At 42.3% G+C, this 84,151-nt stretch carries 78 protein-coding genes and 3 tRNA genes (1 of these 81 running past the window's edge); 45 read left to right on the top strand and 36 right to left on the bottom strand.

All coding sequences use genetic code 11. From position 1 onward, the window contains the following. Window positions 1-302: 302 nt before the first annotated feature. Window positions 303-728, bottom strand: coding sequence for a hypothetical protein (locus tag AC0SAP_RS07175; protein WP_133243695.1), 426 nt, complete (start codon window positions 726-728; stop codon window positions 303-305). A 255-nt stretch (window positions 729-983) separates the two neighbouring features. After that, window positions 984-1,559: a pilin gene (locus AC0SAP_RS07170; protein WP_473383638.1), complete on the bottom strand. Its 576-nt coding sequence runs from the start codon at window positions 1,557-1,559 to the stop codon at window positions 984-986. 236 nt (window positions 1,560-1,795) lie between these two features. Here AC0SAP_RS07170 and AC0SAP_RS07165 point away from each other — a divergent pair, with 236 nt between their 5' ends. Then, the gene (locus tag AC0SAP_RS07165; RefSeq protein WP_473383637.1) at window positions 1,796-2,641 is read left to right on the top strand and encodes a M48 family metallopeptidase; all 846 of its coding nucleotides are present in this window, start codon (window positions 1,796-1,798) and stop codon (window positions 2,639-2,641) included. Window positions 2,642-2,710: 69 nt separating this feature from the next. Here the strand turns inward: AC0SAP_RS07165 and AC0SAP_RS07160 are convergent, their stop codons facing one another. From AC0SAP_RS07160 to AC0SAP_RS07105, 12 genes are all read right to left on the bottom strand, one after another. Further along, the gene (locus tag AC0SAP_RS07160) at window positions 2,711-3,700 is read right to left on the bottom strand and encodes an AAA family ATPase (RefSeq protein WP_473383635.1); all 990 of its coding nucleotides are present in this window, start codon (window positions 3,698-3,700) and stop codon (window positions 2,711-2,713) included. After that, on the bottom strand, window positions 3,687-4,358 hold the full coding sequence (tmk, locus tag AC0SAP_RS07155) for a dTMP kinase (RefSeq protein WP_353623204.1): 672 nt from the start codon (window positions 4,356-4,358) through the stop codon (window positions 3,687-3,689). The genes AC0SAP_RS07160 and tmk overlap by 14 nt, the downstream gene beginning before the upstream one ends. A 74-nt stretch (window positions 4,359-4,432) precedes the next feature. Beyond that, on the bottom strand, window positions 4,433-5,491 hold the full coding sequence (mltG, locus tag AC0SAP_RS07150; RefSeq protein WP_094567843.1) for an endolytic transglycosylase MltG: 1,059 nt from the start codon (window positions 5,489-5,491) through the stop codon (window positions 4,433-4,435). Window positions 5,492-5,507: 16 nt separating this feature from the next. After that, complete coding sequence (gene fabF / locus AC0SAP_RS07145) at window positions 5,508-6,749, bottom strand: beta-ketoacyl-ACP synthase II (protein WP_473383633.1); 1,242 nt, start codon at window positions 6,747-6,749, stop codon at window positions 5,508-5,510. 255 nt (window positions 6,750-7,004) lie between these two features. Beyond that, complete coding sequence (gene acpP / locus AC0SAP_RS07140) at window positions 7,005-7,238, bottom strand: acyl carrier protein (protein WP_094567847.1); 234 nt, start codon at window positions 7,236-7,238, stop codon at window positions 7,005-7,007. Window positions 7,239-7,361: 123 nt separating this feature from the next. Then, complete coding sequence (fabG, locus tag AC0SAP_RS07135; protein ID WP_473383631.1) at window positions 7,362-8,096, bottom strand: 3-oxoacyl-ACP reductase FabG; 735 nt, start codon at window positions 8,094-8,096, stop codon at window positions 7,362-7,364. Between the two features lie 285 nt (window positions 8,097-8,381). After that, window positions 8,382-9,098 carry a cell division protein ZapD gene (gene zapD / locus AC0SAP_RS07130; RefSeq protein ID WP_094567850.1) on the bottom strand — a complete coding sequence of 239 codons (717 nt, stop codon included), beginning with the start codon at window positions 9,096-9,098 and terminating at the stop codon, window positions 8,382-8,384. Between the two features lie 198 nt (window positions 9,099-9,296). Then, complete coding sequence (coaE, locus tag AC0SAP_RS07125; protein WP_473383630.1) at window positions 9,297-9,980, bottom strand: dephospho-CoA kinase; 684 nt, start codon at window positions 9,978-9,980, stop codon at window positions 9,297-9,299. A 170-nt stretch (window positions 9,981-10,150) separates the two neighbouring features. Beyond that, window positions 10,151-11,005 (bottom strand): prepilin peptidase, encoded by an 855-nt coding sequence (locus AC0SAP_RS07120; RefSeq protein ID WP_473383629.1) that lies wholly within the window; start codon window positions 11,003-11,005, stop codon window positions 10,151-10,153. Window positions 11,006-11,022: 17 nt separating this feature from the next. After that, entirely contained in the window at window positions 11,023-12,081 is a 1,059-nt protein-coding gene (locus tag AC0SAP_RS07115) for a type II secretion system F family protein (protein WP_473383627.1), read from the bottom strand. Between the two features lie 139 nt (window positions 12,082-12,220). Then, window positions 12,221-12,305, bottom strand: a tRNA-Leu gene (locus AC0SAP_RS07110). Window positions 12,306-12,441: 136 nt separating this feature from the next. Continuing rightward, a complete protein-coding gene (locus AC0SAP_RS07105; protein WP_473383626.1) occupies window positions 12,442-12,603 on the bottom strand; it encodes a hypothetical protein in 162 nt (53 codons plus the stop codon). A 140-nt stretch (window positions 12,604-12,743) separates the two neighbouring features. Here AC0SAP_RS07105 and AC0SAP_RS07100 point away from each other — a divergent pair, with 140 nt between their 5' ends. Next, the gene (locus AC0SAP_RS07100) at window positions 12,744-12,902 is read left to right on the top strand and encodes a hypothetical protein (protein ID WP_473383624.1); all 159 of its coding nucleotides are present in this window, start codon (window positions 12,744-12,746) and stop codon (window positions 12,900-12,902) included. A gap of 55 nt (window positions 12,903-12,957) precedes the next feature. On the opposite strand, the gene AC0SAP_RS07095 is transcribed toward AC0SAP_RS07100, so the two are convergent. From AC0SAP_RS07095 to tpiA, 3 genes are all read right to left on the bottom strand, one after another. Continuing rightward, window positions 12,958-13,042, bottom strand: a tRNA-Leu gene (locus AC0SAP_RS07095). Window positions 13,043-13,076: 34 nt separating this feature from the next. After that, window positions 13,077-13,391, bottom strand: a complete 315-nt coding sequence (gene secG, locus AC0SAP_RS07090; RefSeq protein ID WP_094567856.1) for a preprotein translocase subunit SecG — start codon at window positions 13,389-13,391, stop codon at window positions 13,077-13,079. Window positions 13,392-13,415: 24 nt separating this feature from the next. Next, entirely contained in the window at window positions 13,416-14,165 is a 750-nt protein-coding gene (gene tpiA / locus AC0SAP_RS07085) for a triose-phosphate isomerase (RefSeq protein ID WP_094567857.1), read from the bottom strand. 178 nt (window positions 14,166-14,343) lie between these two features. Between tpiA and AC0SAP_RS07080 the strand changes: the two genes are divergently transcribed. From AC0SAP_RS07080 to pckA, 9 genes are all read left to right on the top strand, one after another. After that, on the top strand, window positions 14,344-15,396 hold the full coding sequence (locus tag AC0SAP_RS07080) for a rod shape-determining protein (RefSeq protein WP_094567858.1): 1,053 nt from the start codon (window positions 14,344-14,346) through the stop codon (window positions 15,394-15,396). 132 nt (window positions 15,397-15,528) lie between these two features. Then, on the top strand, window positions 15,529-16,386 hold the full coding sequence (mreC, locus tag AC0SAP_RS07075) for a rod shape-determining protein MreC (RefSeq protein WP_094567859.1): 858 nt from the start codon (window positions 15,529-15,531) through the stop codon (window positions 16,384-16,386). After that, window positions 16,370-16,864: a rod shape-determining protein MreD gene (gene mreD / locus AC0SAP_RS07070; RefSeq protein WP_109236350.1), complete on the top strand. Its 495-nt coding sequence runs from the start codon at window positions 16,370-16,372 to the stop codon at window positions 16,862-16,864. The genes mreC and mreD overlap by 17 nt, the downstream gene beginning before the upstream one ends. Window positions 16,865-17,036: 172 nt before the next feature. After that, window positions 17,037-19,154, top strand: a complete 2,118-nt coding sequence (gene mrdA, locus AC0SAP_RS07065) for a penicillin-binding protein 2 (RefSeq protein WP_473383622.1) — start codon at window positions 17,037-17,039, stop codon at window positions 19,152-19,154. Next, window positions 19,151-20,287, top strand: coding sequence for a rod shape-determining protein RodA (rodA, locus tag AC0SAP_RS07060; RefSeq protein ID WP_286481603.1), 1,137 nt, complete (start codon window positions 19,151-19,153; stop codon window positions 20,285-20,287). The genes mrdA and rodA overlap by 4 nt, the downstream gene beginning before the upstream one ends. Then, window positions 20,288-21,412 carry a lytic murein transglycosylase B gene (gene mltB, locus AC0SAP_RS07055; protein ID WP_473383621.1) on the top strand — a complete coding sequence of 375 codons (1,125 nt, stop codon included), beginning with the start codon at window positions 20,288-20,290 and terminating at the stop codon, window positions 21,410-21,412. It abuts the gene before it with no gap. After that, window positions 21,412-22,464 carry a septal ring lytic transglycosylase RlpA family protein gene (locus AC0SAP_RS07050; protein ID WP_473383619.1) on the top strand — a complete coding sequence of 351 codons (1,053 nt, stop codon included), beginning with the start codon at window positions 21,412-21,414 and terminating at the stop codon, window positions 22,462-22,464. Before mltB ends, AC0SAP_RS07050 begins: the two co-directional genes overlap by 1 nt. Window positions 22,465-22,478: 14 nt before the next feature. Then, a complete protein-coding gene (locus AC0SAP_RS07045) occupies window positions 22,479-23,648 on the top strand; it encodes a D-alanyl-D-alanine carboxypeptidase family protein (RefSeq protein WP_286481606.1) in 1,170 nt (389 codons plus the stop codon). Window positions 23,649-23,753: 105 nt separating this feature from the next. Next, window positions 23,754-25,364, top strand: coding sequence for a phosphoenolpyruvate carboxykinase (ATP) (pckA, locus tag AC0SAP_RS07040; RefSeq protein ID WP_473383618.1), 1,611 nt, complete (start codon window positions 23,754-23,756; stop codon window positions 25,362-25,364). 245 nt (window positions 25,365-25,609) lie between these two features. Here pckA and AC0SAP_RS07035 read toward each other — a convergent pair whose 3' ends face one another. The 4 genes from AC0SAP_RS07035 to AC0SAP_RS07020 form a co-directional block, all read right to left on the bottom strand. Then, the gene (locus AC0SAP_RS07035) at window positions 25,610-25,774 is read right to left on the bottom strand and encodes a hypothetical protein (protein ID WP_473383616.1); all 165 of its coding nucleotides are present in this window, start codon (window positions 25,772-25,774) and stop codon (window positions 25,610-25,612) included. A gap of 78 nt (window positions 25,775-25,852) precedes the next feature. After that, window positions 25,853-26,893: a methyltransferase gene (locus AC0SAP_RS07030; RefSeq protein WP_473383615.1), complete on the bottom strand. Its 1,041-nt coding sequence runs from the start codon at window positions 26,891-26,893 to the stop codon at window positions 25,853-25,855. Between the two features lie 3 nt (window positions 26,894-26,896). Further along, window positions 26,897-27,625, bottom strand: coding sequence for a pseudouridine synthase (locus AC0SAP_RS07025; RefSeq protein ID WP_473383613.1), 729 nt, complete (start codon window positions 27,623-27,625; stop codon window positions 26,897-26,899). Between the two features lie 4 nt (window positions 27,626-27,629). Then, a complete protein-coding gene (locus tag AC0SAP_RS07020) occupies window positions 27,630-29,852 on the bottom strand; it encodes an ATPase, T2SS/T4P/T4SS family (RefSeq protein ID WP_473383612.1) in 2,223 nt (740 codons plus the stop codon). Window positions 29,853-30,194: 342 nt separating this feature from the next. Here AC0SAP_RS07020 and AC0SAP_RS07015 point away from each other — a divergent pair, with 342 nt between their 5' ends. Together AC0SAP_RS07015 and ybeY are read left to right on the top strand one after the other, a co-directional pair. After that, the gene (locus AC0SAP_RS07015; protein WP_473383610.1) at window positions 30,195-31,235 is read left to right on the top strand and encodes a PhoH family protein; all 1,041 of its coding nucleotides are present in this window, start codon (window positions 30,195-30,197) and stop codon (window positions 31,233-31,235) included. A gap of 60 nt (window positions 31,236-31,295) precedes the next feature. Beyond that, window positions 31,296-31,769 carry an rRNA maturation RNase YbeY gene (gene ybeY, locus AC0SAP_RS07010; protein WP_473383609.1) on the top strand — a complete coding sequence of 158 codons (474 nt, stop codon included), beginning with the start codon at window positions 31,296-31,298 and terminating at the stop codon, window positions 31,767-31,769. 135 nt (window positions 31,770-31,904) lie between these two features. On the opposite strand, the gene tetR is transcribed toward ybeY, so the two are convergent. Then, window positions 31,905-32,516 (bottom strand): tetracycline resistance transcriptional repressor TetR, encoded by a 612-nt coding sequence (gene tetR / locus AC0SAP_RS07005; protein WP_473383608.1) that lies wholly within the window; start codon window positions 32,514-32,516, stop codon window positions 31,905-31,907. Between the two features lie 93 nt (window positions 32,517-32,609). On the opposite strand from tetR, the gene tet reads away from it, so the two are divergent. From tet to AC0SAP_RS06985, 4 genes are all read left to right on the top strand, one after another. Continuing rightward, a complete protein-coding gene (gene tet / locus AC0SAP_RS07000) occupies window positions 32,610-33,794 on the top strand; it encodes a Tet(A)/Tet(B)/Tet(C) family tetracycline efflux MFS transporter (RefSeq protein ID WP_473383606.1) in 1,185 nt (394 codons plus the stop codon). Window positions 33,795-34,167: 373 nt separating this feature from the next. After that, window positions 34,168-34,350 carry a hypothetical protein gene (locus tag AC0SAP_RS06995; protein ID WP_473383605.1) on the top strand — a complete coding sequence of 61 codons (183 nt, stop codon included), beginning with the start codon at window positions 34,168-34,170 and terminating at the stop codon, window positions 34,348-34,350. Between the two features lie 112 nt (window positions 34,351-34,462). After that, on the top strand, window positions 34,463-35,089 hold the full coding sequence (locus AC0SAP_RS06990; RefSeq protein WP_473383604.1) for a ceramidase domain-containing protein: 627 nt from the start codon (window positions 34,463-34,465) through the stop codon (window positions 35,087-35,089). 125 nt (window positions 35,090-35,214) lie between these two features. Continuing rightward, window positions 35,215-35,715, top strand: a complete 501-nt coding sequence (locus AC0SAP_RS06985; protein ID WP_473383602.1) for a hypothetical protein — start codon at window positions 35,215-35,217, stop codon at window positions 35,713-35,715. Between the two features lie 54 nt (window positions 35,716-35,769). On the opposite strand, the gene cmoB is transcribed toward AC0SAP_RS06985, so the two are convergent. The 5 genes from cmoB to cfa all read right to left on the bottom strand — a co-directional run bounded on the left by cmoB (window position 35,770) and on the right by cfa (window position 40,499). Further along, a complete protein-coding gene (gene cmoB, locus AC0SAP_RS06980; RefSeq protein ID WP_473383642.1) occupies window positions 35,770-36,723 on the bottom strand; it encodes a tRNA 5-methoxyuridine(34)/uridine 5-oxyacetic acid(34) synthase CmoB in 954 nt (317 codons plus the stop codon). 181 nt (window positions 36,724-36,904) lie between these two features. Beyond that, complete coding sequence (gene cmoA / locus AC0SAP_RS06975) at window positions 36,905-37,675, bottom strand: carboxy-S-adenosyl-L-methionine synthase CmoA (protein WP_473383601.1); 771 nt, start codon at window positions 37,673-37,675, stop codon at window positions 36,905-36,907. 250 nt (window positions 37,676-37,925) lie between these two features. Further along, window positions 37,926-38,699: a Sec-independent protein translocase protein TatB gene (gene tatB, locus AC0SAP_RS06970; RefSeq protein ID WP_473383599.1), complete on the bottom strand. Its 774-nt coding sequence runs from the start codon at window positions 38,697-38,699 to the stop codon at window positions 37,926-37,928. 79 nt (window positions 38,700-38,778) lie between these two features. Continuing rightward, on the bottom strand, window positions 38,779-39,030 hold the full coding sequence (gene tatA / locus AC0SAP_RS06965; RefSeq protein WP_109236363.1) for a Sec-independent protein translocase subunit TatA: 252 nt from the start codon (window positions 39,028-39,030) through the stop codon (window positions 38,779-38,781). Between the two features lie 323 nt (window positions 39,031-39,353). Beyond that, window positions 39,354-40,499, bottom strand: coding sequence for a cyclopropane fatty acyl phospholipid synthase (gene cfa, locus AC0SAP_RS06960; RefSeq protein WP_473383598.1), 1,146 nt, complete (start codon window positions 40,497-40,499; stop codon window positions 39,354-39,356). A gap of 750 nt (window positions 40,500-41,249) precedes the next feature. On the opposite strand from cfa, the gene gpmI reads away from it, so the two are divergent. From gpmI to AC0SAP_RS06930, 6 genes are all read left to right on the top strand, one after another. Continuing rightward, on the top strand, window positions 41,250-42,785 hold the full coding sequence (gene gpmI, locus AC0SAP_RS06955; RefSeq protein ID WP_473383641.1) for a 2,3-bisphosphoglycerate-independent phosphoglycerate mutase: 1,536 nt from the start codon (window positions 41,250-41,252) through the stop codon (window positions 42,783-42,785). 527 nt (window positions 42,786-43,312) lie between these two features. After that, the gene (locus AC0SAP_RS06950; protein ID WP_473383597.1) at window positions 43,313-44,743 is read left to right on the top strand and encodes a S41 family peptidase; all 1,431 of its coding nucleotides are present in this window, start codon (window positions 43,313-43,315) and stop codon (window positions 44,741-44,743) included. Between the two features lie 181 nt (window positions 44,744-44,924). Then, a complete protein-coding gene (uvrA, locus tag AC0SAP_RS06945; RefSeq protein WP_473383595.1) occupies window positions 44,925-47,753 on the top strand; it encodes an excinuclease ABC subunit UvrA in 2,829 nt (942 codons plus the stop codon). 267 nt (window positions 47,754-48,020) lie between these two features. Continuing rightward, window positions 48,021-48,632: a hypothetical protein gene (locus AC0SAP_RS06940; protein WP_473383594.1), complete on the top strand. Its 612-nt coding sequence runs from the start codon at window positions 48,021-48,023 to the stop codon at window positions 48,630-48,632. After that, window positions 48,629-48,904: a FeoC-like transcriptional regulator gene (locus tag AC0SAP_RS06935; RefSeq protein WP_473383593.1), complete on the top strand. Its 276-nt coding sequence runs from the start codon at window positions 48,629-48,631 to the stop codon at window positions 48,902-48,904. The genes AC0SAP_RS06940 and AC0SAP_RS06935 overlap by 4 nt, the downstream gene beginning before the upstream one ends. A 248-nt stretch (window positions 48,905-49,152) precedes the next feature. Beyond that, window positions 49,153-50,172 carry an MBL fold metallo-hydrolase gene (locus AC0SAP_RS06930; protein ID WP_473383591.1) on the top strand — a complete coding sequence of 340 codons (1,020 nt, stop codon included), beginning with the start codon at window positions 49,153-49,155 and terminating at the stop codon, window positions 50,170-50,172. Between the two features lie 56 nt (window positions 50,173-50,228). On the opposite strand, the gene AC0SAP_RS06925 is transcribed toward AC0SAP_RS06930, so the two are convergent. The 3 genes from AC0SAP_RS06925 to AC0SAP_RS06915 form a co-directional block, all read right to left on the bottom strand. Then, window positions 50,229-51,323, bottom strand: a complete 1,095-nt coding sequence (locus AC0SAP_RS06925; protein WP_473383590.1) for an adenosine deaminase family protein — start codon at window positions 51,321-51,323, stop codon at window positions 50,229-50,231. 314 nt (window positions 51,324-51,637) lie between these two features. Further along, window positions 51,638-53,077 (bottom strand): aldehyde dehydrogenase, encoded by a 1,440-nt coding sequence (gene aldA / locus AC0SAP_RS06920; protein ID WP_473383589.1) that lies wholly within the window; start codon window positions 53,075-53,077, stop codon window positions 51,638-51,640. Window positions 53,078-53,128: 51 nt separating this feature from the next. After that, entirely contained in the window at window positions 53,129-54,010 is an 882-nt protein-coding gene (locus AC0SAP_RS06915; RefSeq protein WP_473383587.1) for a dihydrodipicolinate synthase family protein, read from the bottom strand. 237 nt (window positions 54,011-54,247) lie between these two features. On the opposite strand from AC0SAP_RS06915, the gene AC0SAP_RS06910 reads away from it, so the two are divergent. After that, window positions 54,248-55,087, top strand: a complete 840-nt coding sequence (locus AC0SAP_RS06910; RefSeq protein ID WP_473383586.1) for an AraC family transcriptional regulator — start codon at window positions 54,248-54,250, stop codon at window positions 55,085-55,087. A 79-nt stretch (window positions 55,088-55,166) separates the two neighbouring features. On the opposite strand, the gene AC0SAP_RS06905 is transcribed toward AC0SAP_RS06910, so the two are convergent. Both AC0SAP_RS06905 and AC0SAP_RS06900 read right to left on the bottom strand, forming a co-directional pair. Then, window positions 55,167-56,450: an MFS transporter gene (locus AC0SAP_RS06905; RefSeq protein WP_473383585.1), complete on the bottom strand. Its 1,284-nt coding sequence runs from the start codon at window positions 56,448-56,450 to the stop codon at window positions 55,167-55,169. A 52-nt stretch (window positions 56,451-56,502) separates the two neighbouring features. Then, window positions 56,503-58,098 (bottom strand): UxaA family hydrolase, encoded by a 1,596-nt coding sequence (locus tag AC0SAP_RS06900; protein WP_473383583.1) that lies wholly within the window; start codon window positions 58,096-58,098, stop codon window positions 56,503-56,505. Between the two features lie 203 nt (window positions 58,099-58,301). Here AC0SAP_RS06900 and lldD point away from each other — a divergent pair, with 203 nt between their 5' ends. Continuing rightward, window positions 58,302-59,444, top strand: a complete 1,143-nt coding sequence (gene lldD, locus AC0SAP_RS06895; RefSeq protein WP_473383582.1) for an FMN-dependent L-lactate dehydrogenase LldD — start codon at window positions 58,302-58,304, stop codon at window positions 59,442-59,444. 179 nt (window positions 59,445-59,623) lie between these two features. Here lldD and AC0SAP_RS06890 read toward each other — a convergent pair whose 3' ends face one another. Both AC0SAP_RS06890 and sufU read right to left on the bottom strand, forming a co-directional pair. After that, complete coding sequence (locus AC0SAP_RS06890) at window positions 59,624-60,013, bottom strand: iron-sulfur cluster assembly protein (RefSeq protein WP_275665788.1); 390 nt, start codon at window positions 60,011-60,013, stop codon at window positions 59,624-59,626. Between the two features lie 263 nt (window positions 60,014-60,276). Further along, window positions 60,277-60,723, bottom strand: coding sequence for a Fe-S cluster assembly sulfur transfer protein SufU (sufU, locus tag AC0SAP_RS06885; RefSeq protein ID WP_473383581.1), 447 nt, complete (start codon window positions 60,721-60,723; stop codon window positions 60,277-60,279). Between the two features lie 329 nt (window positions 60,724-61,052). On the opposite strand from sufU, the gene accD reads away from it, so the two are divergent. The 19 genes from accD to AC0SAP_RS06790 all read left to right on the top strand — a co-directional run bounded on the left by accD (window position 61,053) and on the right by AC0SAP_RS06790 (window position 82,088). Next, on the top strand, window positions 61,053-61,922 hold the full coding sequence (accD, locus tag AC0SAP_RS06880) for an acetyl-CoA carboxylase, carboxyltransferase subunit beta (protein ID WP_473383579.1): 870 nt from the start codon (window positions 61,053-61,055) through the stop codon (window positions 61,920-61,922). A 387-nt stretch (window positions 61,923-62,309) separates the two neighbouring features. Further along, window positions 62,310-63,617 carry a bifunctional folylpolyglutamate synthase/dihydrofolate synthase gene (locus AC0SAP_RS06875; RefSeq protein WP_473383578.1) on the top strand — a complete coding sequence of 436 codons (1,308 nt, stop codon included), beginning with the start codon at window positions 62,310-62,312 and terminating at the stop codon, window positions 63,615-63,617. Continuing rightward, window positions 63,610-64,341 (top strand): SPOR domain-containing protein, encoded by a 732-nt coding sequence (locus AC0SAP_RS06870; protein ID WP_473383576.1) that lies wholly within the window; start codon window positions 63,610-63,612, stop codon window positions 64,339-64,341. The genes AC0SAP_RS06875 and AC0SAP_RS06870 overlap by 8 nt, the downstream gene beginning before the upstream one ends. A 141-nt stretch (window positions 64,342-64,482) precedes the next feature. After that, the gene (locus AC0SAP_RS06865; protein WP_157957419.1) at window positions 64,483-65,127 is read left to right on the top strand and encodes a CvpA family protein; all 645 of its coding nucleotides are present in this window, start codon (window positions 64,483-64,485) and stop codon (window positions 65,125-65,127) included. Further along, window positions 65,120-65,809, top strand: a complete 690-nt coding sequence (gene ubiG, locus AC0SAP_RS06860; RefSeq protein ID WP_473383575.1) for a bifunctional 2-polyprenyl-6-hydroxyphenol methylase/3-demethylubiquinol 3-O-methyltransferase UbiG — start codon at window positions 65,120-65,122, stop codon at window positions 65,807-65,809. The genes AC0SAP_RS06865 and ubiG overlap by 8 nt, the downstream gene beginning before the upstream one ends. Window positions 65,810-65,948: 139 nt before the next feature. Continuing rightward, window positions 65,949-66,671 carry an SDR family NAD(P)-dependent oxidoreductase gene (locus tag AC0SAP_RS06855; RefSeq protein WP_286481633.1) on the top strand — a complete coding sequence of 241 codons (723 nt, stop codon included), beginning with the start codon at window positions 65,949-65,951 and terminating at the stop codon, window positions 66,669-66,671. A gap of 84 nt (window positions 66,672-66,755) precedes the next feature. Next, window positions 66,756-68,324, top strand: a complete 1,569-nt coding sequence (locus tag AC0SAP_RS06850; protein ID WP_473383573.1) for a M16 family metallopeptidase — start codon at window positions 66,756-66,758, stop codon at window positions 68,322-68,324. 35 nt (window positions 68,325-68,359) lie between these two features. Further along, complete coding sequence (locus AC0SAP_RS06845; protein ID WP_473383572.1) at window positions 68,360-69,706, top strand: M16 family metallopeptidase; 1,347 nt, start codon at window positions 68,360-68,362, stop codon at window positions 69,704-69,706. A 346-nt stretch (window positions 69,707-70,052) separates the two neighbouring features. Next, entirely contained in the window at window positions 70,053-72,008 is a 1,956-nt protein-coding gene (locus AC0SAP_RS06840) for an ATP-dependent DNA helicase (RefSeq protein ID WP_094567895.1), read from the top strand. A gap of 115 nt (window positions 72,009-72,123) precedes the next feature. Continuing rightward, a complete protein-coding gene (plsY, locus tag AC0SAP_RS06835) occupies window positions 72,124-72,726 on the top strand; it encodes a glycerol-3-phosphate 1-O-acyltransferase PlsY (RefSeq protein ID WP_094567896.1) in 603 nt (200 codons plus the stop codon). Between the two features lie 151 nt (window positions 72,727-72,877). Continuing rightward, entirely contained in the window at window positions 72,878-74,410 is a 1,533-nt protein-coding gene (rluB, locus tag AC0SAP_RS06830) for a 23S rRNA pseudouridine(2605) synthase RluB (protein ID WP_473383570.1), read from the top strand. A 368-nt stretch (window positions 74,411-74,778) separates the two neighbouring features. Next, window positions 74,779-75,723 carry an ABC transporter ATP-binding protein gene (locus AC0SAP_RS06825; protein ID WP_473383569.1) on the top strand — a complete coding sequence of 315 codons (945 nt, stop codon included), beginning with the start codon at window positions 74,779-74,781 and terminating at the stop codon, window positions 75,721-75,723. Next, window positions 75,716-76,489, top strand: a complete 774-nt coding sequence (locus tag AC0SAP_RS06820) for an ABC transporter permease (RefSeq protein ID WP_473383567.1) — start codon at window positions 75,716-75,718, stop codon at window positions 76,487-76,489. The genes AC0SAP_RS06825 and AC0SAP_RS06820 overlap by 8 nt, the downstream gene beginning before the upstream one ends. A gap of 169 nt (window positions 76,490-76,658) precedes the next feature. Then, a complete protein-coding gene (locus tag AC0SAP_RS06815) occupies window positions 76,659-77,441 on the top strand; it encodes an MlaA family lipoprotein (RefSeq protein ID WP_473383566.1) in 783 nt (260 codons plus the stop codon). Window positions 77,442-77,591: 150 nt separating this feature from the next. Beyond that, window positions 77,592-78,413 (top strand): 16S rRNA (uracil(1498)-N(3))-methyltransferase, encoded by an 822-nt coding sequence (locus tag AC0SAP_RS06810; protein ID WP_473383565.1) that lies wholly within the window; start codon window positions 77,592-77,594, stop codon window positions 78,411-78,413. A gap of 102 nt (window positions 78,414-78,515) precedes the next feature. Then, complete coding sequence (gshB, locus tag AC0SAP_RS06805) at window positions 78,516-79,508, top strand: glutathione synthase (RefSeq protein ID WP_473383563.1); 993 nt, start codon at window positions 78,516-78,518, stop codon at window positions 79,506-79,508. Window positions 79,509-79,862: 354 nt separating this feature from the next. Beyond that, window positions 79,863-80,906, top strand: a complete 1,044-nt coding sequence (locus tag AC0SAP_RS06800) for a M42 family metallopeptidase (protein ID WP_473383562.1) — start codon at window positions 79,863-79,865, stop codon at window positions 80,904-80,906. Between the two features lie 184 nt (window positions 80,907-81,090). After that, a complete protein-coding gene (locus AC0SAP_RS06795; RefSeq protein WP_473383561.1) occupies window positions 81,091-81,957 on the top strand; it encodes a YicC/YloC family endoribonuclease in 867 nt (288 codons plus the stop codon). 54 nt (window positions 81,958-82,011) lie between these two features. Beyond that, a tRNA-Arg gene (locus AC0SAP_RS06790) sits at window positions 82,012-82,088 on the top strand. A 293-nt stretch (window positions 82,089-82,381) separates the two neighbouring features. Here AC0SAP_RS06790 and AC0SAP_RS06785 read toward each other — a convergent pair. Both AC0SAP_RS06785 and AC0SAP_RS06780 read right to left on the bottom strand, forming a co-directional pair. Further along, window positions 82,382-82,675 (bottom strand): hypothetical protein, encoded by a 294-nt coding sequence (locus tag AC0SAP_RS06785; protein WP_473383559.1) that lies wholly within the window; start codon window positions 82,673-82,675, stop codon window positions 82,382-82,384. After that, entirely contained in the window at window positions 82,675-83,247 is a 573-nt protein-coding gene (locus AC0SAP_RS06780; RefSeq protein WP_473383558.1) for a Panacea domain-containing protein, read from the bottom strand. The genes AC0SAP_RS06785 and AC0SAP_RS06780 overlap by 1 nt, the downstream gene beginning before the upstream one ends. A gap of 294 nt (window positions 83,248-83,541) precedes the next feature. Between AC0SAP_RS06780 and AC0SAP_RS06775 the strand changes: the two genes are divergently transcribed. Next, a protein-coding gene (locus tag AC0SAP_RS06775; RefSeq protein WP_094567906.1) for a LexA family protein crosses the window boundary here: on the top strand, window positions 83,542-84,151 show its 5' portion. 47 nt of this gene lie beyond the right edge of the window; the window shows 610 of its 657 coding nt (coding positions 1-610); it begins with the start codon at window positions 83,542-83,544; its stop codon lies beyond the right edge, outside the window.

Genomic DNA, 84,151 nt, shown 5'->3' with positions numbered 1-84,151 from the left:
AGCGTTCAGCTTCTTTTTTCAATGAATATCTTTCAATCATTCTTAAGAGAGATTGTTGAACGGCGGGAGCCGACTATTTCGTTCTTTTTACAACTGCATGCCCGCCTATTGCCATCTTTAATGTCCACTTGCCGGCACGCGATTTGTGGAAGTACGCGATAGTAAGGACCGGCAGCGTTCAGCTTCTTTTTTCAATGAATATCTTTCAATCATTCTTAAGAGAGATTGTTGAACGGCGGGAGCCGACTATTTCGTTCTTTTTACAACTGCATGCCCGCCTATTGGCATCTTTGATGCCGAATCTATCGACGACATTGTAAAGGAGTGATCGGCATGGGGAGATCTCCTCCACGGCACTCCACATTTCCCCGCGTTAATTGGTCAAGAGAGTTGAACGAGAGCTGTAATGTCCTATTCGGAAGATTGATCAACATTGGAGAGAAAGTTACTTCAAGATAATTTCCCGGGTAGATAATGATGTCAGCAATATTGGGGGTACGCTCTGCTAAAAAGGCATTTGAGACAGCAAGTGGTGTTGTCATCTGCTCGATGGTTAAACTAAGCGCTACTTCCGATATTAAGGTCTTTGCCTCCTCTAATGCCTGGTCGATACGGCGACGCTCCATAATATCACGCGCAATAATCGCCACTAAAGCCAAAACAATCAACCCTAAAATTAGGGTGATCATCCATTCAGGTTTTACTCTACGCAATAGTAATGTCTTCACAATTAACGGCTCTATTATCAAAAATGATCAACACAATAAAAGAGATAACCGATCAAAAATAATCACTATTCTCGATCGGTTGCCAATATGATTTCTAATATGATTTCTAATATGATTTATCACATGACTTCTCATATGACTACTCATATGATTTTTCTATAAATGCCCCTATCAGGAGAGTGCTACCTCCTCACCCACTAGGGATATTTAAGAAGAATTATATCATACCCCTAACGCAAAGCCTTACAGAAGATGCTATTGAGTGAGACACTCTTTCGGAAGGTGCTCTTTAGCAATATTCTCCCCCTGACAAACCCACTGAATAGTGCCACCTGCAGTTTGAGCTGTTAAGCGTAATTTAGCCGAGTCACTCCCTTCACTTTTGACCTCATCATTATAAGTAATGATGATATGATTCCCGGCAAGCGCAATAGACCCCACACTATTACCACGATAACTCTCTGCCGCCCCTAATCCTAACTGCTCATGAGCATCTTCTTGTGGCCAATCACCATTGAGGGCATAGTAGAGCTCAGCCTCCAATTGAATACCTTTTGCTAAAGTGAGCCCTTCTGTAATCTTTGCACGTTGTAGATAGTTACTGTAGACCGGAATCGCGATCATACTAATAGTCGCAATTAGAGCTAACACAATTAGAAGCTCCATCAGGGTAAAACCGCCCTCTGCCATCATGCGATCTTCCACCATACAATCTTCTCTCGATCGCTCCTCAATGATGTGCCGCTCTTCTGGTGAACCCCCTATCGCCTCTTCTACAAAAGTCACGCGTGATAAAAACCACTCTCTAAAAAAGCTGATCATCGATCTCATGTAACCTCCTACTATTTTCTAGCGCTTTTTCAATAAGATCGCCCCTAAAAGTAGTACAATAGATCCATTTACGGTGAAGGGTAAGATGCCGGAAGACAAATCTCCCATTGCGCCCATCAATCAACGGATTGATCGCCAATCCACTGCTGATTTTCAGCTCATAGTAGAGATAGCAAACCGAAAAACCAATCGGTCAAAGCATCGAAGAATATAACTTGTTTAGGAGCGTAGAAGCGATGAAGATTAAAACGATATTGGGGCAGATAGGAGCCGTTATTCCCTCTCAGGGCAATCAACAGAAGAAATTATTCTCCATTGTGGCAGCAACATTAATTATCACTGCTTGTGCAAGTAGTACTCAAGCAGGATTAACGGGTGTTACGCGCTCACAACTACAATTGATTCCGGCCGCAGAACTCAATGCGCAATCGAAACAGGCTTATCAAGGGATGATTCTTGATGCTAAAAAATCTGGTGCAGTCGATCATAATTCCCGCACGGCACAACGCGTTAAGCGTGTTTTTAAACGATTAGTACCCCATACGCAAAACTTCCGCCCCGATAGTGAACAATTTGAGTGGGAGATCAATGTGATTCGTAGCAATGAGCTCAATGCTTTTGCTATGCCGGGTGGAAAGATGGCAGTCTACAGCGGTATTGTTGAGCAACTCAATCTTACCGATGACGAGATTGCCGCAATTGTAGGGCATGAAATGGCTCATGTCTTACGAGAACATAGTCGTGAGAAAGCCTCCCAAGCATTAGTCAAAACGTCTGGGATCTCTATTGTCGCCTCCGTGTTAGGTGTTGGAGAGATTGGCAATGAATTGATGCAACAAGCAGGGGATGTCGCCTTCTCTCTCCCCTTCTCCCGAACGATGGAGAGTGAGGCAGATATTTTAGGATTGGAATTGATGGCGCTTGCCGGCTATGACCCCAATGCGGCGGTCACCCTCTGGCAGAAGATGTTAAATGCCTCCGGCGGTAGTGGTAGCTCTATTCTCTCTACCCATCCATCAGGACCGGAAAGAATTACAACACTAAAATCGCAGATTCCTAAAGTGGCCCATCTCGTTAACTAAAAGAGAGAAGGAGAGAGAGGGAGAGAGAAAAATAGGCGTTGCCGGCACCTACAGAAACCGGCAATGAGACTAGCCAAAGAAAGAGACAAACCAAGCCTCTAATGCCCAATCGGTTCGTGTCTGCTCCTCTCGCAATCGACTAATTTCAACTAATTGCTCATATTGCGTTAAACGAAATTGGGGCGAAAGACGCGCAAGATAGAGAAAGAGCGGCGCTAATGTAGGAAAACGCTCTCCCGCGGTGGGATCAAAAGAGTTTCGAAGAAGAAAAAAGAGAAAGCCAAAGGTGAGCGCTTCTGTCTCAAGAAGAAGCGTTAACTCTCGGCTTGGGAGTATCTCGCCTAATAGTAATCGCTCGAGACTCTCTTGCAACGGTTGTAGCTTCTCAATATAGCCCTGTTGTAGATAGTTGAGCGCTAAAAAAGGCGCATCAAAGGTCACCGCTAAGAGCAGCCGCAACTGCTCCTCTTTTAGGGAGTAATGCCCTGTAATCTGCTTCTGTAGATAGCTGAGAGAATCCTCCTCTGAAGGGGACTCTACAAAATAGAATTGGCACCGACTTCGAACGGTGATCGGTAACTTCTCCGGCTCACTACTCTCTAAGAGAAAGAGCAGATCGTGAGGCGGCTCCTCAAGTACCTTTAAAAGACTATTGGCGGCATTTAGATTCATTCGATCCGCCTGCTTAATCACCACTACTTTCCGGCCGGTCTCCGGCGTGAGTTGCGCAAAATGGTGAATTTTACGAATATCATCCACCTTGATTTCACTCTCTCCGGCAATGATATAGAGATCGGGATGAAACGCCGATTGCAGCCAGCGACAACTTTGACACACGCCACAAGCATGCCCATCCTGAGGATTCTGACATAAAATCCGATTAACAAGCGCATCCACCAGATACCGTTTACCGACGCCGGACTTTCCATAGATCAAGAGCGCATGGGGTGGGTAAGGGCTTTCGATTCGCTGCATTAAATCGAGATAACCTGCCTGAAGCCAAGGAATCTCTTTAAAGCGTATTAAGTCCCTCATCTCTTTTTGTTCATCTTTCATCATCTCCTCCTCGTGCTTGATAAGCGGGGAGACTCTCAATCTTTTTCAAGATCGCATCGGTAACCTGATCGATCGGCGCCATTGCATCAATAACGCAAAACTGCGTAGGTCTTGCTTGAGAGAGTGCCTCAAATCCGGCAGATACCTTCTCAAAAAAATGAATATTTTCCGCCTCAAAGCGATCCTTTTTGCCACGAGATTGAACGCGCTTCATCCCCTCAACTACAGGAAGATTGAACCAAAAGGTACAATCAGGGCGAAGATCCCCTTGCACAAGTTGTTCTAAGGCCTCAATATCGCTCAAGGGGAGACCTCGCGCATAACCTTGATAGGCATAACTCGATTCGGTAAAGCGATCACAGAGAACCCATTTTCCTGCCTTCATCGCCGGCAATATCACCTTTGCAATATGCTCTGCTCGCGCTGCAAACATTAAGAGCAATTCTGTCATCTGGGACATCTCCTTTGTGAGGAGTAACTCTCTGACCGACTCACCTAGAGGCGTACCTCCTGGCTCTCGTGTTGTGACAACATCGATTCCCTGCGCCTCTAAAAATGCTTTTACATATGCAATCTGCGTACTTTTTCCGGCACCTTCAGTTCCTTCAAATGTAATAAAAGAACCCCGAACGGGGCTCTTATTCTGAAGGGAGTCTTGTATAGATGATTTTACTTTAGGCTTCACTTCCGATTTCACTTCTGATCTCTCTGCTGCTTTCTCTTGCTCGATCACTACTATTTCCCTCTCATTCGATCGCGATACTGCTTGACCGCTCGATTATGCTGATCTAATGTCTCTGAAAAGAGATGTTCACCAGAACCATCCCCCTTTGCGACAAAGTAGAGCGTCTTACCCGGTTTTGGATTTGCCGCCGCATAGATCGCCTCTCGACTTGGCATCGCAATTGGCGTAGGGGGAAGCCCATCACGAGTATAAGTATTGTAAGGGGTATCACGTTGAAGATCGCTCTTATAGATTACACCACGATATTGATCCCCTAAACCATAGATAACGGTTGGATCAGTCTGTAGACGCATCCCCTTCTGGAGTCGCCGCACAAAAACACCGGCAATCTCCGGCCTTTCACTGGCAACTCCCGTCTCCTTCTCCACAATAGAAGCTAGCGTTAAGAGCTCCCCCTTATTTTTAATAGGGAGATTCGGCTGACGCGTCGCCCAAGCCTTATCGACCACCTCATTCATCGCCGCGTAACTACGCTTCAAGAGTTCAGCGTCACTATAATTTTTAGGAAACAGATAGGTATCGGGGAGAAAATAGCCTTCATAAGGTTTTCCCTCTAAACCGATCGCAGCCATCACCTCTTCATTACTTAAACCCTTTAAAGTTTGATTGAGATGGGGGGATTTCTCCAAAGCTTGCCGTAGCTGAGAGAAGTTCCACCCCTCAATAATGGTAAAGTTATATTGCAAGACACGACCACTGGTAATAATTGAGAGAAGTTCAAGAGGATACATCTCCGGTAAGAGCGCATATTCCCCGACCTTCAACTTACTCGCATCACCGGTAAATCGGGCATACCACTTAAAGTAGAGAGCATTGCGAATAATATTTTTACTACGCAATATCCCAACAACATCATCAATCGTCATCCCCGGCTTAATCTCAAGAACGATCCCATCTTCCGGCAAATTCACGGGGGTCTGCAAAAAGTCCTCTAGATCTTTAGAGACAACAAAGAAGCCGCCTAGCAAAATAATTAAGAAGATAATAACGCTTACTTTCGATAGAAGATAACGAAAAAAGGTCTGAATAACTCTACCCAATAATCTCAAAAGAAAACCTCTTCACTTAATCTATTTTTTTAAAGATCAGGCTACCATTTGTCCCGCCAAAGCCAAATGAGTTAGAGAGAACGACCTTCAACTCTGCCGGCTCTGCCTTATTGGCAATGATACGATACTCTGCCACTTCTGGCTCGGGATTATCTAGATTGATCGTAGGAGGAATAATTTGATCTCTCATTGCCAGAATGGAGAAGATCGCCTCGATCCCACCGGCGGCACCTAAAAGATGACCTGTCATCGATTTAGTTGAACTGATCGCAACATCTTTTGCCGCATCACCAAAACTGTTTTTGATCGCTTTGAGCTCCATCAGATCGCCGACAGGGGTTGAGGTTCCATGAGCATTGATATAATCGATCTCAGATGGATCAATTCCTGCATCTTTAATCGCTGCATTCATACAGAGTGATGCACCTTCACCATCGGGAGAAGGGCTTGTAATATGGTATGCGTCTGAACTCATTCCAAAACCGATCAACTCACAGTAGATATGTGCGCCTCGGGCTTTAGCATGCTCATACTCTTCTAGAACGATCACACCGGCACCATCCCCTAATAGAAAACCATCACGATCCACATCCCATGGGCGAGATGCTTTTTCCGGGGCATCATTACGACGGGAGAGTGCTCTAGCTGCGGCAAATCCTGCAACGCCTAATGGCGTTGTTGCCATCTCCGCACCACCTGCTAACATCACATCCGCATCCCCATGCTCGATTAAACGCGCTGCAAGACCGATCGAATGTGTTGCAGAAGCACAAGCAGTAACTGCCGCAATATTAGGTCCTTTCAATCCCGTCAAGATCGAGATCTGTCCTGATACCATATTCACGATCGATCCAGGTACAAAAAATGGGCTCACCTTATTGGATCCACGATCGATCAATGTTGAGTGATTCTCTTCAATTCCTGGCAATCCACCGATACCTGATCCAATTAAAGCACCAACACGCTCTGCATTCTCATCTGTAATTTCAAGTCCAGAATCTGCTAAAGCATCTAAGCCAGCAGCAATACCATACTGAATAAAGAGATTGAGTCTTCGCGCATCTCTAGGGGAGATATATTTCGATATATCGAAATCTTTTACAGGGGCAGAAAATGTTACAGGGGAATTACTCACATCAAAATGGGTAATCGGTGCCGCTCCACTCTTCCCTGCTAAAATATTTTTCCAAGACTCTTCATAACTATTTCCTACAGGCGTTACTGCTCCTAGCCCTGTAACAACCACTCGTCGTTTCATTTAAAGCCCCCTTGTCTGTCAGCTTTATCTATATCCATCAAGTAAATCGGTATTATCTGTCAATAATCTACAGTTGAAATTTCTACAATTAAAATTTCTACAATTAAAAGTTCTACACTGAAAAACTATCGATAAAAAAAAGCGACTGTATAGAGCTTAATATAAGTCCTAAACAGTCGCTTCTATTTACATATGCATTCGAGCAGAGGCTTGTTTCCTAACATCTACCCAAAATCACATTCTGTAAATCAACTACTATAGGTTAGCATTTACGTAGTCGATAGCCTGCTGAACTGTAGTAATTTTTTCTGCTTCTTCGTCTGGAATATCGCAGTCAAACTCTTCTTCAAGAGCCATTACTAACTCAACAGTATCAAGAGAATCTGCACCTAAATCGTCTACGAAAGATGCTGAATTCACAACTTGCTCTTCTTTAGCATCAAGTTGTTCCATAATTACTTTTTTGACTCGTGCTTCGATGTCGCTCATAACTTTAAATCCTTAAATTATTATAACAAAATGGCTCGTGCCAATTCTGTACTAAAAAAACGACTGTTGAATTAACAGTTCACCAAAATTAATACAATGGCAATTATAACTAATAAAAAATCATTAGTCCATCAACATACCACCATTAACATTGATGGTTTCGCCTGTAATATAGGCAGCAAGATCGGAAGCTAAAAAGGTGACCGCCGCTGCAATCTCTTCAGGTTCCCCAAGTCTACCAGCGGGAATATTGGCTAAAAGAGACTCTTTAACAGACTCTGGTAAATCTTTAGTCATATCTGTATCGATAAAACCTGGCGCCACGCAATTGACTGTAATTCCACGTGATCCTACCTCTTTTGCCATCGATTTTGTAAAACCAATCACACCTGCTTTTGCCGCCGCATAATTCGTTTGACCGGCATTACCTGTAATACCAACAACAGAGCTGATGTTAATAATTCGACCATATCTCGCCTTCATCATCGGACGAAGAAGTGCTTTTGAAAGTGCATAGACACTTGTTAGATTGGTTAAAATAACATCATTCCACTCATCATCTTTCATTCGCATTAAGAGTTGATCGCGGGTGATGCCGGCATTATTCACTAAAATTGCAGGCGATCCTTTCTTTTCAGTAATTGCTTTTAAAACAGATTCAATGCTCTCTTGATCTGTGACATTGAGCACTAATCCTTCACCTGACTCTCCTAAATAAGCGGAGATTGTTTCAGCCCCTTTCTCTGATGTTGCCGTACCAAAGACATAAGCACCTTCACGGGCAAGACTTTCGGCAATCGCCTTTCCAATACCGCGCGTTGCGCCGGTGACTAATGCAATCTTTCCATCTAAACTCATAAATACCTCATTAAAATAAAGGAATTAACGACTCAACCACTCCTCTTTTAAGCGATTGAACATAAAATCATAAAATTCTATCTGGTCTACCTGATCTTACCTAATCCTACTTGATCTTCCTGATCTCTCTGGCATCAAAAGCTATCCAACATAAATGATGAATAAATGATGAACGATAAACGCTCATATACTATCAACATCTAAGATCATCCCCGAACAATCAATCTCTAATAATCAACCTCTAATAACGCTCAAAATAGCCTTAAATAGATTTAACGCAATAGGTTAAGCACCACAAATTTCCACCTTCAAGGTAATATCTGTATCCACTTGACGAGGAGGCTCCCAAGGTGTTGATTGCGCCACCAATCGAATACTCAATTGATGACGGTTCCCACTAAATTCTGGAAAGAAATCATAACCATCGGTATTGAGGCGCAGTAGCCCTGCCTTCCACTTCACGGATCGATAGTAGAAGCCATGCTTAAAGACACACTCCTCTTCAATCATCTTGCTACGAAGATGCTTTAAGACAAAACGGACGGCATGCATCACATTGTCGATTACAGACATCCATTGATAAAAGTGCTGTTTCCGTAGCTCGAAGGGCATATTGAGCCAATTATGCAATACAGGAAGATCAAATGCACAGATCCCACCAACAATGACAAATCGTTGGCGCAATGTATTGAGGAAGACATTCTCCTTAACATCATCATAAGCACGAAATGATTGCCGGCTTAAGATATTCTTGAGCTCTACAGCTTCAAGCTGATCATCCCCTTCAAGCTTATTCATAGAGATCATCTGATCGAGCTGTTTGATCAACTCAATTTTTGTATCATTTTTAGAGACCAGCGTGACGAGATCTAACAATGCGCGAACGGCAGCGATAGTACTATATTCTGAATCATGCTCAATATAGACCACTGCCTGCTCTGCTAACATCTCGATTCTTAAAAAGCGTCTGATACCTTCTGTTAATGGAAACTCGTAAATCATTCTGATCCTTATCTATTATTTCACTATCTCGCTCTGGAATATTGCTAATAACCCTCACCGCATCAACTCCCACCAGCTCTCATTTTGACCATTTTTAAGCAGTTACATGATCTGCCATTGCGCTATTGCATCATTGCATGAATGCATCATTTAACTACTTAACTGTATAACTGTATAACTGTATAAATTATTACCCTTTCAAGTTAGAGCTACAGGCTCTCGATAGTACAGGTGAAGTTTATCAAGTTGCCGTTCCACAAACTGGTTGTTTTCATTGATGATAATATGATTACCTAGCTTTCGTCGATCTAAACGGGAGATTTGCGCATTAATAATCTTCTCCGCTAAATCTTTATCAATACTATCACGAGCCATTAAGCGCTGTAACTGTAATTGATAAGGAACCTCAATTACTAACACATCATCACACAACTCTAAATAGGGGGAATTTTGGTCAATCACAGGGACAACCACCACAATGTAGGGCGCATGGTGAGATTGATTGATCAACTCCTCAACCGCACTACGAATACGCCCATGCAAAATAGCCTCTAACTGTTGCTTCGCTTTTTCATCATTGAAGATCAACTCACGCATCTTTGGGCGATCAAGCTCACCCTTCGCGGTAAAGAGCTGATCACCAAAAGTATCCCTAATCTCGGCAAGCGCTGCTCGACCACGAGCATTACTGCTTTGCGTCAACTGCCGGGAGATCTGATCGGTGTCGATAATTATCGCCCCTTTTGAAGCAAGATAGTCGGAGACAAAGGTTTTACCACTTGCAATCCCCCCGGTCAAAAGCAGACGCCTTGCTCTTTGAGCCAAATCTCCCTGCTCCTCACCTTGATCTACTCTCACTTTATCATCTAACGCTTCGCCCATCTTCTCCCCCTGCGATATTACACCACAACGCTCCACATACTCACTACATTACAAAAATATGCAATAATCCATACGCAGTAGCGCTCATCACGCCCATCTCTTACCATTTTTATACAACCCAATAAGAGAATGCACGCCAATTGATGCGATCAATCCTCTCTCTTTTTCGTTCAATTGCCGAAAATTTGTAGGTTAAAGTAGAGAATTATACCTGAAAAACCTAATGCCGGCGCAAAGGGTATCACTTTATCCCCCAAATTTTTGGCGATTTTCACCTCTAACGCTCGCTCTAACTCCCCCTCTAATTTCTCAGCTCGCCTCTGCAATAGAATGCCTTTTAGAGTGATAAAGAATCCATATCCCAATCCTAATAGCGCACTTAATAGCAGAAGTTGCGATAAATTTTGCACCCCAACCCAGGCTAAAAGTGCTGCAAAGAGTTTAATATCTCCCCGCCCCATAATCTCCCTTCTCACAAAAAGCACCCCACTCCAGTAACAGACCTCAAAGAGAAGATATCCGCCCATAACGCCTAAAAGAGCAGATTCGAGCGCAACAGACCCTAACTGCAAAAGAGAGAGGAGAATACCACACCATAGTAGCGGATAGAGAAGCGGATCAGGGATGAGATAGTAACGCAGGTCAAAGAGGATCAACGGCATCAAAAGGAGAAGAAAGAGACGATCCTGCCACTGAAGTTGATAATTGAAGAGAAGAGATAAGCTCAGCGAAAGAAAGAGTTGTAGAGAGAATAAAAATAGAAAAAATCGCAGAAAAAGCCTCAAGAGAGTACCAAAAGAGAGTATCTCTTCCCCCCTTTTATAAGATGGAGAGAAAAGTGATGACAAAAGCATTGAAAGCGTTCCCTTCTGAAAAAGGAACAAGTGCCGATTACTCAGATTCCGAGGCAAATGACGATTAAAATGCAAATCATAGATCCCTTTACGAATCCACCAAAGCCAAGCGTAGAGAAACAGAATCCCTAACGCAACCAATGCCGACAAGAGTAACTCTTTTACCATCATTTTCTACCATTTTAACCTTAGAGCGCAGTACCAATATTGAAAAGGGGTAGATAGAGTGCTATCAAAATAACTCCCACAAGCGTCCCGATCAATAGCAAAGAGAGGGGATCGATCAGCGCAATCAATCCTTCGATACGCCCTTTAAGTCGCATGCTATGATAATCAGCAATCCGCCTCATAATGATCTCTAACTCCCCACTCACTTCACCAATCGAGATCATGGTTAATGCAACATCACTCATCAACCCACTCTTCATAGCGCTTTGATGGAGAGAGTTTCCGGCGCTTAGATCCACAATCATCGCTTCTAACCTCTCTTTTTGGTAACAATTCTCCACACTATTTGCAAAAAGCTTCATCGCATTAACTAGCGTGACACCACTTTGCAACATCAAATGGAGTACAACTGCACAACGAACAATCAACCCTTCCTGTAGAATTGAGCCTAAAAAGGGGATCTCTAAAACCATTCGATCAAAAGCGTATCGAAAGCGTCCTTGGGCATGATAGAGACGAACAATGCCCCAAAAAAGGATTAAGAGTAATGTGATCCCATAGAGCAATTGGGGAGAGAAGAGAAAGTGGGAGAAATCGATCACCTTTTGTGTCAATAGAGGGAGCGGCTCACCACTTGCGCGATAGATCGACTCAAAGGTGGGAACAATCGCTGTCAGAATAAAGAGAAGAACCCCTAAAGCGACAATAAAAACCGTTAGAGGATAGCGTAATGCTTTACGAATCATCATGCCTCTCTCCCTCTCAGTCCGCTCTAACGATTCAAGATAATGAAAAACAGCCGGCAACTGTCCTGACTGTTCACCAACACGGATTAGAGCAAGATAGAGATGTGAGAAGCTTTTGGGGGCTTTTGCCAAAACAGTAGAGAGTGCTCGCCCTGCCATCACGCTCTTTTCCAGCTCTTGAAAGAGAAACTGCAATCGTCGGCGCTGGCTATAGTTTGCCAGTAATTGTAATGCTTTCGTTAAAGAAATTCCGGCATCTAGGAGCAGTGCCATCTGTTCGGTAAAGAAATGTCGCTCCTGCCAGCGCAGCTCCAATCGCTCTAAAGTTTGCATATCTTACTCCCTATCATCCCAAGCAAGCATCGTTAAGCTTAGTGAAGTGGAGAAATTTTCGGGAAGCGATAAGGTGAGGCACTGATAAATAACAGACAATAAAAAAGCTCTAGTATTTCTACTAGAGCTTCTCTTTGTATGGTACCGACGCCCAGATTTGAACTGGGACGCAGTTACGCACTACCACCTCAAGGTAGCGTGTCTACCAATTCCACCACGCCGGCATTGCTCAATCAACTCTTTTAACTACTTGCTGAATTGAGGAAAACAATATTACAACCCTTCCAACAAGAAAACAAGTATGTGAGAAAAAATAGTGCAAAATATTTTGAATTGCCGGGATTCACCACTGCATATCTCTCAATCATGCGCCGGCAGATAACGATCTTTAATCACTAAAATTACCATAAAGCTATTGCATAAAATAGGCTGAACGTTGCCGGATCTTACTCCTGCATGCTTCCACCAATCACGCGCCGGCAAGTGGCAACTTCTAAAATACCGGTAAACTAATCGCTTCAATATTATTCCAAATAACAATTCTTCTTGCCATTGAAGATGCCAACCGGAGGGCATGCACCAAGAAAAAGAACGCAATGGTCGGCTCCCGCTGCTCAACAACCTCTCTTAAGCATAATTAATAATTAATTAAAAAAGATTGAATGAAGAAAACTGAACGTTGCCGGATCTTACTCCTACATACTTCGATTAATCACGTGCCGGCAATAGGCATCAAAGATGCCAAACCGCGGGCATACACCGGTGAAAAGAGTGCGATAGTCGGCTCCCGCGGCTCCATCTCCTTTCTTACCCAGAAATAATAAAAAACAGACAAGAAAAAATCCTAGATAGAATAATCTATCTAGGATCTTATGTTGGTACCGACGCCCAGATTTGAACTGGGACGCTGTTAGGCACTACCACCTCAAGGTAGCGTGTCTACCAATTCCACCACGCCGGCATAACTTTTAAAATTTTTAAAATCTGCTGCAGAGTTACTTCGTTACAGGCTCACTGCCACCAATAACAGGAACTTCCTGAATTGGGAGTGAATCGATCACACTACTGCTAGCGCTAATCTTACCTGAATTAAACATCATTACAAGACTTGTAATGAAAAAAAGCGCAACCATCCATTTTGTAAGACGTGCGAGAAAGTTTGCTTTACCCGCTGCGCCAAATACTGTACCGGATGCGCCTTGTCCGAAAGAAGCACCTATATTCGCGCCCTTACCTTGCTGTACAAGTACTAATGCAATAATAATAAGACATACTACAACATGAAGAACATAAATTAGATTTTCAAGCATCTTTCTTCTCTACCTTATCCTAAATTAGGCTAAAACAATCTTTGCAAACTCTTTAGCTTTTAACGATGCGCCTCCAACGAGAGCCCCATCAATATTCTCTTGTGCGAAGAGTGATTCTACATTTGATGCATTCACGCTACCGCCATAAACAACCCTTACGAGGTTCGATATTTTATCATCGTAACTTTTTAAAGTACAGAGAATAAAATTATGAACACTCTCCGCCTCTTCTGGCGTCGCTGTTTTACCTGTACCAATTGCCCAAACAGGTTCATATGCAACAATTGCCTCTTTAAAAGCTTCAATGCCAATAGCATCGATAACAGAGGTTAACTGCTGCTTAATCACCGCCTCTGTTCTGCCCGACTCACGCTCTTCTAACGTTTCACCAACACAGATAACAGGAATCAGACCTGCATCAACAACTGCTTTCATCTTCTTGGCAACATCTGCATCTGTCTCGCCATAGAGCGTTCTGCGCTCTGAGTGACCAATTAAGACATAACGGCAACCAAAATCTTCAACCATCGCAAGCGAGATCTCTCCAGTAAAAGCGCCTTTCGCTTCTGCCGAAACATTCTGAACACCTACTTTAATATTGCTGCCTTCAGTAATAGAAGCGACCTGCTGAATATAGATCGCAGGGGGGAATACCACCACTTCCGCATCAGCATCTTTCACAAGCTCCATCAGCTCATTGAGAAGCTCACGATTCTCCGCAAGTGATCCATTCATCTTCCAGTTACCGGCAACAAACTGCTTTTTACGATCCATCTAATTCTCCTTCAAGACTCGATAACAATAAAAATTTTCTAAATATTTTAATCATCTGGCGCCATTAATTGCTATAATCGTACCTTATTTTCTAGGAGCCTGCCTACTTTATAAAAGATTCATAGAAGATTGATAGGTAGGTTAATAAAGTCAACCGAATTCACATTGAGTATTAATTATGATCCCAAAACGTTTGAAGGCTTTTTTTTCCAGAGATCTCTCCATCGATCTTGGTACGGCAAACACTCTGATTTATATGCGCGGTCAAGGGATCGTGTTAAATGAACCTTCTGTTGTCGCCATTGAGCGCGATCTTAAAACGGGTCGTCCGCGTCTCTCAGCGGTAGGTCAAGAGGCAAAATTAATGCTTGGTAGAACGCCTGATACGATCGAAACAACACGCCCCCTTAAAGATGGGGTTATTGCCGACCTTCCTAAAACAGAGATTATGCTGGAGAATTTTATCAACCAAGTTCTCAAACGCAATATTCTCTTAGGTCGCCCTAATCCTCGCGTAATCGTCTGTGTTCCATCCGGCGCCACCCATGTTGAACGTCGCGCCATTAAGGAAGCAGCTGAAAGTGCCGGAGCGCTTGAAGCACGTCTCATTCCAGAGCCGATGGCAGCCGCATTAGGCGCCGGCATTCCTGTACATGAAGCGACGGGATCGATGGTTCTCGATATTGGTGGGGGAACCTCTGAAGTTGCTGTCATCTCCTTAACCGGTATTGTTTATGCTAACTCAGTTCGTATCGGTGGAGATACGTTTGATGAGGCAATTATCAACTATGTTCGCCGCAACTATGGGATGTTGATTGGTGAGCCGACAGCAGAACGAATCAAAAAAGATATTGGAACCGCATTCCCCACTGCTGAGGTTCTTGAAACACAAGTGCGTGGACGTAATTTAAGTGAGGGCTTACCGCGTACCTTCTCACTCACCTCGAATGAGATCTTAGAAGCCTTAATGGAACCGCTACAAGGAATTGTAAGTGCCGTACAATTAGCACTTGAATCGACACCTCCTGAACTTGCAGCTGATATCTCTGAAAGAGGCATCGTCATTACCGGTGGTGGCGCACTACTTCGTAATATTGATCAGTTGATCTCTGAAGAGACCGGATTAGATGCACTTATTGCTGATGATCCTTTAACCTGTGTTGTTCGTGGTGGTGGAAAAGCCCTCGAACTTCAAGGGGTCTACGGCTACAATGCCTTTGGTTTAGAGTAAGTTTAAAAACGATCAAACCCCTATCTCGAGTCATATCTAGGTAGGGGTTTCGCTATCACTCTTACCAATTTCCCCTCACCGGCATCCCCGATCTTTCACTATTATTTTTGCAAAGTAGACGAGCTAATATTTATGGATAAGCAAGATAAAGGGCAGGAACAATTTGAGTTCCAAAGCTTTGGCCTTAAAGGAAAGACAATTCTTTTCTGCTTGCTCTCGATCGCTCTGATGTTTCTTGACCACCGAACAAGCTATCTCCGCCTTCCTAAATATTATCTAGAAGAGATTATTCATCCACTCTCACTTATTGCAGAAGCCCCCTATCGCGGTATTGAGCGACTCAAACAGTGGTATACCGAAAAAGAGGAGCTTCTACAAAGAATCGCAACATTAGAAGAGAAAGAGCTCTATCTTGCTTACGAAACGCAACAGATGGCGGCATTAACCGCCGAAAATAGACGTCTTCGCCTACTACTACAATCCTCCTCAAAGCTTGATCACTCCACCATTATTGCGCAACTGATCAATATTAACTCCGACCCCTATCGCCATATTGTGCTTCTCAATCGTGGCGCTAATCAAGGTGTAGAGGAGAATCTTCCCGTCTTAAATAATCTTGGTATTGTTGGGCAGACAGTCTCTGTCTCCCCCTCCTCGAGCAAAGTGATTCTCATTACTGATCCTCACCACTCGCTTCCGGTTGAGGTCAATCGTAATGGTATTCGAGGAATTGCTAATGGAAATGGAAAGCTCAATGAGATTGAGATCTCCAATATCGCTTTTGATGATGATGTAAAGGTGGGCGATCTTCTAGTGACATCAGGGTTAGATGAACGCTTTCCGCAAGGCTACCCTGTTGCTGTCATTAAGACAATTACCGTCGACTCGACAGGATACTTTGCTAAAATTATCGCAACCCCCACTGCAAAATTAGATCGGATTCGTGAGGTCTTAATCTTAACGCCGGGAGAGTATGATGACCTTCCTTAAACGATTGATTATTATTTTAATCACCTTTGGTATCTCCATCGTATTAGATACCATCTCAATGCCCAATTTTTTTGAGGCGATTCGCCCTAACTGGACCACAATGACGATGCTCTTTTGGGCCGTCAAACTCCGAAAACACTTTGGTGTTGGTTCAGCATGGCTAATGGGGCTGCTACTCGATATCTCTAAATCCTTTGTCTGGGGTTTGCATGGTTTTACCTTTGCCCTGCTCTGTTATATTGTGAAGCGCTACTATCCTCGAATAAAGTCCTTTACATTGCCGGAGCAGACTATTCTTATCCCCTTTCTTTTTGCTGCCCAATCACTCATTACAATCTGGGTGAATGGTATTTTAGGCAACTCAACCCCTAGTTTTACCCACTGGGTCATGCCCATTGTCGTCTCAAGTCTCTTCTGGCCTATTCTTAATATTCTTCTCAATGAGATCTGTGAAGTTTTTGGTATTAACGATAAGTAAAAACAGAATATTCTACAGAATATCTGAGGAAAAATATCTGAGGAAAGGATCTGAGAAAAATATTTAAGAAAAGGATAAGAGAGGGACGATAGAATCAATGGTCATAGAATCAATAGTCAATACCCCTACAAAAAGCTAAAACCATCGAATGGATAGATGAATCGATAGACCTATGAATGTAACGAGCAATAAGAAGAAAACAAATAGCAACTCTCTCTTTTTAGGGCGAGCGATCTTATGCGCTATCTTGGTTCTCTGCGGCTTTCTCTTTCTTATCGGCCGCCTCTTTCACCTTCAGGTGATCGAACATGAACTCTATACCACTCGCTCCAATGATAATCGTATTAAGCTTCTTCCACTCCCACCCACTCGAGGCCAGATCTTCGATCGTAATGGGGAGGTTTTAGCGACCAATGTGCCGATCTATAATCTCGAGATTGTCCGGCAAGATCTCACCCTTCCCCTCGATCAGGTACTCGAAGAGATTAATACCCTCGTTCCACTGACAGATGAGGAGATCAAACAGTTTGAACGGGGACTTCGCAGAGCTAACCGGCAGGAGAGTGTTGTTCTAAAGAAGGGACTTACTGAAGAGGAATCTGCCCTTATTGCCATCAATCTCCATAAGCTTAATGGTGTCAATCTGCAGGCCGATCTAGTTCGTATCTACCCCTATAAGAATCGTGCTGTCCATGCCATCGGCTATGTGGGAAGAGTCGATACTCGCGATCTCAAAGAGATTGAGGAGCAAGGCTTACAACATGAATATAGTGGCATCACTCATATCGGCAAAAGAGGTGCGGAGAAGAGTTTTGAACATATTTTACGAGGCTCCATGGGTTTTGAGACGGTGGAGGCAAGCTCTTCAGGCCGAACGGTTCGCAAAATTGATGAAGTTCCTCCTGTGCCGGGGAAAAATATCTACTTAACACTCGACCTGCGTCTGCAGATTCTGGCAGAAGAGGCGCTAGAAGATTATGATGGCGCTATCGTTGCGCTTGATCCTCAAAGTGGGGATGTCCTCGCCTTTGTCTCAAAGCCGACCTATGATCCCAATCTCTTCGTCGATGGAATTACCCATAAAGATTTTAATGAGTTAAATAATGATCCCTCGACCCCTTTCCTTAACCGTGTGATGCAAGGGCTCTATCCTCCCGGCTCGGTCATTAAACCCCAGATCGGACTTGCCGGCCTTGAGAACGATTTTATTACAGAGAATACCATCATCAACTGTAAAGGATATTTCTCTGTTCCCGGCAATAATCATAAATTTAGAGATATGGGCTACTATGGCCCCTCCGATCTACGAAAATCGATCGAGCGCTCCTGCGATGTCTTCTTCTATGAGTTAGCCTACAATATGGGCGTGACCATTATGACTGATTTTCTAAAACCATTTGCGCTTGGTACTCCCACCAACATCGACCTCTTAGGAGAATCGAAAGGGGTTGCACCAACACCGGAGTATAAACGTCAGCGCTTTAAACAACCTTGGTACACCGGAGATACCATCACTGCCGGCATCGGTCAAAGTTATTGGCTGACAACGCCGCTACAGATCGCACAAGCTACCGCCATTGTCGGGATGCGCGGTGAGGCTTTCGAACCTCATATTTTAGGGGCAACAGCAATGCCTCCCTCTAATCAGAAGGAGTTTGTGATCCCCAATCCTATCAAACCGATTGTACTCAAAGATGAGAAGTACTGGGATGTCGCTATTGATGGAATGGTCGCTGTTGTTCATGGCGCTAAAGGAACAGCAAGAGCAACAAAATCGGATCGATATAAAACAGCAGGAAAGACCGGAACAGCCCAGGTTAAAACGATTGCCCAAGGGGCAAAATATGATGCTAACAAACTTGATCGACGCCATCGAGATCACGCTTGGTATGTCGCTTTTGCGCCGGTAGAATCCCCTAAAATCGCTATTTCAGTGATTGTTGAAAATGGAGGGTCGGGCTCTCGCGTTGCTGCGCCGATTGCTAAAAAGCTTCTAGATGCTTGGCTTCTCGACTTTGACACACCTTATGCCAAAGAGACTCTCGCTCGCGTTAAAGCGGAAGAGGGGGCATTTGCTCATGAAGAGGAGATGGCGCTTCCTCTCTTAGAACTTGAATCGATGCCCTATCTCGAAGAGATTCCTACAGAGAAGCAAGAAGAGAATTCATCTCCTAATCAACAGATGCCCGACCTTAAATCATTGATGAATATTCGCTTAGGTTCAAAAACTCCCAAGAACAATCTTCTCTTAGAACGAAGTGAACCTTATCAGAAGGAGGATGAGCTATGAGACATGAAGAGCTCTACCATACCATCGAGGTGAAGCCAAAAGGATTACTCGCCTTCTTCCATCTCGATACTGTTTTAACCTTTCTTATCTCTATGTTAACGCTCTTTAGTATTGCCGTTCTCTGGAGTGCATCAAACCACAATACAGCCTATATCACCTCCCAAGCGCTCAAAATCGCAGCTGGATTTGTGATTATGGTATTTATCGCCTTTCTTCCCCCTGAGCGACTGAAGCAATTGACCCCTATTATCTATATTGTCGCGCTTCTCCTCCTGCTTGCTGTGATCTTTATCGGGATTGAGGCCAATGGCGCCTATCGTTGGATCGATCTTAAGCTCTTTCGCTTCCAACCCTCCGAGATTGCCAAGTTAGCTGTTCCCATGATGGTGGCCTACTATCTCCATAAACGTAAAATTCCCCCAACCTTTTTTAATGTTGTCGGCTCACTCCTTCTCATTGCGCTACCGGTCGCTCTAATCTTCCTTCAGCCCGATCTTGGAACGGCCATTATCGTGCTCTTCTCCGGCATTATTGTGCTCTTTTTAGGCGGATTGCAGTGGCGCTATATCTTAATCGCTTTTGGATTAATTGCGATCGCACTCCCCTCTCTCTGGTTTTTTGGTATGAAGGAGTATCAGAAAGATCGCGTAGAGACATTTCTCAATCCAGAACTTGACCCGCTCGGCAAAGGATATCAGATTATTCAATCGAAGATCGCTATCGGCTCTGGCGGCATCTATGGAAAAGGTTGGGAGAATAGTACTCAGGTCTCACTTCAGTTTCTTCCTGAAGCGACAACAGATTTTATCTATGCCATTATTGGTGAAGAATTTGGGCTAATCGGTTCTGTTCTTCTCTTAATCTGTTATCTTATGATCATTTGGCGCGGACTCTATATTTCCTATCATGCTCGGGATAGTTTCTATCAATTAGTGGGGGGAGCGGTCTGCCTCGTGTTCTTTTTCTATGTCTTTGTTAATACCGGCATGGTCAGTGGTGTACTCCCTGTTGTAGGTGTCCCACTGCCCTTTATTAGTTATGGAGGGACCTCAATTATGACTCTCTTTATCTCCTTTGGTATATTAATGAACATCTATTCACATCCCGCATCTATTACAAAGAGGATTCAATAAATGAGATTACGACTTTTAACAGTAACATTGATCAGCGCAATGACGCTCTCTGCCTGTGCATCTAATAGTGTGAAAGAGAGTAATTTATCGCAATCTCAAGCGAGCGAACCAGCCCATATCCAAAGATCGATGCAACAATCTGCCCCTAAAACAGCGGCAGTGACAAATAGCAGCACGCTTCCTGAAAAGAGTAACTTAGCAAATCGTGCTGATGTACAAGAATTTATCAACAAAGTGAGCCGGGAACAGAATCTCGACCCACGCTGGATGAGTGAAATCCTCGATCATACCAATATTCAACCAAAAATTATTGCAGCGATGAATCGACCGGCAGAAGGGGTGATGAATTGGGGGAAATATCGTCCTATTTTCCTCACTGAGAAGAGAATCAATGATGGCATTAAATTCTATAATCAATATAAAGATGCCTTCTTACGCGCAGAGGAGATCTATGGGGTCGATCGCTTTGTGATTGCCGCTATTATCGGTGTTGAGACCGGCTATGGACAAAATAAGGGATCATGGAAAGTTGTCGATGCGCTCTCGACACTTGCTTTTGAGTATCCTAGACGCGCGAGCTACTTCTCTGGAGAATTAGCAAACTTCTTTAAGATCCTTAATGAAAATGGTGGCGATCCCTTCAGCTATCGTGGCTCTTATGCCGGCGCTATGGGGTATCCACAATTTATGCCATCGAGCTATCTTGCTTATGCTGTCGATTTTGATGGTGATGGCAAACGTGACTTATGGAACAATCCTGTTGATGCTATCGGCTCTGTTGGAAATTACCTAATGAAGAGCGGTTGGGTAAGAGGTGGCAAGATCGCAGAAGAAGTTCAGGTCAGCAAACAGAATCTTGCTTATCAACAATTGAAACAGAGTGGCCGTTTAACGCCCCCTAAAGAGAGCATCCAGACGTTACGTAATGCCGGCGTGATCATTCCTAACGGAACACCTAACGCTAAAGTGACACTCTTTGAATTTGAAGTCAGTGCAGAACCTAAAGTAGATGAGTGGTGGATCGGTTACCAGAACTTCTATGCCATTACCCGCTACAACCACTCTAAACTCTATGCGCTTGCTGTCTATCAAGTCGCTGAAGCAATTAGAAGAGGGGTTCGTTAATGCAATTAGGGAACTTAGGCACTTATCGAAAGATTGTTTTGGGCTCGCTGCTACTTTTAGTGGTTGCGAGCTGCTCCTCAACAGGTCATAAGCGATATCGAACCACTGTTAAAGGGGCAACTCCTCAAGAACATCCTTTGAGTAAATCGGGCAATCCTGCAAGTTATGTCGTCTTCGGAAAGACCTATCGTGTCCTTCCCACCTCCAAAGGTTATAAAGAGAAGGGAATGGCCTCTTGGTATGGCGATAAGTTCCATGGGAAACCCACTTCAAGTGGTGAGCCCTATGATATGCACGCTTTTACAGCAGCTCATAAAACGCTCCCAATCCCCACTTATGTTATTGTCACCAATACCGAGACCAATAAATCGATCACGGTATTAGTCAATGATCGTGGCCCTTTTGTTAAAGGGCGTATTATCGATCTCTCTTATGCTGCGGCAAAAGAGCTTGATGTGGTGAAAAATGGTACTGCACCAGTTCTTGTTGAAGCCATTGGACCTCACCAATATCTTGACCCTTCTAAAAAACCGAAAAAGAATCCCGTTGCAATGGTTGAAGTCGGAGGATCCGATACCGGAAGAGGTGGTGCGCCACAGACGGCTAAATTGGAAGAGAGTACAATCTCCTATAAAGGAGAGCCAATTGAAGTTGTCTGGCAGGAGCCAACAGGGTCGATATCCGCGTCACCAACAGATCCGTCATCAATGGATCCGTCATCAGTGGATCAATATCCAACACCACAATTTATAGAGAGCAGCTATCAGCACCAAGATTATGCTCTCACCAATTCACACGCTCCGCAAAACACCCAAAATAGTGCTACATTTACCCCTCAAGCGCCAAGCTACCATATTCAACTAGGCTCTTTTGGCAGTGAGCAAAATGCCATCAATTTCCAGCAAAGTATGGCAAATAGGCTACAGCAACCAACAGAAGTAAAGTATGATAAAGGGCTCTATCGAGTCTATATTGGAAACTATCGTAGTCGAGAAGAGGCAGGAAATGTTGCCTTCTCTCTCCCTGTATCCACAACTGTTATCCACTTTTAAAAATGAAAACAACTATGTTTAAAAAAATCTTTAAATTTTGCGCAATAGCGGTGACAACTGTCTCACTCTCCTTTGCGCAATCACCTAGCACATTACAGCTTCCTGAGTATGCCGTAAAATCTTGGATTATTATGGATTACGATACCGGTGCCGTATTAGCAGAATATAATAGTACTATTCAATTTGAACCTGCGAGCATCACAAAAGTGATGACTGATTATGTGATCGCTGATGCAATTGATAAGGGAATCATCAGCCATGATGACCAAGTGCTCATCTCTTCAAAATCTCGCAATATGCCAGGATCGAGAATGTTTGTTGAAGAGGGGACACTCGTCTCTGTCGATAACCTTTTACAAGGCTTAATTGTTCAATCGGGCAATGATGCGGCTGTTGCGCTTGCAGAACATGTTGCGATCTCTGAAGAATCATTTGCCATGAAGATGAATGAGAAAGCGGCTGAACTGGGGATGAAAAAGAGCCACTTTAAAAATGCAAGTGGTCTCCCCGATCCGGAACATCTCACAACCGCTTATGACCTTGCGATTCTCTCTCGCGCGCTGATCAATAATTTTCCTGAACACTACAAATATTACTCCCAAAAGAGCTTTACCTGGAATAATATCAAGCAGAATAATCGCAACACGCTACTCTGGGAAGACCCTTCTGTTGATGGAATTAAAACGGGCCATACCAATAGTGCCGGCTACTCTCTTGCATCGAGTGCAGAGCGCAATGGTTTTCGTGTAATTGTCATTGTTATGGGAGCGGATAGTGAAGCCTATCGTCAACGCGTTTCTCGTGAACTCATTAACTTTGCATTTAATAACTTTGATCGCAAACAGCTCTATAGCGCCAATGAAGTGATTGCTGAGGCAAATGTCCTTCACGGCATTGAAAAGAGTGTTCCTGTCGGTGTCAGCGAGAGCATCACAGCGACCCTGCCCCGCGTTCAGTATGATAATCTTAAAGCACAGATCCATGTTAACCCCGGCTTAGAAGCGCCCATTACGAAAGGGGAGCAAGTGGGGAATTTAGAGTTCTATATCGATAAGCATCTTCTCTACAGCTTTCCCGTTATTGCGCTCGATAATGTAGAAAAAACAGGCATTTTCCATCGTCTATGGAATAGCTTCTTAATAAAACTCAACAATAAAATCAATAAGTTCAAAGAAGCGCTCTAAATTTAGCCACTTTTTTGTAGTATTTTTGTAGTTTATTAGTTATCATACTTCCCCATAAACAAGGTGTGTTTATTTTTTGAATTAAATTTTTAGGAAACGAGAGACATGTCACAACAGATTATTGACGATCTAAAAGCACAAGGTATTACCGCCACAGAAGTTATATACAATCCAAGCTATGATGTTCTTTTCAAGGAAGAGACTGACCCAAGCCTTACAGGCTATGATAAAGGGACTGTCACAAACCTAGGTGCCGTCGGTGTAGATACTGGTATTTATACAGGTCGCTCGCCTAAAGATAAATATATTGTCCGTGATGAAACAACTAAAGATACCGTTTGGTGGGCAGATTCCGGTAAAGGAAAAAATGACAATAAACCTATTACTGAAGAGGTATGGGTGCAATTAAAAGAGCTTGTTCTTGATCAGTTATCAGGCAAACGCCTCTTTGTCATCGACGGTTTCTGTGGTGCTAACGAAGAGACGCGTCTTGCGGTTCGCTTCGTAACGGAAGTTGCATGGCAAGCGCACTTTGTAAAAAATATGTTTATTCGCCCAAGCGAAGAAGAGCTTAAAAACTTTAAGCCTGACTTCACTGTTCTCAATGGTGCGAAAGTGACCAACAAGAACTACAAAGAGATGGGTCTTAACTCTGAAACCTTCGTTGCATTCAACTTAACTGAAAATATGCAATTGATTGGCGGTACATGGTACGGTGGCGAGATGAAGAAAGGTCTCTTCTCTGTCATGAACTACCTTCTCCCATTAAAAGGCATCGCTTCAATGCACTGCTCTGCAAACGTGGGTAAAGATGGTGAGACAGCGATCTTCTTCGGTCTTTCAGGAACCGGTAAAACAACTCTCTCAACTGACCCAAATCGTCAATTAATTGGGGATGATGAGCATGGTTGGGATGATGATGGTGTCTTCAACTTTGAAGGGGGTTGCTATGCAAAAACAATCAACCTTTCAAAAGAGCATGAGCCTGAGATCTACGGTGCTATCCGCCGTGATGCGCTTCTTGAAAACGTTGTTATTAAAGAAGATGGTTCTGTTGATTTTGATGATGCATCAAAAACTGAGAATACACGTGTCTCTTACCCGATCTACCATATCGAAAATATTGTAGAGCCTGTTTCAAAAGCAGGTCCTGCGAAGAAAGTAATCTTCTTAACAGCAGATGCTTTCGGTGTTATCCCACCAGTATCAAAATTAACGCCTGAGCAGATGCAATACTACTTCCTTTCAGGCTTTACCTCTAAACTTGCAGGTACTGAGCGTGGTATCACTGAGCCAACTCCTACATTCTCAGCATGTTTCGGTGCGGCATTCCTTCTTCTTCACCCAACACAATATGCTGAAGTATTAGTAAAACGTATGGAAGAAGCAGGTGCATCAGCATACTTAGTAAATACAGGCTGGAACGGTACCGGTAAACGTATCTCTCTTAAAGATACACGTAATATCATCAACTCTATCTTAAGTGGTGATATCGATAAAGAAGAGACAGAAATTATTCCAATCTTCAATCTTGAAGTACCTAAAGCTGTTGCTAATGTTGACTCAACAATCTTAGACCCACGCAATACTTACGCAGATCCAGCTGAGTGGACAGAGAAAGCAGAAAAACTTGCTGAACTCTTTGAAAATAACTTTGACAAGTATACCGATACAAAATTAGGTGCAGAACTTGCGAAAGTAGGTCCTAAGAAGTAATCAGAGTACAAGTTATATGAGTACTATCCTTCACGGATAGATTCAAACTGAAAAATAGAAGCCCGAAGATAAACTCTTCGGGCTTTCTTTTATTTATCCCCGGCATCATCGATGCCGAGTAGTGGGCATGCACCGGTTAAAAGAGCGAAATAGTAAGCTCCCACCGCTCCACAGACTTTCTTAAGAATCATTTTTCACAACAAAAGAACCTGAACGCTGCCGGATACAACCAGCGCGCTCTTCCATCAATCACGCGCCGGCAGAGGACAATCTTCCAGTTTCATCACCGGTAATAATTTTTGAAATAGAGAGATTTTCTCGGCATCAAGAATGCCAAATGGTGGGCATACACCGGTTAAAAGAACGAAATAGTAAGCTCCCATCGCTCCATAGACTTTCTTAAGAATCATTTTTCACAACAAAAGAACCTGAACGCTGCCGGATACAAACAGCGCGCTCTTCCTGTGCCTCTCTTACGTAAGTGAGAGCTATTTTACCCGCTCTAGCTTAAGAATCTTGAAATGATTATTAGAGGCGATCTCTGTTGCTTTCACATATTGTGCATAGCAGACCTCCTCTATGGCTAAAAATTTATTCACTACAAAATAGGCAATACCTCGGCGACGTAAGAGTCGCTTACTATTCTCAACGAACTTGACCGTTAGCTCTTTAGAGGTCCCAAATCCTTGATGAAAAGGGGGATTACAGATAATCCGATCAAAACTACGATCTTCTAACTCTGAGCCACAATCATCGAGCGTTACGAGCGCCTCAATCCCCATACTCTCAAGATTGTGCGCTGCAAGTTGAACGGCGGCAACATTACAATCGGTTGCCACCAACTGTTCAATCTTGCTATTTTTACCAACAGATGCAGCGAGATAACCATAACCACAACCGAGATCTAACACTTTCCCTTCTAACGCAAAAGGATCGCTATTGAGAGTCTCTGCTAAAAAACGGCTTCCCTCATCAATCTTTTTATAACCATAGATTCCGGGCTTACTGATAAAGGTGAGATCTTGCACTTCATCTCTAATCTCTAAAAATTGACGATACTCATCCCCTTTGAGATCGAGAGTTTTTCCACCCTCTTTGATAATTCGCGCATAACGAAGCCCTTTCCCTAAAAGTTCAAGCTCCGCTAATGACCCCATCTTTTCAGCATGCTTAATAACGCTCTTAATCCCTTCCTGATTATTACCCGTTAAAATGAGGCTTCCCCCAACTTTTAAGATGCGTGCCGCAGATTCTAAAAGATAGTGCGTTAAAACTTTCGCCTTATTGAGTCTAAAGAGAATAAAATCAAAATATTCATCGGGCGCACTCTCTAACTCAAAATCACTCAAGTTACCATCAAAACCAATCACTTCGAGCGCATGATCGATATCTTTGCGATTGGTAATATAACGAATATTATCACGCGCGCTAATGCCGGAGAGCTCAAAACTCTCATCAGCAATCAATAATCCTTTCCCTTCACGAAGGAGTTCACTATCTCGAAAGAGCGCAATACTTGCTTCAGCCATCTTTTAAAATCCTTTAATCTCTGCTTCTGTCAAAGGGCGATATTCACCCTCGCTTAATCCATCTAATGTTAGATGACCTATTTGTGAACGATGTAATTTTTCAACATGATTACCAACTGCCGCTAACATCCGCTTGACCTGATGATAGCGCCCTTCAGTTAAGGTTAACTCTATCTCCCGCTCAGAGAGAAGCGCTACCTGTGCCGGCTTTGTGATCTCATCATCCCCCCGTAATGCAACGCCCGTTTCAAGCTGATCAATCATCTCAGATGTCATCGGACGCGCAAGCTCAATCTTATAGACCTTCTCAATATCCTCATCCGTGCGATGTGTTGGATGAGTCACACGATGAGACCATGCGCCATCATCGGTAATTAAGACCATTCCTGTCGTATCGGCATCTAAGCGACCGGCGATATGAAGCCGCTCAAGCGAATGCTCTCCCTCTAATAACTTAAAGAGCGAGATATGACCATCATGACGATGACTTGAGACATAGCCCGCAGGTTTATAGAGCATAAAATAGCGAGGTTGACTGCTATAGAGAAGTAGCTCACCATCAAGCTCTACTCGATCCGATTCCGTGACCTTAAAATTACGCTCGCTGATCTCCTCACCATTCACACTAATCCAACCATTGCGAATGATCTTTCCTGCCTCTTTGCGAGAAACCTCCATCGCTAGCTGGAGATATTGATCGAGACGATAGCTCTCTTGCACTTTTTCTCCCATCTCACTACTCCGTCGTCACCCGTAAAATCTCTTCTAAGGAGGTTCTGCCTGCTAAGACCATCTCAATACCCGCAGCTCTTAGATCCTTAACCCCTTCACGTTCGACCTGCTTTGCAATTTCAGAAGCGGGAGCATCCTCTAAGAGCATCTGTGAAACCCGTTTTGAGATAGGCATCACCTCAAAGATCGCAAAACGACCGCGATATCCATCATGACATTCAGAACAACCGCTCGCACGATAGAACTTACTTGCCGCCTGCATCGGTGTAAACCCTAATGTCTCAAGATAGGCAGAATCAACAATATCCTCCTCTTTACAGTGACAGAGCTCACGCACTAGACGTTGAGCAATCACGAGATCTACTGTTGAAGCGATATTGTAGGGCTCAATCCCCATATTTTTAAGGCGAACAAGACTCTCTACAGCACTCTTCGTATGAAGCGTGGAGAGGACAAGATGCCCTGTCTGTGCTGCTTTAATGGTAATATCAGCCGTCTCATAATCACGGATCTCACCGACCATCAAGACATCGGGATCTTGTCGTAAAAATGCCCGTAAAGCTTCAGCAAACGTTAAGCCAATCTTAGGGTGTACCTGAAGCTGATTGATCCCCTCTAGATTGATCTCTATCGGATCTTCTACCGTTGCAATATTGCGCGAAACATCATTGAGGTAGTTGAGGCAAGCATAGAGCGTCACGGTCTTACCAGATCCGGTAGGACCAGTGACCAATATCAAGCCTTGTGAGCGCTCAATCGCCGATTGCACTACACTCTTTTGTGCCGAAGTTAAACCGATTTTATTAAGGGAATAATTGATCTCCGAATTATCGAGCAGACGAATCACCACCTTCTCTCCCCAGAGAGTCGGAATAACAGAGATTCTCGCATCAACCTCCTCCTCTTCTAAACAGAGGGTAATATGTCCATCTTGGGGCAGGCGTTTCTCGGCAATATCGAGCTCTGCCATCACTTTAAGGCGAGAAGCTAAAGTCTCTCGATAGGCTTCCGGCACCACATAGACCTTATGCAGAACCCCATCAATTCGAAAACGAACACGATAACTCGACTCATAAGGTTCAAAATGAATATCAGAGGCTTTCTGTGTAATCGCATCGAGGAGCACAAAATTGAGATAATCAACAACGCCATCACTCTCTTCAATGGCTAATTCTGTCGCTAGTTGCGACTCTGGAGAATTCTGACCCTCTGGCTCTATCGCTTGCGCCGCCTCTTCTTCTGTCTCTCGTCCTGTCTCTTGTTCTGTCTCTTGCTGTATCTCAGCAAGAACCGATTCTAAAATCTCGGTTGAATCTTCTAATGCCGGCGTCGCCTCATCGGATATCGATCCATCGGCCACTTCTGCCATAGGTGCAATAGAGGAATGGGGAGTAGCGGACTCCTCTAATGCGGCGAGTGATACCATCTCCTCGAGTTCTGATGACTCATCCTCATCATCGGCTCGCGACTCAATCTCAGAGAGATCGAGTGCAGAATCACGTAACACCTCCGCACGCGGATCATCCTCTTCCGTTTGCGAGAGTTGATCGGACATCAACGCCATCTCTGCTTCAACCGCGGTATCAATTTGTTCTAAGTTGATACGATTGTCGATCACAAAAGATTGATCATCGCCTGCCTCACTCCCATCAAGAGAGTGAGATAAAACCTCTTCTACCGCTGTTTCTTCTACCTCATCCCCCTCTTGCGCTTCATTTTCTATCTCTAGAGCAGGCACTTCCGGCAAGAGTGTCTCTTGTTCTGGGAAAGTGAGGAGATCAATCATCGCTTTAATCTGATCGCTATCTCCTAACCAATACTCAATTCTGCCAGGATAACGAAGTGCTAAAGTATCGAAAAACTTCTCATTGCCGGGATCTGCTGTAACGACAACTAAACGATCAGGAAGTAGAACCAAAGGGACCCCATATTGCGCTAAGAGCTCCTCTTTAGTTGCAAAGCCGACAAAGTCAAAATTCTCAATAGGTTGAAAATAGGCTAAATCCACAACAGGTAACGGCTCCTCTAACGCGCTATTTGCCGCTAATGCCGCCTCAAAAATTGCCTGACTCGTCAGTCCATGAGCCCTTAATTTCCCAACCACTGAACGTTCATTTTCATACATCTTTGCTGAAAGAAGGGGGATCGCCTCTTTAGCCATCCACTTCAACTCAATAAGCCCCTGAATCAACGGATTATGTTCCAATTTCACACGTAACCTCTGCATTAAATATTGAGCACTCTCTTGAGCAATCTGATTGAGCTGACACAATAATAGTTGTTTATATCACTTGTATTATCGCTTTTTGCCCCAAAATTATTCTTATTATAGCACTACTTCTTGAGTCTATAGAGCTCATAATGGTAGAGTTATAGAGCATTTTTAAATCCTCTCCCCATAGGCTTATCGACATGATCTTGCATCAGACAGATCACTCAAATGAATCTTTCAAATGGATCTTTCAAAGCGATGATCAATAAGTTGAAATAAGTTGACCTACAGATCTGAGCAATCTCATCTTAAGTCTTAAGTAGGGAGACTATCTCTAAAAGGAAAATAGAAGAACGAATGACTACAATCACCCTCGCCTTTGATGGCGATAATGAGCGCTTATCTAACCTCTGCGGCAATCTTGATGAACATCTTCGATTAATTGAGAAACGCGTTATGGTAGATATCGGCAATCGTGGGGCGCAATTTCAGATTGCCGGCAATCAAGAAGATGTTAAGAGCGCAAAAGAGATCTTAGAGGAGCTCTATCGCCAAACAGATGAGAAATGGTTAGAGCCCAATGATGTTCATCTTGTCATTCAAGAGTTTGGCCCTGAGTTTAAAACGCTCAAACAGGATAAAAAAGATCGTGTCATTAAGACAAAAGCGGGCTTAATTAGAGGGCGAACGCCGGCGCAGAAAGAGTATCTCTACAATATGGGCAAGCACGATATCAACTTTGGGATCGGCCCTGCCGGTACCGGTAAGACCTTTCTTGCCGTCGCCTCTGCGGTAGAAGCGCTTCAGAAAGATGAGGTTCGCCGTATTATCCTCGTCCGTCCTGCTGTTGAAGCGGGAGAGAAGTTAGGATTTCTACCAGGTGATTTAACAGAGAAGATCGATCCCTATCTTCGCCCTCTCTACGATGCGCTCTATGAGATGCTCGGTTTTGAAACTGTCAATAAATTGATTGAACGTCATACTATTGAGATTGCTCCACTTGCCTTTATGCGTGGCCGAACCCTCAATGATGCGTATATCATTCTAGATGAAGCACAAAATACTACGATTGAACAGATGAAGATGTTCTTAACGCGTATCGGTTTTGGCTCAACTGCCGTCATTACCGGCGATGCATCACAAGTAGATTTACCAAGAAATATTCAATCGGGCTTAAAGCATGCTCTTGAAGTTTTAGCAGATGTTGAAGGTATCTCAATTAGCCATTTCTCATCAATCGATGTGGTGCGCCATCCAATGGTTGCAAAAATTATTGATGCTTACGACAAAGCTGATGAAGCGGAACGAATCCAGAAAAAACGCCGAGAAAAAGCTCGCGAAAGAGAACGTTTAGCAGCTTTAAAAGCTGATGAAAAATCTGTAGCAGAACCCGCATAATCCCCATAAAATACGGGTACTATTTTCATCTAATACGCTTATAAAAGATCATTCAATATTATGAGAGATACAGAACACCTCATTCTCGACTGCCAACGTGAAGTCGGAACAAATGTCCCTTCTGATGAAAAACTTCAGCTTTGGGTCAATACTGCTTTAGAGACTGCAGGCTTTATGAAAGCAGCCGAAATAACCCTTCGTTTTACCACAAATGAAGAAGTCCAAAACCTCAATCGAGATTTTCGCGATAAGGATAAACCCACAAATGTGCTCTCATTTCCTTTTGATGTGCCGGAGTTTTTACAAGATGAAGAGCCAACGCTTGGGGATATCATCATTGCAATGCCGGTCATTGAAGATGAAGCAAAAGAGCAGCAAAAAACCGTTGAAGATCATTTAGCACATATGACAATTCACGGCACATTGCATCTCTTGGGCTTTGATCATATTGAGGATGAAGAAGCTGAGGAGATGGAAAACTTAGAAATTCAGATTTTAGCAAAACTAGGGATTCGCAACCCTTACGAAATTTAGTTTCCCATCTACTATATTCAATACTGCCATAGAGCGCTCTTTTCTCATGAAAATGATCTTTATGGCTTTTTAATAACTCTAATTTAAATAATATCTTTGATAGATACCATTATTTTCAATCCACAGCAATAATCTCTACCTATTTTTTCTCGCCTCTAACCCGGCAATAATCACCTCTAAACCAAATAGAAAAGGTTTCTCACCAGTATCTTGCGCCATAATCTCTAATGCCCGAGTTAAAAGGGGCGGCATTTTTGCATCGATTGCCGGATCATTATCTCGCATCGCCTCCAAATACTCGCGCTCTTCTAAGACGGAACCTAACACAAAATGACTGATCACGCCCAATGTATAGAGGGCTTCTTCTAAATTAAAACCTTGATCGCATAAAAACTGTAACTGCTTCTCAACAATCTGAAACTGCTCGGGGGATGGTCTTGTTCCTAAATGAATTTTAGCGGCATCTCGGTGACTCAATAACGCTCTACGAAAACTCTTCGCATTTTCATAAAGAAAATCGCGCCAATGCGCCCCTTCTTCTGGCTCAAAATGATCATGATGCCGCATTAAAATCTCTACCGATAATGCATCTAATAAAGCGCGTTTATTTTTAACATGCCAATAGAGCGATGGCTGCTCAATATTGAGCTTTTGCGCTAATTTTCGGGTGGTTAATCCTTCCATTCCAACTTCATCTAACAGCTCTAATGCTGAATGAATAACTCTCTTTTTATCTAATCTTGTCACGATCAATCCTCATAATTTTCTTGACACTCTATCATTGATAGAGTTATATTTCCACCACCTGAAATCTATCAATGATAGGGAAGTATAATTACTATGAATCGTTACACAGTTATTGCTTTACTCATCACCCTCCTAGATGCGGTAGGAATGGGCTTAATTATGCCCGTACTTCCCTCACTATTAGAAGAGTTTGTACTGAAAGATACTATCGCAACACATTATGGTTTTATCTTGGCTCTCTATGCCTTAATGCAGGTGATTTTCGCCCCTATTCTCGGTCAATTATCCGATAAATATGGTCGAAGACCGATATTAGTGATCTCTCTAGTCGGTGCTGTCTGCGATTACACACTACTCTCTTTTTCAAGCGCATTATGGATGCTCTATCTGGGAAGAATGATTGCAGGCATTTCAGCAGCTACTGGCGCCGTTGCCGCATCAATCGTTGCCGACAATACAGAAGCCGCCCAAAGAACCCAATGGTTTGGCCGATTAGGCGCGGCATTTGGCGCAGGTTTAATCGCCGGCCCAGCTATCGGCGGATTTATTGGGCAATACTCAGCCCATTACCCTTTTATTGCCGCCGCGATTTTAAATGGAATAGCGCTTATTTTAGTAATCATGCTCTTTCCTCATCAAAAGATCGCACCAATACAAGACTCCTCCACCGATATCGCAGAAATCCCCTTAGAAAATAGCTCAAAATCACAACTCTTGACGCTTATTAAACCTGTGATCTTTCTGTTAGCACTCTTTTTTACCGTCCAAATGATTGGGCAAGTGCCGGCAACATTGTGGGTACTTTTTACCGAAGCTCGCTTTGAATGGAATACCTTTAACGTGGGATTATCACTAGCTGGGCTTGGGTTAATGCATATCTTTTTTCAAGCCTTTGTGGCAGGATATATCGCTTCCCGATATCGAAATGAAGTTGTCTTTATCTTAGGATTTATTTTGGATGCAACTGCTTTTGCCCTTTTAGCGTTTATCACAAAAGCTTGGATGCTATTACCCACCTTAATTTTACTCGCAGGCGGCGGAATTGCCTTACCAGCGCTACAAGGAGCGATTTCCATCAACACTGCCGAGCAACATCAAGGTAAACTCCAAGGAATTATGGTGAGTTTAACTAATCTTGCCGGCGTCATAGGACCACCGATTTTTGCCCTACTTTATGGAAAAACAGCTGAATTCTGGGATGGCACTGTTTGGATGATCGGCACCTTACTCTACAGCACTCTGCTTTTACTCTACTTTTGTGTCCATAAAAAAATATAAGATTTCAATTGCAAATAGATCCTTTTACAACTCATCGTCTTAAATCCTTCTACATTTCGTCGCTATATCTGCATTCAGAGAATCATTCATCCATTTCCATTGAACATCTACTCATCTCATTTAGAAAAATACTTACTATTAACAGCTTTTTAATAAGTTATAGCTTTCTCTCTATTAAAAAACAGAAAAATCATCCAATAAAAAAAGGCTTCAGATCTTAGTGAAATAGAGCATTCGAAGAGATTTCAGGCAAAACTAAAAATAAAAAGTTAACGATTGATTACTTTTTTGTTTGACAAAAAAAGATCCTACTCCTAATATAGAACCCATAAAGTTAACTAACGTTTACTTACAACCCCAAAAGGAGTTCATTATGAAAAAGAAAATGATCTATCTATTTTTAATTATTGTCACTTTAGGCAGCCTATCTCTCGCAATCGGTTGGCATCAATATCGCCAACAGCAAAATGAAGTATTGATGGAGAACTCCATCGCACAAATCACGCCTCAAATATCTCCCCAAACAATGACCCATTTTTTAAAGAGTAGCTTCTAATGAATATACAACTGCAATCTACAAATACCTCCGGTTACTGCCGCTCTACCCGCAACCAGAGCATTACCATCAATTCTCTGGGGATCAGCCCATATTTGGTATTCCCAATTTTATGAACGTGGCATCTAATATTTTCTACCTCCTTGCGGGAATCATGGGGATAATAAGAGTTCAAAACCGAAAATTAGAACTTCCTAAAATCCGTTGGAATGCATTCTTTATCTCACTCATTCTTGTGGGATTAGGTTCTAGCTACTATCATTTATCTCCCTCAACATACTCCCTTTTTTGGGATCGTCTGCCGATGAGCTTAGGCTTTGCGCTATTAAGTGCCAATTTTTTAGCAGAGCGTTATTCCACTTTAAAAGGAAAAACACCTCTTTTTCTACTCTTAGGCTTTAGCCTTTACAGTGTTATTCACTGGCATCTCGGTGAATTGATAGAGCTTGGAGATCTGCGTCTTTACGGTATTACCCAATTTGCGACGATAGGGGTTATCGGCACAATCTTAATCTTCCGTCCTCACGGTATTCCTCTAGATCGCCCTTACTGGATTCTCTTCATTGGATATAGCATTGCAAAAGCTTGTGAGATGTTAGATCCCGTAATCTTTACACTTAGCCATGAATTTCTTGGCGGACATGTGATTAAACATCTTATTTCAGGAATTGCACTACTCTGCTTTATTCCCCCCACACGAACATTATTAAAACCATATAACCGCATTTTACCCCGCTAATTTGCAAGGAAAACATAGGAATAAATCTATCGCAAAAGAACATGTATCAGCTATTTTCATAGAATGTGCGGTATACTAAATGCTTATGAAATCTTTCCTTTGATAGCCTAAAGAGTTTTATTGATATGACAAAATCTGCAAAAACACCAAGTCGAACCACCATATTCATCATTTCTTGGATTGGATTGTTTATCTTTAACTTCCTATTTGCAAGAACGACCTCCACGGTTCCTGTGCCCGTTATTGCCCTATTTATGCTATTTACTGCCGGCGCGCTCTATAAAGATAATCCTACTCTACGCCCCTTTGCCTTAATCGGCATTGCGATCGGCATCCTTTTTATTGCATTGACCTATTTTGGTACCATCTGGTTCCGTTATGAGGTTGTCAGTCTTCTCGATATTCGAGGACCTCAAGCATTTCAAATTGGTTTCTACCTACTCGCTTTCCTCAATGCTTCAGCCTTTACCACAATCGGCCTTGCACTCTTTAAGGCGCTACGAACAATGCGCGGCATGATCATCACCTTTCTAATCACGGCGCTGATCTATTTCCTTATCAGCTACCTCTCAATGGATCTGATCAAGGTGATTATGGAGATGTCAGCACAGATCCCACAAGGTTAAGTCAATAGGAATTAACAGTAAAAAAGAGAAAACATAGGTAAGCCCCCGCCATTATTAACGGGGCTTTTTTGCATGGATCACAGCACGAATCGGTGCAGGATGCCCTTCTATCGTTCGGGAATCATCTTCCGGATCTAAAAAATCGGGTAAGGAGAGATAATCCATCCACTCGGTGGTTCGTTGCTCCTCGATCGTTGTCTTAGCAAGATCAACGCAACGGACATCGACAAAGCCGACACGCTCTAACCAGAGAATCAGTGCCTCAACAGAGGGAAGGAACCAAACATTTCGCATCTGCGCATAACGATCTTCCGGCACTAATACCTGCTCTTTATCCCCTTCGATCACTATCGTCTCAAGAAGCAACTCACCCCCGGGACGCAAAGTACCTTTGAGTTGATAGAGATGATCGATCGGCGAACGGCGATGATAGAGAACGCCCATAGAGAAGACGGTATCAAAGAGTTCAAGCTCCTCCGGCATCTCCTCTAATGTCATCGGTAATTGCCAAATCGGTGCTTCCGGCAGATATTTTCTTACCGCTAAAAATTGGTAGAGAAAGAGCCAATTAGGATCAATACCGATCACACTCTTTGCACCTGCACCTAACATGCGATAACCGTAATAACCATTCCCAGAACCGACGTCGAGAATATTTTTCCCGCTTAAATCGATATGTTGGCTCACTCGATTCCACTTAAAATCGGAGCGCCACTCGGTATCGATATAGGTATCACAGAGCTGAAAAGGGCCTTTTCGCCAAGGCTTGAGTCGCTTTAAAGCATCTTGCATTAACGCTTCATCACACTCTCCTTTCAATATCACTCCCGACTGAAGATCCACCGAGAGATCCTCAATCTGCGGTAGATCCAATAGCGCATGCTCCCAACGAGGACTATCCCCATGTTTTTTACGTAATCGCTCTGCTAAAAAATCGGGCAGTATCGCGCTAAACTGTTCCATCTTCTGCCCTTTAAAATGATTGAGCAGCTGATCGAGATAAATCATCTTATTCATATTCTCTTTTTGATCTCTCTAATCTATTTTTTATTTCTATTTTTCTAATTCTTTTGATTCTGACTCTGATTCTAATTCTGACTCTAATTCTAATTCTTAATTGTTTAATTCTAGTTCTAGCTCTAGTTGCCTAATTGTGGCTACCTAATTGTAGTTGCCAGCATTGACCACACTACTTAATCGCCAAAATGGAGGAGAAGTTCATACATTGAAACCAGAGATAGACCTCGCTAAATCCTGCTTCTAAAAGGCGAGCTCTATGCACTTCAAAAGTATCGATCTTCATCACATCTTCAAGCGATTCTCGCTTTTGAGCAATCTCCAACTCCGAATACCCCTGAGAGCGCTTAAACTGAATATGGAGATTATTGAGCATCTGATGCTCCTTCTGGTCACTAAAGCTCAATTTTTCCGACAGAAAGAGTGCGCCGCCCGGCAAGAGCGCATCAGCAATTTTCCGCAATAATGTCAAGCGCTCTTCTCGCTTAATAAATTGCAACGTAAAATTCATCGCAAAGAGGGAGGCCTTCTCAAAGGGATAATTGGTAATATCGGCCTCAATCACCTCAATGGGGAGGAGAGATTCGATCATCATCTCCTGTGCTTTGAGATACTCTCGTGATTTCTCTACCATTGCCGGCGAATTATCGATCGCAACAATAGCGGTATTAGGCACCTTGATCGCACTTCGCAAAACCATCGATACCGCACCTAATGAGCTTCCAAGATCGTAAATCTTACTATTCTCTTGCGCAAAGAGGGGCGCTAAATTACCGATATTCTCCACAATCGTGGTATATCCCGCCGCTGAACGCCGAATCATATCGGGGAAGACTTTAACAACCTCTTCATTAAAGGTAAAACGATTACAGGGCCGTTTTTGCGCATAGATAGAATCTGATTCTGACTGCTCAAAAAGGTACTGGATAGAACGATCATTCACAAACGAATCTCCTAAAACAACGATAGATCTAGAAGCACCACTCGATTCCCAAGAATAGGTTGCGCTACTAGATCTATCTTCTATATCAAATATCAACGACTAACCAATAACAACATTAATGATATTAATGACACTAATGACACTGACATTAATATTGATGACAACAGCTGAACCAACTGATCAATCTCATTATAATCTCGACAAACAATCTTTTTGAGATGGTTGGAGGTTTTCGACACCCGATTATCAGTTATCGATTAAGTTCTAATTGTCGTAACGTTATCCGGCGACGCACCTCATCTTGACTTAAAAGATTGCGAGATTCTTTCGCGGCCATTAAGGCAAATTGCAATGCTACCTTTTCGCTCTCATCTGCCGCGATCTCTGCTTGGCGCATCCGAACAATACGTGCGATTAATGCATCGCGATCAAGCTCATCTTCAGTCGAGGTTACAAGACGTTTGCCATAATTTTTAGGAGGAGCTGTCATAACGCCCCCTTCCGACTCAACATCTGCAATATACTCAGCTTCTGTTTCTAAAAAGGTATCATCTAATTCAAGATCGAAAAGTTCCTCATCATCGATCGTATCATCTTTGAGCACTCTCTTTTGTTGCGCACCCTGATCTAAGAGCCTATCAGAGTTTGGCTTATCAGATTTTGGCTTCTCAGCGATATCGAGATAAGCATCCATCTTCTTCACTTCACTCTCAACCTGAGATTGTGTATCAAGAACGGTGGATTCAACCTTTTTCAGAGATTGAGTTAACTCTGTCTTTGTGCTATCGATCTCGCTCTTCAACTTCTGCAACTCAGAGCTCTGTTTAAGCTCCTCAATGGAGCGCTTAATCTCATCAAGCTCTAACTCATTGGTAAGATCATTCTTAATACTTCTCGTGAAGTGTTGAATCTTCCCCACCCATTTACCCACAGTGCGGATCATCTCCGGCAACTTTTGTGGACCGATGACAACAAGCGCGATGACGAGAATAATGAGAAATTCCGTGCTACTAATTCCAAACATGCAGCATCCTTCCTCTTACCTGCGCCAATCACGCTTTAAGTTTGATGGGAATAAGATTGATGAGAATCTTGTGTAAAAATTACTCCACACGACTATTCTTCTGCTCATCAACAACGCTCTCATCCTTCACTTGAGTATCTGCTTTTTTATTCTCTAAATTTTGGGGTGTAGCGTTCTCTTTCGCCTCTTTCTCCCCATCTTTAACTGCATCTTTAAAGCCTTTTACTGCACTTCCAAGATCTTTTCCTGCATTTTTTAATTTTGCAGTACCAAAGACTAAAAGTACGACAACAAGAAGAATCGCCCAGTGCCAAATACTAAATGAACCCATAATTACATTTCCTCTAAGAGTGTACGAGTATTAAATAATTTCTCCCTAATGATACTCTAAAAACATCGCTTTATATAGCCCATTCTCCGCTAAATTTTAAGAAATGACCCACGAATACCTCATGAATGATTAACGAATGAGCGAGCATGAGTACGATAAGTAACGAAGTATTTTCGTAATCAGAGCATCACTTAAGAAGCTTTCTATTTCCTATGACAGATTCGATCGACTGACTTAACATCTGCCGAACTACTCTAACAGAGTAATATGACAATATTGTCACATACAAAAAGAGGTTCAATTACCTCATATGAGAACCACCATTAACGGGCAACGCGAATTCCCCCTTCAACGCCCAATGGACTCCAGAGAATTTGCCATAGCTGAATACTTCTTGCTCTAAATGCGCCGGCACAAGCCATAAGGTAGTAGATAAACATTCGCTTAAAACGGGGAGAATAGTTGGCTTCTAACTCCGGCCAATGCTCTAAAAATCGCTCTGCCCATGCCATTAATGTACGATCATAATCTGCACCAAAATTGTGCCAATCTTCCATCACAAACTTGCCTTGACTGGCATTGGCAATTTTTTGGATCGAGGGAAGCTCACCATTGGGGAAGATATACTTCTCAATCCATGGATCAACATTGTATTGGTTGTTATTAGAACCGATAGTATGAAGAAGAAAGAGACCATCCTCTTTGAGATTACGGTGGGCAACTTCAAAATATTTACGATAGTTTTTAGGGCCGACATGCTCAAACATACCGACGGAAACAATCCGATCATACGCGCCATTGAGATCGCGATAATCTTCTAAAATAATCTCAACATCGAGTGATTGACAACGCGCTTGCGCTAACTTCTGCTGCTCTTTAGAGATCGTCACTCCCGTTACAGAAACGCCATAGTGCTCTGCAGCATAAGCAGAAAGACCGCCCCAACCACAACCAATATCAAGGAGCTTCATACCCGGCTCAAGTTGTAACTTTCGGCAGATCAGATCTAATTTTGCCTGCTGCGCCGCTTCTAATGTTGTCGCTTCCGCCCAATAACCACAAGAGTATTGCATATAAGGATCGAGCATCGCCGTAAAGAGATCATTTCCCAGATCATAATGCTCCTCTCCGACAATCCAAGCACGCTTTTTACTCTGCAAATTGCGTAAACGCGCGAAGAGGATCTTTAAGATATCTTTAAAACTACTCGGCAACTTTTCATCGAGTTTTGCACGCATCACTTTTGTAAAGAAAAGATCGAGCTTCTCACAATCCCACCAGCCATCCATATAGCTCTCTCCGAGGCCAATAGATCCCTCTTCCATGACTCGCTGATAGAAATGATCATTATGGATCTGAATATCGTAGGGACGACTTCCATTAATCTCGATACCCGCCTGATCTAATAGATCTTGAGCGATACGTTTCCATTCAGTAAGATTACTCGCTTTTTTCTTAATGCTGCTCATTTCACTCCTCAAATTCGTTTTTAAATGATTCGTCTTAAATGATTATTTTTAAACAACTCTTTAAAGTAGCTTCACAGTATATAAGGAGAGTCCATTGCTCAGGAGACTCCATTATCTCAGGACAACATTGCTCGGAACAATTATAAACAAACAATGCTATTTTATATATACATTTTTACATACTATTACATATTTACCACCCATCTATTACTTATTCATTAATCGCTCTATTATTTTCAATAAATAGTCAAAATAACAGATCGTAATAAACATCAATAAATATCAATGAGCATCAATGATGTATCAGTGAGTATCAGTGAGTATCAGTGAGTATCAGTGAGTATCAATAAATATTGAATACTATTATCTTATTATCCTATTATCCTATTATCCTATTATCCTAACGATCTATTTTAGAGGCTGATATTATGGCCGACAACGAATATCTCGCGATTTCCCTCCTTCTCATCTCTTAGTTTCTCCCCCCCTAATCTTTCACCTCCCTTTTCTCACGCTTCCTACTTACTTTCTCATGCTCCTTTTTATACCCGGCTCTCTGCAAAGAAAAACTCAATGAAAGGTTTTCTCCCCGAGATACCCTTTTTCGCTATAATAGGAGAGATCATTAAAGAGCCCTCATACTCAACAATGCTCTTTATACAGTCTTTATACAGATATGCTTTAAAGCATTTTCAAACACCTTTAAACTCTTTTAAACACCTTTGAAACATTTCAGACAAGGAATTACGCATAATGTCTAGACCTAAACCGATTGTGCTCACCATTCTTGATGGCTGGGGATTTCGTAACGAAGTTGAAAATAATGCCATTGCAGCAGCAAACACCCCACATTGGGATCATCTACGGGAAGTAGGCGCCGTCACTTTCATTAAAACCTCAGGGGAAGCGGTAGGATTGCCCGATGGACAGATGGGTAACTCAGAAGTGGGCCATATGAATATCGGCGCTGGGCGTGTTGTTAATCAAGATTTCACCCGCATTACGCAAGATCTTCGTAGCGGTGAATTTGATAATAACCCCATCTTCAATGAAGTGATGGAAGATCTTGTGACTCAAGAGCGCGCGCTCCATATCTTTGGACTACTCTCTCCCGGCGGCGTTCACTCTGATGAGAAGCATATCTTCGCGCTGATTCGCCTTGCGGCAAAACGGGGCGTTGAGAAGATCTATCTCCATGCCTTTCTCGATGGTCGCGATATGCCCCCACAATCGGCAACCCCTTCTCTTGAAAAAGCAGAAGCGCTCTTTAAAGAGCTTGGTCGTGGTCGTATTGCAACAATCATTGGCCGCTACTATGCAATGGATCGTGATAATCGCTGGGATCGTGTTGAAAAAGCTTACGATCTGGTAAGTCAAGGGATTGGCGAGTACCAAGCAGCTACGGCTGAAGAGGGATTACAAAATGCCTATGCCCGTGGTGAGCATGATGAGTTCGTCAAGGCGACTGTTATTCAAGAAGCTGTCAAAATGGTCGATGGGGATGCCGTAATCTTTATGAATTTCCGCTCAGATCGTGCGCGCGAATTGAGCTATCCTTTTGTAGAAGATGATTTTGCCGGCTTTACCCCCAAGTATCGCCCTAAACTCTCACATTTTGTCTCTTTGACACAATATAAAGAGGGGCTCAATACAGAGATTGCCTATCCTCCATTAGAACTCAATAATGGTCTTGGGGAAGTCTTAGCAAAAGAGGGTTATACCCAGCTACGTATTGCCGAGACAGAGAAGTACCCACATGTCACCTTCTTCTTCAATGGTGGTGAGGAGAAAGTCTTTCAGGGAGAAGAGCGAATCTTAGTGAACTCTCCTAAAGTTGCAACATATGACCTTCAGCCTGAAATGAGTGCGCCCGAGGTGACAGAGCGACTTGTCGAGGCGATCGAATCTGAGAAGTTTGATGTGATCATCTGTAACTATGCGAATCCTGATATGGTGGGTCATACCGGTGTCTTTGAAGCAATTGTGAAAGCGATTGAAGCAGTTGATACCGGCTTAGGCAAGGTTTATGAGGCAGTTAAAAAAGTGGGGGGCGAGATGTTAGTGACCGCCGATCACGGTAATGCCGAACAAACCTGGGATGAGAAGACTAATCAGCCACACACGGCACATACCACAACGCCAGTACCACTCATCTATGTTGGCCGTAAAGCAACATTAGAACCCGATGGTGCGCTCTGTGATCTTGCGCCAACGATTCTCTATCTCTTAGGCGCAGAGCAGCCGGAAGAGATGACGGGGAAAAACCTGATCCATTTCCAAAAATAGCGATGCCAAAAGAGCAGTCAGTAGCAGTAGCGCTGTTATAAGATTCTTATAAGGCTCTTATAAGGATGTTATAGAGCTGTATAAGAAATAGTCGTCGTGAGCGCCTAATCGATCTCCAATAGAATCTCGATTGAGATTTCGATTGGGCGCATCATGATAGATCATGACTCTTCACACTCATTACGCTTCTAACATCTCTTTCGATGAGGCTACTTCTGCCCATCTCTGAAGTCACTTACCCCAACTTTTATCTTCAACCGATACCTTTAACTAATCAATCGCTGAAAATAGTCCCCTATTAAGACAACCTATAGGGATATAAAGATAACTTTTTATGGCAACAATAAATTAAGCAATTATGCAATTAAGCAATTCAGATAGCGCAATTCAGATAGCGATTGATACAATAAGTAATAGACAGACTCCTATCCACAGATGCTAATAAGAGACATTGATAGCCAACCACTAATCGTCTGACTGATACAATTTTGATCAACTTCTCGGTGATACCCATCAAGGAATCTATTATGAAAAGAGCGCTCTCATCTACACTTCTTCTCTCCACACTTCTTTCGGTAAGTTTAATGCCATCCGCTTATGCAGAAGAGAAAGCGGCTGTCGAGATACTTCCGATCACAATCATCAGTACTCCAGATAGTGATCCGCCAAAGGAGAAGCGCCCCTCTATAAGCACCTCTCTTCAAAAAAATCATGAAACGATCGATCTTATCTCAACGCCGGCAGAACCCTCTATCCCCGTAGATGATCTGCGCCGCTTTATCGAAGTCTTTGATGAGCTAAAACGCAACTATGTCGATGAGTTGAGCGATGCCACCCTCATTCAAAATGCCATTATGGGGATGTTAAGTAACCTCGATCCTCATTCAAAATATTATAGTGCCGAGCAGTTTCAAAAGATCAAAAATGAGACCTCTGGCAAAGAGAGCAGTATCGGTATCACCCTTCGCGCTGAGAGTCGAGATGACTACGATACAAAAGGGGCGATGGTGATTAAAACAATTGCCCCCAACAGTCCGGCAGAAAAGGCAGGATTGCAGATAGGGGATCGCATTGTCACAATCGATCAAACACCGACAGATCAACTCACAGTAGCGCAGGCAGAGCAACGACTGCAAGGCAAAAAAGGGAGCCACGTTCAGTTAGAATTCTTTCATAATGGAGAGTTAAAAGAGCGCCAGATTGTCCGTGCCGATATTGCCCTCCCTAGTCTGGAAAAAGCGAGACGATATGGGCAATTTGCCTATCTCTCCTTAAGCCGTTTTCAAGAGGGGAGCAGTGAAGAGATTGCAGATGCCCTTCTCGCCCTTGAGATTGAATCTAAAACAGCAAATACCCCGATCCAAGGGATGATTCTCGATCTCCGTAATAATCATGGCGGACTTCTCTCCGCCGCCATCGATGTCGCTGATCTCTTCCTGACACAAGGTGTGATCACTTACACAACAGGTCAAGCAACTCAGCATCAGAAACAATATCTTGCCACTGAGCGAGAAATATTAGCCGCCACCCCCTTAATTATTCTTATCAACCAACAGAGCGCCTCAGCGGCAGAGATTGTTGCCGGCGCACTTCAAGATCATCAAAGAGCATTAATCGTCGGGGAGAATAGCTATGGGAAAGGTTCTGTCCAATATGCCGTTCCCCTCAACAATGGCGATGCGATTCGCTATACCATCGCGCGCTACTACACCCCTGATGGCAAGAGTATTCAAGATGAAGGGATTACCCCTGATATCTTCATCCCTGATCTTAAAGTCAGCCCTAAAACAGATAGAAATGGAATCGATAAAAGATCCCATTCGCACGAAGATCACTTCACACAGCAGAAGCGTTATCTCCTAGAGAATGATTATCCCCTCTACGAGAGTATTCTACTCCTCGAAGGAATCACACGCTATCCACAACTCAATAGTGCTAAAGAGAATAGAGATATATAGAGGTAAGATATATAGCGGTGAGATTGAAAGAGATGAGATGTAGTGAGAGAACCCCCTAAAATCACTCTCAGCCTTGAAATCTCTAAAGATCACCCTATATTCTCACATAGTACAAAAAGATCATTTAAGGGAGTCGGTATCTTATTACCGCTCTATCCCCTACCTCCTATCTGAAGGTTTTATGGAAGATATAATTATTCAAGGTGCGCGTACGCACAATCTTAAAGATATTAGTTTAACCCTTCCCCGTAATAAACTCGTGGTCATTACAGGGCTCTCTGGCTCTGGGAAATCATCACTTGCTTTCGATACACTCTACGCTGAAGGGCAACGTCGCTATGTGGAGTCACTCTCCTCTTATGCGAGACAATTCCTCTCGGTGATGGGAAAGCCTGATGTTGACCATATCTCAGGTCTATCGCCGGCGATCTCTATCGAGCAAAAATCAACATCCCACAATCCACGCTCAACAGTGGGAACGGTCACCGAGATCTACGACTATCTTCGTCTGCTCTTCGCCCGTATCGGTACGCCCCACTGCCCGACCCATCATCTCCCGCTCAATGCTCAGACCATTCCGCAGATGGTCGATATGACGATGGCACTCTCTGAAGAGCTTCGACTGATGTTGATAGCCCCTATTGTTCGCAATCGGAAGGGAGAGCATCTCAAACTCTTTGAAGAGCTTAAAGCACGAGGATTTCTGCGTGTTCGTGTTGATGGAAAAACCTATGAGATCGATGAGTTGCCGGAGATCAACCCGAAACAGCATCACGATATCGATGTTGTTGTCGATCGTTTCCGTGTCCGAGATGATATTCGTATCCGCCTTTCAGAGTCATTAGAGACAGCACTCGATCTGACGAATGGATTAGCAGCAATTGTCGATATGAAGAGTGAAGAGACGTTGCTTCAATTCTCTGCCAATTACGCCTGCCCTGAATGCGGCTTTACCATTGCCGAGTTAGAACCGCGCCTCTTCTCTTTTAATAATCCTGAAGGCGCTTGCCCAACTTGTGATGGTTTAGGGGTTAATCAATATTTTGATCCTGATCGCGTTATTGCCGAACCCTCTCTATCACTAGCTAGTGGTGCTATTCGAGGCTGGGATAAAAATTCTAGCTACTACTTCTCCATGATCGAATCTTTAGGGAGACATTACGGCTTTAACCCAGAAACGCCTTTTGAAGCGCTTCCGAAAAAGATTCAGAAGATTCTACTCTACGGATCGGGTGAGGAGGAGATAGAGTTCCATTATCTAAGTAATCGAGGACAACGTTCCATCCGCATCCATCCATTTGAGGGGATCTTAAATAATTTAGAGCGTCGTTACCATGAGACCGACTCACAAATTGTCCGTGAAAGTTTAACGCGATTTTTAGCGATGCGTGTCTGCCCTGACTGTGAAGGAAGTCGCCTAGGTCCTGCTGCAAAAAATGTTCTTATCGAAGGCAAAGCGATCCATAACATCACCGCCCTACCGATCAATGAGGCCTTAAAATGGGCTGAAGAGGTGAAGCTCTCGGGCGCTAAAAAAGAGATTGCCGATAAGATCTTTAAAGAGATTCAGGAACGACTCGGCTTTTTAGTCAATGTCGGACTCGACTATCTCAACCTCTCTCGTTCAGCAGAGACACTCTCTGGAGGTGAAGCACAACGAATTCGTCTTGCCTCCCAAATTGGTGCCGGCTTAATGGGTGTTCTCTATGTGTTAGATGAGCCCTCAATCGGTCTTCATCAACGAGATAATGATCGCCTCTTACAGACCCTCTTCCATCTGCGCGATCTTGGAAATACCGTCATTGTGGTAGAACATGATGAAGATGCCATTTTAGCCGCAGATTATATTGTCGATATTGGCCCCGGCGCCGGCGTTCATGGAGGCTCTGTTGTTGCTGCAGGAACCCCTCAATCAGTACTGAAAAATAAAGATTCTCTCACTGCCGATTATCTCTCTGGACGCAAGAAAATAGAGGTGCCGAAAGAGCGAACGCCACGAGATCCTAAGAGAGAAATTAAGCTGATTGGCGCAACAGGCAATAACCTCAAAAAAGTGACCGCCTCCTTCCCGCTCGGCCTTCTAACCTGTGTGACCGGCGTTTCAGGTTCAGGAAAATCAACTCTCGTGAATGATACGCTCTACAGCGCTATCGCACGTATTTTAAATAAAAACAATAGCATCGAAGTTGCACCTTATCAGAAGATTGAAGGATTAGATCAGATCGACAAAATCGTCAACATCGATCAGAGCCCTATCGGCCGAACACCTCGATCCAATCCTGCGACCTATACCGGACTCTTCACCCCGATTCGAGAGATCTTCGCCAATACGCCAGAAGCACGCGCACGAGGCTATCAACCAGGGCGTTTTAGCTTCAATGTGAAGGGAGGACGTTGTGAAAATTGTCAGGGGGATGGTCTTATCAAAGTTGAGATGCACTTCCTTCCCGATGTCTATGTCATGTGTGATGAGTGTCAAGGAAAGCGTTACAATCGCGAAACCCTCGATATTCTCTATAAAGGAAAGTCGATCAATGATGTTCTCAATATGACGGTGGAAGAAGCGTATCAATTCTTCGATGCCATTCCAGTTGTTCATCGTCGACTCGAAACACTGATGGAAGTGGGTTTAAGCTATATCACCTTAGGTCAAAATGCGACAACACTCTCCGGCGGTGAGGCTCAACGAGTCAAGCTTTCCCGGGAGCTCTCGAAACGAGATACCGGCAAAACGGTCTATATTCTCGATGAGCCAACAACCGGTCTGCATTTCCACGATATTGCACAGCTCCTTAAAGTGATTCATACCTTACGTGATAAAGGGAATACCATCATTATTATCGAGCACAATCTCGATGTTATTAAGACAGCAGATTGGCTCATCGACATCGGTCCAGAAGGGGGAGCGAAAGGTGGAAATATCATCTTTGCCGGCACTCCCGAAGAGATCACCCAATGTAAAGAGAGCTACACCGGCAAATATCTTAAACCGCTTTTAGAGAAAAAATAGTGTAACGATCAAATGTAATAAGAGAGATCTAACAATTGATATCAGCCATCATCTTAAAAGATGATGGCTTTTTATGGTTCCAAACAAAAGCAGAACGCTGCCGGATCTCACTACTGCGTACTTCCAAAAACCCCGCGCCGGCAGTTGGCGGTCTTCTATCACCAATAATCTGTAGGATTTACTAGCGTTGTTTACAGTATTCGGAGAAAATACTGTTATGAATATGCATAAAAATACCAGATTAACGCCTTATCATCGTGAAGAGATTTGGCGTCTTTATACCAAAGAAAAAGTGAAGTTATCGGAACACTCAACTCGCTCCACTCACACAATGAAGAGAATGAAGAGTTTCAATTTTGGCCACAAGTACAAGAAGCTTTTGCCTCAATTCCGGAAAATCTTGCAGAATTACCAGCACTGCTACTCGATCCTCTCGGCATTAACCAACAAGTTGCTGATGGGGAGATCGAATCTATTCAAGAAGCCAATGATGTGGATGATACAACCATCTCAGAAATTGAGCGCTACTTCACCTCATCTGCATCGGTGATCGCTTACCTTATCTTTATTCTCCTCTATACCCCTTGCGTTGCAGCACTCGGTGCAGTCTATCGAGAAGCTGGCATTCGCTGGACGCTCTTAGTTGCGAGCTGGACCTTTATTATTGGCTGGATCTTAGCAACCGGTTATTTCCAACTCCATCTTCTCTTCACCGAAGGCGGCGTCACACCTATTATTTGGTTAGGATCCCTACTTGCTGCACTTCTTGCGCTCTTTCTCTTACTGCGTTATATGGGGAAAAAGGAGATCTTTACAGAGAGTAAAGAGTTTATTCAAAAGAGCCATAAAAATGGGCAAAAAGGGAGTTGCTGCCAATGATCCTCTTAAAGATGAAAGCTTATATCGAAAAGCGAGGTGAGGTGCCATTAACGCACCTTGCCCACTCATTCAATCTTGATCCTAATACAGTAGAGATGATGATGGCGCAATGGGTTAAAAGAGGTATCATTGAAAAACTTGAGAACCGTCCCTGCCCTAGCCTCGATACTCAATCTCTGTGTGGTGGATGCTCCGGCAACTGTCATACCTCCTCCCTCATTCATCAATCTATCGGCACTCGGCAGGTGATTTATCGGAGGAAGCATTCATAATATCTTTCAAGTAGACTCCCTTACGATATCTATGGATAAGGGGCATAAAATTGTACGACTCACGATAAAATAGGTTAATCGAAACAACATGAGCTATAACTTCTCTATAACTCATATCAGTAACGACTTGTATCAACAACTTCAGAGCATCTAGAGTAACCTTTAGATGCTCTTTTTTGACCCGTAACCGCCTTACTGAATTTAAAAAATTATGATAATTATGAAAAAACACGATAATAGAGGTGCAGATGTTAAAAAAGCAGCTATTTAAAAAACGGATCAATCCCCATTACAATCCGGGAAAAGCTCATCATCGCCCTTACGGCTTTGAAAATATTCCCCCAACAAGGATTGATTGGCGAGATCTTCTACGATGGATGCAAGAGCGCCGGCAGAAGAGACTGCCTCAAGCTCCCTCTACGGGATATGAAGACTTTATTAAGAAGAATATGGTGCCGCTCCACTTTCCCGAAAAAGAGGCATCAACATTCATCTGGTTAGGACACTCTTCGATCTATATCTCAACACCTGAAGTATCGATTGTAACCGATCCCATCTTCTCTCACCGTGCCTCTCCCCTCTCCTTTCTCGGCCCGCTTCGAAAAACACCGGCAACGTCAGTAATTGAATCGATGCCCTGCTTAGATCTGATTTTAATCTCCCATAATCATTATGATCATCTTGATGAGAGAACGATTTTGGAACTCTATCAAAAATTCCCAAACCTTATTGTCATTGTCCCCTTAGGACTTAAACCGTGGTTTTTAAAACGGGGAATTGAACAAGTCATTGAACTTGATTGGTGGGATTACGAGAAGCTCTCTTTTTCACAAGCACCTATAGCGATCACCGCCGTTCCCGCGCAACATTGGAGTAAGCGAGGATTTTTAGATCGCAATACCTCTTTATGGTGTGGCTATATTATTCAATTAGGGGGAAAGACGCTCTATTTTGCCGGCGATACAGGTTTTACCCCTCTTCTCCAAGAGATCGGGGAACGCTTCTCTATCGATATTGGCTTCATACCGATCGGGGCTTATGAGCCACGTTGGTTTATGGCGCCGCAACATATTAGCCCCAAGGAAGCGGTCGAAATTCATCAAATGTTAAACATTCAACAATCGATCGGCATCCATTGGGGCGTCTTTGAGTTAACAGATGAAGCGCTCGATGAGCCACCTCGTTATCTGAAACAATCACTTCAAGAAGCAAATTGTCAGGAGTCTGAATTTATTACATTAGCAATCAATGAATCTCGTCCATTTTAGAACATTAGGACTTTAGAACTTTAGAGATTCTTCTCTCTGAAATTTACCTCTCTTTCCTATTTCAATTGGTAAGGAGTGTGAAATTCAGGATCAAATGTTGGCTCTTCAGTAAGCTCTGAACGCAGCTGATCAAATTCAGCAAGCCACTCCTGACGCCACTCCTCTTTCACCGACTCAGGTTGCCATGCAGCATCGATACCATTTTCAATACATTGACGTACACCGTCGAGATCGAAGCCGAAATTTTCAATCATCACTCGGTAACATTTCTCTCCATCGGTGTTGTGCATATGCCAATCATCCGTTGCCGGGATAATCACCATACCTGCTTTCGCCATCTGTCGAATAGGATGCTTCATCTGCCACTCTTCTAGATTAGGCCACTTTTTTAAGAAAAAAGTATTACTCGGCACAACGGTAAAGGGAATACGCTCATCAACACAACGCTGCATCAGCTCGGGATTCTCAACAACCGTATAGCCATGATCGATACGCTCAAGCCCAATCAGATCGAGCCCTGTCTCCACATTTCGCCAATGAAGCCCAAACTCTGAGCAGTGTCCCGTTAAGCGAAGATGATTCTCTTTTGCAAGACGATATGCTTTCCAGAACTTCTCAATCGGTGCATCATCTTCTCGATAATCGATACCGATCCCTAAAACGCGAGGATGGGGGTAAGCGATCATCCATTCGACCATCTCCACCGCTTCTTCAGGGCTCTTCTCTCGATTGATTGAGGGGATCAGATAGGCACTAATATTCCACTTTGCTTCTGCTTCCTCAAAAACTGCCGCTAAAGTATCCGTTACAACTTGATAAGGGAGCTCAGTATCATTGGGATTCCAGAAGAACTCCACATAACGAATACCACTATTTTTCGCATCTTCTAAGATCTCATAAGCAACGCGCGCATAATCTTCCGGCTCGCGAAGTAACGGATAGAGAAAATTGAGCGCCGCTATTCCCCCTTTCATGACCTCATTCTCATGCGCATAAGCGCGATAATAAGATTTTGCTTCTTTCTCCGTCAACGGAACACCATATTTATGGGCAAGATCGAGCATCGTTTCTAGACGTACGCCCCCTAAAAGATGGTAGTGCAATTCTGCTTTAGGAATTTTTTTCAAAAATTGAGAGAGGGTTAAAGACATAAAAGATCGCTCCATATACGGTATAAAGCTGTTTCAGGCTTTGATAAAGATTATCGATAACCATCATCGAAATCATCAAAGAGTAAAAGTCCGGTAGTCGATCAATCGATCGACCAGTAGATTGAAAATAATAGGTTCAATAATGAAGGGTTACCTTAAAATAAGGACCACTCTATTTTAGCGGATGGGTCGTAAAAAAGGACTATTTTTAGTAAAATGATCCTCCTCTCTAGATAACCTCTACATAAAGAAAATCCTAAAGTTATACAAACTCTAGGATTTTCTTTACCTTAAAATTTATGAAAATACTTGGATTACTTATTCGTTTCTAAATACACTACTTGTGTTTGTAAAAACTCTTCCAAACCATGTTTACCATCGGCCCCACCTACACCTGACTTTTTCCATCCAGCATGAAATCCTTGCATTGCTTCAAAGTTTTCACGATTGACATAAGTTTCACCAAACTCTAAGCGACGGATAATATAAAAAATATCATTTATGTTACGGCCATAAACCGAACTTGTTAATCCAAAATCACAATCATTTGCCATCTCAATTACATCATCTAAATCCGTAAATGTGGAAATAGGAAGAACAGGTCCAAAAATTTCTTGATGCATAATATCCATTTCTTGCGTAACATTACTTAGAATAGTTGGCTCAAAAAAGTAACCTTTCCCTTCTATTCTACTCCCACCATATTCAATAACGGCACCTTGTTTTACGGCAACTCTAACCTTTTCCTCAACAGACTTTAATGCCCCTTGATTAATAAGAGGACCCATGTCTAGATCACCTTCGTTAAATTCAGCAGGATTACCTAATTTTACTGATTGAAATTCCAAAATTAATTTTTTAATAAATTCATCACGAATGTTTTTATGAACATAAACTCTTTCAGCACAATTACAAATTTGCCCAGTATTACCAATGCGAGATGCTGTAATTGCCTTTATTGCTATATCTAAATCTGCATCCTCTAAAACAATTGCCGGCGCTTTCCCCCCTAACTCTAAAGATACCTTTGTGATATTTTTAGCTGCTTCTCGCATTACTGCTTCTCCTGCAGGAACTGAGCCCGTTAAACTAATCATGTTAACATCTGGATGACGAGCTAATGCCCCACCCACTTCGGCTCCCCCGCCATTAACAACATTAAACACCCCTGCGGGGAGTCCTACACTATCCACAATTTCAGAAAAAATAAAACAATTAATTGGCGTTAGACTGCTAGGTTTAATAACAATGGTATTTCCTGTAATTAAAGCTGGCCCCATTTTCCTTGCTATTAAAAAAAATGGAAAATTCCAAGGTAAAATGCCGGCAACAACCCCTAAAGGTCGCTTGAAGAGCATTATATTCTCATTAGGCCTGTCACTTTGTATAATCTCCCCCTCATAACGCCTAGCCCATTCTGCTTGATAATCTAAATAATCTGCTGTAAAAAACACCTCTATTTTCGCAAGATCTCTAGTTTTACCACCCTCTTGAACAATGGTTGAGATTATTTCATCAGCTCTCTCTCTTATTCCTTCAGCTATTTTATGAAGATATTCTCCTCTCTGATAAGCAGGCATTCTTTCCCAGTCTTTTTGTGCTTTTTTAGCTGAAGCTACAGCTAAATTGACATGATCTAAAGTACCAATTGGCTCTTGGGCAATAACCTCTTCCGTTGATGGATTTAAAACATTTTCATATTTTTCTGACTCATTAATAAACTGCCCATTAATATACATAGATATTTTTTTCATATCACTTCTCCTCCATTCTTATTATTTGATGTTTTTTGTATGAAATGTAGACTAAATCAACATTTCATCTATTTTTTGTAAATCTTGATGATTACATTTTCCTGCATAATTTCTAGAATCGGCATTCATATATCCATACTTATGGCTTACTGCTATTTTTATAGTTGTTATAAAATCATTACCAATACTGTAGATACTCATTAAACGACTTATTTTTTGGTGACTTTCAATAAATAGATCCATATCCCGGTTTTTATATGCTGATACTAACTCTACAAATACTTCAGGAATAAGGTTCGTTAAGCCTGACAATACACCATGACCACCATTTAATAAGTTGGGAGCAAAGTACTCATCATATCCTGCCAATACTGAAAATTCGGGATTAATAGACTTTGCATTCAAAACTATTTCCCTTGTATGAGATAAGGTATCAACTGTATCCTTAATTCCTACAAAATTAGGACATTTTTCAATCAATTGAATAACGAGTGAGGCATTAACATCACAGCCTGTTCTAGCTGGAAAATTATAAATAAACCAAGGCATGCCAATTTGTCGATCAAGATCTAAATAATACTCCAATAACTGTTGTTCATTCTGTGCATAGTAATAATGAGGTAAAATCATTACAGCATCATATCCTAAGGCCTTAGCTTGACTGGACAAATGAACAATATTGGACACGCATGTATCTGACACATGAGCAATTAAAGGCAAGTTAGTCAAACTTCTAGCTTTTGCAATCAACTGCTCTCTTTCTTGGAGTTTAAGCGTTGCAAATTCACCTATGCTTCCCATAACTAAAATGCCATCAATACCTGCACTCTCAAGACGTTTATAGTGCTTTCCAAGCGCTGTATCATCAATCTTATTTTCTTTAGTAAAAGGTGTTACTGAGGGACACCATACCCCCTTAAACTTATTGCTCATAACATAATCCCTATAGTGAATAACCTACTCTCTATCAATATAGCGACTATTATTATTAAAACTATGCGAATTGAGTCATCTATTATGCGAACAATATATTAATTTGAAGATGAGTATTAATACTCTACCATTTATAAATCTCATATGTTATTTCTGTATATCTAGTGCTAAAACCACCAAAAATAGAGTTCTATCTATTTTATCTTCTTTATAAATAACTATAATGAGGCACAAAAAATGAAAGCAAATATTTTTAGTAGAGAAGTTCCAATCGGCAGCTGTATGTTTTTTGAAACTCGCACCCATTCCTTTAAATCACAATGGCATTCTCATCCTGAGTATGAGTTGGTCTTTATAAAAGAGGGTCATGGAATTCTAAAATATGGCTCTGCAATCATTGAATACACACCTCAGGACTTATTCCTATTCGCCCCTTGGATTCCTCATGAATTCATTGAAAAAAGTCAAAACCATCACTCAATCTCATCTATATTTCATGCAGAAATTTTATCGCTACCTAGCTTCCATTGCTCTATGAGTACTCAAATAAACAAAATATTAGAGTTATCCCTCAATGGCATTAAATTCCCCAAAAGTAAAAATACAGAGCTTTTTTTTACTAACACATTATTAAAACAGGGATTAGAACAGACTATTGAACTAATCCTCTTCATTGTTTATTTAGGAAAATACAAAGACAATATCTATAAAATAACAGACATTAACAACCCTCAAGATAACTTATCAATTAAAAGATATGCTCAAATACACAACATCTTAAAGTATATAAACGATTATATTGACCAAGATATCACTATAGACAAACTTGCAAAAAGATTTTTTATTTCACGGAGTAGTTTATCGCGACTCTTTAGTAGCATACTTCAAACTGGCGTATTGCAATATATTACCCAACAACGTCTGTCATATGCTTGTCGATTATTAGCTACAACTAATATACCTATCACAAAAATTAGTGAAAAAACTGGCTTCAAGTCAATTTCATCATTTAATAGAAGTTTCTTAAAATATAAAAAAATACCACCTAGGCAATATAGAAAAAACAACATAAGATAAAAAATTAGCCTCATAATAAATATTATGAGGCTAATTATAATCAACATAACTAATTGATAGATTTAATTATTGATTAAATTTATGCTTTTTTTAAAGAAAGTAATAATAAAACACCTAATAGACCTACAATGGCTAGTGACATATAACCGGCATAAGCATTATTAAAAAACTGTTCTGCACCATTTTTCATCTGAGGAGCAACAAATCCTCCTAAGTTTCCCATTGCTCCAATTAATGCAGTCCCTCCTGCCAATGCACGTCCAGATAAAAACTGTGTTGGTAAATTCCAAAAAAGTGGTTGCACTACAATAAAGCCGCAAATAGCAATACTAATAATCAGCATAAATAATACAACACTCGATGTGACTGTCGATAAAGCCATGCCTAAAGAGGCTAAGAGTAACATTGAGACTGCCATTTTTTGCCAATTGTGATTTTTATCAGCATAACGTGTTACGATAGGGATCATTAATAATGTAAAAATCCAGGGAATTGATGTATACAAGCCTACTTCTAATCCAACCTTAGTACCTAATAATGAAGCTATTTTAGTGGGCAAATAGAAAAGCACACCATAAACACTCATTTGTATCGAAAAATAAATTAAAACAAATTGCCATACCCTTAAATTTTTAAAAATAGACTTTAAAGAAACAGGAAGATTGTCTTGGGTGATACCTTCCTCTTCTTCAAATGCAGTAGCAACTGCTTTCTTTTCAGCACTGCTTAACCACTTAGCTTCTTCAGGCTTACTCACTAACCAAAAAAAGGCGAATACTCCAACTACAACGGTAATACCGCCCTCTACTAGAAACATCCAGTGCCACCCCTTAATTCCCCAAGTAGTGGGCAACTCTAATAAAGCACCACTAATTGGGCCTCCTAACATTAATGCTATCGGCACTCCTAGATAATATAGACCATAAGCTTGACTCCGATATTTAGCCGGAAACCAATAAGTCATATATAAAATGACTCCTGGGGAAAAACCCGCCTCAGTAACTCCTAACAAAAAACGTAAAATGTAAAAACTTTTTTCATCCTTAATAAAAACCATGCACATTGTAACAATCCCCCAGCTCACCATAATACGACTAAGCCAGACACGCGCACCCACACGATGTAAAATAAGATTGCTAGGTATTTCAAAAATAGCATATCCAATAAAAAATATACCTGCTCCCAGCGCATAGGCAGTTGCACTTATTCCTGCATCAACTTCTATGAATGATTTAACATACCCTAAATTAGATCTATCTAATATTGATAGAGCAAACATAAGCATCACTAAAGGAAGAAGTTTATATTTTGCTTTTGAAAGAGCTGATTTTAAATCAGTATTTAATGTATTATTTTTATCCATGTTTCCTCCTTTGATTAAAAAAACCAAAGCTATTTTTTATTATTATTGTTTTTTATAATGAAGTATTTCTTTTCCAAAACATAAAATCATATTGCTCCAGCCTATCTGCCTTCACTTCATAGTTGCCACTAGCAGAGGCTATAATTACTTCTAAAAGATTATCTGCTACATTATCTAGTGATTTGCCTTCAATAATAGGTCCGCAATCAAAATCAATCATATCTGCAAGCTTCACTGCTACTTTACTATTTGTAGCGATTTTAATTACAGGGGTAATAGGATTTCCCGTAGGGGTTCCTAACCCTGTTGAAAATAATATAAGATTAGCTCCTGCAGCTACTTGTCCCGTAACAGCCTCTAAATCATTTCCTGGAGTACATACTAAAGATAAACCCGAGTCGGGCATTTGCTCCCCATATTCTTTTACTGCAATAATTGGGGCTGAACCTCCTTTCTTAGAGGCTCCAGTTGATTTAATTGCATCAGTAATTAAACCATCTCTGATATTGCCCGGACTTGGATTATCCGCAATTGAAGCTCCTTCTGAATTTGCCTTTTGCTCATAATCTTTCATAAGAAGCATAAACTTTTCTTTATCGGAAAAATTTACACACCTTGATAATATATTTCCTTCTGCTCCACATAGCTCAGGGAACTCAGCTAAACAACTCCCACCACCTAATGCTACAATTCTATCGGATACAATTCCCATTACTGGATTGGCTGATATTCCAGAAAAGCCATCTGAACCACCACACTTAACACCAATTTTTAACTTAGATAACGGAACCTCTTCTCGTTTAATTTTATTTGCTTCAACAAGTTGCTGAAAAGTGTCTTCAATTGCCTCCGTCATCATTAATTCTTCGCTTGAATAGTCCTGCTGTCGATAAATTAACAAAGGCTTATCAAAATTGACGTTTATCTTTGCTAACTCTTCCTTAAACATCCCTATCTGAGCTTTTTCACAACCTAAACTAAACACTGTTACGCCAGCAACATTTGGGTGATCTGCATAGCAGGCTAAAATTTTACATAATGACCGTGCGTCAAACTCAGTCCCACCACACCCACTATTTACATGAAGACCTCTAATTCCATCAATATTGGGGTAGTACCTTTTATTTATAAAACTGTGATCAGTACTTCCCAACAAATTACGTGTAATATTACTATAATCAGACGTTTTGTAACCTAGTGGAATAGATAGAGCTTCTTGAAGCTTGGCAACATTTTTATTCTGACAAAAAACTAAAGGAATGATTAACCAATAATTACGTGTCCCAACACGACCATCTTTTCGCACATAACCTTTGAAAGTACGCTTTACCCACTTATCAATATTAGGCTTATTCCAAATATAGGGGTCCATATTTTCAAGGCTTATCGGCGCAGCATAGTGCTCAATATTATCAACTGTTATAATCTCTCCTTTTTGAATTGGTATAATCGCTCTACCTACAGGCACACCATACATATAAAGAATTTCCCCTACAGACATTTCCTCTGTTGCAAACTTATGTTTTGCAGGGACATCTGTAATTAACACATAACTTTCATTTTCCCAAAACACCTCTGTTCCTTGTGAAATATCAGATAAAGCAACAATTAAATTATCTTCTTCATTAATTTTTAAAATTTTATTCATAACATCCTCCCTTCTCTTCACCCAATAATATTAAACGTACTCATTTTTAATATGCAGTTTCAATATAAAACTATGCAGTATCTCTATAACCTAGAATATCTATGAATTAAACAGTGCCGTGTCCTAATCTTTAATATATCTTTAGATAAGGGATAGCTATGTCTATCTAGATAATCAAAAATAAAAATTCAAAGGAGGTTTTAATGATCATTTCTGTACCCACCGATTATCGTAAAGCGGCAAAAAGGACTCTTCCGCCATTTCTATTTCACTATATTGATGGAGGCGCATATGCAGAGCATACACTCAAACGAAATGTTGAAGATCTTGCTGAAATTGAGTTAAAACAACGAGTACTGAATAATATGGAGCATATCAGTACCGAAACGACGCTTTGGGAGGATAAACTCGACATTCCTGTAATATTAGCACCGGTTGGGCTGACAGGAATGTATGCTCGAAGAGGAGAAGTACAAGCAGCAAAGGCCGCTGCCAACAAGGGAATTCCTTTTACCCTTTCATCAGTCTCTGTTTGTCCCATAGAAGAGGTTGTTCCCGCGATAGATCGCCCCATGTGGTTTCAGCTCTATGTTCTTAAAGACCGCGGATTTATGAAGAATGCGCTAGAACGCGCAAAAGAGAGTGGTGTAAAGACACTTGTTTTCACCGTTGATATGCCAACGCCAGGCGCACGTTACCGGGATGCCCACTCTGGCATGAGTGGACCTTATGCGAATATTCGCCGAGTATTGCAAGCAATGTATCATCCTAAATGGGCATGGGATGTCGGCATTCATGGAAAACCTCATGACTTAGGAAATATATCCAAATACCGGGGTGAGCCAACGCACTTAGAAGATTACATTGGTTGGTTAACTAAAAACTTTGACCCATCTATCTGCTGGAAAGATCTCGAATGGATTCGAGATTTCTGGGAAGGCCCAATGATTATTAAGGGCATTCTAGATCCAGATGATGCAAGGGATGCTGTAAAATTTGGTGCTGATGGCATTGTTGTTTCTAATCATGGCGGTAGACAATTAGATGGAGTTCTCTCCTCCGCAAGAGCATTGCCAGAAATTGCCGATGCAGTTAAAGGTGATATTAAAATATTAGCTGACTCAGGCATTAGAACCGGTCTTGATGTTGTCAGGATGATTGCACTTGGTGCTGATAGTGTAATGATTGGTCGCTCTTATGCTTATGCATTAGCAGCACAAGGACAAAAAGGAGTTGAAAATTTACTCGATCTCTTTAAAAAAGAGATGCGTGTTGCAATGACCCTTACCGGCGCGAACAGTATTTCAGAAATTACTCAAAGCTCTCTAGTCAGCAATGGTCTTTAAATCATCCTTAAAATAGAAACAACCTGTTTTTAGCAAATCATTTTAAATATAAAAGCCCTCAAAAGATAACGATAAGTCGCTCTTTTGAGGGCTTTAGATATATAACATGTGGGGCATGGGATCTGGATCATGGGCATACTCAATCAGAGGCCTTGATGCCAGCCATATCTCTTCTATTTTTAGAGCATATTGAGCTCAAGTTTTGCCCGAAGTGACATTCTCTGAGGCGTCCAGAAAGGTTCCCAAACTAGATCCACCATACACTCTTTAATTTCAGGAATTGAGTAAACCGCATTAGAGACCCAACTTGGCATCTCTCCGGCAACAGGACATCCTGGCGCAGTTAAAGTCATATCGATACGGATGCGAATATTATTCTCCGTCAGATCGAGAAACTCAATCGCGTAGATTAAACCTAACTCATAGATATCTACGGGAATTTCAGGGTCATATACCTTCTTAATGGCATCGATAATCTCTTCAATTAATTGATCTACTTTCTCATCCGGCGCTACACCCTCTGCAAAGAGAATCTGCGGGAAATTGGGTTCATCGCGATTCATATCCATTTAAATCTCTATCCTTCTAATAATTAATCTAATTTATTTACCTAATTTATCTATCTAAACTGTCTATCTAAATTGTCTATTCAAACTATCTAGTTAAAGTGCCTACTTAAAGTATCTATCTGATTTACTGTCTCAATCTAGCCTAAGGTTTCACTGCTAAATATCTTGCTAGGTGCCTTATATGACTCACTCGTATATTACTCATTCAAGTTATTCTTTAGTTACTCTTTAGTCACGCTTGATAAAGCACTCATTTAAGCATCCTATTCCGTCTGGGCAATCTCATCTTTTGCATGAATTGCTGAATAGAGTGCATGCCACGGTAATGTGGCGCACTTCACACGAGTAGGATAATCCCGGACTCCCATTAAGATTTCTAAAGAACCTAAATCCCCACTATCGACATCTTCTAACGTTACCGCATTATGAAAACGTTGAAAGAGCGCTTCTGCCTCAGCAATACTCTTCCCCTTTATCGCCTCTGTCATCATGGAGCTTGAGGCTGTTGAGATGGCACACCCCTCACCTTGAAAGGCAATATCTGTAATAATGCCCTCTTCAATATTGAGATAGAGCTCAATCTGATCACCACAGAGCGGATTATGCCCTTCTGCATGATGAGAGCAGGGGTCAATTTTATGGAAGTTTCGAGGATTACGATTGTGATCTAAAATCACCTCTTGGTAGAGCGCTTTAATATCAAAACTCATGGTAAATATCTTCAACCTTAAATTAGCACTAAATTCGTACAGATTATAACGGATCAAAATTCCATTTACGAGCATTGATTGATTGCTGTGACTATTTCTATCGAATATCGTCCTGCGATTGCGTGGGATGCTTTTGAGGTGAGCTTCCTAACAACGGCCGAAAATCCTCATTGGCTATTTTGCTGTTTTATGAGAAAATTGAGTATTGACCTCGAAATTTTCATATTTCGAAACCTAACACATTGATGAGCATAAGCGAAAATCTCAAGGTAGAACCGCTTATGCTTCGACGATACTAAAGAATATATTAAAAAAAGGATGGTTATAGAATGAACTGGTTTGAGCGTATAATTCCAATGATCCGCACAACGAAGAAGGAGAATACAGTTCCTGAAGGTGTCTGGGCTAAATGCCGTTCTTGCGATGCCATTCTCTATCAACAAGAGCTTGCGGCAAACCTTGAAGTCTGCCCTAAATGTAATGCTCACATGCGCATCGATCCTCGTACAAGATTAATAGCATTTTTAGATAAAGACTCAACAACTGAAATTGGTGCCGATATCGAATCAGTTGATTTCTTAAACTTTAAAGATAGCCGTCGCTACCGTGATCGCCTTCTTGATGCTCAAAAATCAACAGGTGAGACAGAAGCATTAATCGCAATGTCGGGCACACTTAAAGGTATGCCGATTGTTGCCGCTTCTTTTAACTTCAACTTCATGGGCGGATCGATGGGATCCGTTGTAGGTGAACGTTTTATCCGTGCGGTGAATCATAGTCTTGAACATAAAGTTCCCTTAGTCTGCTTTATGACAAGTGGTGGTGCGCGTATGCAAGAAGGTTTAACTTCATTGATGCAGATGGCAAAAACATCAGCAGGCATTGCGCGCCTTAATGAAGAGCACTTACCCTTTATCTCTGTTTTAACAGACCCTACATTTGGTGGTGTCTCTGCTAGTTTAGCGATGTTAGGAGATATCAATATTGCTGAACCTTATGCGTTGATCGGCTTTGCAGGTCCTCGTGTTATTGAACAGACCGTTCGTGAAAAACTCCCTGAAGGCTTCCAACGCTCTGAATTCCTCCTTGAAAAAGGGGCAATCGATATGATCATTGATCGTAGAGAGCTTCGCAATGAGATTGCAAGCCTCCTTGCAAAACTGACTCATCAAGGAAAACCTTTGGAAGAAGTAGGTTAATTGCGTTAACACAACTCAATTAAATTCACTCAATAAATAGACTCAATGGAATCTCCCCAAAACGGATAATCATATTTCCCAATAATGCTTCAAGCGCTATCGATCATTGAACAACAACCGATATCAGCGAAAGAGGTTATTGGGAATATAACTGTTTCAGATATTACTGTTTCAGATATCACTTTGGGTCATTACTTAAGATACCGCTTTAGATATTGACTCAGATATCTTTAAAGAAATGATGAGAGATGATCGATCTTTACTTCACTCTGATTTCTTTGAGTCCTTGAATTTTTCTTGGATCTCTCCTGGATATTTCTTGGATATATCCTGGATTTGTTTATCACTTAATCGCTTATCAGATTCTATTTAAGGGCAGAGATGACCATGGCTTCGAATCGTTCCCTTCAATCTTGGCTAACCTACTTAGAGGCCATACATCCTCTTTCGATGGATTTTAAATTAGAACGCATTAAAAATGTTCTAAAAAACCTCAATCTCGGCAAAATAGCGCCCCTGATCATTACCGTTGCCGGCACCAATGGAAAAGGTTCAACCTCCACAACAATTGCGAACCTCTATCATGCTGCCGAGAAGCGCGTTGGACTCTTCACCTCTCCCCATATTTGGCGCTTTAATGAACGGATCCGCATCAACTTAGAAGAGGCGGAGGATCATGATATTATCGCCGCCTTTGAGGCAATTGAGGCTGCCCGTGGCGATATCACTCTCACCTACTTTGAATTTGCAACATTAGCTGCATTCTATCTCTTTAAGGAGAAGCAGGTTGAAGTTGCCGTTCTTGAGGTGGGATTAGGCGGTAGGCTCGATTCAACAAATATCATTGATGCCGATATCGCGGTGATCACCCCTATTGGTATCGATCATACTGCGCAACTCGGGAATACCATTGAAGAGATCGCTCGAGAGAAAGCCGGCATTATCAAAACGCATGCACAGGTCATTACTGCAGAAACAGCACCGAATATCTCGATCTTAACCCAAGTAAAAGAGATGGAGGCAACACTCTACCAAAATGGGCGAGACTTTCACTATCAACGCCTCGAATCTGGCGAATTTAGCTATCAGTTTAAAGAGGAAGCGCGCCTTACTTTGCCGGCACCTAAACTAAAAGGTCTCCATCAATATCAGAATGCGGCAACAGCAATTACCGCGCTCTATCTCGGTGCTGAAAAACTGAAGATCACACCAACAGAAGAGAGTATCGCTAAGGGCTTAAGAGCTGTAACATTAGAGGGGCGCTTTCAGCAACTCACAAGAGCTAATAGCCCAACAATCTATCTTGATGTGACACATAACCCTCAAGGAGCGCATGTGTTAAAATCATTAATTGCGGATCTTCGATCTGAAAAGGGGGAGGATTTTGAGATTATCGCCCTTTTAGGAATGTTAAAAGATAAAGACTCCGTAGCATTAGCAACTCCCCTTAAAGATTCGATTCAATCATGGGTTACGGCAACAATCGATGATTGTGAACGCGGTCAATCAGGAGAAGCTTTGGCAACAAAGATTCAACCTATTATTCAACAAACTATTCTTGTGGCACCCTCTATCGCGACAGGTTGCCAACAGGTGCTAGAAATGGCACGGCCACAAGATATTATTATTGTTTTTGGCTCATTTCATATGATGGCAGATAGCCTCAACTGGTTTAAAGAGAATCAATATGTCTAATACGCTAACAAAATCGCTATTACAACGTCTTATCGGTGGGATATTTCTTCTCGCTCTTGTCGGGCTCATTGCTGTACTGTTATTGCAACCTTCAGATAAACTTCCAACGACAACACCACAAGCTAATAACGTGCAGAAGCCGGCAATTAGCATCACTTCTACAGGGAAAAAAGAGCCGCAAGAGATCGCTCCGCCCATTATTTTAGAGAGTCAATCAGGTAAAGAGATTGTCAGCAATGCACCGGGAGATATTGTGGGTGAAGAGCTATGGCAGAGTGTTGAACAAGGTCATCAGATCAAAGAAGAGAATGCGATTATTTTAGCAAGCATCGAACCGCCTAAAGTAACCCCTCTTCCTCAAAAAGAGATTGAGAAACCAAAAGTAACCCCAAAAAAAGAGCCGGCGATGCCCAAAATTGAATTGATCGCCGATAGCGAAAAGAGCGCAGCAAAGGCGCCACAAAAAACGCAACCGGTCCAACAAGCTCCTAAAGCAACAGCACAAGGCCATTGGTATGTGCAACTAGGTGCTTTTGGCAACAGTGCCAATGCACAAAAACTGATGAATGAATTTAAGCAGAAAGGCTATAACGTCCGCATCTTAAGAGATAACAAGTTAAATCGTGTTCAAATTGGTCCTTATGCTACCAAAAAAGAGGCGGAGCAAGTACAATCTCGTACAAGGAGCGGATCATTAAAGCCCTCTGTTGTACAGGCTAAATAAACCAACGCAGAATCATGCAATATGCATCTTCCTTCTTTTTAAAAAAGAGACCTTCAAAGAGCGATCTTTTTCAAAAGAGTGAAGGATCAGTATCAGCACTATCTGCCCATAAAAAAACAGTTAGACTAGGAGCTCATTAACGTGGATATATCAACCATTATTGATGCCGTTATTATTGCCATCATCGCTATTTCAGTCATTGTGGCATTCTTTAGAGGCTTTATCTCAGAAGCGCTCTCATTGATCGTCTGGGTATTAGCATTTATGGGAGCCGTCTTCTACTATCAAGATGTCGGCAAGATGCTCCCTAATCTCTTTGGTGGCAGCGCCAATGCTTTAAGTGGTGATGAGTCGATCTTTGGCGATCTTATCAGCTTTGCAATCACCTTTATTGCCCTACTGATTATCTTAGGTTTAGTCAATCTTCTTATCACTTTTGTACTGCGAAAATTGAGTATCTCATGGCCTGATCGCCTCCTTGGTACGATCTTTGGTCTTTTAAGAGGGATCTTTATTGTTGCCGTTATCTCCCTTTTTATTATTGAATCGCCTTTTAAAGAGAGTGAGTATTGGAAAAATGCGAAATTTTCCGGCATGGCCTCTTCTTGGGCGGAAACACTAGCATCAATGATTCCTGAGAATTTTTTAGAGAGCATTAACACCACTGTGATTGAGCCCGCCAAAGGGGCCGCTCAGCAAAATAGCAATAGCATAAAAGAGGCTGCGCAAAAAGCAGCGATCGAACAGATGACGCGCCTACGCGAGGAGGCTACCCGTAATGAGTAATGTATCACACGAAGAAATTGAGAAGTTTAACGATCAAGATTGGTGGAATCGTGAAGGAGAATTAAAGACTCTTCATGACATCAACCCTACCCGTTTTGAGTTTATTGAGCAATTTGTTGATCTTGCCGGCATTAAAGCACTCGATATCGGCTGTGGTGGCGGCATCATCGCTGAAGGTTTAGCAAAACGACATGCCAAAACGACCGGCATCGATATGGCACCTAATGCCATTGCTGTCGCTAAAGCGCATGCGAAAGAGAATCATCTTAAGATCGATTATCGAGTAATCACGGCTGAAGAATTTGCCGAAGAGCATCATGAATCTTTTGATCTCATCACCTGTCTTGAGATGCTCGAACATGTCCCTACCCCAAGCGCTATTATTGAAGCTGCAAGCAAAATGTTAAAACCAGGTGGGCATATCTTCTTCTCAACCATCAATCGCACCTTAAAATCGAGAGCCTTAGCGCTCTTCGCCGCAGAGAACATCCTACGTATTGTTCCAAAGGGAACCCATGACTATAACAAGCTCATTACCCCTTTAGAGCTCTATGAGATGTGTGAAAGCTATGGTTTAACCGTCAAAAAGATTGAAGGGATGAACTATAACCCCTTCACACGTGTCGCAACTCTGACCGATGATGTAAGTATGAATTATCTGCTCTATGCAACGAAAGCGTAACTCATCATTGGTGAGAAAGATGACCGCATCTTGAAAGTTGCAATAGCGCTAATACCGAACGCTAAAATTAAATCAGGTAACAATTTAATAAGAGATTTAATCAAGAGATTTAATCAAGGGATTTAATAAGGATTTTTATATGTCAAAACCATTAACAGGTCGTGTCATTTTAGTCACAGGAGCCTCCGGCGCAATTGGGAAAGAATCAGCACTTCGTCTCGCTGATTTAGGTGCGACCATTATCCTCATGGGCCGAAAAGAGGAGAAGCTCAATCCCATCTATGACATTATTGTCAACCGAGGGGGAGCAGAACCTGCTATTGTGGCAATGGACTTTCTAAAAGTAGAAGATCTCGATTACTACAATCTTGCTCAAAACTTAGCGTTAGAGTTTGGAAAGCTCGATGGTATTGTGCATGCGGCAATCAATCTCGGTTACTTAACCCCCCTTGCCCATACCAGCCCTGAAAAATGGCATCATGGGCTCAATATTACTCTCAACGCACCCTACTTCCTAACACATGCCATGTTGCCACTTCTTGATCAATCAGATCGTGCTTCTGTCATCTTCTTTACCCATGATGAGGTTGCCAAAGGGGATCGTGCCTATTGGGGGAGCTATGCCATTGCTAAAGCAGGGTTAGAGACCATGATGAAGATCTTTGCACTTGAGAATGAGTCAGAAAAGAAGATCGCCTTCAACTCGATCGATCCTGTCTGCATCAACTCTGCCCTTCGAATGAGTGTTATGCCGGAAGGAGCGCCTAATCCTAAAGAGTTGCGCAAGGTGATCGATCTTGTATGGCAACTTAATGATCCCGAACAACCCTTTGTAACAGGAACAACCTTAACCGTTGAGTAAATAGTGTTGCAGTGTTGGGCAATCTGCCCACCCCATCAATCATCAATCTCAATTTTTAATCCAATCTTCTATTAGGAGGAGACGATGCAAAAAATACACCCTCTCAAAAAAGCGGCAACTCTCTTTATTGCCGCTTTTTCTTTTTCCTCCATCATCGCTGTGGCAGAGATAACCCCAGAAAAAATCACCATTATCGATAATACCTATGAAACCGAACTCGATAATGGATTGAAGGTGATTGTTAGAGCCGATCATCGTGCACCGGTTGTCACTTCGATGGTCTGGTATAAAGTAGGATCGGTAGATGAACCCCGTGGTTTAGGCGGCATCTCCCATATGTTAGAGCATATGATGTTCAAAGGAACCGACACTTTAGGCCCTAATGAACATTCGATGATTATTGCTAATCTTGGTGGACGAGATAATGCTTTTACCTCTACTGACTATACCGCCTACTTTGAAAATCTGCCGGCATGGGAGCTTGAAACAGCGCTCAAATTAGAAGCTGATCGCATGCAAAATTTAGAGTTACGCGCTGAAGATTTTGCCCCCGAGCGACTTGTTGTTGCAGAAGAGCGTCGTCAACGCACCGATAGCAATCCTCAAGCACAACTCTATGAAGCTTTTAATGCGAATCTCTTTACCACAAGTGCATATCGTAATCCGGTGATCGGTTGGATGCCGGAGATTGAAGGATGGACCTTAGAAGATCTTGCGAACTGGTATCAACAATTTTACGCTCCCAATAATGCAACGGTAGTGATTGTCGGCGATGTGGATCCAGAAAAAACGATCGCACTTGTTGAGCAATATTTTGGAGAGATTCCACCGAGTGAAAATATTACTCGTCCTTACAACTTTGAAGTTGCACAACAGGGCGAGAAGCGGATCGACCTTGCGATTCCCGCTAATATGCCCCTTCTCTTTATGGGGTATAAAGTCCCTAGTATCAATGAAATTGATGCCACAGAGAATCAAGAGGCCGATGCTCTTCTCCTTGCCTCACTCATTTTAGATGGTACCTCCTCATCTCGCCTTCCTAAGCGTTTAGTCCGCGATGAGCAGATCGCCTTAGAAGCAGGTAGCTACTACAACTATGGAGCGCGCTATACAACACCCTTCACCTTTGTAGCGGTTCCGGCAGAAGGGATCTCTCTTGCACAAATAGAACAGGCCTTAAAAGAGGAGATTGCGCTTCTTCAAAATGAATTAGCCTCAGAAGAGGAGATTGAACGCATTATTGGCCTCTATGAAGCAGGTAATATCTACAGTAAAGATTCTGTTGCATCCCAAGCGATGTTAATTGGACAAGCAGAGACAACAGGTGAAGGTTGGCAAAATGCAGAGAATCGTGTTGAGCGTCTCAAAAAGGTAACACCAGAGATGATTCGACAAGTAGCCCAAAAATATCTCAATGAGGAGCAAGCCACGATCGCAACGCTCCATCCGCAACAAACGACGATCAAAAACTCGCCAGCAAAGAGAGATGAGATATCCAATGTAGAGATATCCGATGTAGAGACATCTGATAGGGCGATATCTGACGGGGCGACGCCTGACAGGGAGATCGACATTAAAACGGTCGAGAGCGCTGAAGAGAATTCACCTTCAGAGAAGAGCAATACTCAAGAGACTCAAGAGACCGCTATCTAATGCTGCTTCAGAAAGGAATGATAATGAGAAAGATTATGAGAAAGTTAATAACAACCCTCCTCGTCACAGTTGCGCTTTTTAGCACCGTAATCGCGCAGGCTGCAACTAATGTTGAGACTTGGCGTACCGATGAAGGTGCTGAAGTCTACTACCTTCATGCACCTGAAATTCCGATGGTGGATCTAATCCTCTCACTAGAGGCGGGATCGATTCGTGAAGGCGATAGCTATGGTTTAGCAGCAATGACTGCCAATATGGTCACCTCTGGAACACAATCGCTCGATGAGGAGGCGCTCCTATTAAAACTCGATCAGTTACAGAGTTCGATAGACGCTTCAAGCTCTACTTACCACACTCTCTTCTCGCTTCGCTCATTGAGTCGCGAGCAACAATTTAACTCAACATTAGAGATTCTCTATGAGATGCTGCAATCTCCCCGCTTTGATGAAAAAGTCTTCAAAAGAGAGGTTGCTCAAGCAATTGATAGCCAAAAAGCGCGCCTTGATAATCCATCTGCGATTGCAAATGAGCTCTACTACGCGGCGCTCTATCCTAATAGCGTGATTGGTGCAACATCAGAGATGTTACAAAATGCTCTTGCAAAAATGCGTCTAGGTGATGTGAAAGCATTCCAAGAGCAATATTACGATGCGCATGGTGCAAAAATCATCTTTGTAGGAGATCTCTCTCAAGAAGATGCGAAAAAAATTGCTGCTAAAATTAGTCAAATTTTAGGGTCAGGCGAAATTCATCCGGCAATGGCACAGATCGAACCCGTCACTATGGATCTCACCTATGAGCAATATTACAATAGCCCGCAGACGCAAGTGATGATGGGGCAGCCCGCTATCGATCGTTTTAGCCCCGATTATCTCCCTTTAATGATCGGCAACCATCTTTTAGGTGGCAGTGGCTTAACTTCGCTCTTGATGACCACAATTCGAGAAAAAGAGGGGTTAACGTATGGTATCTATAGCCGTTTTGCACCCAATTTTTACGAAGGTCCCTTCACAATTAGCTTCTCTACCAAAAATGAGAGCGTTGAAGATGCCATTACCCAAACGAAAGCGGTCGTCAATCAATTTATCAATGAAGGTCCGGATTCAGAGCTATTAGAGCGTGCCAAAAATAATTATATCGGCTCTTTAGTTCTCGATCTCGATAGTAATCTTAAGTTAGCCTATGCCATCTTAAATCTTGCAACTTATGGCTTACCGCTCGATTATTATGAGACTTTACCAGAAAAAGTGAGAGCAATTACACCTAAAGAGATCCAGGAAGCCTTTAAACGTCATGTCAACCCCCAGGAGATGACCACTGTGATCGTCGGTGGATATGTCGCTCCCGATAAAGAGACAAGAAAACCCTTTAACGACCAGTAATATTGAGGCTTTAGAGGGTTTTTATTAACAAAATAGGGTTATCCCCTCTTATCCCCACAAGCTGTGGATAAGTTTTGGGATAGCCCTATTATATTGTTAACCCTCCCCATAAGAATGCGCCTCTCGGAAATTGAGCAATAATAGCTCAGCACAAAGAGTAACATTGTTCTATATTGATTAGTTCCCCCCTAATATTTACCTTCACATCTTCTCTCTCTGCATGGTGCTATCCCAATCGCTCGATTGAACTTCTCCCCTTTGATAACTACCTCCCGCTTCCCAGAAAAAAACGTTACAATAGTTTCCTCTTATCCTCAGATCAAACCTACGGTAGAGTCAAAATCTTATGAATAGAGATCATATTACCCAATTTTTCGCCCAAGATGGGGCATTAAGCCGCGTGATTGATGGCTATCAGCCTCGTGATGAGCAGATTGAGATGGCAGAAGCGATTGCACTTGCCATTGAGGAGCAAGATACTCTAATCGTCGAAGCGGGAACGGGAACGGGGAAAACTTTTGCCTATCTCGTCCCTGCACTTCTCTCTAAAAAGAAGACCCTCATCTCTACTGGAACGAAGCATCTTCAAGATCAGCTCTATGAGAAGGATATTCCACTCCTTAAAAAGGTGATTAAACACCCTATCTCCACTGCTCTCTTAAAAGGACGCAGTAACTATCTCTGTCTCTATCGAACAAAGACACTACGCGCACGCGGTCGCTTTGAGAATAAGAAGCAAGTTGAACAATTTTTCCGAATTGAGCGTTTCTCCCAACAAGATCCTATCGGCGATATCACGCAGCTCTCCGGCATTACAGAGAATGAATTATGGTCTCAAGTCACTTCAACCACTGAAAACTGCCTCCATAATGAATGTCCTGACTATGAGGAGTGCTTTGTCTTTAAAGCGCGTAAAAAAGCGATGGACTCAGATATCGTCGTTATCAATCATCATCTCCTTTGTGCCGATTTGGCACTGAAACAGGATGGTTTTGGGGAGCTTCTTCCCGAAGCGGACATTATAATTATCGATGAAGCCCATCAACTTGCAGAGACTGCCGGACTCTTCTTTAGTACCCAGATCTCTACGAAACAATTTCATGATTGGATTGATGATCTCAATAAAGCCATTGCGGTCGATGCTCCCGATTTCAGTGGTCACGATACCGCTGCGGATGCGCTCTTTAAAGCACTTACTGAACTGCGTAAAGCACTGCCACAATATAATCAGCGTTATGCTTTAACTGAGTTTTCAGATAATCCCATCATTACCAATCTCTACCAAGAGATCTATGAGATTCTTAAAACATTATTACAGATTGTTGATCCTCTCAAAGTTCGGGCACAGATCTTTGCTAAACTGATCGATCGCTTAGAAGAGCTAACAATGACCTGGAAAATTCTCCTTTTAAGTGAGAAGACCCCTGATTCTATCAATGCGATTAACTGGCTTGAGACCTACACATTCAATATTACATTTCATTCGACGCCACTCGATATCTCTGAACAGTTTCGAAAAAATAGTGGTCTACTCAATGCTAGCTGGATCTTCACCTCAGCAACATTAGCGGTCAAAGATGATTTTAGCTATTTTTGCCGCCCATTAGGTTTATCGAAAAAGAATACGCTCAAGTTAGAGAGCCCTTTCGATTATCCTCGAACCTCCCTGCTCTACCATCCTGATCATCTTCCACTACCGAGCGATCCACGCTTTCTCCCAGAGATGATCGATGCCATTATTCCCATTTTAGAGGTCACTAAAGGGCGAGCATTTATTCTCTTTACAAGCTACCGAGCACTCAATGAAGCGAAAGAGCTATTAGGTCGCAAGACCGATTATCCTCTTTTTGTACAGGGTGATCTCCCTAAAATGCAACTAATTGAGGAGTTTAAAGAGTCCGGCAATGGTGTTCTTTTAGGAACAATGAGCTTCTGGGAAGGGGTCGATGTGAAAGGCGATGCCCTCTCCTGCGTTATTATTGAGAAATTCCCCTTCGCCTCTCCCGGTGATCCCATTGAGCAAGCAAAGATGGATCTCATTCGTGAACAAGGTTATGATCCTTTCAATACTTATCAGCTTCCCAAAGCAATTATTGCGCTCAAACAGGGAGTTGGGCGCCTTATTCGAGATCATGATGATTATGGATTACTGGTGATTGCTGATCCCCGCCTCTCTAAGAGTCGCTATGGAAAACGATTCCTCGATAGCCTTCCTCCGATGACAAAAACCTTAAAACCGGAGAGAATCTCCCGATTTTTTGATTATATCGAAAGTAGAGATAAGGATAAAAAAGGAGGGTAAAAAGGAGATTAGAAGAGAGAAAATAGATCAATAGACCAATAAATATTACCGATAGTTATTACTGATATTACCCCATTATCGATATTACCCCCTTTTCCCATAGAGGTTTCATCCCATGAATATCACATTTCTAGGACTCTTCCTGATTGTTGCCGGCTATCTTATCGGCTCACTCTCATCGGCCATTATTCTCTGTAAACTTGCAGGTCTTCCCGACCCTAGAACAGAAGGATCAGGTAATCCCGGCGCAACTAATGTCATGCGCATCGGAGGTAAAAAACTTGCCGCACTAACGCTTTTAGGAGATCTCCTTAAAGGTTTAATTCCGGTCTTGTTAGCAAAAATTTTAGGACAATCTGCGATCGTTATCTCATTGGTTGCCGTTGCTGCCTTTTTAGGACATCTCTACCCGCTCTTTTTCGGTTTTAAAGGGGGTAAAGGGGTTGCTACAGCATTTGGAGCGGTTCTAGGGCTCAATCCATTTGTCGCACTCTGCGCTTTTGGCGTATGGCTACTAATCTTCTTTATTAGCAAAATCTCTTCTCTCTCGGCATTAACAGCGGCAATCTCTGTCCCCTTCTTTCTCTTCTTTTTTAACGCACCAACAGCGATCGTTGGGGCGGTGATCTTTATGGATCTCTTTTTAATCTACCGCCACAAAAGCAATATTGAGCGCCTGTTAAGAGGTGAAGAGGGGAAACTTAAAGCTAAAAAATAGCTCAAACAGCTCTCAAGAGAGGTCAAAATAGAATCAACAGAGAGTGTAAGCGCCAAAGCTGATCGGAGAGAGAAAATGATTACTATAAATCAGCCGCTCTATCGGCTATAATAAGACCTATTTAATTGAAAATTCCTATTTTAAGGACAGCATGAAAGAACGTTTACAGAAAGTTTTAGCGAACCTAGGATTTGGTTCACGCCGGGAGATTGAGGGTTGGATTAGCGAAGGCCGCATTAAGGTGAATGGCGAAGTCGCTGAACTCGGTTGCCAAATAGATGGGACAGAGAGTGTCCACCTAGATGATCGCCGAATTTCTATCGACAAAAGCGAACAAGAGCGCCGTGTCTTAATCTACTACAAACCTGTCGGTGAGATTACAACGCGCCATGACCCTGAAGGTCGCCCCACAATTTTTGAGAGTCTTCCCTCTATTCGCGATGGCCGTTGGATTACGGTAGGACGACTCGATATTAATACACAAGGATTGCTCCTTGTGACCAATGATGGTGAGCTCGCACACCGTTTGATGCACCCCTCTCATGAATTAGAACGTGAATATGCCGTACGTGTGATTGGTGAATTTACCGATGAGATGGCTGACAATATGCGTAATGGTATCGAATTTGAAGATGGAGTCTCCAAATTTGAAGAGATTCTCTGGTCAGGCGGTACAGGTGCAAACTTCTGGTATCACGTCACCGTCAAAGGTGGGAAAAACCGCGAGGTTCGTCGCCTTTGGGAATCCCAAGGTTTGATGGTCTCCCATCTTATCCGTATTCGCTATGGCAATGTGGAGTTACCACCGGGATTACGTGAAGGTCAATTTATCGATATCGACCCAGAAGTCTTAAAAGAGTTAGTTGAATCTGTCGGTCTTGAACATCAACACGTTGTTCTCGATGAAAAGCAAGAGCGTCAAAGAACAAAAGCACGCCGTATCGGTAGTGTTCAGGAGCGCCGTCGTGAATTGAGTCGCAGTCCGCGCCCAAGAAGTGATAAACGTAGTGATCGCGGTGAGCGCAGTAACTTCGGTCGCAGCAATGATCGTTTCGAACGCCGTAATTCATCTAATCGCCCTGATAATCGTGGAGATCGTACCAATCGTGGCGAACGCAGTGATCGCGGTGAGCGTAGTAACTTCGGTCGTAGCAATGATCGTTTCGAGCGCCGTAATGCATCTGATCGCCCTGATAATCGTGGAGATCGTACCAATCGTGGTGATCGCAGTGATCGCGGTGAACGTAGTAACTTCGGTCGTAGCAATGATCGTTTTGAGCGCCGTAATTCATCTGATCGCCCGGATAATCGTGGAGATCGTACCAATCGTGGCGAACGCAATGATCGCGGTGAGCGTAGTAACTTCGGTCGTAGCAATGATCGTTTTGAGCGCCGTAATTCATCTGATCGCCCAGATAATCGTGGAGATCGTACCAATCGTGGCGAACGCAGTGATCGCGGTGAACGTAGTAACTTCGGTCGTAGTGATAACCGTGGCCAGAGAGATGAGCGCGATAATCGTAGCTTTGGATCACAAGATTCGCGTCGCCACAATCGTTCAGAAACACGCTCTTTTAACCGCGATCGCAACGAAGGTCAACGCGGAGCAGGAAGAGGCAGAGATTCTGGTCGAGACTTCAAACGGGATGGGAATCGCGATTCTGACCGCCGATCTCGCTCATAGCCCCAGATAGCGGGAATATCTTATAAAGATCTTTTGCATTGCAGGAGGTCTTTATTTATTTCTAGCGCTCTCTAAGTTTCAAGGTTTTAAATTTCAAGGTTTTAAATTTCAAAGTTTTAAGTTTCAAAGTTTTAAGTTTTGAGAAGAGATCTTAAAAATATCTAATAGAATGATCTCTCAAACATCTACTCACCTATAACAATCGATGAGATAGTGCGATTTTAACCGATAAGCATCAGATCAGTCGCCCTCGATAACAATATTAATATTAGCCTTAGTGTTACTATTAATAGCAAAATTGGTATCAAAATGGGTGTCAAGATCGGTATCAAGATCGCCATCATCGAACAAACTAATGAGGATCGTTTATGTCAACGCCATTAGCACTCAAGATAACAGATCTAAAAAAACAGTATCAAAATGGGAAAATCGCCCTGAAAGGGATCAACTTAGAAGTTAAAGAGGGAGATTTCTTTGCGCTATTAGGACCGAATGGTGCCGGAAAATCCACCACTATCGGTATTATTACCGATCTGGTACAACCTACTTCTGGCCATGTTGAGGTATTTGGGATCGATACCCAAAAAAATCGCAATCTAGCAAAGTCGATGATCGGCTTAGTACCACAAGAATTTAACTTCAATCCCTTTGAACCTTGCGAAGAGATTGTTATCAATCAAGCGGGTTATCTAGGCATTCCTCGCAGTGAGGCAAGAAAACGTACTGCAGAGTTACTCAAATTATTAGATCTTACGGATAAAGCCAAAGTGATGGCGCGAGAACTCTCAGGCGGCATGAAGCGTCGCTTGATGATTGCACGCGCACTGGTCCACAATCCACGTCTTCTGATCCTTGATGAGCCGACTGCCGGCGTTGATATTGAGATTCGCAGACAGACCTGGGAGCTGATGAAACGTGTCAATGCTGCCGGAACAACTATCATTCTGACCACTCACTACTTAGAGGAAGCGGAGCAGATGTGTAAAAATATCGCCATTATCAACCATGGGGAGATTGTTCAACAGAGCTCAATGAGTGCCCTTCTTCGAGAGTTACAATCAGAATCATTTATTCTTGATCTAAGTACGCCGGCAACAGAGCTACCACAAATTCCAGGAATTGAGCTGAAGCTCATCGATCCTATGACCTTAGAAGCAGAGATCACCAAGCCCCATACAATCAATGATCTCTTTATGGGACTCAATACTAAAAATATTAAGATCGATACCATGCGAAATAAAGCAAACCGCTTAGAGGAGCTCTTCCTTCGCATTACCAATGAACCACAAACAACAGGAGCAAAAGATGAGTAACCGCGCTTATTGGATCGCTTTTTATACTATTTTGACAAAAGAGATCTATCGTTTTGTTCGTATCTGGCCACAAACACTGCTTCCGCCACTTATCACAACTATTCTCTACTTCCTCATCTTCGGTAAGGTGATTGGGGATCGTGTTGGTGCAATGGATGGCGTTACTTATGCCCAATTTATCGCACCGGGATTAATTATGATGACGGTGATTAGCAATAGCTATTCCAATGTTGTCTCCTCCTTCTTTAGTGCAAAGTACTCTCACCATATTGAAGAGATGTTAGTGGCACCAGTACCCAATATTGTGATTATTGCCGGATATGTTATGGGGGGCGTTGCCCGAGGATTAGCTGTTGGTGGGATTGTTACCATTGTGGCGCTCTTCTTTATCGATATGAAGATCGATAATATCCTTCTGATGCTACTCATCTTCCTTCTGACCTCACTCGTCTTCTCTCTCGCCGGCTTAATTAATGCTATTTTCGCCCGTAGTTTTGATGATATCTCTATTATCCCGACCTTTATCTTAACCCCCTTAACCTATCTAGGAGGCGTCTTCTACTCAGTCTCTCTCTTACCTGAGTTTTGGCAAAATATCTCCTACTTTAACCCGGTCCTCTATATGGTGAGTGCCTTCCGTTATAGTATTTTAGGAGTTTCCGATATCAATATCTTTACGGCGATTACGCTACTTTTAGGGTTTTTGATCGTTCTCTTTTCAGTCGCTTACTATCTGCTACATAAAGGAACGGGCTTAAAATCATAACAGGATCGATATCGTTTCAAGATGGCAAGTGGTAGAATTATAGATTCGAAATCCTCAATCTTGGAACGATCGCTTCGATATCGATAGATTCTTTTCTATCCTAGGATCTTCAAGATTATATTTACTAACAGATATCTAGAATAACGTTATTCTTATTTGAGACTTTTTTATGAAACATCTAAAACTCCTCTTAACGCTCTCTTGCGCTTGGATTGTGGCGGCATGTGCCGGGAATCCTCCCAATCCTTATGACCCTTATGAAGGTTATAACCGAGCGACTTACGAGTTCAATACCGCTGTCGATAATGCTATTGCGAAACCTGTTGCAAAGGGCTACGTTAAGGTCGTTCCTAAAACAGTTCGTACCGGCGTTAGTAATGCCCTTGAAAACTTAGCAGACACACGTTATACCGTTGTTAACTTAACGCAAGGTGAACCTGTTGCCGCATTAGAGAGTCTCCACCGCTTTGTCTTCAACTCAACCTTTGGTCTTTTAGGTTTAGTGGATGTTACAGAACTCTTTAATCTCCCCCCTAAACAGAAGAATGATATGGGCGTTACTTTTGCCAAGATGGGTTGGGCTAATAGTAACTATTTTGTTGTTCCATTGATTGGTCCATCAACTTCCCGAGATACTGTCGGTGTTGTTGCCGATGTCTTTGCAACTCCTTATGCTTATGCCTTTAATGATTGGGTTAGCCTAGGGGTATTAGTGGCCGGTGGAATCGATCTTCGCAGTAAATTACTCGATGTTGAGTCGGTGACAACAACCGCAGCGCTCGACCCTTATGTCTTCCAACGTGAAGCGTATCTTCAATTTAGAAACCAACAACTTAAAAATCATGGTGTGAAATATATTCAGTCAGCTCATGAACGTGAATCACTCTATGAGGATGATGAGGAAGATGCAGGACTCTCGATTGCAGAGTTAGCGCGTCAACGAAATCAATAGAAAGCATTCTACAAGCTCTTTAGAAGGCGTTTAGTCAATTTAGCCAATTGATTAAGCGCCTTTCATTTTCCGATTTCACTCAAAAACTTTACTTAAAATTTCACTTGAAATTCCACTTAAAAATTTAACTCAAGCGATAAAGGAGTCTTCATGCGTCGCTACGTCAATCAACCCTTAGCTATTGGTGCCGATATTATTTTAGAAGATGAGGATTATAACTATATTGTCCGTGTCTTACGCCATCGCGAGGGTGATTCTATCGTACTCTTCAATGGTGAAGGTGGCGAATATCATGGCATTATCATCGAAATTACAAAACGACACTTAACCGTTCGTCTTAAAAAATATAATCCGATCAATCGAGGGAGTCGTATCAAAATCAATATCCTACAATCCCTTGTTAAAGGGGAGAAGATGGACTTTGTGCTGCAAAAAGGAAGTGAACTCGGCATGCACTCCATCACACCTATTGTGACAGAGCGAAGTATTCTTCACCTGAAAAAGGAGCAATTACCAAAACGTCTCGAACGTTGGCACCAGATCATCACCTCTGCTTGTGAACAGTGCGGGCTCAATATTCCCCCACAACTTCATGAACCGATTGCGCTTAAAGAGTGGATCGAAAATCACTCTTCTGAAGAGGAGTCACTGCTCATTACGCTCTCCCCTACGGCTGAACAGAGTCTAGGGAACTTTCTATCTCATGATCTAGAAGATGGCGAGACAATGCCGGCATCGATCACCTTTATCATTGGCCCTGAAGGGGGATTAAGTGATGAAGAGATTGAACTACTTCAGAAAGCGGGTGCGCATAGCGTGACGTTAGGACCTAGAATCTTACGCACTGAAACAGCGGCACTCTCCGTGATCTCCACACTGCAAGGAATTATCGGCGATTGGAGTGAAGCAGCAGAACGAACGATCGAGATTGAAAATGATGAATATCTCCAAACCCATGAAGAATTTGATTAAACAGGAGTGTGTAGCATTGCGGAAGATCACTCTTAGTGAGAAAGTGGTAAAATAACCCAATCGATATTATGAGATGGGATTTCAACCCGCAAAAGGAACGTTATGACAAGAGAAGCTCGAATTATCTTTATTATGGACCCTATTGAGTCCCTTCCCGCGCAGAAAGATACAACAATCGGCATGATGATGGGCGCAGTGAGTTTAGGACTCCCCATCTACTATAGTCGTCAAGAATCGATCTACCTATTAGATGGTGCTGTCCAAACAACGGCACAGAAGATCAATTTAAAACTCAAAAATGAGCGAGAACTTGCGAGCTTTGAGGATTGGTATCAACTAGATGAGGCTGAAAATATCATCTTTGGAGAGAATGATATTGTCCTTCAACGTAAAGATCCACCCTTCAATATGCACTATATCCATGCCACCTATCTCTTAGAGTTGATGGAGCGTCAAGGTGCTTTTGTCTGCAACCGCCCTGATTCTCTACGCGATTGTAATGAGAAGATGTTTACTGCTTGGTTCCCTGAGTTAACGCCTCCTACGCTCGTCTCAAGCCAAAGTGATAAGATCAAAGCGTTTATCGCCCAGCATCACGATACCATCGTTAAACCTCTCGATGGCATGGGCGGAAGCTCAATCTTCCGCGTCACTGATAATGATCCTAACTTAAATGTGATTCTTGAGACAATGACGGAACATAATCAGACCTCTATTATGGTTCAACGCTATATTCCAGAGATTAAGAAGGGTGATAAGCGGATTATTCTGATCAATGGCGTTCCGGCGCCCCACCTTCTTGCCCGTGTACCTGCAGCCAATGAGACTCGAGGTAATCTTGCTGCCGGCGCTACCGGTGTCGTACAAACGCTATCAGAGAATGATCGAATGATCTGTGAGAAGCTAGGACCTGAACTTGTCAAACGAGGACTCTACTTTGTAGGGCTCGATGTAATCGGTGATTATCTTACCGAGATCAATGTCACCAGCCCAACCGGTATTCGCCAAATTGATACAGAGACAGGCTCCTTTTTAGGCCGTGACCTAATCGAGGCATTGCTCAAACTTTGGCAAGAGCGAAAAAGTAGAGCGTAATTATTTGACCAATTATTTAACCTCTATTCAAGCGTCATTCGAACGCTATTCAAACTCAATTTCAATAGAGTTCATGGCGCTCATAGAGTTCAAATCTACGCTACCCCTCGATATAAGGGCTATCTAAAATATCAAGATCGAAATAGATCAATAGAGATTAAAATAGGTCAAAATAGGTCAAAATAAAAAAAGATAGGAGCAGAGATAGAATGCCGATCATATCGATATCTATCTCTGCACTTACCGATTCATTTCGATTTATCTCAACTCATCTCGACTCATCTCGGCTCATCTTAAATTATCTTAATTTACCCAAATTTTAATTAACTCTCTCTATTTGATAGAAGGAATCGTATGTCACTCAATCTTCAATCGCTACTTCAACGTTTAGAAAAAATCGTCAATATCCCCTCACCATCAGGCTATACAGAAGAGGCTCTTGCGGCAATCTTTAGTGAGTTAAGCCAGTTTGATCTCCCCATTGAGATAACCAATAAAGGGGCGATTATTGCCAAAGTAGAAGGTCAAGAGAAGAATCGAGCACGCCTCCTGACAGCCCATGTCGATACATTAGGGGCAATGGTGAAAGAGGTTAAGAGTGATGGTCGCTTAAAACTGACAAAAATTGGGGGCTTTAACTGGAATGCAGTAGAGGGGGAGTATTGCCAGATCCATACTCGAGATGGCAAAACATTTACCGGCACCATCTTAATGCATGAGACCTCCGTCCATGTCTATCAAAATGCCGGCGATCTTCCCCGTAATGATCAAAATATTGAAGTTCGCCTCGATGAGAAGAGTCGTTCTAAAGAGGAGACACTCAAGTTAGGGATTGCGCCGGGAGATTTTGTCTCATTCGACCCTCGCTTTCAATATACAACGAGCCAATTTATTAAATCTCGTCATCTTGATGATAAAGCGAGCGTCGCCCTACTTCTCTCTCTCCTTGAGTGGCTCACAACCGCTAAAATCCCTCCCTATACGCTCTACTTCTACTTCTCTAATAATGAGGAGATCGGTTTTGGTGGAAATGCCTCTATTCCTGAAGAGGTCGTGGAGTATCTCGCTGTTGATATGGGGGCAATAGGTGATGGGCAGACAACCGATGAGTACTCCGTCTCAATCTGTGCAAAAGATTCATCCGGACCCTATCACTATGCTCTCACAAATCAGATGATCACCTTAGCAAGAGAGAATAAGATTCCACATCAAGTCGACATCTACCCTTTCTATGGATCCGATGCTTCTGCGGCAATTCGTGCCGGATATGATATTCGCCATGCTTTAATTGGCCCAGGTATTGAATCCTCCCATGCGCAAGAGCGAACACATATCGATTCGATGATTGCCACCTTTGATCTGCTCAAAGCTTATGTTTTTGCAGAGATGATCGACTAGTGATACCACTATTTAATCATCGGCTATCGAATATCAATCATCGAGTATCAAATATCGAAAGGTGATGGCTGATAGCTAATGGTTGATAGTTGATCACTGATGAGTGAAGAAAGAGATAGAGCAATAGAATAGATGGTAATCCATCAGTAAAAAAATAGAACCGCTTAAAAAATAAAGGATAATTATGTTACGTTCCATGACGGGATTTGCCCGCGAAACCACAACTAGCGATATTGGCCAATTGAGTCTTGAGATTCGCAGTGTTAATAGTCGCTATCTAGACCCTACTTTCAAGATGCCGGAACTCTTAAGGGCTTTAGAGCCAGAATTGAGAGAGCGCTTGCAAAAAGCAGTATCTCGCGGAAAGGTTGAGGTCGGTATCCGTATCAACTTTGATGATGCAGAGAGCCATCATCTTACCTTTAATGAACAAGCTGCAAAAGAGATCTTAGCGATCCATGAGAGCGCAAATGCCCTTTTAGGAAAGAAAGGGGAACTTACCGCGCTAGAGCTGATTCAACTTCCCGGCGTTATGCGCCCTACTTCACTCGATGCCGAATCGATTAAAGGGAAGCTATTTGAGCTCTTTGATCACGCGATTATCGCCTTTTTAGCCAATAGAGAGCGTGAAGGGGAAAGATTGAAAGAGATGATGCTCGATCGCCTCAACCAGATGGAAGTATTAGTTGAAAAAGCTAAAGAGCAACGTCCAATCGCGATTGAGAAGATTGAAGAGCGTCTCCTCTCTCGATTAGAGAAATTAGAGATCGAACATGATCCGCAACGCTTTGAACAGGAGCTTGTCTATATCACTCAACGTCTCGATATTGATGAAGAGATTGATCGTTTAACGGCACATATTGCAGAGATGCGAGATGTCTTCAATCGCAAAGAGCCCGTAGGACGCCGACTCGACTTCCTTACCCAAGAGCTCAATCGCGAAGCGAATACTTTAGGCTCAAAGTCACAAGATGTGATCCTCACACAGATCGGTGTTGACCTCAAAGTATTAATTGAACAGATTCGTGAACAGATTCAAAACATCGAGTAAGCGAAAACATTATTCCCATCATCTCTATTCAATGTTATAATAGCTCACTTTAAAGCGCCTATAGCTCAGTTGGATAGAGTGTTGGTTTCCGAAACCAAAGGTCAGAGGTTCGATCCCTCTTAGGCGCGCCAAGATAGCAAAGCCCTGATTAGCAGCTATTCGTAAAACAGAGTTAATCAGGGCTTTTTCAATAATTTAATGATTTAATGATTTATTTTATTTCAAGTTTCAGTAGAATCGCCTTCACTACTTAAGGTAATTATCAATAATACTTTGCTGAAGGTCGCTACATGCGCCCTGATGATAAGCCTGCTTGAAAAACCGACGATATTTCCTAGCAACATATCTAGATTTATACAATCCCTCAACAATCTTAGAGTATAAATCACTTGATACTTTTGACTTTACAATAAAATCCCCTGCTTCAATTCCCTGCTTCAATTGCATTTTTTATAAACAGAGCTTGCTCAATTCTCGCCTCTTTGTAAAAGATATAACTCTTTCTCTTTATAAATGGATGAGAGCCCGCTTCCACAATACAAGCATCATCATAGTCAACACCATCCCTGACAGTGGTAAAATTAACAAGCAATACCAGTTCCTGTCGTTGAGTGATTTTATCTTCACAAGGATTTGTTAATACAATGAATAGATGTCTATCATCATCCTTATTTTGAGAGCGTGTATACATTAAAATAGATGCTCTAGATCTGATCATCACTGATTCCTAGCGATAATTCCCGAGACTTCTCTCTCTAGCTCTTCTCTTTCAAGATAAAACTTTATAGTCTCTTCATTCTTCCCTAAGTGCGTCAATAAAGTTCTGATATCAATTGGTTTACAGGAGTGATCAGGAGAAGACCACTCTGGAATGATATTAGGGTCATGAGTTAAATCAACAAGCGCCCATCGATCATAATGTCCATATTGACGATAAATTTCATCTAAGATTGATAAATCATTATCAGATAGCTCCTCTAATTGATCTAAACTCTCTTCTCCAGATAAAACAAAAGTTGTTCCAACCTGATGATCTTCTTTATCTGTAATCCATGATTTCCATAGGGAGTTATAACGATGATCCTCGTTTATCAGATCGAGTGTATAAGATAATACAGGCCCATTTTTCATAGAGTAGTAAGTATCGCCCGATATTGAGTTATTATATTTTTCTAAGCTTCTTCTATCTGATAAGTAGAGCAATTTCATTAACTTAAGATGGTACATACGCCCACCTTCTCTTGCTATTAAATAGGCAGCCGCTTGAGCAGTTTTTAACTCATTATACATCACAGACCTCCCTATTAAGACGCTATAGTTAATTTAACTAATTCCACAGATATGCTAACAATCTCACGATTAATTGTACAAAATATGGCTACAAAGGTAAATTCATAATCAATTCATAAATATAATACGGCCATCGATAAGTAGATCCTCAACTATCATTATTCCTCTCTCTTTTCACAGCAAAACCATCTAATTCCCCTCTATTTCATTATATTTATGTAATTGAGTGCGCAATTGATTGACCATTGCAACTATATAATTTACATTTATGTGTTAACTAGAGAGGTGTTAAAAATGAAAGAAGCAGCAAGAATTAGAGCAGAAAACTTAAAAGCATGGATTGATCGCTATTACGGGGGAAAACAAGCTGCCTTTATTGAGAAGACCGGGATGAATCAAGGTGAGCTCTCGGCCCTTATTAATGGTCGCCGTGTTTTTGGGGAGCGAAAAGCTCGTTCCATCGAAGAGTTAGCAGAGATGCCCAATATGTATCTCGAGCAGACGGAAGAGCCCGATGTTCCTATCAATCCTGCCGCGCTACAAGGAATGATCCCAGTGATCTCTTGGGTTGCCGCGGGTCATTTTAGTGATGCCGGCCAAATTCCAGCAGATGATCTCATTAAATGGGTTCCCTGCCCTGCGCCCCATAGTAAAGGAACTTTTGCTCTTAAAGTCTCCGGCATTAGTATGATGAATCCTAATGGTAGCCCCTCCTTTGAAGATGGGGATATTATCTTTGTCGATCCCGCGAAGATGCCGGAAAACAAATCATGCATCATTGTGACACTTGAAGGGAGTGATAGCGCTACCTTCAAACAATTGGTCATTGAACCAGATGGTAAAAAATATATTATCCCTCTCAATCCTAACTGGGGAGATAAGCCGATAGAGATTCGTGGAAATG

The sequence above is a fragment of the Ignatzschineria sp. PL_is040 genome (assembly GCF_055813795.1).
Note: the sequence above shows the minus strand (reverse complement) of the source record. Positions and strands in the feature narration are given on the sequence as shown.

Coding starts and splice junctions, on each gene's coding strand:
- AC0SAP_RS07170 (WP_473383638.1), bottom strand. CDS start 1,559: ATGAGATCGATGATCAGCTTTTTTAGAGAGTGGTTTTTATCACGCGTG.
- AC0SAP_RS07165 (WP_473383637.1), top strand. CDS start 1,796: ATGAAGATTAAAACGATATTGGGGCAGATAGGAGCCGTTATTCCCTCT.
- AC0SAP_RS07160 (WP_473383635.1), bottom strand. CDS start 3,700: ATGATGAAAGATGAACAAAAAGAGATGAGGGACTTAATACGCTTTAAA.
- fabF (WP_473383633.1), bottom strand. CDS start 6,749: ATGAAACGACGAGTGGTTGTTACAGGGCTAGGAGCAGTAACGCCTGTA.
- acpP (WP_094567847.1), bottom strand. CDS start 7,238: ATGAGCGACATCGAAGCACGAGTCAAAAAAGTAATTATGGAACAACTT.
- fabG (WP_473383631.1), bottom strand. CDS start 8,096: ATGAGTTTAGATGGAAAGATTGCATTAGTCACCGGCGCAACGCGCGGT.
- zapD (WP_094567850.1), bottom strand. CDS start 9,098: ATGATTTACGAGTTTCCATTAACAGAAGGTATCAGACGCTTTTTAAGA.
- coaE (WP_473383630.1), bottom strand. CDS start 9,980: ATGGGCGAAGCGTTAGATGATAAAGTGAGAGTAGATCAAGGTGAGGAG.
- AC0SAP_RS07120 (WP_473383629.1), bottom strand. CDS start 11,005: ATGATGGTAAAAGAGTTACTCTTGTCGGCATTGGTTGCGTTAGGGATT.
- AC0SAP_RS07115 (WP_473383627.1), bottom strand. CDS start 12,081: ATGCAAACTTTAGAGCGATTGGAGCTGCGCTGGCAGGAGCGACATTTC.
- AC0SAP_RS07100 (WP_473383624.1), top strand. CDS start 12,744: ATGAAGAAAACTGAACGTTGCCGGATCTTACTCCTACATACTTCGATT.
- secG (WP_094567856.1), bottom strand. CDS start 13,391: ATGCTTGAAAATCTAATTTATGTTCTTCATGTTGTAGTATGTCTTATT.
- tpiA (WP_094567857.1), bottom strand. CDS start 14,165: ATGGATCGTAAAAAGCAGTTTGTTGCCGGTAACTGGAAGATGAATGGA.
- AC0SAP_RS07080 (WP_094567858.1), top strand. CDS start 14,344: ATGATCCCAAAACGTTTGAAGGCTTTTTTTTCCAGAGATCTCTCCATC.
- mreC (WP_094567859.1), top strand. CDS start 15,529: ATGGATAAGCAAGATAAAGGGCAGGAACAATTTGAGTTCCAAAGCTTT.
- mreD (WP_109236350.1), top strand. CDS start 16,370: ATGATGACCTTCCTTAAACGATTGATTATTATTTTAATCACCTTTGGT.
- mrdA (WP_473383622.1), top strand. CDS start 17,037: ATGAATGTAACGAGCAATAAGAAGAAAACAAATAGCAACTCTCTCTTT.
- rodA (WP_286481603.1), top strand. CDS start 19,151: ATGAGACATGAAGAGCTCTACCATACCATCGAGGTGAAGCCAAAAGGA.
- mltB (WP_473383621.1), top strand. CDS start 20,288: ATGAGATTACGACTTTTAACAGTAACATTGATCAGCGCAATGACGCTC.
- AC0SAP_RS07050 (WP_473383619.1), top strand. CDS start 21,412: ATGCAATTAGGGAACTTAGGCACTTATCGAAAGATTGTTTTGGGCTCG.
- AC0SAP_RS07045 (WP_286481606.1), top strand. CDS start 22,479: ATGTTTAAAAAAATCTTTAAATTTTGCGCAATAGCGGTGACAACTGTC.
- pckA (WP_473383618.1), top strand. CDS start 23,754: ATGTCACAACAGATTATTGACGATCTAAAAGCACAAGGTATTACCGCC.
- AC0SAP_RS07035 (WP_473383616.1), bottom strand. CDS start 25,774: ATGATTCTTAAGAAAGTCTATGGAGCGATGGGAGCTTACTATTTCGTT.
- AC0SAP_RS07030 (WP_473383615.1), bottom strand. CDS start 26,893: ATGGCTGAAGCAAGTATTGCGCTCTTTCGAGATAGTGAACTCCTTCGT.
- AC0SAP_RS07025 (WP_473383613.1), bottom strand. CDS start 27,625: ATGGGAGAAAAAGTGCAAGAGAGCTATCGTCTCGATCAATATCTCCAG.
- AC0SAP_RS07020 (WP_473383612.1), bottom strand. CDS start 29,852: ATGCAGAGGTTACGTGTGAAATTGGAACATAATCCGTTGATTCAGGGG.
- AC0SAP_RS07015 (WP_473383610.1), top strand. CDS start 30,195: ATGACTACAATCACCCTCGCCTTTGATGGCGATAATGAGCGCTTATCT.
- ybeY (WP_473383609.1), top strand. CDS start 31,296: ATGAGAGATACAGAACACCTCATTCTCGACTGCCAACGTGAAGTCGGA.
- tet (WP_473383606.1), top strand. CDS start 32,610: ATGAATCGTTACACAGTTATTGCTTTACTCATCACCCTCCTAGATGCG.
- AC0SAP_RS06995 (WP_473383605.1), top strand. CDS start 34,168: ATGAAAAAGAAAATGATCTATCTATTTTTAATTATTGTCACTTTAGGC.
- AC0SAP_RS06990 (WP_473383604.1), top strand. CDS start 34,463: ATGAACGTGGCATCTAATATTTTCTACCTCCTTGCGGGAATCATGGGG.
- AC0SAP_RS06985 (WP_473383602.1), top strand. CDS start 35,215: ATGACAAAATCTGCAAAAACACCAAGTCGAACCACCATATTCATCATT.
- cmoB (WP_473383642.1), bottom strand. CDS start 36,723: ATGATTTATCTCGATCAGCTGCTCAATCATTTTAAAGGGCAGAAGATG.
- tatB (WP_473383599.1), bottom strand. CDS start 38,699: ATGTTTGGAATTAGTAGCACGGAATTTCTCATTATTCTCGTCATCGCG.
- tatA (WP_109236363.1), bottom strand. CDS start 39,030: ATGGGTTCATTTAGTATTTGGCACTGGGCGATTCTTCTTGTTGTCGTA.
- cfa (WP_473383598.1), bottom strand. CDS start 40,499: ATGAGCAGCATTAAGAAAAAAGCGAGTAATCTTACTGAATGGAAACGT.
- AC0SAP_RS06950 (WP_473383597.1), top strand. CDS start 43,313: ATGAAAAGAGCGCTCTCATCTACACTTCTTCTCTCCACACTTCTTTCG.
- uvrA (WP_473383595.1), top strand. CDS start 44,925: ATGGAAGATATAATTATTCAAGGTGCGCGTACGCACAATCTTAAAGAT.
- AC0SAP_RS06935 (WP_473383593.1), top strand. CDS start 48,629: ATGATCCTCTTAAAGATGAAAGCTTATATCGAAAAGCGAGGTGAGGTG.
- AC0SAP_RS06930 (WP_473383591.1), top strand. CDS start 49,153: ATGTTAAAAAAGCAGCTATTTAAAAAACGGATCAATCCCCATTACAAT.
- AC0SAP_RS06925 (WP_473383590.1), bottom strand. CDS start 51,323: ATGTCTTTAACCCTCTCTCAATTTTTGAAAAAAATTCCTAAAGCAGAA.
- aldA (WP_473383589.1), bottom strand. CDS start 53,077: ATGAAAAAAATATCTATGTATATTAATGGGCAGTTTATTAATGAGTCA.
- AC0SAP_RS06915 (WP_473383587.1), bottom strand. CDS start 54,010: ATGAGCAATAAGTTTAAGGGGGTATGGTGTCCCTCAGTAACACCTTTT.
- AC0SAP_RS06910 (WP_473383586.1), top strand. CDS start 54,248: ATGAAAGCAAATATTTTTAGTAGAGAAGTTCCAATCGGCAGCTGTATG.
- AC0SAP_RS06905 (WP_473383585.1), bottom strand. CDS start 56,450: ATGGATAAAAATAATACATTAAATACTGATTTAAAATCAGCTCTTTCA.
- AC0SAP_RS06900 (WP_473383583.1), bottom strand. CDS start 58,098: ATGAATAAAATTTTAAAAATTAATGAAGAAGATAATTTAATTGTTGCT.
- lldD (WP_473383582.1), top strand. CDS start 58,302: ATGATCATTTCTGTACCCACCGATTATCGTAAAGCGGCAAAAAGGACT.
- AC0SAP_RS06890 (WP_275665788.1), bottom strand. CDS start 60,013: ATGGATATGAATCGCGATGAACCCAATTTCCCGCAGATTCTCTTTGCA.
- sufU (WP_473383581.1), bottom strand. CDS start 60,723: ATGAGTTTTGATATTAAAGCGCTCTACCAAGAGGTGATTTTAGATCAC.
- accD (WP_473383579.1), top strand. CDS start 61,053: ATGAACTGGTTTGAGCGTATAATTCCAATGATCCGCACAACGAAGAAG.
- AC0SAP_RS06875 (WP_473383578.1), top strand. CDS start 62,310: ATGGCTTCGAATCGTTCCCTTCAATCTTGGCTAACCTACTTAGAGGCC.
- AC0SAP_RS06870 (WP_473383576.1), top strand. CDS start 63,610: ATGTCTAATACGCTAACAAAATCGCTATTACAACGTCTTATCGGTGGG.
- ubiG (WP_473383575.1), top strand. CDS start 65,120: ATGAGTAATGTATCACACGAAGAAATTGAGAAGTTTAACGATCAAGAT.
- AC0SAP_RS06855 (WP_286481633.1), top strand. CDS start 65,949: ATGTCAAAACCATTAACAGGTCGTGTCATTTTAGTCACAGGAGCCTCC.
- AC0SAP_RS06850 (WP_473383573.1), top strand. CDS start 66,756: ATGCAAAAAATACACCCTCTCAAAAAAGCGGCAACTCTCTTTATTGCC.
- AC0SAP_RS06845 (WP_473383572.1), top strand. CDS start 68,360: ATGAGAAAGTTAATAACAACCCTCCTCGTCACAGTTGCGCTTTTTAGC.
- AC0SAP_RS06840 (WP_094567895.1), top strand. CDS start 70,053: ATGAATAGAGATCATATTACCCAATTTTTCGCCCAAGATGGGGCATTA.
- plsY (WP_094567896.1), top strand. CDS start 72,124: ATGAATATCACATTTCTAGGACTCTTCCTGATTGTTGCCGGCTATCTT.
- rluB (WP_473383570.1), top strand. CDS start 72,878: ATGAAAGAACGTTTACAGAAAGTTTTAGCGAACCTAGGATTTGGTTCA.
- AC0SAP_RS06825 (WP_473383569.1), top strand. CDS start 74,779: ATGTCAACGCCATTAGCACTCAAGATAACAGATCTAAAAAAACAGTAT.
- AC0SAP_RS06820 (WP_473383567.1), top strand. CDS start 75,716: ATGAGTAACCGCGCTTATTGGATCGCTTTTTATACTATTTTGACAAAA.
- AC0SAP_RS06815 (WP_473383566.1), top strand. CDS start 76,659: ATGAAACATCTAAAACTCCTCTTAACGCTCTCTTGCGCTTGGATTGTG.
- AC0SAP_RS06810 (WP_473383565.1), top strand. CDS start 77,592: ATGCGTCGCTACGTCAATCAACCCTTAGCTATTGGTGCCGATATTATT.
- gshB (WP_473383563.1), top strand. CDS start 78,516: ATGACAAGAGAAGCTCGAATTATCTTTATTATGGACCCTATTGAGTCC.
- AC0SAP_RS06800 (WP_473383562.1), top strand. CDS start 79,863: ATGTCACTCAATCTTCAATCGCTACTTCAACGTTTAGAAAAAATCGTC.
- AC0SAP_RS06795 (WP_473383561.1), top strand. CDS start 81,091: ATGTTACGTTCCATGACGGGATTTGCCCGCGAAACCACAACTAGCGAT.
- AC0SAP_RS06785 (WP_473383559.1), bottom strand. CDS start 82,675: ATGATCAGATCTAGAGCATCTATTTTAATGTATACACGCTCTCAAAAT.
- AC0SAP_RS06780 (WP_473383558.1), bottom strand. CDS start 83,247: ATGTATAATGAGTTAAAAACTGCTCAAGCGGCTGCCTATTTAATAGCA.